The sequence below is a fragment of the Nonomuraea sp. NPDC049028 genome (assembly GCF_043197735.1).
In the GTDB taxonomy this organism is placed as follows: Bacteria; Actinomycetota; Actinomycetes; order Streptosporangiales; family Streptosporangiaceae; genus Nonomuraea.
Genome location: NZ_JBICTR010000003.1, coordinates 57,117 through 170,735, shown reverse-complemented (window position 1 = coordinate 170,735; position 113,619 = coordinate 57,117). Strand labels below are relative to the sequence as shown.

Annotated in this window: 102 protein-coding genes (2 of these 102 running past the window's edge); 51 read left to right on the top strand and 51 right to left on the bottom strand. The window is 69.8% G+C overall.

The window, feature by feature from the left end; genetic code table 11:
• Window positions 1-972: the final stretch of an amino acid adenylation domain-containing protein gene (locus ACGFJ2_RS11765; protein ID WP_393467262.1), read on the top strand. It extends 8,682 nt beyond the left edge of the window; 972 of the gene's 9,654 nt are visible here — the last part of the coding sequence; its start codon lies off the left edge, out of view; the stop codon is at window positions 970-972.
• Window positions 973-1,102: 130 nt separating this feature from the next.
• The gene (locus tag ACGFJ2_RS11760) at window positions 1,103-2,434 is read left to right on the top strand and encodes a M1 family metallopeptidase (protein ID WP_393467259.1); all 1,332 of its coding nucleotides are present in this window, start codon (window positions 1,103-1,105) and stop codon (window positions 2,432-2,434) included.
• 105 nt (window positions 2,435-2,539) lie between these two features.
• Here ACGFJ2_RS11760 and ACGFJ2_RS11755 read toward each other — a convergent pair whose 3' ends face one another.
• The 7 genes from ACGFJ2_RS11755 to ACGFJ2_RS11725 form a co-directional block, all read right to left on the bottom strand.
• Entirely contained in the window at window positions 2,540-2,668 is a 129-nt protein-coding gene (locus ACGFJ2_RS11755; protein WP_393467256.1) for a hypothetical protein, read from the bottom strand.
• A gap of 123 nt (window positions 2,669-2,791) precedes the next feature.
• Window positions 2,792-2,941 carry a hypothetical protein gene (locus tag ACGFJ2_RS11750; RefSeq protein ID WP_357953707.1) on the bottom strand — a complete coding sequence of 50 codons (150 nt, stop codon included), beginning with the start codon at window positions 2,939-2,941 and terminating at the stop codon, window positions 2,792-2,794.
• Between the two features lie 180 nt (window positions 2,942-3,121).
• Window positions 3,122-3,838 carry a lasso peptide biosynthesis B2 protein gene (locus tag ACGFJ2_RS11745; RefSeq protein WP_393467253.1) on the bottom strand — a complete coding sequence of 239 codons (717 nt, stop codon included), beginning with the start codon at window positions 3,836-3,838 and terminating at the stop codon, window positions 3,122-3,124.
• A complete protein-coding gene (locus ACGFJ2_RS11740) occupies window positions 3,832-5,475 on the bottom strand; it encodes an asparagine synthase-related protein (RefSeq protein ID WP_393467250.1) in 1,644 nt (547 codons plus the stop codon). The genes ACGFJ2_RS11745 and ACGFJ2_RS11740 overlap by 7 nt, the downstream gene beginning before the upstream one ends.
• A gap of 88 nt (window positions 5,476-5,563) precedes the next feature.
• Window positions 5,564-5,698: a lasso RiPP family leader peptide-containing protein gene (locus ACGFJ2_RS11735; protein ID WP_357953947.1), complete on the bottom strand. Its 135-nt coding sequence runs from the start codon at window positions 5,696-5,698 to the stop codon at window positions 5,564-5,566.
• Window positions 5,699-5,825: 127 nt separating this feature from the next.
• A complete protein-coding gene (locus ACGFJ2_RS11730) occupies window positions 5,826-7,016 on the bottom strand; it encodes an ROK family protein (protein WP_393467247.1) in 1,191 nt (396 codons plus the stop codon).
• A gap of 555 nt (window positions 7,017-7,571) precedes the next feature.
• Complete coding sequence (locus ACGFJ2_RS11725) at window positions 7,572-8,738, bottom strand: acyl-CoA dehydrogenase family protein (RefSeq protein WP_393467244.1); 1,167 nt, start codon at window positions 8,736-8,738, stop codon at window positions 7,572-7,574.
• A 162-nt stretch (window positions 8,739-8,900) separates the two neighbouring features.
• On the opposite strand from ACGFJ2_RS11725, the gene ACGFJ2_RS11720 reads away from it, so the two are divergent.
• A complete protein-coding gene (locus ACGFJ2_RS11720; protein WP_393467242.1) occupies window positions 8,901-9,779 on the top strand; it encodes an alpha/beta fold hydrolase in 879 nt (292 codons plus the stop codon).
• Window positions 9,780-9,797: 18 nt separating this feature from the next.
• On the opposite strand, the gene ACGFJ2_RS11715 is transcribed toward ACGFJ2_RS11720, so the two are convergent.
• Window positions 9,798-11,237 carry an MFS transporter gene (locus ACGFJ2_RS11715; protein WP_357953696.1) on the bottom strand — a complete coding sequence of 480 codons (1,440 nt, stop codon included), beginning with the start codon at window positions 11,235-11,237 and terminating at the stop codon, window positions 9,798-9,800.
• An 83-nt stretch (window positions 11,238-11,320) separates the two neighbouring features.
• On the opposite strand from ACGFJ2_RS11715, the gene ACGFJ2_RS11710 reads away from it, so the two are divergent.
• Window positions 11,321-11,809: a hypothetical protein gene (locus ACGFJ2_RS11710; protein ID WP_393467239.1), complete on the top strand. Its 489-nt coding sequence runs from the start codon at window positions 11,321-11,323 to the stop codon at window positions 11,807-11,809.
• 7 nt (window positions 11,810-11,816) lie between these two features.
• On the opposite strand, the gene ACGFJ2_RS11705 is transcribed toward ACGFJ2_RS11710, so the two are convergent.
• On the bottom strand, window positions 11,817-12,497 hold the full coding sequence (locus ACGFJ2_RS11705; protein ID WP_393467236.1) for a phosphatase PAP2 family protein: 681 nt from the start codon (window positions 12,495-12,497) through the stop codon (window positions 11,817-11,819).
• A complete protein-coding gene (locus ACGFJ2_RS11700; protein WP_358183310.1) occupies window positions 12,484-13,230 on the bottom strand; it encodes a phosphatase PAP2 family protein in 747 nt (248 codons plus the stop codon). Before ACGFJ2_RS11700 ends, ACGFJ2_RS11705 begins: the two co-directional genes overlap by 14 nt.
• A gap of 98 nt (window positions 13,231-13,328) precedes the next feature.
• Between ACGFJ2_RS11700 and ACGFJ2_RS11695 the strand changes: the two genes are divergently transcribed.
• A complete protein-coding gene (locus ACGFJ2_RS11695; RefSeq protein WP_358183506.1) occupies window positions 13,329-14,237 on the top strand; it encodes a diacylglycerol kinase family protein in 909 nt (302 codons plus the stop codon).
• Window positions 14,238-14,240: 3 nt separating this feature from the next.
• Here ACGFJ2_RS11695 and ACGFJ2_RS11690 read toward each other — a convergent pair whose 3' ends face one another.
• The 3 genes from ACGFJ2_RS11690 to ACGFJ2_RS11680 all read right to left on the bottom strand — a co-directional run bounded on the left by ACGFJ2_RS11690 (window position 14,241) and on the right by ACGFJ2_RS11680 (window position 17,329).
• Window positions 14,241-15,452, bottom strand: a complete 1,212-nt coding sequence (locus ACGFJ2_RS11690; protein ID WP_357953688.1) for a dipeptidase — start codon at window positions 15,450-15,452, stop codon at window positions 14,241-14,243.
• Between the two features lie 111 nt (window positions 15,453-15,563).
• Entirely contained in the window at window positions 15,564-16,355 is a 792-nt protein-coding gene (locus ACGFJ2_RS11685) for a DUF1206 domain-containing protein (protein ID WP_357953686.1), read from the bottom strand.
• A gap of 86 nt (window positions 16,356-16,441) precedes the next feature.
• Window positions 16,442-17,329: a DNA-3-methyladenine glycosylase family protein gene (locus tag ACGFJ2_RS11680; protein WP_393467231.1), complete on the bottom strand. Its 888-nt coding sequence runs from the start codon at window positions 17,327-17,329 to the stop codon at window positions 16,442-16,444.
• A gap of 174 nt (window positions 17,330-17,503) precedes the next feature.
• Here ACGFJ2_RS11680 and ACGFJ2_RS11675 point away from each other — a divergent pair, with 174 nt between their 5' ends.
• Window positions 17,504-17,761 carry an antitoxin gene (locus ACGFJ2_RS11675; RefSeq protein ID WP_393467228.1) on the top strand — a complete coding sequence of 86 codons (258 nt, stop codon included), beginning with the start codon at window positions 17,504-17,506 and terminating at the stop codon, window positions 17,759-17,761.
• A gap of 63 nt (window positions 17,762-17,824) precedes the next feature.
• Here ACGFJ2_RS11675 and ACGFJ2_RS11670 read toward each other — a convergent pair whose 3' ends face one another.
• A complete protein-coding gene (locus ACGFJ2_RS11670; protein WP_393467225.1) occupies window positions 17,825-19,993 on the bottom strand; it encodes a helicase-associated domain-containing protein in 2,169 nt (722 codons plus the stop codon).
• Window positions 19,994-20,106: 113 nt separating this feature from the next.
• Between ACGFJ2_RS11670 and ACGFJ2_RS11665 the strand changes: the two genes are divergently transcribed.
• Window positions 20,107-21,342 carry a PP2C family protein-serine/threonine phosphatase gene (locus ACGFJ2_RS11665; protein WP_357953679.1) on the top strand — a complete coding sequence of 412 codons (1,236 nt, stop codon included), beginning with the start codon at window positions 20,107-20,109 and terminating at the stop codon, window positions 21,340-21,342.
• 45 nt (window positions 21,343-21,387) lie between these two features.
• The gene (locus ACGFJ2_RS11660; protein ID WP_393468503.1) at window positions 21,388-22,872 is read left to right on the top strand and encodes a cobyric acid synthase; all 1,485 of its coding nucleotides are present in this window, start codon (window positions 21,388-21,390) and stop codon (window positions 22,870-22,872) included.
• Here the strand turns inward: ACGFJ2_RS11660 and ACGFJ2_RS11655 are convergent.
• The gene (locus ACGFJ2_RS11655) at window positions 22,859-23,869 is read right to left on the bottom strand and encodes a 1-acyl-sn-glycerol-3-phosphate acyltransferase (protein WP_393467222.1); all 1,011 of its coding nucleotides are present in this window, start codon (window positions 23,867-23,869) and stop codon (window positions 22,859-22,861) included. The two genes, ACGFJ2_RS11660 and ACGFJ2_RS11655, sit on opposite strands and share 14 nt — an antisense overlap.
• Before the next feature lie 29 nt (window positions 23,870-23,898).
• The gene (locus ACGFJ2_RS11650) at window positions 23,899-24,711 is read right to left on the bottom strand and encodes a patatin-like phospholipase family protein (RefSeq protein ID WP_393467219.1); all 813 of its coding nucleotides are present in this window, start codon (window positions 24,709-24,711) and stop codon (window positions 23,899-23,901) included.
• 444 nt (window positions 24,712-25,155) lie between these two features.
• Between ACGFJ2_RS11650 and ACGFJ2_RS11645 the strand changes: the two genes are divergently transcribed.
• The gene (locus ACGFJ2_RS11645) at window positions 25,156-25,410 is read left to right on the top strand and encodes a GntR family transcriptional regulator (RefSeq protein ID WP_393467216.1); all 255 of its coding nucleotides are present in this window, start codon (window positions 25,156-25,158) and stop codon (window positions 25,408-25,410) included.
• A gap of 307 nt (window positions 25,411-25,717) precedes the next feature.
• Here ACGFJ2_RS11645 and ACGFJ2_RS11640 read toward each other — a convergent pair whose 3' ends face one another.
• The 13 genes from ACGFJ2_RS11640 to ACGFJ2_RS11580 all read right to left on the bottom strand — a co-directional run bounded on the left by ACGFJ2_RS11640 (window position 25,718) and on the right by ACGFJ2_RS11580 (window position 39,189).
• Window positions 25,718-26,197, bottom strand: coding sequence for a hypothetical protein (locus ACGFJ2_RS11640; RefSeq protein WP_393467213.1), 480 nt, complete (start codon window positions 26,195-26,197; stop codon window positions 25,718-25,720).
• Between the two features lie 56 nt (window positions 26,198-26,253).
• Complete coding sequence (locus tag ACGFJ2_RS11635) at window positions 26,254-27,738, bottom strand: DNRLRE domain-containing protein (protein WP_393467210.1); 1,485 nt, start codon at window positions 27,736-27,738, stop codon at window positions 26,254-26,256.
• A gap of 706 nt (window positions 27,739-28,444) precedes the next feature.
• Complete coding sequence (locus ACGFJ2_RS11630; RefSeq protein WP_393467207.1) at window positions 28,445-29,056, bottom strand: LysE family translocator; 612 nt, start codon at window positions 29,054-29,056, stop codon at window positions 28,445-28,447.
• Between the two features lie 75 nt (window positions 29,057-29,131).
• Window positions 29,132-30,079, bottom strand: coding sequence for a quinone oxidoreductase family protein (locus ACGFJ2_RS11625; RefSeq protein WP_393467204.1), 948 nt, complete (start codon window positions 30,077-30,079; stop codon window positions 29,132-29,134).
• 61 nt (window positions 30,080-30,140) lie between these two features.
• Window positions 30,141-30,995 (bottom strand): virginiamycin B lyase, encoded by an 855-nt coding sequence (locus ACGFJ2_RS11620; protein ID WP_393467201.1) that lies wholly within the window; start codon window positions 30,993-30,995, stop codon window positions 30,141-30,143.
• Window positions 30,996-31,001: 6 nt separating this feature from the next.
• A complete protein-coding gene (locus ACGFJ2_RS11615; RefSeq protein WP_357953651.1) occupies window positions 31,002-32,672 on the bottom strand; it encodes a serine/threonine-protein kinase in 1,671 nt (556 codons plus the stop codon).
• Window positions 32,673-32,683: 11 nt separating this feature from the next.
• Window positions 32,684-33,259: an RloB family protein gene (locus tag ACGFJ2_RS11610; RefSeq protein WP_393467198.1), complete on the bottom strand. Its 576-nt coding sequence runs from the start codon at window positions 33,257-33,259 to the stop codon at window positions 32,684-32,686.
• Between the two features lie 62 nt (window positions 33,260-33,321).
• A complete protein-coding gene (locus ACGFJ2_RS11605; protein ID WP_393467195.1) occupies window positions 33,322-34,593 on the bottom strand; it encodes an ATP/GTP-binding protein in 1,272 nt (423 codons plus the stop codon).
• Window positions 34,594-34,661: 68 nt separating this feature from the next.
• Entirely contained in the window at window positions 34,662-35,321 is a 660-nt protein-coding gene (locus ACGFJ2_RS11600; protein WP_393467192.1) for an HAD family hydrolase, read from the bottom strand.
• A complete protein-coding gene (locus tag ACGFJ2_RS11595) occupies window positions 35,311-36,387 on the bottom strand; it encodes an ABC transporter ATP-binding protein (protein ID WP_393467189.1) in 1,077 nt (358 codons plus the stop codon). The genes ACGFJ2_RS11600 and ACGFJ2_RS11595 overlap by 11 nt, the downstream gene beginning before the upstream one ends.
• Window positions 36,384-37,235, bottom strand: coding sequence for an ABC transporter permease subunit (locus ACGFJ2_RS11590; RefSeq protein ID WP_357953641.1), 852 nt, complete (start codon window positions 37,233-37,235; stop codon window positions 36,384-36,386). The genes ACGFJ2_RS11595 and ACGFJ2_RS11590 overlap by 4 nt, the downstream gene beginning before the upstream one ends.
• The gene (locus ACGFJ2_RS11585) at window positions 37,223-38,041 is read right to left on the bottom strand and encodes an ABC transporter permease (protein ID WP_358183265.1); all 819 of its coding nucleotides are present in this window, start codon (window positions 38,039-38,041) and stop codon (window positions 37,223-37,225) included. The genes ACGFJ2_RS11590 and ACGFJ2_RS11585 overlap by 13 nt, the downstream gene beginning before the upstream one ends.
• Window positions 38,038-39,189, bottom strand: a complete 1,152-nt coding sequence (locus tag ACGFJ2_RS11580; RefSeq protein WP_393467185.1) for an ABC transporter substrate-binding protein — start codon at window positions 39,187-39,189, stop codon at window positions 38,038-38,040. Before ACGFJ2_RS11580 ends, ACGFJ2_RS11585 begins: the two co-directional genes overlap by 4 nt.
• 113 nt (window positions 39,190-39,302) lie before the next feature.
• Here ACGFJ2_RS11580 and ACGFJ2_RS11575 point away from each other — a divergent pair, with 113 nt between their 5' ends.
• From ACGFJ2_RS11575 to ACGFJ2_RS11565, 3 genes are all read left to right on the top strand, one after another.
• Window positions 39,303-40,049 (top strand): GntR family transcriptional regulator, encoded by a 747-nt coding sequence (locus ACGFJ2_RS11575; protein WP_357953633.1) that lies wholly within the window; start codon window positions 39,303-39,305, stop codon window positions 40,047-40,049.
• Window positions 40,050-40,128: 79 nt separating this feature from the next.
• A complete protein-coding gene (locus ACGFJ2_RS11570; RefSeq protein ID WP_357953631.1) occupies window positions 40,129-40,395 on the top strand; it encodes a DUF6504 family protein in 267 nt (88 codons plus the stop codon).
• Window positions 40,395-43,985 carry a DNA polymerase III subunit alpha gene (locus tag ACGFJ2_RS11565; RefSeq protein ID WP_393468500.1) on the top strand — a complete coding sequence of 1,197 codons (3,591 nt, stop codon included), beginning with the start codon at window positions 40,395-40,397 and terminating at the stop codon, window positions 43,983-43,985. The genes ACGFJ2_RS11570 and ACGFJ2_RS11565 overlap by 1 nt, the downstream gene beginning before the upstream one ends.
• Before the next feature lie 251 nt (window positions 43,986-44,236).
• Here ACGFJ2_RS11565 and ACGFJ2_RS11560 read toward each other — a convergent pair whose 3' ends face one another.
• On the bottom strand, window positions 44,237-44,968 hold the full coding sequence (locus ACGFJ2_RS11560; protein WP_393467181.1) for a DUF4328 domain-containing protein: 732 nt from the start codon (window positions 44,966-44,968) through the stop codon (window positions 44,237-44,239).
• A 63-nt stretch (window positions 44,969-45,031) separates the two neighbouring features.
• On the bottom strand, window positions 45,032-45,682 hold the full coding sequence (locus ACGFJ2_RS11555; protein ID WP_358183259.1) for a response regulator transcription factor: 651 nt from the start codon (window positions 45,680-45,682) through the stop codon (window positions 45,032-45,034).
• 134 nt (window positions 45,683-45,816) lie between these two features.
• Between ACGFJ2_RS11555 and ACGFJ2_RS11550 the strand changes: the two genes are divergently transcribed.
• Together ACGFJ2_RS11550 and ACGFJ2_RS11545 are read left to right on the top strand one after the other, a co-directional pair.
• The gene (locus ACGFJ2_RS11550; protein ID WP_357953625.1) at window positions 45,817-46,494 is read left to right on the top strand and encodes an ABC transporter ATP-binding protein; all 678 of its coding nucleotides are present in this window, start codon (window positions 45,817-45,819) and stop codon (window positions 46,492-46,494) included.
• Window positions 46,491-48,443 (top strand): FtsX-like permease family protein, encoded by a 1,953-nt coding sequence (locus tag ACGFJ2_RS11545; RefSeq protein ID WP_393467177.1) that lies wholly within the window; start codon window positions 46,491-46,493, stop codon window positions 48,441-48,443. The genes ACGFJ2_RS11550 and ACGFJ2_RS11545 overlap by 4 nt, the downstream gene beginning before the upstream one ends.
• Before the next feature lie 90 nt (window positions 48,444-48,533).
• On the opposite strand, the gene ACGFJ2_RS11540 is transcribed toward ACGFJ2_RS11545, so the two are convergent.
• A complete protein-coding gene (locus ACGFJ2_RS11540) occupies window positions 48,534-49,535 on the bottom strand; it encodes an LLM class F420-dependent oxidoreductase (RefSeq protein ID WP_358183249.1) in 1,002 nt (333 codons plus the stop codon).
• Window positions 49,536-49,733: 198 nt separating this feature from the next.
• Here ACGFJ2_RS11540 and ACGFJ2_RS11535 point away from each other — a divergent pair, with 198 nt between their 5' ends.
• Window positions 49,734-51,059, top strand: a complete 1,326-nt coding sequence (locus ACGFJ2_RS11535; RefSeq protein WP_358183246.1) for a sulfatase — start codon at window positions 49,734-49,736, stop codon at window positions 51,057-51,059.
• Here the strand turns inward: ACGFJ2_RS11535 and ACGFJ2_RS11530 are convergent.
• Window positions 51,048-51,809 (bottom strand): helix-turn-helix domain-containing protein, encoded by a 762-nt coding sequence (locus ACGFJ2_RS11530; protein WP_393467173.1) that lies wholly within the window; start codon window positions 51,807-51,809, stop codon window positions 51,048-51,050. The two genes, ACGFJ2_RS11535 and ACGFJ2_RS11530, sit on opposite strands and share 12 nt — an antisense overlap.
• 52 nt (window positions 51,810-51,861) lie before the next feature.
• Between ACGFJ2_RS11530 and ACGFJ2_RS11525 the strand changes: the two genes are divergently transcribed.
• The gene (locus ACGFJ2_RS11525; protein WP_393467170.1) at window positions 51,862-52,704 is read left to right on the top strand and encodes an NAD(P)H-binding protein; all 843 of its coding nucleotides are present in this window, start codon (window positions 51,862-51,864) and stop codon (window positions 52,702-52,704) included.
• On the opposite strand, the gene ACGFJ2_RS11520 is transcribed toward ACGFJ2_RS11525, so the two are convergent.
• The gene (locus ACGFJ2_RS11520) at window positions 52,697-53,389 is read right to left on the bottom strand and encodes a FadR/GntR family transcriptional regulator (protein WP_357644562.1); all 693 of its coding nucleotides are present in this window, start codon (window positions 53,387-53,389) and stop codon (window positions 52,697-52,699) included. The genes ACGFJ2_RS11525 and ACGFJ2_RS11520 overlap by 8 nt on opposite strands.
• Window positions 53,390-53,458: 69 nt before the next feature.
• Between ACGFJ2_RS11520 and ACGFJ2_RS11515 the strand changes: the two genes are divergently transcribed.
• Genes ACGFJ2_RS11515 through ACGFJ2_RS11505 form a run of 3 tightly spaced genes read left to right on the top strand, consistent with a single transcriptional unit; the run spans window position 53,459 to window position 56,155 of the window.
• Window positions 53,459-54,196: a (Fe-S)-binding protein gene (locus ACGFJ2_RS11515; protein WP_357953613.1), complete on the top strand. Its 738-nt coding sequence runs from the start codon at window positions 53,459-53,461 to the stop codon at window positions 54,194-54,196.
• On the top strand, window positions 54,193-55,584 hold the full coding sequence (locus ACGFJ2_RS11510) for a lactate utilization protein B (protein ID WP_357953611.1): 1,392 nt from the start codon (window positions 54,193-54,195) through the stop codon (window positions 55,582-55,584). The genes ACGFJ2_RS11515 and ACGFJ2_RS11510 overlap by 4 nt, the downstream gene beginning before the upstream one ends.
• The gene (locus ACGFJ2_RS11505) at window positions 55,571-56,155 is read left to right on the top strand and encodes a lactate utilization protein C (RefSeq protein WP_357953610.1); all 585 of its coding nucleotides are present in this window, start codon (window positions 55,571-55,573) and stop codon (window positions 56,153-56,155) included. Before ACGFJ2_RS11510 ends, ACGFJ2_RS11505 begins: the two co-directional genes overlap by 14 nt.
• Here the strand turns inward: ACGFJ2_RS11505 and ACGFJ2_RS11500 are convergent.
• Window positions 56,145-57,158: a Vms1/Ankzf1 family peptidyl-tRNA hydrolase gene (locus ACGFJ2_RS11500; RefSeq protein WP_393467165.1), complete on the bottom strand. Its 1,014-nt coding sequence runs from the start codon at window positions 57,156-57,158 to the stop codon at window positions 56,145-56,147. The two genes, ACGFJ2_RS11505 and ACGFJ2_RS11500, sit on opposite strands and share 11 nt — an antisense overlap.
• Window positions 57,159-57,161: 3 nt before the next feature.
• Window positions 57,162-57,431: a DUF2795 domain-containing protein gene (locus tag ACGFJ2_RS11495; RefSeq protein WP_357953607.1), complete on the bottom strand. Its 270-nt coding sequence runs from the start codon at window positions 57,429-57,431 to the stop codon at window positions 57,162-57,164.
• 91 nt (window positions 57,432-57,522) lie between these two features.
• On the opposite strand from ACGFJ2_RS11495, the gene ACGFJ2_RS11490 reads away from it, so the two are divergent.
• From ACGFJ2_RS11490 to ettA, 13 genes are all read left to right on the top strand, one after another.
• Window positions 57,523-58,587: a GNAT family N-acetyltransferase gene (locus ACGFJ2_RS11490; protein WP_393467162.1), complete on the top strand. Its 1,065-nt coding sequence runs from the start codon at window positions 57,523-57,525 to the stop codon at window positions 58,585-58,587.
• Window positions 58,588-58,713: 126 nt separating this feature from the next.
• Complete coding sequence (locus ACGFJ2_RS11485) at window positions 58,714-59,889, top strand: precorrin-6Y C5,15-methyltransferase (decarboxylating) subunit CbiT (protein ID WP_393467160.1); 1,176 nt, start codon at window positions 58,714-58,716, stop codon at window positions 59,887-59,889.
• Between the two features lie 65 nt (window positions 59,890-59,954).
• Window positions 59,955-60,797: a sirohydrochlorin chelatase gene (locus ACGFJ2_RS11480; protein ID WP_357953601.1), complete on the top strand. Its 843-nt coding sequence runs from the start codon at window positions 59,955-59,957 to the stop codon at window positions 60,795-60,797.
• Between the two features lie 20 nt (window positions 60,798-60,817).
• A complete protein-coding gene (gene cobT / locus ACGFJ2_RS11475) occupies window positions 60,818-61,888 on the top strand; it encodes a nicotinate-nucleotide--dimethylbenzimidazole phosphoribosyltransferase (protein ID WP_393467157.1) in 1,071 nt (356 codons plus the stop codon).
• 10 nt (window positions 61,889-61,898) lie between these two features.
• Window positions 61,899-62,912: an agmatinase gene (speB, locus tag ACGFJ2_RS11470; protein WP_357953598.1), complete on the top strand. Its 1,014-nt coding sequence runs from the start codon at window positions 61,899-61,901 to the stop codon at window positions 62,910-62,912.
• Between the two features lie 69 nt (window positions 62,913-62,981).
• The gene (gene cobA, locus ACGFJ2_RS11465; protein ID WP_393467154.1) at window positions 62,982-64,214 is read left to right on the top strand and encodes a uroporphyrinogen-III C-methyltransferase; all 1,233 of its coding nucleotides are present in this window, start codon (window positions 62,982-62,984) and stop codon (window positions 64,212-64,214) included.
• The gene (locus ACGFJ2_RS11460) at window positions 64,211-66,703 is read left to right on the top strand and encodes a dynamin family protein (RefSeq protein WP_393467151.1); all 2,493 of its coding nucleotides are present in this window, start codon (window positions 64,211-64,213) and stop codon (window positions 66,701-66,703) included. The genes cobA and ACGFJ2_RS11460 overlap by 4 nt, the downstream gene beginning before the upstream one ends.
• Window positions 66,700-68,322: an ABC transporter gene (locus tag ACGFJ2_RS11455; protein ID WP_357953593.1), complete on the top strand. Its 1,623-nt coding sequence runs from the start codon at window positions 66,700-66,702 to the stop codon at window positions 68,320-68,322. The genes ACGFJ2_RS11460 and ACGFJ2_RS11455 overlap by 4 nt, the downstream gene beginning before the upstream one ends.
• Window positions 68,323-68,738: 416 nt before the next feature.
• Window positions 68,739-69,938, top strand: a complete 1,200-nt coding sequence (locus ACGFJ2_RS11450; RefSeq protein ID WP_357953591.1) for a single-stranded DNA-binding protein — start codon at window positions 68,739-68,741, stop codon at window positions 69,936-69,938.
• Between the two features lie 519 nt (window positions 69,939-70,457).
• Window positions 70,458-71,750, top strand: coding sequence for a GGDEF domain-containing protein (locus ACGFJ2_RS11445; protein ID WP_357953589.1), 1,293 nt, complete (start codon window positions 70,458-70,460; stop codon window positions 71,748-71,750).
• A 520-nt stretch (window positions 71,751-72,270) separates the two neighbouring features.
• Window positions 72,271-72,753, top strand: a complete 483-nt coding sequence (locus ACGFJ2_RS11440) for a MarR family transcriptional regulator (protein ID WP_357953587.1) — start codon at window positions 72,271-72,273, stop codon at window positions 72,751-72,753.
• Between the two features lie 880 nt (window positions 72,754-73,633).
• A complete protein-coding gene (locus tag ACGFJ2_RS11435) occupies window positions 73,634-74,833 on the top strand; it encodes a cytochrome P450 (RefSeq protein WP_357953585.1) in 1,200 nt (399 codons plus the stop codon).
• 839 nt (window positions 74,834-75,672) lie between these two features.
• Window positions 75,673-77,337: an energy-dependent translational throttle protein EttA gene (gene ettA / locus ACGFJ2_RS11430; RefSeq protein WP_225292519.1), complete on the top strand. Its 1,665-nt coding sequence runs from the start codon at window positions 75,673-75,675 to the stop codon at window positions 77,335-77,337.
• A gap of 787 nt (window positions 77,338-78,124) precedes the next feature.
• On the opposite strand, the gene ACGFJ2_RS11425 is transcribed toward ettA, so the two are convergent.
• Entirely contained in the window at window positions 78,125-79,441 is a 1,317-nt protein-coding gene (locus ACGFJ2_RS11425) for an MFS transporter (RefSeq protein WP_357953582.1), read from the bottom strand.
• 153 nt (window positions 79,442-79,594) lie between these two features.
• Between ACGFJ2_RS11425 and ACGFJ2_RS11420 the strand changes: the two genes are divergently transcribed.
• The 3 genes from ACGFJ2_RS11420 to ACGFJ2_RS11410 are packed head-to-tail and all read left to right on the top strand — an operon-like array spanning window position 79,595 to window position 81,834.
• On the top strand, window positions 79,595-80,104 hold the full coding sequence (locus ACGFJ2_RS11420; protein WP_357953580.1) for a VOC family protein: 510 nt from the start codon (window positions 79,595-79,597) through the stop codon (window positions 80,102-80,104).
• A 55-nt stretch (window positions 80,105-80,159) separates the two neighbouring features.
• On the top strand, window positions 80,160-80,687 hold the full coding sequence (locus tag ACGFJ2_RS11415) for a Zn-ribbon domain-containing OB-fold protein (RefSeq protein WP_357953578.1): 528 nt from the start codon (window positions 80,160-80,162) through the stop codon (window positions 80,685-80,687).
• A gap of 19 nt (window positions 80,688-80,706) precedes the next feature.
• A complete protein-coding gene (locus tag ACGFJ2_RS11410) occupies window positions 80,707-81,834 on the top strand; it encodes a thiolase (protein WP_357953577.1) in 1,128 nt (375 codons plus the stop codon).
• A gap of 114 nt (window positions 81,835-81,948) precedes the next feature.
• Here ACGFJ2_RS11410 and ACGFJ2_RS11405 read toward each other — a convergent pair whose 3' ends face one another.
• Entirely contained in the window at window positions 81,949-84,048 is a 2,100-nt protein-coding gene (locus ACGFJ2_RS11405) for an acetate--CoA ligase family protein (RefSeq protein WP_393467141.1), read from the bottom strand.
• 1 nt (window position 84,049) lies between these two features.
• Window positions 84,050-85,204, bottom strand: a complete 1,155-nt coding sequence (locus tag ACGFJ2_RS11400; RefSeq protein ID WP_357953574.1) for an acyl-CoA dehydrogenase family protein — start codon at window positions 85,202-85,204, stop codon at window positions 84,050-84,052.
• 101 nt (window positions 85,205-85,305) lie between these two features.
• On the opposite strand from ACGFJ2_RS11400, the gene ACGFJ2_RS11395 reads away from it, so the two are divergent.
• Window positions 85,306-85,917 carry a helix-turn-helix domain-containing protein gene (locus ACGFJ2_RS11395; protein WP_357953572.1) on the top strand — a complete coding sequence of 204 codons (612 nt, stop codon included), beginning with the start codon at window positions 85,306-85,308 and terminating at the stop codon, window positions 85,915-85,917.
• Window positions 85,918-85,970: 53 nt separating this feature from the next.
• Here the strand turns inward: ACGFJ2_RS11395 and ACGFJ2_RS11390 are convergent, their stop codons facing one another.
• A complete protein-coding gene (locus tag ACGFJ2_RS11390) occupies window positions 85,971-86,876 on the bottom strand; it encodes an SDR family oxidoreductase (protein WP_357953571.1) in 906 nt (301 codons plus the stop codon).
• A 70-nt stretch (window positions 86,877-86,946) separates the two neighbouring features.
• Here ACGFJ2_RS11390 and ACGFJ2_RS11385 point away from each other — a divergent pair, with 70 nt between their 5' ends.
• The 3 genes from ACGFJ2_RS11385 (at window position 86,947) to ACGFJ2_RS11375 (ending at window position 90,019) form a co-directional block, all read left to right on the top strand.
• On the top strand, window positions 86,947-88,386 hold the full coding sequence (locus ACGFJ2_RS11385; RefSeq protein WP_357953569.1) for an MFS transporter: 1,440 nt from the start codon (window positions 86,947-86,949) through the stop codon (window positions 88,384-88,386).
• A 65-nt stretch (window positions 88,387-88,451) separates the two neighbouring features.
• The gene (locus tag ACGFJ2_RS11380; RefSeq protein ID WP_357953568.1) at window positions 88,452-88,832 is read left to right on the top strand and encodes a thioesterase family protein; all 381 of its coding nucleotides are present in this window, start codon (window positions 88,452-88,454) and stop codon (window positions 88,830-88,832) included.
• A complete protein-coding gene (locus ACGFJ2_RS11375; RefSeq protein ID WP_357953566.1) occupies window positions 88,829-90,019 on the top strand; it encodes an MFS transporter in 1,191 nt (396 codons plus the stop codon). Before ACGFJ2_RS11380 ends, ACGFJ2_RS11375 begins: the two co-directional genes overlap by 4 nt.
• On the opposite strand, the gene ACGFJ2_RS11370 is transcribed toward ACGFJ2_RS11375, so the two are convergent.
• The 4 genes from ACGFJ2_RS11370 to ACGFJ2_RS11355 all read right to left on the bottom strand — a co-directional run bounded on the left by ACGFJ2_RS11370 (window position 90,011) and on the right by ACGFJ2_RS11355 (window position 93,634).
• On the bottom strand, window positions 90,011-91,519 hold the full coding sequence (locus ACGFJ2_RS11370) for a glycoside hydrolase family 13 protein (protein WP_357953565.1): 1,509 nt from the start codon (window positions 91,517-91,519) through the stop codon (window positions 90,011-90,013). The genes ACGFJ2_RS11375 and ACGFJ2_RS11370 overlap by 9 nt on opposite strands.
• 16 nt (window positions 91,520-91,535) lie before the next feature.
• A complete protein-coding gene (locus tag ACGFJ2_RS11365; protein ID WP_357953563.1) occupies window positions 91,536-91,916 on the bottom strand; it encodes a globin in 381 nt (126 codons plus the stop codon).
• Between the two features lie 9 nt (window positions 91,917-91,925).
• Entirely contained in the window at window positions 91,926-92,855 is a 930-nt protein-coding gene (locus ACGFJ2_RS11360) for a mechanosensitive ion channel family protein (RefSeq protein ID WP_357953561.1), read from the bottom strand.
• Between the two features lie 494 nt (window positions 92,856-93,349).
• The gene (locus ACGFJ2_RS11355; protein WP_357644622.1) at window positions 93,350-93,634 is read right to left on the bottom strand and encodes a hypothetical protein; all 285 of its coding nucleotides are present in this window, start codon (window positions 93,632-93,634) and stop codon (window positions 93,350-93,352) included.
• A 302-nt stretch (window positions 93,635-93,936) separates the two neighbouring features.
• On the opposite strand from ACGFJ2_RS11355, the gene ACGFJ2_RS11350 reads away from it, so the two are divergent.
• The 7 genes from ACGFJ2_RS11350 to ACGFJ2_RS11320 all read left to right on the top strand — a co-directional run bounded on the left by ACGFJ2_RS11350 (window position 93,937) and on the right by ACGFJ2_RS11320 (window position 101,488).
• Window positions 93,937-95,463, top strand: a complete 1,527-nt coding sequence (locus tag ACGFJ2_RS11350) for an XRE family transcriptional regulator (protein WP_393467134.1) — start codon at window positions 93,937-93,939, stop codon at window positions 95,461-95,463.
• Complete coding sequence (locus ACGFJ2_RS11345; protein WP_357953557.1) at window positions 95,460-95,981, top strand: GNAT family N-acetyltransferase; 522 nt, start codon at window positions 95,460-95,462, stop codon at window positions 95,979-95,981. The genes ACGFJ2_RS11350 and ACGFJ2_RS11345 overlap by 4 nt, the downstream gene beginning before the upstream one ends.
• A 227-nt stretch (window positions 95,982-96,208) precedes the next feature.
• Window positions 96,209-97,456 carry a DMT family transporter gene (locus tag ACGFJ2_RS11340; protein ID WP_357953555.1) on the top strand — a complete coding sequence of 416 codons (1,248 nt, stop codon included), beginning with the start codon at window positions 96,209-96,211 and terminating at the stop codon, window positions 97,454-97,456.
• Between the two features lie 195 nt (window positions 97,457-97,651).
• Window positions 97,652-99,376 (top strand): tetratricopeptide repeat protein, encoded by a 1,725-nt coding sequence (locus ACGFJ2_RS11335; RefSeq protein ID WP_357953553.1) that lies wholly within the window; start codon window positions 97,652-97,654, stop codon window positions 99,374-99,376.
• A gap of 37 nt (window positions 99,377-99,413) precedes the next feature.
• Window positions 99,414-99,869: a hypothetical protein gene (locus tag ACGFJ2_RS11330; RefSeq protein ID WP_357953551.1), complete on the top strand. Its 456-nt coding sequence runs from the start codon at window positions 99,414-99,416 to the stop codon at window positions 99,867-99,869.
• A gap of 71 nt (window positions 99,870-99,940) precedes the next feature.
• Window positions 99,941-100,723 (top strand): hypothetical protein, encoded by a 783-nt coding sequence (locus ACGFJ2_RS11325; protein WP_393467129.1) that lies wholly within the window; start codon window positions 99,941-99,943, stop codon window positions 100,721-100,723.
• Window positions 100,724-100,744: 21 nt separating this feature from the next.
• The gene (locus tag ACGFJ2_RS11320; RefSeq protein WP_393467126.1) at window positions 100,745-101,488 is read left to right on the top strand and encodes an MBL fold metallo-hydrolase; all 744 of its coding nucleotides are present in this window, start codon (window positions 100,745-100,747) and stop codon (window positions 101,486-101,488) included.
• A 7-nt stretch (window positions 101,489-101,495) separates the two neighbouring features.
• Here ACGFJ2_RS11320 and ACGFJ2_RS11315 read toward each other — a convergent pair whose 3' ends face one another.
• From ACGFJ2_RS11315 to ACGFJ2_RS11305, 3 genes are read right to left on the bottom strand one after another with little or no spacing between them, the layout of a single operon-like run.
• The gene (locus tag ACGFJ2_RS11315; RefSeq protein ID WP_393467123.1) at window positions 101,496-101,951 is read right to left on the bottom strand and encodes an NUDIX hydrolase; all 456 of its coding nucleotides are present in this window, start codon (window positions 101,949-101,951) and stop codon (window positions 101,496-101,498) included.
• Between the two features lie 26 nt (window positions 101,952-101,977).
• Window positions 101,978-102,610 carry a DUF47 family protein gene (locus ACGFJ2_RS11310; protein ID WP_357953544.1) on the bottom strand — a complete coding sequence of 211 codons (633 nt, stop codon included), beginning with the start codon at window positions 102,608-102,610 and terminating at the stop codon, window positions 101,978-101,980.
• A complete protein-coding gene (locus ACGFJ2_RS11305; protein WP_357953542.1) occupies window positions 102,607-103,545 on the bottom strand; it encodes an inorganic phosphate transporter in 939 nt (312 codons plus the stop codon). The genes ACGFJ2_RS11310 and ACGFJ2_RS11305 overlap by 4 nt, the downstream gene beginning before the upstream one ends.
• A gap of 159 nt (window positions 103,546-103,704) precedes the next feature.
• Between ACGFJ2_RS11305 and purU the strand changes: the two genes are divergently transcribed.
• Complete coding sequence (gene purU, locus ACGFJ2_RS11300) at window positions 103,705-104,556, top strand: formyltetrahydrofolate deformylase (protein ID WP_357953939.1); 852 nt, start codon at window positions 103,705-103,707, stop codon at window positions 104,554-104,556.
• A 49-nt stretch (window positions 104,557-104,605) separates the two neighbouring features.
• On the opposite strand, the gene ACGFJ2_RS11295 is transcribed toward purU, so the two are convergent.
• Window positions 104,606-106,669, bottom strand: a complete 2,064-nt coding sequence (locus tag ACGFJ2_RS11295) for a prolyl oligopeptidase family serine peptidase (protein WP_357953541.1) — start codon at window positions 106,667-106,669, stop codon at window positions 104,606-104,608.
• A 278-nt stretch (window positions 106,670-106,947) separates the two neighbouring features.
• Between ACGFJ2_RS11295 and ACGFJ2_RS11290 the strand changes: the two genes are divergently transcribed.
• The 3 genes from ACGFJ2_RS11290 (at window position 106,948) to ACGFJ2_RS11280 (ending at window position 108,577) form a co-directional block, all read left to right on the top strand.
• The gene (locus ACGFJ2_RS11290) at window positions 106,948-107,457 is read left to right on the top strand and encodes an HNH endonuclease (protein WP_357953539.1); all 510 of its coding nucleotides are present in this window, start codon (window positions 106,948-106,950) and stop codon (window positions 107,455-107,457) included.
• 78 nt (window positions 107,458-107,535) lie between these two features.
• On the top strand, window positions 107,536-108,354 hold the full coding sequence (locus tag ACGFJ2_RS11285; protein ID WP_393467119.1) for a GNAT family N-acetyltransferase: 819 nt from the start codon (window positions 107,536-107,538) through the stop codon (window positions 108,352-108,354).
• A gap of 25 nt (window positions 108,355-108,379) precedes the next feature.
• A complete protein-coding gene (locus ACGFJ2_RS11280) occupies window positions 108,380-108,577 on the top strand; it encodes a zinc ribbon domain-containing protein (protein ID WP_357953535.1) in 198 nt (65 codons plus the stop codon).
• 100 nt (window positions 108,578-108,677) lie between these two features.
• Here the strand turns inward: ACGFJ2_RS11280 and ACGFJ2_RS11275 are convergent, their stop codons facing one another.
• The 3 genes from ACGFJ2_RS11275 to ACGFJ2_RS11265 all read right to left on the bottom strand — a co-directional run bounded on the left by ACGFJ2_RS11275 (window position 108,678) and on the right by ACGFJ2_RS11265 (window position 112,325).
• Complete coding sequence (locus tag ACGFJ2_RS11275; protein WP_357953534.1) at window positions 108,678-109,172, bottom strand: WYL domain-containing protein; 495 nt, start codon at window positions 109,170-109,172, stop codon at window positions 108,678-108,680.
• 298 nt (window positions 109,173-109,470) lie between these two features.
• A complete protein-coding gene (gene ilvD / locus ACGFJ2_RS11270; RefSeq protein WP_357953532.1) occupies window positions 109,471-111,309 on the bottom strand; it encodes a dihydroxy-acid dehydratase in 1,839 nt (612 codons plus the stop codon).
• Window positions 111,310-111,500: 191 nt separating this feature from the next.
• Window positions 111,501-112,325, bottom strand: a complete 825-nt coding sequence (locus ACGFJ2_RS11265) for a nuclease-related domain-containing protein (protein ID WP_357953531.1) — start codon at window positions 112,323-112,325, stop codon at window positions 111,501-111,503.
• Window positions 112,326-112,465: 140 nt separating this feature from the next.
• Here ACGFJ2_RS11265 and ACGFJ2_RS11260 point away from each other — a divergent pair, with 140 nt between their 5' ends.
• Window positions 112,466-113,619 carry the 5' portion of an amidase gene (locus tag ACGFJ2_RS11260; RefSeq protein WP_393467113.1) on the top strand. 253 nt of this gene lie beyond the right edge of the window, so only the first 1,154 of its 1,407 coding nucleotides appear in the window; it begins with the start codon at window positions 112,466-112,468; its stop codon lies beyond the right edge, outside the window.

The following is a 113,619-nucleotide window of genomic DNA, read 5'->3' as shown; positions in this document are numbered from 1 at the left end:
TCGACGGCCTTCCACCAGCCCGCCTACATGGCGGCCGTGGCCCAGCTGGTGCCCAAACGCTATTACGGCAGAGCCAGCGGCCTGGCCCAGCTGGGGCAGGCGGCGGGGACCGTATTGGCGCCGCTGCTGGGCGGCGCGCTCGTGGCCGCCATCGGGCTGCACGGCATCGTCGTGATCGACCTGTCCACCTTCGCCTTCGCCGTCACCGTGACCCTGGCGGTCCGCTTCCCGAACACGCTGTTCAAGAAGCGGGAGGAGTCGTTCTGGCAGGAGATGACCGGCGGCTGGCGCTACATCACCCGCAGGCACGGGCTCCTGGCGATCATCCTGTTCACCTCGTTCCTGAACTTCCCCTTCGCCATGGTCGAGGTCCTGTCCACGCCGCTGCTGCTCAGCCTCACCGACACCCGCGGCCTGGGCATAGCGCTCTCGATGACCGGCATCGGGCTCCTGGTGGGCAGCGTGATCATGACGGTGACCGGGGGCCTGGCCCGCCGCACGTACGGCATCCTCGGCTGCTTCATGGCCCTGGGCGTCTCCTTCGCCGTCATCGGAATCGCGCCCCATCCGGTGCTGCCCGCGATCGGGCTGTTCTTCATCGGGCTGTTCACCGCGCTGCTGAACGCGCACTGGTTCGCCATCGTGCAGCAGAAGGTCGGACTCGACCTGCAGGGCCGGGTCATCGCCACGAACCTGATGCTCAGCTGGGCCATGGTCCCGGTCGGGTTCCTGCTGGCCGGGCCGCTGGTCGAGCGGGTCTTCGACCCGATCGCCGGCGCCGCGCAGGGCAGGGGGATCGCCCTGCTCACCCTCGTCGCGGGCGCGGTGACCGTGCTGATCGGTCTGGCCGCCTACCGCTACCGGCCGGTCCGGTTCCTGGAGGACGACCTGCCCGACGCGATCCCCGACGCGGTGGTCATCACCGACAAGGACCTGATCCAGCGGGCAGCCGACAAGCAGCTCGTCGCTTGACCCGCTTTCCCGGTACGGCGGCGACGCCGTACCGGGAAGTCCACCTGCCGGGGATATTGACGGCCCTGACGGAGGAAGTTACGTTTCGTCGGCAGATCGGGGGCCCGAGCGTCACACAAGGAGCCAGCCCATGATCCGAAGAATGCTGACATTCTGCACGATCGCCATCGCGTTAGCCGCCGGACTCCCCGCTCCGGCCTGGGCGGTCGACGCGACCCGGACGCCGGGCTCGGCCTCCTACACCGTGAACCTCACCAGCAACGCCTCGGGCACCACCTGGACCGGCCACGAGAGCGTCAGCTTCACGAACCCGTCGGCCGACCCCCTGACCGAGGTCTACCTGCGCCTGTGGGACAACTACCACGGCAGCTGCCCGTCCACCCCGATCACGGTCACGAACGTCACCGGTGGTACGGCCGGCTCGCTGACCGTCGCCTGCACGGCGCTGAAGATCACTCTCCCCGCGCCGCTGGCCCAGGGGCAGAACGGCTCGGTCGGCTTCGACCTGAGCATCGTCGTGCCCAGCGGCGCCGACCGGTTCGGCCACGACGGCGCGTACAACTTCATCGGCAACGCCCTCCCCGTCCTGGCCGTACGCGACGGCGCCGGGTGGCACCTGGACCCCTACACCAACAACGGCGAGTCCTTCTACCAGCTCGCCAGCGACTACCGGGTCACCCTGGACCACCCCAGCTCGCTGCTCGTCCCCGCGACCGGCACCTCCGTGGACACCCCCGGCACCTCCGGCCGGACGATCACCACCGCGACCGCCAGTCACGTCCGCGAGTTCGCCTGGGGGGCCGGCGCGTTCACCAAGACCACCGGCACGACCACCACGGGCGTCACCGTGAACGTCTACCGCGTCAGCGGCATCAGCTCCGCCAGCGCCACCTCGATGATGAACACCGCCAAGAACTCGCTCGTCGCCCACGCCGGCCGCTTCGGCGCCTATCCCTACGGCGAGGTCGACGTCGTCCTGGACAACAACTTCTGGTTCGGCGGCATGGAGTATCCGGGGTTCGTGCTCGACCTGGTCAGCTCCACCGCGCTCGCCCATGAGCTGGCCCACCAGTGGTGGTACGGCATCGTCGGCGACGACGAGTACAACACCCCGTGGCTGGACGAGTCCTTCGCCGACTACGCCACCGACCTGTATCAGGGCATCAGCGGCACCAACTGCTGGAACAGCGTCTCCTGGCAGTCGTCGGCCGAGAAGATCAGCAACTCGATGGCCTACTGGGACGCCCACTCCAGCCGCTACGGCACGGTCGTCTACACCTACGGCAAGTGCGCCCTGCACGACCTGCGCCGCCTGATCGGCACCACGGCCATGCAGACGCTCCTGCACGACTACGCCGCTTCACACTGGTACGGCATCTCCACGGTGGCCGACTTCAAGGCCGCCGCCCAGGCCGCGACGACGGTCGACCTGTCGTCGTTCTGGACCACGCACCGCATCTAGGAGTCCTGCCGGGTCAGCGTGAAGTCGATCTCGAACGAGCGCTGCCAGGGGAAGGTGACGTCTTCGAGCGTCCAGCCGACGGTCGTTCCAGGTTCCGTCGGCGCTCTAGATGCGGTCGGCGGTGTTGCCTGCGGTGGGGGCCTGTTCCTGCCTGAGGGTGCCGGCCTCGATCGGCAGGTGGCCGGCCTCGGCTTCGGTCTCGATCCGTGCCGGCGTGCGGCGCTGGTCGCGCACGACTACGCCGTACAGGAAGTGCGCGACGCGCCGGACAGGCCGGGCGGGGAGTTCATGCTCTTCGCCCGGAGGTCGGAGGGATGAGCCGCGGCCGGACGGTCAACGCGACTCGGCTGTGGAGAATCAAGGGAAGACCAGCTTGATCAGGCTGAGGTCGCCGGCGGCGACGACGATGATCGCGATGAATGCGAGAGCGATGATCACCCGGAACATCTGATTGGACCGCCTCTTTCCCTCGAACTGGAGCTTGAGCTTGATGCGGGAGTGGAACATGGTGTCCTCCTTTCCTATGCTTCGACGGTAATCCACGCAGTCGGCAATGGCCACGAATTAGAAAAACGCAGTTTTAGAGTTACGCCACCCGATTTCCGCAATAAATGACCGGCCGCACGGCTTTTTCGCAAATTGATATGTCGGGCGAGTTTCCCCTGCCACGCACGGTCGCAATTTGCGTCAGATTGTGAGCACCCGGAGGTAGGCGGAGTCGGCGGCGATGGGGTGTCCGCCGAGTTCGACCCAGGCGTGGAAGCGATAGGGGTCGGTGGCCGCGCCCAGACACCAGTCGAGATGCCGCAACGAGGCCGCCGCGAACAGCACGGTGGCCAGCGAGGTCTCCAGGCAGGCGGCGCGTCCCGGATAGCGCCGGGCGGCACGCCGTACGGCATGCGCGGCGGCCTCGGCCGACGCGGTGCTCATGTCACGTCTCCTGGCCACCCCGCGGATCCAGCCGACCACGGCGGCCGTGACACGGAACGGGAGCACGAGCAGGAGCACGGCCAGCACGAGGCAGCACCAGGCCAGCAGCGCCGCACCCCAACCTGGCCGGAGATCGTGATCGAGGGACGTCGTCGCGTCCGCGGCCTCGCGCGAAGGGGCGGACCGGGGGCGGGTGCTTCCGCGCGCCCCGGTTCCCACGAGACCACGTCGTAGCAGGTCGTGGAGGAGGTTGACGGCGTCCTCATGGATTTGCTCCGGGGCCACGCCCGGATGCCGGGCGGAGATCTCCGCCACGCTGCGCTCGAAGTCCGCTCCCTGGGCCCAGCTCGCCCAGAGCCTGCCGGCGGTCGGGTTGAGTGCGTGCCAGTGGCCCGTGGCGGTGTTGATGAGGACGACTCCGCCGTGTTCGTAGGCCCGGTAATGGACATGGCGGGGAATCCTGACCTTCAGCATGGGCCCGGCCGGGAGCCTCGCAGCCAGCATTCGGTCGCCACGAACTGGGCCATCGCGCCCAGCGGCGCAGGCGCTCCGGCGAGCAGCCAGTCGAGGCAGGCACGCACGGGCCCGGGCTCGACGACGCCGAGTGCCGCGAGCCGGGAGTCGTCGATGAGCCGGTGAAGCCGCTCCGCCGAGGCGCGGGCGCCGTGGTACTCCTCGGCGCTGTAGTCGCCCTTGGTCCGGCGCGCGAACACGCGCTCGGGCACGAGGTCGCGCAGCGCACGGGCGAGCAGAGGCTTGCCGGCGGTAGGACCCACGCGCCTGTGGGCCGGCACGGCGAGGCAGGCGCGGACCACGGCGTCGTCGAGGAAGGGCGCGTGGACCCGGGTCCCGGTCAGCACAGCCCCGAGCTCACGTAGCTGGCGTTGGGCGTCGGCCGACTGCCTCAGCTCGGCCCTGGTCGCCACGTGAGTCGGCCCCAGGTCCGGATCTACCCGCTCGGCCAGTGCGGGGTCGGCCAGGCGGATGGCGAGTTCGGCCCGCATCGCCCGGGTCAGCCAGCCCAGGACCGTGCCGTCGACCGGCCACCAGGCGACGGCATCGAGCCAGGTCAGACTCCCGGCACCCGGCCGACTCGACCTCCAGGCACCATGCGAGGTCGGGCTCCCGGCATCTGGATCCAGGAGGCGGCGTGCGAGCCGGATCAGGGCCTGGCGCGGGCTCGTACGCGAGACCCGCCAGGCACGGGTGGCGAGGCCGAGCGGCGAGGCATGCTTGAGAGCCGCGTTATGGGCGCAGTGCCTGGCCAGCTCGCGCAGCTCCCCCGGACGCGCGAGTTCCGCGAGGTAGGACGGGGCGGCGCCGAAGAGAGCGTCCCCGCCCTCCCCGGTGACATGCATGGGCGCCGCCTCCGCGAGGCGTAGCAGGGAACGCCGCCAGGCGAGATTGCCGCGAACGGGTTCGCCGTCGAGCGGGTAGGTCAGCTCGGCATAGGGAAGGGTGCTCTGATCTCCTGCCACGGCGGTCAGGTCCATGCCGTGTCCGGCCAGGCTGCTCGCGTGGGCCAGGTCGGTGGTCGGGAGGTCCGGGTGGTGGTAGACGATCCCCTTGACCTTGGTGTGCCGGGCGGCGAGGAAAGCCAGCGAGGTGGAGTCGAGCCCGCCACTGAAGTCCGCGGAGATCGGCGCCGCGGAACATCTGGTCGCCACGGCCTCGGTCAGCGCGGCGCGGAGATCGGGTGCCGGGCCGGCCGTGCCGTACCGGATCGTGCTCTGTCCCACGTGGATCAGGCGGCCGCCTGGAAGGCGGCTCACGCCCTGGTACGGCGAGCGATGCTCCCACAGCGGCAACACGCTCGGGCAGGCGATCGCGACCGCGAAGGTGACCGGATCGACGGACCTCTCGTGCAGGTCGGACAGGACCCCGGGGTGCGAGGCGAGCGCGGTCCGCCCGCCGAGCCGCGACAGGTAGAGGGGAAACTGGCCGGCGAGATCGGTGTACGCGATGAGCTCGCCCTGCCTGGCCAGCACCCATGCGTACGACCCGGGCAGGCGCGTGAGCGCACCGAGATCGTCACGCTCGAGCGCGGCCGCGATCGAGCGCCGGTCGGCGAGGCAGTGACCGACGACCAGGAGCCGATCGATCTCGGTCACCTCTGAAGCGTGCCAGGCGCCGTAGGGGCGGAGAGCCGCCTCGCCCTCGGCAAGCGTGGCGATCAGGCCGGGGACGCGTGCCGGTAACTCAGGCCCAGTAATACTGGGAGTTGGCGTCCGCTGAGCCATTGCCCGAGCTTCCCTTGGTGAGCTCTCGTACGCTGCCGAAATCGAGGACCGCGGGCGGGAGATATGGGGATTCCGGCTCGTCGGCGTCGGGCATGGTCCCATCCAATCGCGCTGGCGGTATTGAAGCCAATGATAGTACCGCCGCCGTATATGAGAAAGCCGCGAGGCTTTTGCTCAATTTGAGGTCATTATCGGGTCGACGAGGTCCCGAAAGCCACAATTCATGCTCGGCCTTCGCCGTCGATTCCCAGCAGAAGCGCGCCGTGCGCGGTCGCGCGGGGCGACTCGGTGGCGACGACCAACGGCCTCTCCGACTGGGCGGCGGCCATGGCGGTCCTGCTGATCCCTTCGTTGCACGCCTTGATGGCGAGGTCCCCCGCCCGGCCGAAAACCCCGCCGAGGACGATCACGTTTGGGTTGAGCAGGTTGCACACGTTGCCGATGCTCTGGCCGAGCAGAGTCGCGGCGTCGCGCACTATGCGCCGGCAGATCGGATTTCCGGCCTCCGCCTGATCGACGAGCTGGTTGACGCTGAAAGGCCTGGTGAAGATCTTGTCGCCCAGCATGGCCTGGGCGTCGCGCAGCATCGCGTCCGCGCCCACTAACGTCTCCAGGCAGCCGCGCCCGCCGCACAGGCAGAAGCGGCCGTCCGGCTGGACCATGGTGTGGCCGATCTCCCCCGCGCACCCCTTGGCTCCGCGGAAGAGCTTTCCGCCGATGATGATCCCCGCGCCCACCCCGGTGGACGCCTTGATGTAGATCAGTGTCTCCAGGTGCGGGTGGGTGTAGACGTGTTCGGCGTACGCGCCGAGATTGGCGTCGTTGTCCAGCCGTACGCGCAGGTTGGCCGGCACGCTCATGTCCTTGGCCCGGGCCAGCTGCTTCGTCAGCGCCGCGGCGGGATTCTCGCCCTCCTGCCAGGGTGGCAGCACCGGCGGCACGAGGGTCTGCTGCTGCGGATCGACCACCCTCGGGATGCCCATGCCGATGGTGGCCAGCTCGTTGGGCCCGCCGCCGACCTTGATGACCACCTTGCGGATCGCGCTCACCAGGGCGGGCAGCCAGCTTTCCCGGCCCTGCGCCGCGCCGTTCTCCAGGAACTCGGTCTCGGCCTCGTCGAAGGACTGGTGCGCCAGGCGCGCGGCGACCACCATGTGCTGGTATCCCAGCTCGACGCCGACCGCGACGCCGGTGAGCGGCATGAGCCGGATGTCCTCCCTGCTGCCACGCTTCGCCGGCGCGATGATGTTGCGGCCGCGCAGCTCGTCGATCGCAGTGCTGATCGTGTTGGCCACCCGACCGGTCGGCCTTGCCAGGTCTGCTCTCAGATACGGCCGCGCCATGAGCGCCTTGACGATCGACAGCTGCGTTTCTTCCTTGGGACCGTGCGGCGGCTTGAGGAGATCGAGCATATTGGGCACGGGAACACCGTTCGCTGTACGGACCTACGATGTGACATATACACCACCCGGGCGGCTCGTGCGCGTCGCAACAGGATCCGGCGCTGGTGCGCCGCCTCAACTCCGCCGCCGTGCCGCGTGATGTCCACGGGCTATTGGATGCAAGCTTCTCCCCGAAGGTTCTGGCACTCAAGGGGATGGCCTGGCCTGAGTCCCGGGTACGGGTGGATCATGGCGTCCATCGCCGAGGCCGGGACGCGCACCCCGGATCTCACCAGAGACCACTGTGGCCCGAAGGCGCCCCCCGTACCCTGGCTGAGATGGTCCTCATCGCGTTCGCCAACCCGAGCGAGACCACCCTCCGACTGCTGTCGCAAGCGGTCGCGCCCATGGGCCCCCGCGACCGCACCGGGACCGGTATCGACACCGCGTGGGCCGCTCGCGCCTGCGAGACCGCCATCGACGTCCTGGCCGAGGTCGACTCGTTGGCGCCCGGGCGAGCTGTCACCGCTCCCGAGCGACGACCCGAGCCCTGGGTTCGGGTGCCCCTCACGCCTCCAGGGCGCCTCACGCCTCCAGGGCGAAGAGCATCCAGGACTGGCCCGGCGCCAGCCCGGCCAGTTCCCGGCCGCACTCCTGAAGCACCTGCGGGCCCGAGGTGATGTGCGCGGTGCCGGCGTGGACGTCCCTGAACAGCCGCTGGATCAGCCCGTCGCGCAGTGCCGAGGTGCCGCCCGACGCGTAGACGAACCGGGCAACCTCGGCGATCGTCGACGTGATGTGGTTGAGCGCGAGCCGCACCATCGTCTCCTGGCGTACGTCGAGCGTCCGGCCCGCGTCCAGGGTGCGTTCGGTGTCGTCCCAGGTCTCCTGCACTAGGGCCTTGGCCGCACGGAACGCCGCCTCGGCGCGGGCGAAGTCGGCGTGGAAGGCATCGCTGGCGGCGATCTGGCCGGGCCGCCCGGCCCGCGCCCCGGCGTGCCGGCTCAGCTCGTCGAGCAGCCGGCGGCCGACACCGAGCGCCCAGCCGGAGTGACAGATCATCGCCTGGTCGAGGACGCCGAGCCGGAAGATCGCGCCGCCGCGCAGCGGTTCGTTGTGCGTGACGATATGCGTCTGCGACTCCGGTACGAAGGCGCCGTCGATGGCGTAGTCGATGCTGCCTGTGGCGCGCAGGCCCAGGACGTCCCAGTTGCCGAGCATCTTGACGTCTTCGATCGGGGTGATGAAGATCCGGGCCTCGTCGGTGCCCTCGACGGCGCCCAGGCTGTGGGCGTACTGGGCGTGCGGCATGCCCGAGGCGAAACCCCACTGGCCGCTGAGACGGAAACCGCCGTCTTCGCGTATGGCGGTGCCCGGCCGGGTGCCCTGGCCCGCGATGACCGGCATCCGCGGGCCCGTGAAGATCCGCGCGACGGCCTCGTCACCCAGGTAGGCGCCGGCCGTGCCGTTTGCCAGAGTGGTGGCCATGACCACCCAGCCGGTCGAGGGGTCGGCGTACGACAGCTCCTCGAAGACGGCGAGCAGCTCCCTGGGGGACAACTCGGCGCCGCCCAGCGGCGTAGGCACCCATATACCGAAAAGTCCCGCCTCATGCAGGGCATCCACGACGGGCGTGGTGAGCCTGCCCTGCGCCTCGGCGGCGGCCGCCTCACGCTCGATCAGTGGGCGCAGGTCACGGGCTCGCTCCAGCAGGGCGGGGCCGGCGGTGTGGAGTCGCAGCGTGTCGCTCATGTCCAGGTGCTCCTGTTCGTGATCGTTGACGCTCTTACTCCGTCAGATCACGTGGGCAGCACATTGTCCAGAGCCGCGGCCGTTCTTCCTCCCCGTACGGATGTGGCGCCACTAGTAGTTCTACAGAAGGCGCCCGTAGCCGGGGACGGCATGCTTTGAGGCATGCAAAACGTGAACATCTGGAGCGAAGAGTTCGGCGCCGAGACGGATGCGCCGATCCTGTTGATCATGGGTTCGATGTCGCAGGGCATCCTGTGGCCGGACGAGTTCGTCGGCCGGCTGAGCGCCGGGGGCCGCCGGGTGATCCGGTACGACCACCGCGACACCGGCATGTCGGGCACCGTCGACTTCGCGGCGCAGCCGTACACATGGGATGACATCAAGAACGACGTCTACCGCGTGATGGACGACCACGGCCTGGCGAGCGCGCACCTGGTCTGTCACTCGGCGGGCGGCCTGCTCGGCCAGTTCGCCGCGGTGGAGCGGCCGGAGCGGGTGCGGTCGCTGACCGTCATCGGCTCCTCCCCGCTGGGCGGCGGCGAGGGCCAGGTGATCATGCGGGCTCTGATGGGGCAGCCGCAGCCCGAGGGGAGCCTGCCGGAGCCGGCGCCGGAGTTCGTGGACTTCTACCGTAGGTTGATGGCCGCGCCGCCACCGGCGGATCGGCGCGCGCGGATCGACGGCATGATCGCTGAGCAGCGGCTGCTGCACGGCACCGGGTTGCCGTTCGACGAGGACGCGGCGCGGCGGCTGCAGGAACGGATCTACGACCGGGCCCGCGACCTGTCGGCGGTGGCCAACCACCGGCTGGCCGCCATGGCCAAGCCCGACTTCGAGCCGGTGGGCGTACTCCATCAGGTGAAGGCACCCACCCTGGTCATCGAGGGCAGCCACGAGCCGGCCAAACCGGGCCACAGCGCGATCATCGCCGAGCAGATCCCAGGGGCGCGGCTGATGATCGTGGCGGGGATGGGCCACACACTGCCGCCTGAGGTGCACGAGGAGCTGGCCGCCGCCATCCTCGCGCACACGGCCGAGTGACGCGTGTTCAGGCTCGGGTCAAGCCGCCTGGCCTGTCTCGGCGGCCGTCAGGGGAGTGGCGATCTCCTCCAGGCCCTTGCGTTCGGCCTTGACGCCCAGGAAGAGCTCCACCAGCCCCGCCAGGATCATGATGATGGCCCCGATCGAGAAGGCCAGCGCCGTGTCGCCCGGCACACCCGTCTCGACCAGGTGGGCGAAGACGAGCGGGCCCGCGATGCCGCCCGCCGCCGTGCCGATGGCGAAGAAGAACGCGATGGCCATCGCCCGCGTCTCCATCGGGAAGATCTCGCTGACCGTCAGATACGCCGAACTGGCTCCCGCCGAGGCCACGAACAGTACCACCGACCAGCAGGCCGTCAGCGTCACCGCCGTGAGCATCCCCTGGTTGAAGAGCCAGGCCGTGCCGAGCAGCAACAGCCCCGATCCGATGTACGTGGCGGAGATCATCGGGATCCGGCCGACCGTGTCGAAGAGCCGCCCGAGCAGCAGCGGGCCCAGGAAGTTGCCGACCGCGATGACCGCGAAGTAGTAGCCGGTATGGGTGTCGATCTTGAAGAACGTGGACAGGATCTGCGCATACCCGAAGGTGATCGCGTTGTACAGGAACGCCTGGCCGATGAAGAGCGACAGGCCGAGCACCGTCCGCTTGGGATAGAGCGCCACCATGGTGTGCGCGATCCGGACGAACCCGATGGACTTGCGCTGATGGATCGTCATCGACTGCGCCGGCTCCGGCAGGTCCCCGCCCACCTGGCGCTCGATGTCGTCGACGATCTCCTCGGCCTCCTGGCCACGGCCGTGGATGAACAGCCAGCGCGGGCTTTCCGGTACGTGGCGCCGTACGAGCAGAATGGCCAGACCAAGCACCACGCCCAGCCCGAAGGCGACGCGCCAGCCGATGTTGACCGGCAGGTCGTTCAGCAGCGGCACGGTCAGCAGGGCGCCGCCCGCCGCCCCGAGCCAGTAGCTGCCGTTGATGATGATGTCGATCCGCCCCCGGTGGGCGCTCGGGATCAGCTCGTCGATGGCCGAGTTGATCGCCGCGTACTCCCCGCCGATGCCGAAGCCCGTCATGAACCTGAACAGGAAGAACCACCACGCGTCGAACGACAACGCGGTCATCAGGGTCGCGACCAGGTAGACGACCAGCGTGATCAGGAACAGCTTCTTCCTGCCGAACCGGTCGGTCAGCCAGCCGAAGAACAGCGCCCCCGAGCAGGCACCCGCGACGTACAGCGCGGCGGCCAGGCCGGCGACCTGCGCCTGCGTGATGTCCAGGCCGCTTCCGGGTTTGGCGAGCTGGGCCGAGAGGTTGCCCACGATGGTCACTTCGAGCCCGTCCAGGATCCAGACGGTGCCGAGGCCGATGACGATCATCCAGTGCCAGCGTGACCAGTGCAGCCGATCGAGTCTCGCGGGCACCTTGGTGGTGATGGTGCCAGTCTCCAGGTCGCTCATGAACTCAACTCGCTACCCCGAGGCCGGCTCGCAAACGTCCCACGAAACTGCCGCGTGATCTTCACCTGCCATCATCCGGTCCCATGACCCGTCCCTTACTCGCGAGCGTGTGCCTGCTGGCCGCACTCTTGGGCTGCAGCGCCACGCCCCCCGCCGTAGCGACGCCTCCAGCCGTATCGGCGCAGCCCGCCCCGTCCGCCGAATCTTCCAGCGGGGCGGCGAGCCCGGCAGCCGGGGTGCAGTATCACGCCACCGAACTACGCCCCGGCGACTGCATCGAGCCCATGCCCGAGAGCTTCATGGTGACCGTGGTGCCTTGCACGGTGCCGCACTCGGCGGAGTACGGGGCCATGTACGTCATCGCCGACGGCCCATGGCCGGGCATGGCCGAGATGCGACGGCTGGCCGAGAACGGCTGCGCGCCCAGGCTGCGGTACGTGGCATCGAGGAGGGAGGAGGTCGGCTTCATCGAGATCGTCCCAGCGGAGCAGGACTGGCCGAAGAGCAGGACGGCGTACTGCCTGGCCGTCGCCGGGAACGGTGGGAAGCTCGTCGGCCACGTTCTCAAATAGGAGCCATCTACGCCGGTCGGACGAGCTCCGGCGCCTGATGCCCACGCTGCCTGTCACGCCGGTACAAGATCGCCCGAGCGGCCATCACCACGCAGCCGATGCCGAGCAGCAGGCCCCAGGTGATGTCGGTGAGGAAGTGCATGCCCCGGTACAGGCGGGAGAAGGCGACGATGAGCGGGGCGGCGACGCCGAGCACCCAGATCACCACCTGGAGCGCCCTGTTGCGGACGTGCATGCTCAGGATGAGCGCGACCGAGCAGTAGAACCCGACGGCGGCGCTGACGTGCCCCGACGGGAAGCTGGAGGTGGGCGGGGCCGGGTCGATGTGCTGTACCGGCGGCCGGTGCCGGCCGACGGGCGTGGTGGTGGCCAGGAAGATGAGCGACTGGCTCCAGACGGCCGCGATCAGGAAGATCGATTCCCGCCAGCGCTTGTACACGATTCTGAAGACGATCGCGGCTATCGCGGTGAGTGCCACGATGTAGGGAGTGTCCGAGAGGCTGGTGCCGAAGTCGGTGAGCGTGTTCCACAGCGGGGTGCGGCCGGCGGCCAGGCTCCGGCTCACCTCCGCCTCGCCGGTGGGCCAGGCGACGATCAGCTTGCCCACGCCGAACGTCACCGCGGCCATCAGCAGCATCGGCAATAAGATCGTCAGCGCGTAATACTTCACGTGCTCAGCTTTGGTCATGGGTCACCTTCTCTGACTCGGGTTCCACTCCTTCGGCCAGCGGCGAGTTGGGCCTGCGGCCCTGCTCGCGCCGCCACGTCTCGAATCCCGCCGCGGTGGCGGCGACCACGGCCACGCCCAGGATGATCCCGGCGACCACGTCGCTCACCCAGTGCACGCCGAGCGCGATCCGGGTGTAGCCGACCGACAGCACCAAAAACCAGGCGACGGCCCAGGTCAGGCGCCGCCCCCACCGGGGCAGCATGGGCAGGAGGAGCAGGACGACCACTCCCGCGCCGAGCGTCACGTTGACCGCGTGGCCCGACGGGAAGGAGTCGCCGGGCGCGAGCGCGACGGGATCCGGCAGGTGCGGTCTGGCGCGGGCAGTAATGATCTTGAGTGCCAGGCCGAGCAGCCCGCCCACGGTGATGGTGGCGATGGCCCAGACGGCCAGCCGTCGCGCGCCCTTGTGCCACAGCCAGGCGGCGAACACGATGACCGCGATCCGCCACGGCCACGGGCCGAACAGATCCGTCCACACGATGAGCACCCTGGTCACGCCTGGATGGGTGATCGCGTACGCGTGCAGATCATCGGCGACGTGCTTGTCCAGCCCGTTGACCGGCATCTTGGCCACGACGAGCAACAGGCTGAACGGGACCATGATGAGCGCCACCGCGAGGCTGGCGATCGTCAGCCGCAGCCCCAGACTGCGGTCAGGATCGACGCGAGCTTTGACCCATTGGCGGCTCACTGTCCTGATCCTCCCTCGTTCGGCATTCGCGCTCGGCTACCCAGACAGCGGCCATTGATTCCTGCCTGAAAACCGGTGCCGAGGGTAGTCCGGTGACCATGTCCCCCACCGTGGCGGTCGTCGCGCACCGCAAGAAGACTCTCGGCGCAGGCCTGGACAGGCTGCGCGTGCTCATCACCGAAGAGGACGTCGGCGAGCTCCTCTGGTACGAGGTGCCCAAGAGCAAGAAGGCGCGCAAGAAGGTCCGCGAGGCGCTCAAGAAGGGCGCCGACCTGGTGTTCGTCTGGGGCGGCGACGGCATGGTGCAACGGTGCGCCGACGTGATGGCCGGCTCCGGGGTGCCGATGGCGGTCCTCCCGGCGGGGACCGGGAACCTGTTCGCCAACAACGTCGGCATCCCCATCGACCTCGAAGAGGCGGTACGCATCGGCTTCCATGGCCGCCGGGAGAAGCTGGACCTGGGAGTGCTGAACGGCGAGCACTTCGCGGTGATGGCGGGGGCCGGGTTCGAGGCCGAGATGATCGCCGACGCCGACAGGCAGGCCAAGGAGCGGCTCGGCAGGCTCAGCTACGTCAAGGCGGCCGTCCGGCACGTCGGCGGGCCGCTGGTGCCGATGGAGATCAAGATCGATGGGACGACCTGGTTCGACGGGGAGGCGAGTTGCCTGCTGCTGGGCAACGTGAGCACGATCGCCGGCGGCATCGAGGCGTTCGACGACGCCCAGCCGGACGACGGCTGGCTGGACGTCGGGGTCTCCACCGCCCAGGGGCCGGTCCAATGGGCCCGGGTGATCGGCAGGATGGCCACGGGACGCTCCGACGACTCGCCGTTCGTCCGGATCACCCGCGCCAGGAAGGTGTCCGCCCGGTTCGGCGCTCCGCTGACGTACGAGCTCGACGGCGGCGACCGCGAGGCCACCACCCGCCTCAAGGCGAAGGCCGTCCCGGGCGCCCTCACGGTCTGCCTGCCACCGGACGGGCGCTCAGACGAGATCTGGGACGGGTAGTCGTTATGAGCCGGCGGCCGCGCTGAACCGTACCGTGCTCGGCTGCTCGCGATCCCGCAGGTCGGCGGCGGTGGCCTCGGCGCCGCGCAGCGCCCGCAGCACGTTGCGCCCGGCCACCTTCGCCAGATCGTCGTCGGACCAGCCCCGGTCGGCCAGGGCCGCGAAGAGCCGAGGGTAGCCGCGCACGTCTTCCAGGCCGACGGGCAGCCCGTCGCACCCGTCGTAGTCGCCGCCGATGCCGAGATGGTTGATACCGGCCACTTCGCGGATGTGCTCGAGGTGCGCCACCACGTCGTCGAGCGTGACGGCGGGCTTGGGGTGCGACTTCTCCCAGGTGGCCAGGAACTCGTGGGTCGCCTCGTAGTCATGGGTGTTCACCCCGGCCGTGCGGGCGGCGTCGGTGCCCGCCTGCCGCCATTCCCAGTTGGCCTGCGACACGAAGGAGGGCACGAACACGGCCATGCACACCCCGCCGTTGCCCGCCAGCGTCTCCAGCACGTCATCCGGTACGTTGCGCGGCGCGGAACAGATCGCGCGCGCCGACGAATGGGAGAAGATCACCGGCGCCCGCGTCACGCGCAGGGCGTGCCGCATCGTGTCGGCCGACACGTGGGACAGGTCGACCAGCATGCCCAGCCTGTTCATCTCCCGTACGACCTCCTCCCCGAACGCGGACAGCCCGTGGTGCACCGGCTCGTCGGTCGCGGAGTCGGCCCAGGGGGTGTTGTCGTTGTGAGTCAGCGTCATGTAGCGGACGCCGAGGGCGTACAGCATCCGCAGCGTCCCCAGCGAGCAGTCGATCGAATGACCGCCCTCGGCGCCCATCAGCGACGCGATCCGCCCACCGGCGAAGACGCGCTCCACCTCGTCGGCCGTGGTCGCCAGGGCCAGCTGGTCGGGGTAGCGCCGGACCATGGCTCGTACGCAGTCGATCTGCTCCAAGGTCGCGGTGACCGCCTGCCCACCGGGCAGCCCGCACGGCACGAAAACCGACCAGAACTGCCCGCCGACCATCCCGGCCGCCAGCCGGGGCAGGTCGGTATGGGTCCTATCGGAGGTGTCACCGCTGATCTCGAGCCGGTCGAAGTCGTAGCCGACGAGCTGGCGCGCCGCCCAGGGCAGATCGTTGTGCCCGTCGATCAGCGGGTGCTCGCGCAGCAGCTCGGTCACGTGACGCAACGAGTCGGTGGACGTGCTCAGAGAAGGTGCTTCCATGCCGATCAGCCAATCACAGGGCACGCCGTCGTGGCGGATCGACCTACGTCCGGCTCGCTCGCCACGGCGCACCGGGCGCGCGCCGCCCGGTGCACCGTAGGAAGCGACGGCTCAGGTACGCCGCCAGCGGGCCTCTCCCAAGCAGTACACGGCGAACAGCAGCAGCCCCAGCGCCACCACCGCCAGCAGCCAGGGCCCCGCCGGGGTGTCGGCGAACGCCCTGAGCGTCGCGTCGATGCCCCCGGCCTTGTCGGGGTCGAAGGTGATGGCCGCCTGGATCACGAAGACCCCGGCCAGGCCGGCGATCAGGCCGCGCGCGATGTACCCGGCGAGCCCCAGCCGGTCCATCACCGCGCCGGCTCGCGGCGGCATCGGCCTGAGCTGCTTGCGGAACTCCTTCTTGATGCCGTACCGCACCCAGTAGACGCCGAGCGCGACGATGCCGAGCCCGATCAGGCCCACGATGATCTGCCCGGCCGGCAGCGCGAGCAGCTTGCCCGTCAGGTCCTGTGACCGCTTGTCATCGGACCCGGTCTTGCCGGTCAGCAGCATGGTCAGCAGTGCGGCGCAGATGACCACGTAGACCACGGTCCGGCTGGCCGGCTCGACCCGGTCCTTGAGCTTGTGGGCGCCGAAGATCGCCTCGGACGCCTGCCACAGGGCCAGCGCGGCGAACCCGACGACCATGATCCATAAGAGCACGGCCCCGAACGGCAGCGCGGCCACCGTACTGATCGCCCCGTTCTTGTCGGCCTGCTTCCCGCCGCCGCCGAACGCGATCTGGATCGCCAGCACCCCGATCAGCCCATAGAGCACGCCACGACAAACCAGCCCAACCCGCGCGAGTTTGTCCATAGCCGGGCTGTCTGCCGCCCGGCGTGCCATCGCCTCAGCTTCGCTCATGGATTCTCCCGAGAGTCGTCAAAGACCCTCGGACTGCCCCGGATTCCGCGCTTCAGACCTTCACCCGAGCAGACCAGGGACGGTGCTCAATCCCGATCGTCCATGACGCCGTAGGTGGAGGCCCGGAACAGGAAGGAGGCCCAGGAGCGGTAGGGCCGCCACGCCTCGGCCAGTTTCCGGTACGCGGCCGGCGGCGCGTCCTCCGGCAGGCCGTACGCCTCACGCAGGATCGCGAACAGGCGCGGCTCGTCGCCCGGGAACGCGTCCGGCGCGCCCGCGCCGCGAATGAGGATGAGACCGGCGGAGAACGGCCCCACGCCGGGCAGGGCCCGCAGCTCGGACAGCGCCTCCTCCGGGGCGAGCGCGCGCAGGTGCTCGGTGGTGAGCAGGCCGTCGAGCGCCGCGCGGGCCAGCCCGCGCACCCACTCCTCCTTCTGCGCGGGCAGGCCCAGGCCGCCGGCCTCCAGCAGCGTCACGGGCGGGGGAAATGCCGGGTACACCTGTCCGTCCAGGGTGACCTTCGCGCCGTACCGCTCCGCGATGCGCTGCTTGAGGCGGGCGGCGATGAGCATCGACGAGCGCTGTACGATCACCGCCCAGCACGCCGCCTCCCACGGGCTCCAGAAGCACACCGGCCGCAGGCCGGGCCGGGCCCGCTGGAGGTCGCCGAGCACCGGGTCGGCCTCCCCGAGCCGGGCGAAACCGGCGCCGTCCACGTCGAGGGACAGGATCCGTGCCACCTCGCCACGGATGCCCGGCCCCGCGGGCCGCGTCGTGGCGACGGCGACCCCGCCCGGCGCGCCCGTCACGGTCACGCCGATGGGCAGCCAGTCGGACTCCGCGCAGTAGGCGAAGCGCAGCGCCCGCCCGTCGGAGGGCAGCGCGCTGGTGGCCGGCCAGTCCTCGACGAAGCGCAGCGAGGCACCGAAGTCGAACGGGCCCTCGGCGGTGAGCGTGAATCCGTGCGTGGTCATGCGCCGTATCGTAGGAGCCCGAGCGGGCCGGCCGGGACTCAACGTCGGTCCCGGCCATCGTGCTCGCCGGCATCATGCCCTATGTCCTGAGAGGTCTCATATCGCGGACATCGGTGTGACCTCGCGCCGCCTCTGGGTAGGGGCCGACTGTAAGGCATGAGGAGGGGAACACTTATGAGCCGCATCGGAGCATGGCTGAAGAAGGCCGAGGACCTGGCCAGAGGGCACTCCAAGCAGGCTGACCAGATAATGGATCGCGCCGAGCGCTTCGCCAAGGAGCGGACCGGCCACAAGTACGACGACCAGGTCGAAAAGGGCGCGGACACGGTCCGGCGCCGTTACGGAGGAGGCGAACCGCAGCCCGGTCAGCCGCCGACGCAGCCAGGTCAGCCACCGACACAGCCCGGTCAGCCGCAGCAGCCACCGGAGTAGCCCGGACTGACGACGACTTGCCGAAGCGCGAGCGGCCGGCGCGGCGTCCGCCGCTAGCGGGTCCTAACGGCGACGCCTACGTGGATCAGGGGCGCGCCGGGTGGCGGGCTGTTCCACCAGCGTGGCGCCCGTCTCGGCCTCCACGGCCGGGGCGTAGCCCGCCGCTCGAAGGGCGGTCACCGTCTCCCGTTCCGGGCTGGCGCTGATCAGCACGGTCGGGGCGATCAACCGCAGGCCGAGCGCGCGCAGCGGCTTGGCGTGGACGAGCTCGGCCAGCAGCGCCTCGTCGTCGGAGCGGATGCAGCAGCCGGATCGCACCACCCGCATCCGCCCATGCGTCCGTCCCACGTCCTTGATCAGATATTCCAGCGGCTGCGGCAGCTCGCCCTCCGCCACGGCCCGGAGCTGGTCGAGCAGGGCGTCCGGCTGGTGGCCGGAGTCGAGGGCGTGGCGTACCGAGGCGTGGCTGATGCGCCACACCACCGCGTGGCCTTCCGACTCGCGCACGCCGACCGCGTTGAGCAGGGCGGCCAGTTTCGCCTCAGGGGCGCCGCTCACCACGGCGGTCAGGTCGGTCTGGAAGCGGGCCGTGGTCCGGGGCGCGGGCAGCATGTCGGTCAGGACCGGGGCGAGCGCGGCGTCCGCGCTCTTCCATGCCTCGCCGGTACGGAGCAGGTCGAGCACGGTGTGGCCGAGCCGGGTCAAGGCGCCCTGGCCGATGACGCCGAGGAGCGCGGCCTCGCGGAGCGTGGACTCGATGCGCTGGGCACCGGCCGCCCCCTGCGGTATCCGTGCGGGGCGGTGCCAGGTCGCCGCGGGCACCAGGTACGGCAGCGCGTCGGCCGCGCGCAGCGAAGGGGCGGCACCCAGGGCCTCCAGCAGCGCGTAACGCAGGCTGACGGCGTCCGGGTCGTCCAGGCCGACCAGGGCGACGGGCGTCTGGTCGGGGTCGGGCCACCAGAGCGGGATGTCGCGGCACACGGTCCAGGCGGCGATGATCGGCACCAGCCGCTGGGCGGGAGTGCGCGACAGCCAGCGGTCATAGGCCGTGGTGGGCAGGACGACCTGGGTGGGCGGCGGCACCTTGGCGCGGCGGTTCGCGGGCGGCTCGGCAGGCTCGGCCAGGAGGCCCAGCAGGCCGGCGCGGAAGCAGAGCTCCAGCAGGAAGCGGACGGTCTCCGGGTCGGCGATGTCCTTGGCCAGGCGTTTGGTGTCGCGCACCGCGACCCCGCCGGATTTGCGGAGGGTGAGCGGCTGTTCGGCGCAGCCGGCGAGCAACCGTTCGAGCTGCCAGGTGAGCGTGCCCAACGCCGCCGCGGCCGCGGGCTCGATGCCCTCGGCCCGTTCCAGGTCGTGCGGCTCGGGAGGGTAGGGGGTGAACGTCGCCCGCAGCTCGCCCCGGACCGCGATAGCGACCTCGGCCGGCAGTTCGGCTATGTGGGGCACGCCCGCTGGGAGCAGCAGCCCGCGCGCCGCCAGCCAGTCCGCGCCGGCGTGTCCCGAACCGCCGGCGAAGACGTACTTGTTGCTGCCGTACGACCCTGCCTGGTGGAAACAGTGGGCCTCGACCATGGGCCCCTCGTACGTGAGCCGCTCCAGCAGCTCCGTCGCCGAGGCGGGCGCCTTGTCCAGCAGAGCGCGCAGGCGTACCGGATCCGTCAGGTACGCCACGACGTCGCGTTCGGCGGCTTCCCGGCTCGGCGCCTTGTCCAGCCCCAGCGCGGTGGCCAGGCGATGGACCTCGGGCGCGTTGAAATAGCGGGCGACGAGGTAGGCGACGGAGCGGCCCAGCCCCATGCCGTCCGCCAGGTTCCGGTGGACGTAGGGCGCCACCGAGCACTGCTCGCCATGGGGCGGCTGGAGCAGGGCCTGGTCGGCCAGCCGTGCCAGGGCGGCGTCCGCCTCCGCCCGCAGGTCCTGGTCCTGTCCCGCCAGGAGGGTCAGCAGCTCGGCCCGGGGAACCGGGCGTGGGTCGGGGGTGCGCCAGTAGTCGTCGGGGAAGGGGCCGTAGCGCTGGGCGGCCAGCCAGGCGATCGCGCGCAGGACCTGAAGCTCCGGGAGCGTGCAGAAGCCCACCAGCCGGGAGACCACAAGATCCTGGTTGAGCAGATGGGCGTAGTCCTCCAGCGACGGCTCGCGACCGCGAACGCGTAGCGCGCCGCGATCGGCCACGAGCGCCAACTGCTCGGGAGCGCGCGTGGAGAGCCAGTCCATGAGGGCGTCGCGGGGCATGCCTGGCAGCGTAGTACGCGGCGGCCGCCAACTCTTCCTCCTCGCGGAGAACCAGCAGGTCTAGGGGCTCTCATCGGGGTATGAAGCCTCAGGGAGACGTAGGAGGCGCGCCCATGCGAGGTGAGGGAGAGGCCATGCTGGGCGCCCTGCTGGACGCGAGTCACCTGGCCACGATCGAGGACCTGCCGGCCCTGCTCGCTCTGCACGCCGAGCCGGCCGGGTTCTCCCACGCCACGATCTACGTGGTCGACCTGCAGCAGCAGTATCTCGTCCCGCTGCCCGGCCAGCGCGACGCGGCGGGGGAGTCGCTGCAGGCGATCCGCATCGACTCCACCCTCGCCGGGCGGGCCTATCGCAATGTGGAGATCGTTCAGGCCAAGCACGCCGTCGAAGGAGAGCCGGAGCCGCCGCCCGACGAGGACCGGCGGCGGCTGTGGGTGCCGCTGCTCGACGGCACCGAACGGATCGGCATGCTGGCGGTGACCGTCTCCGCCCACGATGAGGCCGCCGACCTGCTGGTGAAGCAGCTGGCGGGCCTGGTCTCCCTGATGGTGATCAGCAAGCGCTCCATCAGCGACACCTACGCCTCGCTGGTGCGCGCGGAGTCGATGACCCTGTCGGCCGAGGTGCTGTGGAACCTGATGCCCAACAGCAGCTTCGCCAACGACAAGGTGGTGGTCAGCGCCGCCCTGGAGCCCGCCTACGACGTGGGCGGCGACGCGTTCGACTTCGCCATCGCCGGAGACACGCTGCATCTGTCGATCTTCGACGCCATGGGGCACGACATCTCCGCGGGGCTGACCGCGACGATCGCCGTCGGCGCCTGCCGCAACAACCGGCGACGGGGGACCGGCCTGCTGGCGGCGAGCGAGGCCATCGACGAGGCGATAGCCGACCAGTTCGACATGACCCGCTTCGCCACGGGCATCCTCGCCGACCTGAACCTCAAGACCGGCGAGCTGACCTGGGTCAACCGCGGGCACTATCCGCCGCTGGTGATCCGGCGGGGCCGCCGGGTCGCCATCCTGGAGACGGTGCCGTCGCCGCCGATGGGCTTCCGGCTGGGCCTGTCCGCCGGTCTGGAGCACTACCAGCTCGAACCCGGCGACCGCCTGCTCTTCTACACCGACGGCATCGTCGAGGCGCAGAGCCCGGAGGGGGAGATGTTCGGGCTTGAGCGGTTCACCGACTTCGTCGTGCGCCGCGAAGCCGACGGGGTCTCGGCGCCGGAGACGCTGCGCCGGCTGATCCAGTCGATCCTCGCGCACCAGCACGGCCGGCTCCAGGACGACGCCACGGTGCTGAGCGTGGAGTGGCGCGGCGAGAAGGAGCATCGGCTGACGATGTGAGCACCGGCTGACGATGTGAGCACCCGCCCTACGATGTGAGCCATGATGAGCGGAGCGCTGTTGGTCGCGGGCACCACGTCGGACGCGGGCAAGAGCGTCGTCACCGCCGGGATCTGCCGCTGGCTGGCCCGTAAGGGTGTCCGCGTGGCGCCGTTCAAGGCCCAGAACATGTCACTGAACTCGTACGTCACCGCCGACGGCGCCGAGATCGGCCGGGCCCAGGCCGCGCAGGCGCGGGCCGCGGGACTCGAACCCGTCGCCGACATGAACCCGATCCTGCTCAAGCCGGGCAGCGACCGCCGCAGCCAGGTGGTCCTCATGGGGCAGCCGGTGGCCGACGTCGACGCGATGGAGTACGGCCGGCTCAAGGACCTGCTCCGCGAGAGCGCGCTGGCCTCGCTCGACCGGCTGCGAAGCTCGTACGACGTGGTCATCTGCGAGGGCGCCGGCAGCCCCGCGGAGATCAACCTGCGCCGGGGCGACATCGCCAACATGGGCCTGGCCAGGGCGGCGAACCTGCCCGTGATCGTGGTGGGCGACATCGACCGCGGCGGCGTCTTCGCCGCCTTCTACGGCACGGTCGGCCTGCTGGACGCCGCCGACCAAGCCCTCATTTCCGGATTTGTCGTGAACAAGTTCCGAGGCGCTGTCGAGCTGCTCGAACCCGGCCTGGACCAGCTCAGAGACCTCACCGGCCGCCGCGTCTACGGTGTGCTGCCCTGGCTGGACGGGCTCTGGATGGACGTCGAGGACTCCCTGGCCCTCGGCAGCCGCTCGATCGCCCCGCAGCGGCCCCACGGCGACCAGACGCTCCGCGTGGCGGTGGTCAAGCTGCCGCGGATCTCCAACTTCACCGACCTCGACGCCCTGGCCGCCGAGCCCGGGGTGCTCGTCCGCTTCGTGACCGACCCGGCGGAGCTCGACGACGCCGACCTGGTGGTCCTGCCCGGCTCGCGCGCGACGGTCGACGATCTGGCCTGGCTCCGCGACACGGGACTGGCCGCCGCCGTCCAGCGGCGTACCGGGCCCGTTCTCGGCATCTGCGGCGGTTACCAGATGCTCGCCCGTGAGATCCACGACGACGTCGAGTCGGGCGCCGGCCGGGTCGACGGCCTGGGCCTGCTTCCGGTCCGGGTGCGGTTCGCCGCGGGCAAGACGCTCGGCCGCCCGGCCGGTCACGCGTACGGGCATCCGGTGAGCGCGTACGAGATCCACCACGGCGTCGCGACCGTCGAAGGCGGCGAGCCGTTCCTCGACGGCTGCCGCGTGGCCGACGTGTGGGGCACCACCTGGCACGGCGCGCTGGAGAACGACGGCTTCCGCCGCGCCTTCCTCACCGAGGTGGCCGAGCGGGCCGGGCGCGCCTTCGTCCCGGCGCCGGACACCGACTTCGCCCTGCTGCGGGAGAGCCGCCTGGACGCGCTCGGGGACCTGGTCGAGCAGCATCTCGACACGGACGCCCTGCTCGACCTCATCGAGAACGGCCCGCCCGCCGTCCCGCCGCTGCCGCCGGGGGCTAGTGCAGGGTGAGCCGCTGGGCGCTGATCCAGTCGTCGATGAGCTCCCACTGGTCGTACAGCCAGCGGATCCGCGCCTCGCGCGCCACGGGGATCCGCGAGGCGGGCACCCGCCACCACTTCGCGGTGATGTGCGCGCTGACGGGCAACTTGCGCCACACGTCGCCCACCGTGATGAGGTCGTCCAGGCCGGTGTGCGCGACGAAGATGACGTCGGCCGCCGGGCAGGACTCGATGGCAGCGATGGCGCCGCCGGGGCGGGGCGGCAGCAGGTGGTCCATGCCGCGGGCCCGCGACGCCTCCTCTTTCAGCCCTTTCTCCTCCAGTCGCCGGATCGCCAGCCGGCGGCGGCGCGGGGTGAAGTTGCCGCCCTCAGGGAAGATCACCAACGCGTCGTCCTCGTCCATGGGCGCCGACAGTCGCCTGATCTCGTCGATGATGCCGCTCTCGGCGGTACGGCGGGGCACGAAGGCGTTCGGCAGCCGGTTGATCACCACGTCCAGCGACGGGTCGATCTGCAGCGCCGCCTTCATCACGATCCGGGGCCGCCGGCCGTACAGGGAGAGGAGATGGTAGATCAGCAGGAAGGAGTCGCCGGGACCCGCGTGCCGGGCCAGGACGATCACCGGGCGGGTCAGACGGGCGGCCCGCTCCTCTTCGGTGAGCGGCGGTTCGTGGATGTCGACGGTGAGCCGGAAGATCCGTACGGCGGCGCCGTACACCTTGGTCAGGAACCACCGGATCAGCGCGTAGTGCCGCTCCTGATCCCGGTCGCGGCCGAACGCCCCCGCCACCCAGAGCCCGAGGCAGGCGATGAGCACCGCCGACTCCAGCGTCAGCCAGGCCACCCCGAACCAGACGAAGCGCAGCCCGCGGCGCTGCGGCGGCGGCAGCCGCAGTGAGGCGGCGAACGTCACCCCGACCCACACCGGCAACGTGATGAGCACGACCACGGTCACCACGATGACCAGGGGGGCGAGGATGAGCCGTCGCAGGATGCGTGGGGGCAACAACGTCGGCCTCCAGGATGTTCAGGTCTTCATCGTCCTCCTGTCCGCAGGTATCGGGAAGATGCGTGATAGGCGCGTTCGATGTAGTGAGAGATCTGGGACAGGTCGCGGTAGCGCAGGTTCGACAGCGGCCGCGTCACTCCGGCGGGCAGCACGTGCACCTCGACGTCGGGCGGCAGCGTGGCCATCTCCTCGGCGAACCGGTGCCGGCGCGCGATCTCGAACGCCACCATGCCCACCTCCCAGGGCCGCCGCGGCACGGTGAGCGGGCGCTCGATCCGTCCGACGTGCAGGACGTAGACGCGCTTGGCCCCCAGTTGCACGGCCCGGCCGACGGGGATGCTGTGCACCAGGCCGCCGTCGAAGAAGTGCTCGCCGCCGATGGACACGGGCGGCAGCAGCCCGGGCACCGCGCACGAGGCCAGGACGGCGTCGACCAGCGGCCCCTGGTCGAACCAGTGGGCGGTGGCCCGCTCCACCGAGGCCGCCACGCACTGGAACGGCACCACCAGGTCCTCGATCTCTGAAACCGGCAGCATCTCGCTCAACAACGCTCGAAGCGGCCCGATCGGGTGCAGATGGGTACCGGTCTTCGCCAAGGTGGACAGCCGGGTCACCCACGAACCGGCGAACGCCGTACGGACCACATCGGACCGCCACAGCGACGACAACCGCTGCACCGCGCGGCCGGGATCGGCGGCCAGCAGCACGCCGTTCAGGGCACCGACGGACGTGCCGACCACGAGGTCGGGCACGATGCCCTCCTCGTCGAGCGCCTGAAGCATGCCCACCTCGTGCGCTCCGAGCACACCGCCACCACCGAGCACGAACGCCGTCTGCACACGAGCACGTTACCGGGAGCAAGCAGGAAGACGACCGGAGGGTTCGGACCGCTCAGGCAGCGTCCCCGCTGATGATCAGCTTCCACACGTCTTCGACGTCACGCGGCCGTCCCCGGCTCGACTCCGTCACGGTGACGTGGCCGCCCTTCCGCTCCGTGCGCCGGATCACCCACTGTCACCCCACGTGTGCAAGACCCGCTTGGCCATGGCCGCGAGTTCGAGCCCCCGGAAGCTTCCCGCCGTGAACGCCTCGCCGGACGCCCGATACCGTCATCGCCCAGCCGGACGTCGCAATCCGGCAAAAGATCGTCTCTCCAGTCGGCCCGCTCTTGATCCATGTCGCCCTCGCCTTGGTCGCCTTGCAGTCAAGGTTAGCTATAGCGCGCTAGGTTCGCTAGGTGTTGCGCTATCGCGTGACAGGTCAGAGGCACCTACCTTGCCAACGTGGCAAAGATCGAAACCGAACCGCCCGCATGGCGTCAGGTCTACGCAGAGATCAGTAAGCGGATCCGCGCCGGCACAATCCCGGTGGGCGCGAAGGTTCCGTCGCTGGTCCAGCTCGGCGCGGAATTCGGCATCGCGTCGGCCACCGGTATGAAGGTCATGAGAGCCCTGCGGGAGAACGGCTTGATTCGCACCGTCCCCGGACGTGGGTCGTTCGTCGCCGATCCCGAGCATTGGGAGCCAGAGAGCGCCTAGCGGTTCCATTTTGACTTGAATAGCCATGGTTGGCCGAATAGGGCGTAGCGCGCCAGGCGATCACGCTTGGTGCGCCTAGCGCGCCACATCGAGACGTCCGCGGGCGGTCCTGAAAGCGCTTCTGAGGCCGCACAGAGGTCTCGCGGATCTCCGACTGCCCGGAACGGCTGTCCGGCATTGCCTGCTGCGGGGCCTCACGGAATGCGTAAGAGATGGCTGACCGGAGGGCAATCCCGAGCATCCGCGCTCTCGGCTGGCCGTCGGGGCGTTGCGATGTGCCAGCAGTTTGACGCGGGCGGGCTCCGGTTCAGAGGGCGGTTGGCCAGAACTGAAGTCTGAACAAATCGGTGTGATAAGCGTGGCGCGGGAAATCTGGTTCCACGTCGTTCTCTAGCGTCCTGCGCCCCACCTGCACGTTCCACACCATGTCTGGCCTACCAAGGTCGAAGACCGTGTGGAGGTCGTCGTCATCCCCGTAGCCGCCGCTCAGCGCGCTGATCTTTCCCGAGGTGATGAGGATCGTCCCCGACCAAGCCTCCGCCGGCAAGTCCGTCGGCGGAGGCCCGGACCAGAGTTCGTAGCGGACATAGACGCTCCCCCTGCCAGACGGCTTCAGGGTGATGCCGTTGGGGCCGGCGTCCAGCCATTCGCCCTGGGCTGGTGGGCCGATCTCCCAGGCGGAGGGCTCGGCTAGGCCGAGTTCGCCGTCAGCGTCGTCCACTGCCACGACGCCGTAGATTTCCTCCAGATCGTGGGGTTCGGTGAACGACCTGATGAGTTCCGTCATTTGCCTGCCTCTTGGTGAGACCAGGCGCCCCGAGGCCGGGGCACCTGGTCAGCGGTTCACGTCACTGGGTTAATGGAACGGCCGGGAAGCTCTTCGCCGTCGTGGAGGTTTTCCTTCGCCCATTGCTTGTCGTCTTCGTACGACGCCTCCGGCAGTGGCTGGTCACCTGGGTATTCGCGGATAACGGTGAGATCCTCGGCCGGCGCGTCGTACTCCACGAACAACACAGGGCCGCGGCCGTCGATCCCGGCCCATTCGCTGCTGAGGTATTCGCGGAAGTTGGATGTGCCGCCGGTGTCGGCGTTGGCCGAGATCTGCAGGCCGTAGTTGGTGGCGCCACCAGCCCAGGCTCGGACGATGTCCTCGATGCTGTAGTACAGCTCCTGTGAGGGCTGCGAGCAGTTGACGTAGGTGCCGCCGGCCTTTCTAATGCGGCCCACGCCACCGCCCTTGACTGCCTGTCCGGTGGTCGTGGTGGACGGCTGTCGGTCCCAGCGCAGGTTGACGGAGCTGGTGGCGTTCAACGCCCAGTCGCTGGTGATGCGCCGGACGACCATCTTGGGTGTTTGCTCATCGCCGCCACAGTGGGTGGTGATGTAGTTCCAGGGCCGTATGTCGGCATTGAGGATTGGCCGGCCATACCAGGGGGCGTTGCTCAGGTCGTATTTCAGGTATGAGCGGTAGATGTAGTACGAGGAACTCTCCCCATCGTAGTTGTACCGGCCGGCGTAGATCGCGTCCATGTACTGCTGGGCGCCGCCCACCGAGAATCGGGAGTCGTTGCTGACGAACGTGTCCGACGGGTACCCGGCGCCGTACCAGGGGGTCGGGTTGGCTAGTAATGTGACCGGATAGGTCGTCGCCGGGTTGGCCAAGAACTCGGCGTCCGGCTTGTATACGAGGTCGGCCCCGTCGAGTGTGGTGTCGACACTGCTGAGCTTGCCAGTGGCGATCGACTCGGTGGCGGTCGCGTCCAGCATCATAGCCGGGGTGATGTCGGCGACCTTCTTGCCGTCGTCGAGCACTTGTGCCAAGCCAGACTTCGTACGATATTTGAGGCCGGCGCCCGGATCGACGGGTACGCGGAAGGTCACGGCCTCGGCGGGCCGCTGTCTTATGACGATCTTCTGCCGGACGCCGACGGCCGTCACCTGCAGCATTAGGTCGATGCCCGCACCGTAGGCATCGGCGTAGGTCGCGCTGTTGCCGGACAGCGTGGGGATGGGCAACTTTGCCGCAGCCACCACCTGCGCGGACCCGTCTGCCGTCTTGACGCGCAGCAGGTTGGTGTCGCCTCCGGCTGACAGTCGCACCTCGTCCTTGATCGCCTTCGGCCTAACGGTGGCGCCGTCGCGGATGAGGGTCGTGTCGATCGCTTGCCAGGTTCCGCTGCCGTTCTTGAAGCGCACAGGAGACTGGTAAACGTAGGTGCCGACCGTCTTGCCGTCCGGATTGGCGATGGTCGTCATGCTCTCGGTGTGCAGGCTGGGGATCTCGACCGGTTTTCCCTGCTTCTTGGCCTCAGCCTTGGCGGCATCCACGAGGCCAGGGGCGGGAGGAGGGGCGGCGGTCGCGGTCTCGGGGAGAGCGACGATGAGGGAGGTAATGAGCAGTACGGCGGAGAGCGAGGCGCGGTGTCGGCTGCTGGGTAATTTTCTCGCCCGGGGGTGAGTGTTTTCACTCAATTCCTTCGAAAGATCGGCGACAGGAACGCCTGATCACCACATGAACTCGGAAGATCGTAAAGCATCTTATCTGTAATCGGTAAGACATCCTCCGTGTTCGGCGATTGGCGATTCTCGTGCCATGCTGGATTTCAAACCTTCTATATTCGGGCGCGCAACGGCAGAGGTCGGGCTCGATGAGCGTGTTGGCGATCCTTGCCTGTGGGGTGCGGAAATGCGGTCGTGATGGCCTGGGTTAAGTAGTTCGAGTATGATGTGGTGTCAGGAATCCTGCTGGCGATGTGAATCGCTCTGCTGCTCCTATGCTGGCAACACGGCGTTCTGAAGGTATTCGGTTGCGCTGTTTTTGCTGGTGAGGTCTTTGGAGACCTCGCGCGGGATGTAAATGGCCTTGTCTTAACTCCCGTGCTCACTGCCTGGACGCTGGATGTGCTTTGAAGGGTTAGCATTCAGAGGCTGCGGGCGATCGGGATGGCGCGAGTCTGGCGCTTATCTTGGGACGATCTTCGGGTGTCTTCGACCGAGGAGAGGTCCGTGCTGCGACGAATTTGCCGCCTTAGATCTAGTTGTCCAACGCCAGACGGATGCCGAAAGCGACGATCACGACGCCTGTCACGCGGTCCAGCAACCGTCTGACGGCCGGGGTACGCAGAGCGCCGCTCATGAGGGCCGCGCAGCCGACCAGCACGCCACTCCACAGGAGGCCCTCGCCCACGTGGACCCCCGCCAGGAGCAGGCCCATGGCCGCGTGCGGGGCGTCCGCCGGGATGAACTGCGGCAGCATCGCCACGTAGAAGGCGCCGACCTTGGGGTTCAGCAGGTTGGTGAGCAGGCCGCGCCGGAAGGCGGTGCCGAAGCCGGTCTCCGGCGTGCCCTCCTGCGCCTTCGTCCTGGTCACGAGCATGCGGATGCCCATCCAGACCAGGTACGCGGCGCCGGCCCAGCGCAGGATGTCGTAGGCCAGATGGGAGGCGGCCAGGAGCGTGGACAGGCCCACCGCGGTCAGCAGGCCCCAGGTGAGGGTGCCCAGCTGGATGCCCAGCACGACGCCCCAGGCCGGCCGCTTGCCGGACAGCAGGGACGTACGCAGGATGAGCGCCGTGTCGAGGCCCGGGGTGATGGTGAGGAGGGCGACCACTGCGGCGAACGACCAGATGGAGGGGGCTATGTCCATGTTCGGGAGCGTAGTTTACGCCGTTCGCGCGGCGGGAGGCGGCTGTGCGTGCACCGCCGCCTCCCGGCAAGGGGCCTAGGGAACCAGGATCAGCTTGCCCGTCGTACGGCGGGCGGCGAGGTCCTCGTGCGCACGGCCCGCCTCGGCCATCGGATACCGGTGCGAGATGTTGATCTTCAGCTCCCCGGCGGCGATCCACCCGAACAGGTCGGAGGCGCGCCACAGCAGCTCCTCCCGCTCGGCGATGTAGTTGACCAGCGTCGGCCTGGTCAGGAAGAGCGAGCCCTCCTTGTTGAGCCGCTGCGGATCGACCGGCGGCACGGGCCCGCTGGCCGCCCCGTACAGCGCCATGAGCCCGCGCGGACGCAGCGCCGCCAGCCCGCCGTCGAACGTGGCCGCCCCGACACCGTCGTAGACCACGTCCACCTGATTGCGCAGCACGTCGACGAAGTCGTCGTAGCGCAGCACCTCGTCGGCCCCGGCCGCGCGGGCCACCTTCTCCTTCTCCTCGCTGGAGACGGTGGTGTGCACGGTCGCGCCCCTGAGCTTGGCGAGCTGGATGAGCAGCTGGCCCATGCCCCCGGCGCCCGCGTGTACGAGGACGCTGTCGCCCGGCTTCACCTCGTACGTGGAGTGCGTGAGGTAGTGGGCCGTCATGCCCTGCAGCATCGCCGCGGCGGCCACCTCGGCCGGCACGCCGGCGGGCACGGGCACCACCCGGTCGGCCGGGACCACGGCCTTCTCGGCGTAACTGCCGAGCACGCTGGCCCAGGCCACGGTGTCGCCGACGGACACGTCCGACACATCGGGGCCTACGGCGGAGACGACACCCGCCCCCTCCGACCCGATCGAGCTGGGCAGATTGAGCGGGTACGCCCCGGACCGGTGGTAGATGTCGATGAAGTTGACGCCGCTGGCCGCGACGTCGACCACGATCTCCCCGTCACCTGGCTCCGGGTCGGGACGCTCTACGTACTCGAGGACCTCTGGGCCGCCCTGGGCGGTGATGACTATGGCACGCATGCCCCTAGTCAACCTCTTGTCCGCACCCTCGATTCCACCTTCCGACAGAACCTTGGGTGTTTCACTCGATCTTGGCCAGTGCGCCCGCCTCCAGCGCGACCCAGATCGCGCCGTCGGGGCCCACCGTGAGCCCGTGCGGCTCGGCCTGGACGCCGCGCGAGGGCAGCTCGTACTCCTTGAGGTCGCCCTCGGTCGTGATGCGGCCCACGCGGTCGGCGGCCCACTCGGTGAACCAGAGGGCGCCGTCCGCCCCGGCGATGATGGCGTGCGGCCGGCAGGCCCGATCCGGCAACGGATATTCAGTAATTTTTCCGGAAAGGTCCACGCGGCCGATCTGGCCCGCGCCGATCTCCACGAACCACAGCGCCCCATCGGGACCCGCGGTGATGCCCACCGGCGCGGCCCCCTCCGTCGGCAGCTCGTGGATCGTCACCGCGCCCGACAGCGCGATGCGGCCGATGGCGTTGCCCTGATTGAGGGCGAACCAGAGGGCGTCGTCCGGCCCGGCGGTGATGGCCGCGGGCATGCCGCCCATCACCGGGATCTCGAACTCGGTCCGCGCCCCGTCCGCCGCGATCCGCCCGATCTTGTCGGCCTGCATCCGCGTGAACCACATGGCCCCGTCCGGTCCGGCGGCGATCCCGTAGGCGCCCTCCGCCTCGAACGACGTCACCTGACCCGACCCGGTGATCCGCCCCACCCGGCCGCCCTGGAACTCGGTGAACCACATCGCCCCGTCGGCTCCCGGCACGATGACCGTCGGCCCGCCGTCCGCCGGGTCGAGCTGGTGGATCGCGGGTTCCGCACCCGGCACCAGCCTGCCGACCCGGCCCTGGTGCACGAGCGTGAACCAGAGCGCGCCGTCAGGGCCGGTGGCGATGCCGTACGGAGCGCCGTCAGAGATCTCGATCAGCATGTGTGGTCAGGGTTCCTTTCTCCCACGTAGCTCGAAGTCGTCGAAGGTGGTCTTGAGCACCGACGTCGCGTCCTTGGACGTGCGCGCGAACAGGCCCACATAGCCGTTGCCGATGCCGTTGGGGTCGTCGACCTGGTGGACTTTCTCGCCGTTCACCCACATGGTCAACCGCACGGCGCCGCCGTCCTGCTCGCAGGAGGCCTCGATCCTGGCCTTCCTGTCCTTCTGCAGCCCGTCCACCTGGACCGGCTGGGCCAGCGTGCCGCCCGAGCCGTCGGAGATGCGCCGGATGCGGGCCATGCCGGAGGTGTTCAGGGCGAACTCGTAGTACGTGCCGTCGGCGCTGTTGTGGCAGAAGACGCCGTACTCGCCGGTGCCCACGGACCGCTTCACCTGGGCCGTCACGCCGACCACCACCGTGTGGGGCAGCATCGGCGTGGGCGTGGCCGACGGGCTGGGCGCCGGGGTGGGCGTGGCGATCAGGAAGGGCGCCGGGGCCTTCACCAGGTGCTCTTCGTCGTCGTCGGCCACGTCCAGCCCGTACATGCCGTCGGTGCGGTAGCCGTAGCTGTACTCGTCGGTCGGATCGTAGGTGCCGTCCCAGCCGCCACCGGTCTGCGTGAAGTCCTCCCGGTAGAGGACGGAGAGCTGCGGCGGCCCACTGTCCCGGAGCGTCGCCCAGGCGGTGACACCCCCGGCGACCAGCACCGCCACGGCCGCGGCGATCCCCCCGACCACGACCCGGCTGCTCCGGCGCTTTCCGACCGGCCGCTCCTGCTCCGCGGTGAACGCCGCGGTCCCGTGCTGCCAGGCCACCTGAGCGGTCTGGGCGGCCTGCTCAGGCCGTACTCCCTGGACGGCCTGGACGGTCTGCTCCGGGGCGACCGAACGCCCCACGAGATGGTCGAGCAACTGCTGCGCGGTCGGCCGCGCGGCCGGATCCTTGCGCAGCGCCGCCCTGACCAGCTCCCGCAACCCCGGCTCGACCGCGTCGAGCACCGGCTCGGTGTTGAGCACCTGGTAGACGGTCGCGGGCAGCGTGTCGCCGCCGAACGCCGCCTTCCCGCTCGCCGCGTACACGATCAGCGAGCCCCACGAGAACACGTCGCACGCGGGCGAGACCGGCTCACCACGCAGCACCTCGGGCGCCATGTACCGGGGCGTGCCGATGAGCTCGCCGGTCCCGGTGACCCCGCCCAGCGTGTCGAGCGCCCGCGCGATGCCGAAGTCGATCACCCGCGGCCCGACCGGGGACAGCAGCACGTTCGACGGCTTGAGATCGCGGTGCACGACCCCCGCCCCATGGATCGCGGTGAGCGCGGTGGCCACGCTGACCGCCAGCGCGTCGAGACTGGACCCCTTGAGCGGCCCCGACTGCCGGACGGCCTCCTCCAGATTGGGCCCCGGCACGTACTCGGTGACGACGTAGAGCTGATCACCGTCGAGCGCCGCCTCGAGCACCGCGGCCGTACAGAACCTGCGCACCCGCTGCGCGGCATCGGCCTCCCGCCGGAACCGCATCCGGAACTGCTCGTGCTGGCTGAGCTCCGGGTTGATCACCTTGATGGCGACCCGCTGCCCAGCGGGATCCTCGGCAAGGTGGACAGTACCCATCCCGCCTCGGCCCAGCACGCTCAGCAACCTGTAGCGCCCGATCTGGGGGGATTCACCGCTCACGGCGGGCAAGCTTACCGACTTCTACCTGATTGGCGGATGACCTCGACTATCAGCCAGGCATTGGTAGACGGGTTACGTCCCTTGCGGTTGGGCGCGCAATGATCGGGATCGGCGCGCTGTGCGCGATCACGCGCGACTTCATGGTTCGCGAACGGGAACGCGCGGCCGAGATGTTTGTCATAGTCCTTGATGTGTTTCCTGAGCTTCCGCCTGATCGACTCGGGGTCGCAGGCGGCGGCGCACTCCTCGAAGTGATAGAGGACCCACAGCTCGAAGCACGGGAGGGAGATCGCCAGGTTGACCCCTCCTTTGCGCGCCGCGATCAGAGCCTGGTCGAGCGTCTTGTGGTCGTCGACGTCCACAACGCACCAGACTTCGTCGTAGGCGATGTTGGCATCCCGCTGGGCGCGGGCTTCCTTCTCCTTCTTGTCGCGTTCGCGGATCGTGTAGTCGACAAGGGAGCCTGGATCGCGACCCAGCCCGATCACCTTGCAACTGCGGATGTCGACGGGGAGGGAGCGGAAATAGTCGCGGATCCCTTCGAAGTACTCGACCTCGGTGACCTGGCCCTCGCAGACAACGAGCACGCGCTTTTTCGGTGATCGTCGGCCGGTGGGGCGGTCAAGGCGCGGGGGGCTACGCCTGGGACTCATAGCGTCTCGTCTGGTCCCTTCGTGAAGACCTCCCGGATGCTGTCGAAGTTGATGTAGGGCACAGCTCCGTAGCGGCCCTGCAAATAACCCCGCTCGATGTTCTCGTCGCGCCGAGGGTGGAATTCCGCTAGAGAGTAGAGGCTGGTCGCGCCAGAGGAGTCCTTCTCGGTGAACCAGACCTCGTCCCTGTCGATGACCTCTTCTTCCAACATTGAGCCGAGGAGCGTGGTGTCATGCGAGGCGAAGACAAGTTGCGCTCCCATCTTGTTGATCACCGGATCTTTAAAAATGCGGATGAGCGTGGAACTCAGTAGCGGGTGGAGGTGAGAGTCGATCTCATCCGCCACCAGCGTCCCGCCTGACGCGATCGCTGCGAGAGAATGCCCGAGAAGCGATAGCCAGACCCGGGTGCCGGCGCTCTCTTCGCTCAGCTCCAGCACGGCCCCAGATGTCCGGCGGAGCCGGATGTCCGTTCGCGAACTGCTGCCGGAACTGCTGCCGGTCGCTCCCTGCCCGAGGTCGGCCATTTGCCTGAGGATCTCTTCTCGTGTCGGAACTGCATTGAAGATCTCGGCTGCTTCGACTCCGAGGTCCGCGATCCTGACCAGGCGGTTGATGATGGACGCCACGGATTCATCGTTCAGCAGCTCTTTGACCAGAAAGAGCCGTGACCTTTCATCGTGATCGCCGTGCTGCGCGAAAAAGATGCTGTCTCTGATGCGGTTATACAGGGTGGTCAGCAGAGGGTGGTTGTTGGCCGCCGCAGCGGAGAGATAGAGAGAGTTCGGGCGAGTCAGCTTTAGAATCCTCTGGGTCTCACCGACAAGGCTGCGGCCGAACGTGATGCTCGTCGGGCCCGTGCGGTCGAACAGCTTCTTCGTTCTCCCCTTGGGAAAGGTGTTCAGCCATTCGCCAAGGATCCGCCTGTCGTCGACCTCGAAGCCGTACGAGTATCGGATTCCGTCGTGCAGAAAGTCCAGCTCGCAGAAGGAGGGAGAGCTCGACTCCCCGCTGGGGAGCCTGAAGGGATCGCGAGGCACGCCCTTGGACGGGCTCCACAACTGGTGGGAGTCGGAGATGGCGAACTGCATCCACTTCAAGGCGGACAGGACGTTCGATTTCCCTGAGGCGTTCGCCCCATAGATCCCCGCCACCCGGACGGTCGACAACTCCTTCGGCCGCTCACCACGACGTGGCACCGAGACGAGGGACAGCGTCTGCTCGTCACGGATGGACCGATGATTGGCCACCCTGAACCGCAACAGCATGACGCCCCCTAGCCGGAACCTGCAGCAAGCCTACATTTTCCCACCCTCTTGTGAAGCTCTTCCCCGTATCAAGGCCTGAAATCGCATACTGCTCGCAATCCTGGAAGCCCTCGCCGGGAGTCGACCGTCATGACGCGGCAGCCGGCGGCCGTGGCGGCGGCGATGCCGGGTGGGCTGTCCTCGATCGCGACGCAGCGACGAGGCTCCACGCCGAGCCGCCTGGCTGCCTCCAGGTACGGGTCCGGGTGGGGTTTGCCGCGTGGCGTGTCCTCGAAGGCCATCACCAGGTCGAAGTGGTGGTCGAGGCGGGGAAGGACGAGGTCGACGATGCTTCGGGGAGAGGCGCTGACCAGGGCGGTGGGGATGGCCTTCGCATGGAGTTCGGCGAGGAGGGCCAAGGCGCCGGGGATCACCGCCACGCCGCCGCCAACGCGCGCGGCGAAGGCGTCGGTGAGGCGCTGGGTGATCTCCGCCGAGTCAGGACGCGGGGTGGCGGCGGTGAGCAGGTGGGCCGCCACGTCCTCGGCGGTGCGGCCAAGGACCTGGGGAGTGTCGGCGGGGCCCAGTTCGATGCCGAGAGTCTGGGCCACCGCGGCCGTGGCCTGCCACCACAGCCCCTCGGTGTCCACCAGCGTGCCGTCCATGTCGAACAGGACGGCCTGCAGCGCCTCTCTCGATGGCGGTGCCCCTGAAGTCGGCGCCTCCGGTGACGGCGGCTCAGATGGCATCGGCTGGTTCCGAGGCGGGGGAGGGGACCGTGACCGTTCTCTCGGCCACCAGTACGGGGCGCTCCACCAGGCGGACCGTCACCCGGGTGCCGGGTGCCAGGCTCAGCGCCTCGTGGCCCGGTACGTCGGCCAGCACCTCACCCCCCGACAGCGCCACCCGGAGCCGGACCGAGGCGCCGCGGAAGGAGGCGGCGAGCACCTCCGCCGTGCCCTCCGGAGCGGGGGTCACCCGTACGGCCTCGGGACGGATCAGTACGTCCACCTCCAGGGTGCCGGGGGGTTCGCCGTCCACCGGCAGCAGCTGGCCCAGCACCGTCACCTGGTCGCCCGAGATGTGCCCGGCCAGGTGGTTCATGGTGCCGACGAACTCGGCCACGAACGGGGTGGCCGGGCGGTCGTAGACCTCGGCGGGCGGCCCGCACTGTTCCAGGCGGCCGTTGCGCAGGACCGCGACCCGGTCGGCGATCGACAGCGCCTCCTCCTGGTCGTGGGTGACGAAGATGGTGGTGATGCCGAGGTCGAGCTGGAGGCGGCGGATCTCCTCGCGCAGCGAGACCCGTACCTTGGCGTCGAGTGCCGACAGCGGCTCGTCGAGCAGCAGCACCCGCGGCTCCAGCGCCAGCGCGCGGGCCAGGGCGACGCGCTGCTGCTGGCCGCCGGAGAGTTGGTGCGGGAAGCGGTCGGCGTGGGCGGGGAGGCCGATGAGTTCGAGGAGTTCGTCCGCCTTGGCGCGCCTGGTGGCCACGGGCACCTTGCGTACGCGCAGGCCGAAGGCGACGTTGTCGCGGGCGTTGAGGTTGGGGAAGAGCGAGTAGGACTGGAAGACCATGCCCGCGTCGCGCTTGTTGGCGGGCACGTCGGTGATGTCCGAGCCGTCGATGAGCACGGCGCCGGAGTCGGGCCGTTCGAACCCGGCCACGCACCGCAGCGCCGTCGTCTTGCCGCAGCCGGAGGGCCCCAGCAGCGCGACGAACTCGCCCGGCGCGATCGTCAGGTCGAAGCCGTCCAGCGCCACCGTCTTGCCGAACACCCGCCGCAGCCCCCGGAACTCCACCTGAGCCGTCATTTCCGCTCCTTTCCCGAGAACGCGGTGGACACCGCGAGCAGCAGCAGCCAGATGAGCAGCAGGCTGAGGATGGACACCGCGACCGACACCTGGCCCTTGGACCCGGAGATCGTCACGATCCACACCGCGAACGGCTGGTAGCCCAGCAGCCTGGCCACGGTGAACTCGCCCAGCACCAGGGCGAGCGTCAGGAACGACGCGCTGGCCAGGGCCGAGCGCAGGTTCGGGATGATCACTCGGAACAGCACATGCGGCCACGACGCGCCCAGGTTGCGGGCCGCCTCGACGAGCGTGCGCACGTCCATGGTGCGCAGCCCGGCGTCGAGCGAGCGGTAGACGAAGGGCAGCACGAGCACCACGTACGCGAGCACGAGCACGACGGGGAACGCCGGGTTCTGCACCGCGATCAGCGTGGCCCAGAACGGCGTCGGGGCGAGCACGTCCGTGCCGGTGCGCAGCGACGTGGTGAGCCCCGCCACGAACGTGATCGGCGGCACCACCAGCGGCAGCGTGCAGAGCACCTCCATCACCGGACGCAGCCGCGGCGCGCTGAGCCGTACGGCCAGCATCGCCGGCAGCGTGAGCAGCAGGGCCAGCACGATCGTCGCGACGGCCAGCGACATGGACAGCAGCAGCGACGACCCGAAGCCCTCGGCCGTCAGCAGCTCCCCGTAGGCCGCGAACGACACCCCGGTCGTGGGCGTGTAGATCGTGTACCAGAGCGAGGCCCCGAGCGGAATCAGGAAGTAAGCGGCGGCCAGCAGGAACACCGCCCCGCGCCACAACCTGGGCCGGGAGGGCGCGCGCGGCGGAGCGGTCACCGGCTCCAGCCCGGTCAGCGCAGCCATCGGGTGCTCCTCTTCTGCAGCGGCAGGTAGATCGCCATGACCAGCCCGGCCACCACGATCATGTCGAGGCTGAGCGCGAGCGCGATGTTCTCGTAGCCGATCAGCACGTCACCCGTGAGCGCGCTGGCGATCTTCAGGGTCACCAGCGGCACCACGGTCCCGACCATGGCGTTGGCCGTCGCGAAGGCCGCGAACGCGCTGCCGAACAGCAGCACCACCCCGCCGAGCATGGCCGGCGTGAGCACCGGCAGCCCGACGAAGCGCCAGAACTGCCAGGCCGTCGCGCCGTTGTTGGCCGCCGCCTCCCGCCACTGCGGCCGCAGCCCGTCCAGCGCGGGCGCCATGACCAGCACCATCAGCGGGATCGCGAAGTACAGGTAGACGATCACCAGCCCCCAGAAGGTGTACAGCGCGCCGGACGGCAGCCCGAGCAGCCCGCTGATCACGCCGGAGTTGCCGAGGGTGGCGATCCAGAAGAAGGCCAGCGGCACGCCGCCGAAGTTGGCCAGCACGCCGGAGGCCGTCAGCACCGCCTCGCGCAGCAGGGCGAACCGGGAGGTCACCACGGCCTGGGCGAGGAACGTGCCGAGCACGGCCCCGGCCAGCGCCACCACGGCCGAGAGCTGGACACTGCCGGCCATCGCGGTGAGGTAGCCGCCCTGGAGGCTCTGGCCGATGTTGGCCAGGCTCGGCCGGCCGTTCGCGGTGAACGCCCCCGCCACCAGCGCGATGGCGGGGATGCCGAAGACCAGCGCGAAGAAGACCAGCAGGGGCAGCGCGCCGAGCCACCCCTTGGCGCGGGTCATCCCGAGACAGCGGCGTCCCAGCCGCCGGCCAGCTTGGCCTTGGCCGCGTCCACCTGCTCGGGGGTGGGGAACGTGGGCGTGCCCTCGACCTTGGGCAGCGCGTCGGCGGCGGCCTTGTCGACCGAGCCGTCGGTGGTCATGGACGGCAGGAGCACCGGCCTGGCGAAGCCCTTGAGGTAGAGGTTCTGGCCCTCGGCGCTGTAGAGGTATTCCTGCCAGAGGCGGGCGGCGGCCGGGTGGGGCGCGTCCTTGTTGACGGCCTGGGCGTACATCTGGAAGTACTTGCCGTCCGAGGGGACGTTCACCTTCCAGTCGAGGCCCTTGGCGGACATCTCGGGCGCGTAGGCGGCGTTGTTGTAGTCCCAGTCGATGCTGATCTGGGTCTCGCCCTTCTCGATCGTCGCCGGGGTGGTCTCGACCGGGTTGTAGTTGCCGGCCGCCTTCAGCTTCTTGAAGAACTCCAGGCCCGGCTGGATGTCGTCGAACGAGCCGCCGTTGGCGATCGACGCGGCGTAGACGCCGGCGAAGGCCGAGCCGGACTTGGTCGGGTTGCCGTTCATCGCGACCTTGCCCTTGTACTCGGGCTTGAGCAGGTCGGCGAAGCTCGTCGGGCAGGCGCTGATCTTCTTGGCGTCGCAGCCGATCGACACGTAGCCGCCGTAGTCGTTGGTCCAGAGCCCGGTCGGCTCCTTCTGCCCTTCGGGGATCTTGTCGAACGCCTGCACCTTGTAGGGCGCGAACAGGCCCTCCTTGGCGCCGCTGATCGCGAACGACTGGCCGAGGTCGAGCACGTCGGGCGCGCGGTCCTGGCCCTTGCGGGTCTTCACCGCGGTGATCTCGTCGGCGCTGGCCGCGTCGGGGTCCTCGCTCTCGATCTTGATCCCGTACTTGGCGGTGAATCCCTTGATGATCTCGCCGTAGTTGGCCCAGTCGGGCGGCAGCGCGATGACGTGGAGGTTGCCCTCCTTCTTCGCCGCCTCGACGAGTTTGTCCAGACCACCGAAATCTGCGGCGGAGGTGGCGGTCTTCGCGTTCACCCCGCCCTCTGACGCCTTGGTCTCCTGTGTGCCAGGGGCGGCGCCACACGCCGCCGTGGCTACGGTAAGGGCTGCGATGACGCCTGCCGCGCGGGTACGAGGTGTGAACACGTCGGCTCCACTCTCCGGGGGGGTGTGGAAAGAATTTATGGGAACTTGTACAAACAAGCCAGCACAAGTAAGTCCCATGAAGATTGCTCTTTCATGAATGCGGAAGGTCGCGGATGGTTGCGCGTTATGAACGGATCGCCGATGAGCTGCGGGACGACATACTCACCGGCGTACATCCGATCGGCTCGCAGCTGCCCACGGAGGCGGAGCTGGCCGCGCGCTACCGCGCCGCCCGCGGCACCGTACGCCAGGCGGTCGCGGTGCTGGTCGCCGAGGGGATCGTCGGCTCCCGGCAGGGGGCCAGGCGCATCGTGCTGGGCAAGGTACGCAGCCAGAGCTTCGCCGAGCTGCACAGCTTCGCGCAGTGGGCGCGCGCCAACGGCTACCGCTACGGCGGCCAGGTGATCGCCCAGAAGCGCCGGGCGGCCGGCCCCGCCGAGGCCGCCAGGCTCGGCACCGAGGAGGTGCTCGACGTGCTCCGGCTGCGCACACTGGAGGGCGAGCCCGTCCTGGTCGAGCGGACGGTGTACGCGGGATGGGTGGCCGCCGCCGTCGAAGGGCTCGCGCCCGGCTGCGAGTCGGTCACCGAGGCGCTGTACGACTCGATCGGGCTGGTCTTCGCCTACGGCGAGCACCTCATCGACGCCGTCTCCGCGGGCGTCCAGGACGCCGGTCTGCTGGGCGTACGGCGCGGCAGCCCGCTGCTTCGCCAGCGCCGCATCACCACCACGCACGAGGGCCGGCCGGTGGAGTGGTCGGACGACCGCTACCGGGCGGGCAGCGTGGTCTTCAGCATCCGCAACTCGATCGACGCCAACCCTCTGGTGCGGCAGGCAGGTGACTTGCGTTTCGGGGCGTAAGAACATATGTTCGAGACATAAGCGCCCGCCTTCCCCCGGGTGGCTCAGCATAGGCACCAGAGCCGCGGGGAGAAGCATCTTGAGCAGACTCTATGGCGATCCGATTGAGGTGTGGACCCGGGACGGGCAGCCGACCCAGTTCGTCTGGCGCGACCGCCTCTATCTCGTCCGCCGGGTCCTCGACCAGTGGGTGGTGGCCCGCGAGTGGTGGAAGATCGACGAGAACGATCCCGGTGAGCGGCAGTTCTGGCGGGTGGAGGCCAGCCCGGGACGCGAGCTCGGGTCCTACGAGTTGCGGTTCGACACCGCCAGTGGCGGGTGGCTGCTCCTGCGGGCGTGGGACTGATGGCGCCGCCGTTCCCTCACCTGAACGTGAGCTCCGCCTACTCGATGCGCTACGGTACCGCCTTTCCGCAGGCGCTGGTACGCCGGGCGGCCGAGGACGGGATGGACATCCTCGCGCTGACCGACCGCGACGGTCTCTACGGCGCGATCAAGCACGCCCAGGCGTGCGCGGAGGCCCGGATCGCCTCGGTGTTCGGGGTCAACTTCGCGCTGGCGGGTTCCATAGCGCGCCCAGGCGTGCACGGAGGCGCCGGGCCGGGCGGCCGGGGGCGGGCCAGGACCGGGCCGGGGGCTCAGGACCGGGTCACGGTGCTGGCCAGGGCGGGCGGCTGGTCCTCGTTGGTGCGCCTGGTCACGGCCGCCCACTACGCGGGCGAGCGCGGCGCGCCCGAGGTGACGCGCGACCTGATCGCCTCCGTGGCCGGGGGCGGGCTGACGGTGCTGCTCGGGCCGCGTTCCGACGTGGGCCGCGCCGTGGCCGAGCGGCGTGACGAGCACGCCAGGGCGCTGCTCGACCTGTGGCTGGCCACCGTGCCGGGCGTGGCGATCGAGCTGGTCGACCAGTACGGCTTCCGCGACGCCACCACCGCCGTCCGGATGCTCGCCCTGGCCGAGTCCCGGGGCGTGCCGGCCGTGCTCACCAATGCCGTCAGATACCTGGACCCCGCCGACCACCAGGTGGGCGATGTGCTCGACGCGGCGCGGCAGCTCGTACCGCTGCACCCGCGCCACCTGGAGCGCACCACCTCGCACGCCTACCTCAAGGGCACCAAGGAGATGTGGCAGGTGGCGGCCAAGATCTGCGGGGCCGACCCCGACCGGATCGGCCGTCTCCTGCACGCCACCCGCACGCTGGCCGAGGCGTGCGCGATCAACCCGGTGGACCTGCTCGCGCTGAAGCACGACCCGCCGAACCTGCACCTGCCCGAGGTCGGCCGCGACCCGGTGCCGCTGCTGCGCCACCGCGTCGAGGACGGGCTGATCTCGCGCGGGCTGGATCGCTCCGCCGACGCCAGGGACCGCCTGCGGGCCGAGATGGACGTCATCGAGCGCAAACGTCTGTCCGGATATTTCATAGCCGTGGCTGGCATCACCGACATGATCCGCGGCATGGGCATCCGCTGCGCGATCCGCGGCTCGGGAGCGGGCAGCCTGGTCAACTACCTCATCGGCATCGGCGAGGTGAACCCGCTCGAACACGGCCTGCTCATGGAGCGCTTCCTGTCCGACGGCCGCATCGGGCTGCCCGACATCGACGTGGACGTGGAGTCCGCGCGCCGGCTCGACTGCTACAAGGCCATCTTCGACAGGTACGGCGAGTCGCGGGTGGCCTGCGTCTCGATGATGGAGACCTATCGGGCGCGCAGCGCGATCCGGGACGTGGCGGGGGCCATGGGGCTGCCGCCGTACGAGATCGACGCGATCGCCAAGGCGTTCCCGCACATCAGGGCCAAGCAGATCACCGCGTCGCTGAACGACCTGCCCGAGCTGCGCGACAGCCGGCTCGGCGAGGCCGGGCTGGAGCGGGTGTTCCGGCTGGCGGAGCGGCTCGACGGGCTGCCCAGGCACATCGCGCTGCACCCGTGCGGGGTGCTCATCGGCAACGCGGAGCTGCGGGACAGGACGCCGGTGGAGCGGAGCCTGCTGGAGTTCCCGATGTCGCAGTTCGACAAGGACGACGTGGAGGAGGCCGGGCTGCTCAAGCTCGACGTGCTGGGCGTACGGATGCAGTCGGCGATGGCCTACACGCTGAGCGAGATCCAGCGGGTGGACGACGTCGTGGTCGAGCTCGACACGCAGCACGGCTCGGAGCCCGGCGTCGAGTACGTACCCCACGACGACCAGGCCACCTACGACATGATCTGCGCCAGCCGTACGCTCGGCTGCTTCCAGATCGAGTCGCCCGGCCAGCGCGAGCTGGTCGCCAAGCTGGAGCCGCGCAAGATGCACGACCTGATCGTGGACATCTCGCTGTTCCGGCCGGGACCGGTGAACTCCGACATGGTCACCCCCTACCTGGAGGCCAGACATGGATGGCGCAAGCCGCACTATCCGCACGAGCGGCTGCGCGGCGCGCTGAAGGAGACGCACGGCGTCGTGGTCTTCCACGAGCAGGTACTCAAGATCATCGAGGTGATGACGGGCCGCGACCTGTCCTTCGCCGAGTCGCTGCGGCGCACGCTGGCCTCGCCGGAGGGGCGCGAGCGGGTGCGCAAGCACTTCGTGCCGCTGGCCAGGTCCAACGGGTTCGGCGACGCGGCCGTGGACAAGGCGTGGAAGGTGCTCGACGCGTTCGGGGCATTCGGGTTCTGCAAGGCGCACGCGGCGGCGTTCGCGCTGCCCACCTACCAGTCGGCCTGGCTCAAGCGGCACCACGCGGCCGCGTTCTTCGCCGGGGTGCTCACACATGAGCCCGGCATGTACCCGCAACGCGTGATCATCGACGAGGCGCGGCAGTGCGGGGTGGAGATCCTGCCGCTCGATGTGAACAGGTCCGGCAAGGACTGGCGGGTGGAGCGCCTCGGCCCACGGGTGCGGCTCAGGATCGAGCCGGGCGACTTCCGGGTCGGGGAGATCGGGAAGGGCTACGCGCTGCGCGTGCCGTTCTCCGCGATCAAGGGGGTGAGCGAGGCGGAGGTGGGGCGCATGGTGGCCGGTCAGCCGTACACCTCGATCGCCGACTTCTGGGACCGCGCCCGCCCGTCGCGGCCGGTCATCGAGCGGATCGTCCAGGTGGGCGGCCTCGACGACCTGCACGACCTGCATCCGGGCGGAGCGCGCTGGCGGCCGGGGCGGCTGACCCGCCGCGACCTGATCGCCCAGGTCGGCGTCCTCGAACGGGCCTCCACATCGGGCGTCAAGCCGTCCGCCGCGAAGTCCAAGCGCTACACCCCGCCCGCCGCTCGTCTTGTTCCCAGGCACGAGGAAGCGGCGGTGCAGCTCCCGCTGGGCTTCGCCGAGCACATCGCACCCGGCGAACTGCCCGAGATGACCGAGAGCGAGATGGTGGAGGCCGAGCTGGAGATCCTGGGCATCGACATCAGCCGCCACGTCATCAGCTTCCACGACGAACTGCTCGACGCGATCGGGGTGGTGCGCTCCAAGGACCTGCTGACCCTGCGCAACGGGGCCGAGGTGCTGGTCGCCGGGGTCAAGGTGGCCACCCAGACGCCCGCCGTACGCTCGGGGCAGCGCGTCATCTTCACCACGCTGGACGACTCGACGGGGCCGATCGACCTGACGTTCTTCGAGTCGGTGCAGGGGCGGTGCGCGGCGACGGTGTTCGGGTCGTGGCTGATGGTGGCGCGGGGCGTGGTCCGGCGTACGGGGACGCGGGCGATCTCGATGCGCGCGGTGGACTGCTGGAACCTGGTCGACCTCGACGCCTTGTGGCGATCGAGCGGGATCGAGGCGGTCAGGGCGCTGCTCGACCAGGCGCCCGAGGATGCGGGCGGGGTCGGCGGGCGCCGCATCGAGTACGCCAACGGCTTCCGCCTGTCCCCGTACGCGGACCTGGGGCCGGTGGTCGCGCCGCCCACCCGCCGCCTCTGGCACGCCAGCCAGGGGAGTTCAGGGCCTAGTGCGGCGTGATTCCGGCCTCAGCCAGGGAAGTTCGGGTCTTGACGCGGCGTGATTCCGGCCTGGTCAGGGGAGCTCGGGTCCTGGCGCGGCGTGATCCTTCCACCACTTTTTTCTTTACGGCACAGCCGCCCCCACCGCCACCCGCCGACCGTGGCCAGGGGCCTCCAGGAAGACGCCCGCTGACCGGCACGTGGCCGGCCGCCGTTACGGCGTCTTCTCAGCCGTCTCCGGGGCCATGGCTTGGCATGAGGCTCCGGCTCTCAACCTGTCTGTTCGAGCGGGGTGGGCTCCGTGGGTGGTGTGGGGAGTTGGGTTACCGTGCCCGCGGTGCGGAGGCGGGCCCGGCCCCGGCTGTGGGCGCGGGAATGGGAGCACTGGATGCGGGTGATGTCGCGGACCGTGGCCGCGCACAGCAGGGCGGACACCGTCGCGCAGGCCAGCTCCGGGAGGCCGATGCCCGTCAGGTCACCCGATGAGGAGCCGAGCGGAAGGCGGACGGTCACCAGGGCGAGCATGGCGAGCCAGGTCAGCCACCAGGCGGCCAGCAGGGCGAGCCAGCGGGGCCGCCGGTCGTTGGGCGGGCGGGCGCCGCGCCACACCTGGTCCAGCAGGAGCGGCGGCGCGATCAGGTTGACGCCGGGGATCAGCCAGGCGGCGGCCACCGGACCCGTGGGGGCCGAGCGGTCATTGGCCTGTCGGGCCCGGACGAGCCAGGTGACGTAGGCCGCGGCGGCGGCGATCGCCGTGCCCGCGACCAGCATCATCAGCACCGCGAACACCGTCACGGCCCCGACCACCGCCTGGGCGTCGGCGCCGTGCGGGCGGCCGCCGAACGCCGCGAGCTGGGTGGCGAGGCGACGCCCGCGGGCCTGTTCGAAGATCACGAGAGCGCCCAGGGAGAGGACCTGTGCGGCAAGGGTCACATAGACGACAGAAACGGCCCTAGTGGGCGGTGCCTGGGCGTAGCGCACGTTGTTCTCCCCCCGGGCCATGCGCTGAGGTTCTGCTTCACTTCTATCCCGCCAGGCTCCTTGTTAATCAGCTGACGCCATTTATCATCCGACGACACCGGATTCCCATGCCCAAGCTGCGATTCCCACCCGATTACGGACACGAAGCTTCCGTTGAATACTCCCAAGATGGGTCTTAACCGTCGAAAGTGAGACAAATAGCTCGCCGGCCACTTCCTGGTTCGTCCGGCCCCGCGCCACCAGCCGTACGACGTCCAGCTCGCGGTCGGTCAGCGGGTCGTTCAGCGGGACGGGGACGCGGACCTTGGGCTGGGCCAGGTGCTGCAGCAGCCGTACCGTCACCGAGGGCGACACCAGCGAATCACCGCTCGCCGCCGCTTTGACCGCCTCGATCAGCAGGGTGGGCCCGCTGTCCTTGAGCAGGAACCCGAGGGCTCCCGCCCGCAGCGCGCCGTAGACGTACTCGTCCAGGTCGAAGGTGGTGACGATGACGACCCGCATGGGGTTCTCGACGCCGGGACCGGCCAGGGCGCGGGTCACCTCGATGCCGTCCAGCTTGGGCATCCGGATGTCGAGCAGGCAGACGTCCGGCCTGAGCCGCCGGGCCTCGGACACCGCCTCCGCGCCGTCGGCGACCGCCGCCACGACCTCCATGTCCGGTTGCGCATCCAAAATCATCTGAAATCCGGTACGTACAAGCTGTTGATCGTCGGCGATGAGCACGCGAATAGTCACGCCCACAACTCTAGGATCAGCCGGCGCCGCCAACTCTGGGATCAGCCCGCCCCCTAGGATCAGCCGTTCGGCCGATGGGGAACCGGACGTCCGGCTGATCCGCCGGGCCCCTCCCCGGCGAGAGGCTCGACACCATGAACGACGTGCTTGTTGGACGAGCCCTGGCCAAGCGGTTCGGGCAGACGGTGGCCCTGGGCGGAGTGGACCTCGCGGTCCGCGCCGGGGAGGCCGTGGCGATCATGGGCCCGAGCGGCTCCGGCAAATCAACCCTGCTGCACTGCCTGGCCGGCATCATGAAGCCCGACTCCGGCGAGGTGCACCTGCTCGGCCAGCGCATCGACAACATGCGTGAGCGCGGCCGCAGCGCGCTGCGCCGTACCCGCTTCGGCTTCGTCTTCCAGTTCGGCCAGCTGCTGCCCGAGCTGCCCGCCGAGGAGAACGTGGCCCTGCCGCTGATGCTCGGCGACGTACCGAGGGCGCAGGCCGTACGGCAGGCCCGCGACTGGTTCGGGCCCCTCGGCCTGCATGGCATGGAGACCCGGCGGCCCGGCGAGCTGTCGGGCGGTCAGGCGCAGCGCGTCGCCATCGCCAGGGCGCTGGTCACCAAGCCCGCGGTGGTCTTCGCCGACGAGCCGACCGGCGCGCTCGACCAGACGACCGGCCAGGAGACGATGCGGCTGCTGGTCGAGGCGACCAAGCACAACGGCGCCTGCCTGATCGTGGTGACCCACGACCCCAACGTGGCCGGCTGGTGCGACCGCACGGTCGAGGTCCGCGACGGCCACCTCCTCGCGGGCGGGGTACGCGCGTGAACCTGGACCTGACCTGGCGGCTGCTCAAGGGCGGTGGGCGCAAGGGCCTGCTGGGCACTTGGCTGACCCTGGGGGCCGTGGCCGTCTCCATGGCGCTGCTGGTGTTCGCGGTGGCCGCCAACTACGCCTTCGAGGCCAGGGCCGACCGGAGCGCCTGGCGCAACCCCGTCCAGACTACGGGCGTTAAGGACAAAGGCAGGGCCGTGGCGATCGAGGCGTCCCGTCATGACTTCGTCCGCGACAAGGACATCACCGTCGTCGACCTGGCGGCGCTCGGCGCGGAGGCGCCCGCGCCGCCGCCCGGCCTGGCCCGCTTCCCCGCGCCCGGCGAGGTCTGGCTCTCCCCGGCGCTGAAAGAGCTGGCCGAGCAACTACCCGCCGACCAGCTCGCCGCCCGCTTCCCGGGCACCAAGGGCGTACTCGGTGAGGAGGCGCTGCTCTATCCGGGCGAGCTGGTCGCGGTCGTCGGCCACAAGCCGGACGCGCCCGAGCTGACCGCGCAGCGGAGCGACGACTGGATCATCGCCAAACCCCCGGTGAAGGTGGCGAGCCTGGTGGGGGAGCCGACGGAGGACGCCGAGGCCTACCAGGTGCTGGCGCTGATCGCCGGGGTGCTCATGGTCGTGCCGCTGCTGGTGTTCGGGGGCGCGGCGGCCCGGCTCACCGTGGCCAGGAGGGACCAGCGCCTGGCCACGCTCAGGCTGGTCGGCGCCACGCCCGGCCAGGTGGTCGGGATGACCGTGGCCGAGGCGATGATCGTGGCCTTCGCGGGGGCGGTCACGGGCACGCTCGCCTACGCCCTGGCGGCGCCGCTGCTGGCCGGGATCCAGATCGGTGGCGGGCCGTGGTTCGTCTCCGACCTGTGGCCGAGCCCGCTGGTCCTGGGCGGGCTGCTGATCGCGGTCCCGCTGCTGGTGGGGCTCTCGGCCGTGGTGGGGCTGCGGCGGGTCGTGGTCAGCCCGCTCGGGGTGGCCAAGCGGGAGACGCCTCCCGCCATGCGCTTCGTCAGGGTCGTCGTCCTGCTCGCGGTGCTCGCCGCCGTTCCGCTGCTGAGCCGGGGCAACGCCGTGGGTCCCATCGCGGTGGTGATCGGCCTGGCCTTCCTCTGTGTCAACCTGGTCGGCCCGTGGGTGGTCGGGATCATCGGACGCGTCACGGCCAGGCGGGCGAACCGGCCCGCCCGGCTGCTGGCGGGCCGGCGGCTGGTGGACGATCCGCGCTCCGCGTGGCGCACGGTGAGCGGGGTGGCCATGACCGGCTTCGTCGCCGGGTTCCTCTGCCTGCTCAGTCCGGGCGCCTTCAACAGCACCGGCGTTACGGGGCAGCTCCAGGTAGCCGTCCCGGCGAATCAGGCGGCCGCCGTGGCCGAGCAGGCGCGTACCCGGCTGAAGGAGGCGGGGATCACGGCCACGGTGAAGCCGGTGAAGAAGGTCGTCGCCGTCGCTCTCGGCACCTCGGCCGATGCCGCGACCATCGACCGGGCCCGTACGGCGCTGGCCGGGCTGGTTCCCGGGCACACGCCCACCACGGACGCCGACGACGGGCACTTCGGCGTCCAGATCCTGGCCGACATCCGCGCGGGCACGGTGGTCGTCCTGTCGGTGTCGTTCCTGGTCGCCATCGCCAGCGCCGGGATCACGGCCGCGTCGTCGATCCTGGACCGCCGCCAGACGTACGGGCTGCTGCGCCTGGCGGGCACGCCGCTGGAGGTGCTCGACAAGGCACGCAGGGCCGAGACGCTCATCCCGCTCACGGTGATGGGCGGCGGCGCGATCCTGGTCGGCGCGTTCTGCGCGACACCTTTCATGATCGGCGCGGTGAACTCGACCGGGGTGATCACACTGCTGATCTGCGTCGGACTCGGCTTCGCCGGCGTGATCGGGGCAGGGGCCCTGAGCAGACCCCTGCTCAACTCGGTCACCACCGACCCGGCTCCCCGCCCCGACTAGCGCGACATTCGCCGTCCTTCGCTCCCCGGAGGGGGCTTCCAGCCACCACGGACCGTCACAGGGCTCCAGACGGTCGATGGTCGCCAGCCGTCAGTTCAGGACCAAGTCGCGGATGATCGTCAGTGACCGCTCGTCCCTCGGCCCCATCACCAGCAGGCTGGTGACCGGGCTCTGGCGCCAGAGTTCGAGGCGTTCCTTGATCCGCCCAGGCGGCCCGACAAGCGAGATGCCGTCGGCCAGCTCGTCCGGGATCGCCCGGAACGCCTCATCCTTCTTCCCGGCCAGGTACAGCGCCTGGATGCGCTCGGCGGCCTCGGCGAACCCCATCCGGCCGATGATGTCGGCGTGGAAGTTGCGGTGCTTGGCGCCCATGCCGCCGATGTACAGCGTGAGCATCATCTTCACGCCGTCCAGCGCGGCCCGTACGTCGTCGGAGATCACCACCATGACCATGGCCGCGACGTCGAAGCCCGGCGCGGCGCCCGACAGCGCCTCGCCGTACATCTCCTCGATCTTGGACGGGAAGGCGAACAGCGGAAGCCAGCCCTGGCCGAGCTCGGCGGCCAGGGCCACGTTCTTGGGTCCTTCCGCCCCGAGATAGAGGGGGATGTCGGGCCGCAGCGGGTGGGTGATGAGCTTGAGCGGTTTGCCCAGCCCGTCCGCCAGGGGGAGCGGGTAGTGCGGTCCGTCGCTGGTCACCGGCTCTTCGCGGCGCCAGACCTGGCGCATGATGTCCACGTACTCGCGGGTCCTGGTCAGCGGCTTGGCGAACGGCTGGCCGTACCAGCCCTCGACCACCTGGGGGCCCGAGGCGCCGATGCCGAGCAGTAACCGCCCGCCCGTGAGATGGTCGAGCGTCATCGCGGTCATCGCCGTGGTGACGGGCGGTCTGGCCGACATCTGGGCGATCGACGTGCCGAGCTTGATGCGCGAGGTCCGCGCGCCGTACCAGGCCAGCGGGGTGAAGACGTCGCTGCCGTACGCCTCGGCGGTCCATATCGAGTCATAGCCGAGCCGCTCGGCCGTCAGGACGGTTTCGGTCGCGTCGTCCGCGTTTCGCTGCCAGTAGCCAAGCTGCAAGCCGAGCTTCATGTGACACCTCCGGAATTTAGTTCTATTACGGCTGCGGCAGCGCCGGGTGTCAATGCATGATCTTCCGGGGAAATCCTCCTCGTGGTTAACGTTCTGTGTCGACTCGCTTGCGCATTGCTGATTCTTTCGGCAGGCGCACTGCCGGTGATTCGTCCGGCGGTGGCCTCCGGGGCGAGCCGGCCGAACATCGTCATGGTGATGGCGGACGATCTGGAGAACGGGCCGCTCTCCTACTTTCCCGCGATTGACCAGCAGCTGGTGCAGCAAGGCGCCTCGTTCGAGCGGTTCTTCGTGTCCAACTCATGGTGCTGCCCGTCGCGCACGACGATCCTGCGCTCCCAGTACGTCCACAGTCACGGCGTGCTGACCAACACCGCGCCGGAAGGCGGCTTCGACCGCTTCCACACCCTGGGTCTGGAACAGTCCACGATCGGCACCTGGATGCAGCAGGTCGGCTACCGCACGGCGCTGATGGGCAAGTTCCTCAACCACTATCCGGGCGGCACCGCCACGCAGACGTACGTGCCGCCCGGCTGGCACGAGTGGGACGTGCCCGTGCGCAACCTCTATCAGGAGTACGGCTACCGCCTCAACGAGAACGGCAACCTGGTCGACTACGGCTGGGGCGAGCAGGACTACCTGTCCGACGTGCTGGCGGCCAAGGCCAGAGACTTCATCACCGCCGGCTCGGAGCCGTTCTTCCTCTATCTCGCCCCCATCGCGCCGCACAACCCGGCCAATCCCGCCGTCCGCAACATGGACGCGTTCCCCTGGTCGCAGGCGCCGCGCACGCCGTCGTTCAACCAGGCGGACGTGTCGGAGGAGCCGGAGTGGCTGCGATCGAGGCCGCTGATCTCGCCGGAGGGCATCGACGAGGTCGACGAGCGCTACCGCAGGAGGCTGCGGGCCATGCTCGGTGTCGACGACCTCGTCAACTCGGTGATCACCACCCTCCGCGACTCCGGCAAGCTCGACAACACCTACATCTTCTTCACCTCCGACAACGGCTTCCACCTGGGGACGCATCGTCTCCCTCAGGGCAAGACAACCCCGTTCGAGGAGGCCATCCATGTCCCGCTGGTGGTGCGCGGGCCGGGCATCGAGCCAGGCTCGAAGATCAACGAGATGACGGCGACGGTGGATCTGGCGCCCACGTTCGCCGCGCTCGGCGGGGCGGCGGTGCCGCCGTTCGCCGAAGGACGGTCGCTGGTGCCGCTGTTGGAGGGGAAGCACCCGTCGCCGTGGCGGCGGAACGTGCTGGTCGAGTTCAGCCGACCGGCCAACCGGTCGTCGGCTGCGCAGACGCCGGTGCCCTCCTATGAGGCATTGCGTACGGAGACGCATACCTATGTGAGATATGTCACCGGCGAGATACAGCTGTACGACCTCACCCGAGATCCCTACGAGCTGCACAACCTTGCCCGGTTCGCGGACCCGGGACTGGTGCTGCAGCTCCAGGAACGGCTGTCGAGGATGCACTCCTGCTCGGGCGCCGAATGCCTGGAAGCCGACTCAGCCGGCTGAGCAGGCGGCGGGGACCGGCAGGCGGCCCGCCCGGTAGGCGCTCGGGGGCACGCCCATCACCGCACGGAACTCCGCCGTCATGTGCGACTGGTCGTAGTAGCCCGCCTCGGCGGCCAGCGAAGCGCCCTCTTCGCGACACACCCTGGCCAGCACACCACGGACCCGGCTGATCCGGGCGAACCGCTTGGGCGGGACACCGACGCCGCCCGTGAACAGGTTGCGCAGGTGCCGCTCACTCACCCCCAACTCCCTGGCCACCGCGACCACCGGAGGCGCCGCCGCGACACCCACCAGGTCGCCACGGTCGAGCGCCGCCCCGGCCGAGAGCAGCGCCGCCGCCGCGCCCACCAGGCCGGCGCGGTCCAGGTCGGCGGGCGACTGCGCGGCCAGCCGGTCAAGGAAGGCCGCCTCCAGGCGCGTCATCACCCGCTCCGCCCAGTCGCTTCCCGCCACCATGCCCGTCAGTTCCTCGGCCAGCCGGTCCGCCCGTACCCCCCAAAGGTCCCGGAGCGGGACGACCTGGTCCACGAGCTCGCTCAACGGCACCCCGAGCAGCGGCCGGGCGGTCCCCGGGCGCAGCCGCACCGTGACGCAGTGCGGCACGTCCTTGGGGACCAGGTACGACGCCCGCGTACGCGGCCCCAGAACATACAGCCGCCCAGCCCCGTCCACCGTGCGGAAGGCCACCGTCGGCGTGGTGTCGGGCTCCCGTACGTGAATCCGCCGGGTTCCCAGGAGTGCTCCATCCATAGTGCCGATTCTTCCTATAAGCGGCGCCAGGTGCGCTGTCAGCCTGGCTGACATGATTCTGATCACCGGTGCCACGGGCACCATAGGCAGTCAGACCGCCCGCCTGCTCATCGAGCGCGGCGAGGCCGTACGGTCGATGACCCGGGACCTGTCCCGCGCGCCCGGCGGCGAAGCCGTCCAGGCCGACTTCGAAGACCCGCGATCGCTGCGGCGGGCGTTCGAGGGCGTGTCGGCCGCCCTCCTGCTGACCGGATTCGGCGGGCGGCTGAAGGAGCACGACCAGGCCATGATCGAGGCGGCCGTGGCGGCGGGCGTCAAGAAGGTGGTGAAGCTCTCGGCCATCGGCACGGGCGACTCCGACGATCCCGGCGATGTCAGGTCGTGGCACGTGCCGGGCGAGGAGGCCATCAAGGCGAGCGGCATGTCGTGGACCATGCTGCGCCCGGCCGGCTTCGCCTCCAACTCGCTGGGCTGGGCGGAAGCCGTCAGGTCGGGCGGCCCGATCCCCAACTTCACCGGCGACGGCACGCAGCCCATCATCGACCCGCGCGACGTCGCGGCCGTGGCGGTGGCCGCTCTCACGACGAGCGCGCACGACTCGCGCACCTACGACCTCACGGGCCTGGAACTGCTCAGCGTCCCCGACCAGGTGGCGATCCTGGCCAAGGTGCTCGGCCGCCCCCTGGAGACCGCCGAGATCCCCATCGAGGCGGCCAAGGAGCAGATGCTCGCCTCGGGCGCCGATCCGAGCCTGGTCGCGGTCGCGGCGACGGGCTGGACCATGCTCAAGGAGGTGGGCTGGCCGCATCTCTCGGACGACGTCCAGTCGGTGCTGGGCCGCCCGGCCACCTCCTACGAGTCCTGGGTCCAGGACCACCGGGCCGCTTTCAGCTAAGGGAGGGGTAGGCGTGGGCGAGGTGCTCGGCGACCGCGTTCGCGGCCTCGTCGGGATCGCCCGCCCGTACGGCCGCGAGGATGCGTTCGTGGTCGGCGCGCAGCACGGACGTGTCGCCGAGCCGCGTCACCGCCTCCACCGCGTAGCGCCTCATCGAGTCGCGCAGCGACCGCATGATGGCCGCGATCAGCCGGTTCCCCGACGCGTCGGCCAGCGCGCAGTGGAAGGCGGTGTCGTGCTCGACGAACTCCTCGGCCGACGTCGCCGCGTCCATGCCCGCCAGGGCCGTGGCGAGGCCGGAGGTGTCGGATCCGGCCGAGGCGGCGCGGGCCGCCGCCCAGCGTTCGATCATCAGCCGGGTGTCGATCACCTCGCGCAGCTCCAGGCTGGCCAGTCCCAGATGCAGCCGGAGCAGATCGGTGAGCGCCGTGTCGGGGCGGGAGGTCAGCACCGCCCCGGCATCCGGACCCCGCCCCACCTGCGACGACACCACGCCGAGCGTCTCCAGCACGCGCATGGCCTCCCGTACCGACGAGCGGCTGACCCCCAGCTGCTCGGCGAGGCTGCGTTCGGCGGGCAGCCGGTCGCCCGCCTTGAGACCGTCCTCGGCGATGCGCCGTTCGATCTGTGCGATGACGTCCTCGAACGTACGGGTCCGCCGGACGGGCTGCCAGTCGGCCACCATTGTCCCCCTCGTGCGGCTTCGATATGGTCAGACCATACTGTGGTCAGACCATACATCGGAAGGAGAGCCGTGCGAGTCGCCCTGTTCATCACGTGCGTGAACGACACGCTCTTCCCCGGCACCGGCAAGGCCGTCGTGTCGCTCCTGCGCAGGCTCGGCTGCGAGGTGGACTTTCCCACCGCCCAGACGTGCTGCGGCCAGATGCACGTCAACACGGGCTACCGCGACGAGGGAGTACGGCTGGCGCGCCGCTTCACCGAGGTGTTCGCCGGGTACGACGCGGTCGTCGCGCCGTCCGGATCGTGCGCCGCCATGGTGCGCGAGCAGTATCCCAAGCTGGTCCGGCAGGGGAGCAGGGGAGCGGCGGCGATCGCCGAGGTCGCGCCCAAGGTCTACGAGCTGTCCGAGTTCCTGCTCGACGTCCTCAAAGTCGACGACGTAGGCGCATATTTCCCACATCGAGTGACATATCACCCGACGTGTCACTCGCTGCGCGGGCTCCACCTCGGCGACCGTCCGACCAGGCTCCTCCAGAACGTCCGGGGTCTGGAGCTGGTCCCGCTCCCGGCGGCCGAGGAGTGCTGCGGCTTCGGCGGCACCTTCTCGGTCAAGAACCCGGCCGTCTCCGCCGCCATGGGCGCCGACAAGGCGCGCAGCGTGCTCGACACGGGCGCGGAGGTGCTGTGCGCGGCCGACAACTCGTGCCTGATGCACATCGGCGGCACGCTCGGCCGTCAGCGGACCGGTGTCCGGGTCATGCATCTCGCCGAGATCCTCGCCTCCACGGAAGAGGGCGGTGCCCAATGAGCGCGACATTCCTCGGCATGCCAGGAAATTTCCCGAAAAATGCGGCGGAGGCCGTACAGAACTCTCAGCTCCGCTACAACCTCCGCAAGGCCACGCACACCATCCGCGGCAAGCGCGCGAACGTCGTCGGCGAGCTCCCCGACTGGCAGGAGCTCCGCGCGGCCGGCAAGGCGATCAAGGACGACACCCTACGCCACCTCGACCGCTACCTCCTCCAGCTGGAGGAGGCCGTGACCAGGGCGGGCGGCCACGTCCACTGGGCCCGCGACGCCGACGAGGCCAACCGCATCGTCACCCGGCTGATCCAGGCCACGGGCGAGAGCGAGGTGGTCAAGGTCAAGTCGATGGCCACCCAGGAGATCGGGCTCAACGACGCGCTGGCCGCCCAGGGCATCACCGCCTACGAGACCGACCTGGCCGAGCTGATCGTGCAGCTCGGCGACGACTTCCCGAGCCACATCCTGGTGCCCGCGATCCACCGCAACCGGGCCGAGATCCGCGAGATCTTCCTCGACAAGATGCGCCCGGTCCCGGCGGACCTCACCGACGAGCCGCGCGCGCTGGCCGAGGCCGCCCGGCTGCACCTGCGCGAACGCTTCCTCAAGAGCAAGGTCGCCGTCTCGGGCGCCAACTTCATGATCGCCGAGACCGGCACGCTGGTGGTGCTGGAGTCCGAGGGCAACGGCCGGATGTGCCTTACGCTGCCGGAGACCCTGATCAGCGTGGTCGGCATCGAGAAGCTGCTGCCCTCCTGGCGCGACCTCGAGGTCTTCCTGCAGCTGCTGCCGCGCAGCTCCACCGGCGAGCGCATGAACCCCTACACCAGCATGTGGACCGGCTCGGCCGAGGGCCAGGACTTCCATCTGGTGCTCCTCGACAACGGCCGCACGAACGTGCTCGCCGACGAGGTGGGCCGCCAGGCGCTGCGCTGCATCCGCTGCTCGGCCTGCCTGAACGTCTGCCCGGTCTACGAGCGCGCGGGCGGCCACGCCTACGGCTCGGTCTACCCGGGCCCGATCGGCGCGATCCTCACCCCGCAGCTCAGGGGCATGTCGTCGGAGCTGGACGCCTCGCTGCCGTACGCCTCCAGCCTCTGCGGCGCCTGCTACGAGGTGTGCCCGGTCGCGATCGACATCCCCGAGGTGCTCGTGGACCTGCGCGCCAAGGTCCACCACGCGCCGGCCGAGCGGGCGGGCATGCGCGTCGCGGGCTGGATACTCAACGACGAGGTACGGCTGGCGAAGGCGCAACGCCTGGCCACCCGCTTCCGCAAGGTGGTGCCGAAACGCCTGCCGGGCCCCCTGTCGGCCTGGACCGACACCCGGGACCTGCCGGAGATCCCGGAAGAATCATTCAGAGACTGGTGGGAGCGGAATGAGCGCGCGTGACGAGATCCTGGCCAGGGTCCGCCGAGCCGTGGCAGGCGCCCCCGAGGTGACGATCCCGCGCGGCTACCGTACGGCCACGCAGGTAGAAGACCTCGTGGGGCTGTTCGCCGAGCGGGTGGACGACTACCGCGCCGTCGTGCACGTGCTGCCCGCGGCCGAGGTGCCCGGCAAGGTGGCCGAGCTGGTGGCCGGCCGCCGGATGGTCGTGCCCGACGGGCTGCCGCCGGAGTGGCAGGTGCCCGGCGCCGTCGCGGGCGGCTCCGTGGCCGAGCTGGACGCCGCCGACGGGGTGATCACCGGCTGCGCGGTGGCCGTCGCCGAGACCGGCACGATCGTCCTCGACTCCGGCCCCGGCCAGGGCCGCCGGGCGCAGACGCTGGTGCCCGACTACCACCTGTGCGTGGTCCGCGCGGACCAGATCGTGGCCGGCGTCCCCGAGGCGGTCGCCCGGCTCGACCCGGTCCGCCCGCTGACCTGGATCAGCGGCCCGTCGGCCACCAGCGACATCGAGCTCAACCGGGTCGAGGGCGTACACGGGCCGCGGACGCTGGAAGTGATCATCAGTACCTGATGACCGCCGCCGCGTCCGAGATCTCCGGGCTGAACCACAGCTCGGCGTCCGTCATGGTCGCGGCTCTGGTCAGCGCGGAGTCCGCGCGCTCCGGCACCGGATCCTCCACCCCCCAGCCGCGTAGCTCTTCGGGGGCGGTGGCCAGCTGCGTGCCGCCTCCGCCGCCGATCCACATGGGCTTGGTCACCTTGCCCGGCATCAGCACCGCGTGCACCCTGCCCTCCCGCAGGGCGTGCGCGACCTCGGCCAGCCCGGTGGGCCCGCCGGTCTCCCGGTAGCGGTCGAGCAGCTCCGCCCGCCGGCGGTCGAGGTAGGAGTCGAGCGCGGTCTCGACGTCTCGTGCGAACTGCTCGTGGTCGGCGCGGCTGCCGTGTTCGACCATCATCACGCGGTCCACGGACTTCGTACCGAGATGATCGCAGACCAGCGAACGCGACTTCGGATCGCCGGCCACCACGACGAGTTCGAGGCCGAGCCGCCGGACCTGCTCGTCGATCTCGTGCGCGACGGCCTTCGCGCTCTCCTCCCACGTCTCCTCCATGTCGCGCTCGAACCGTTTCCGCGACCAGCCACCCCAGCTGGTCCTGTGCAGCGGCCACGGGGTGGGTGCCACGGTGGCCCGCCGGGGGGAGCCGCTGCCGAAGACGGTCAGCTCGGTGCCCGAATGGTCCACGATGGCCCGCAGGTGCGGCAGGTTCTCCCCGCGCAGCATCAGCATGGGCGTGACCAGGGGCAGCGGACTGTACGCGGCCAGCTCCGGCGCCTCGGCGAGCGTCTCAGCCAGCACCACGTCGCCATGGGTGGCGAACATCACCCGCGCGGCCACCGAGCCCGCCGCCTCCGCTTCCAGAGCGTCGAGCGTGTCCGGGTCCACCTCGCCGCGGAGCTGGGCGCGCAGGCCATGCCAATGCTTCTCGCGGTCGCGCCCGGCGAGGGTGCTCAGATAGACCGAGGCGTACGGCCCGCGGCGTTCATAGAGCGGCCGGATGAAGTCGAGCCGCACCACTCACCACCTCCGCTTCTCCATGCTGAGCCCAAGCGCCTCCGTGGCCTGCCCAATCGTGTGGTACTGCCGCTCCGGGAGCGAGTGCAGCAGCTCCAGCACCTCGTCGGGCGCGTGTCGGTGCTCGGCGTGCCGCAGCAGGTCCTCCCTGGATGAGGGGAAAGAGGTGTCATTGACCCATTCGAAGAGCTCGGCGCCCTCGGCGTGCGTGGGGCCGCCGCCCCTCTCGCGCTCGCGCTTCTCGTCAAGGTGTTCGGCGCTGCCACATTCCATGGTGGTCTCACTCCTCTCTAGGGCGACCTACCCCCGCTTTCATGGGCAAACATCGCGGCTGTGTACCCTGCCGAGGGTGTTCGATCCCGGTGTGAGAATCACCACCGCGCGGCTCGTGCTCCGGCCTTTCGGCGTCTCGGACGCCGACCGGATCCGCTCGATCGTGCAGTCCGGTGCCCAGTTCCTGCCGCCCGGCACCCCCGCCAAGGTGTCGGGCATCGCGCAGTGGCTCAAGACCGGCGTGCACGAGCTGCGCCGCTCCGGGCAGGGCGTGCACCTGGCGATGGCCGACGCCGACGACCGCGTCGTGGGCGCCATCAGCCTGTTCAAGACCGCGTGGGGCGCGGGAACGACCGAGGTCGGGTACGGCGTGCACCCCCTCTACCGGGGCCGCGGGTTCGCGCCCGAAGCCGTACGCGGGCTGGTCGAGTGGGTGTTCGCCACCACGGAGCTGCGCAGGATCGACCTGACGGCCAACCTCGACAACCTGGCCTCGCTGCGCGTCGCACAGAAAGCGGGCTTCACCTGGGAAGGCGTGCTCCGGGACGCCGCGATGGAGGACGGCGGGCCGCACGATCTGGTGATGTTCGGCCTGCTGCGCGGCGACAGCCGCGTCCCGTCCGACACGCTGCCCCGCACCGAGCTGCGTACCCGGCGGCTGCTGCTCAGACAGCCGGCCGAGGCCGACGTGGCGGACCTGGCGGCCACGGGCGCCGACCCGCTCACCCAGGCCGAGACCGGGCTGCCGCGCGGCTACACGGTGGCGGACGCCCGCGCGTTCATCGGCGCCGCCGAGCGGATCCGGATCAGGGGACAGGGGATCGCCTACGCCGTGGAGGAGCTGGCCGGCGGCCGTTTCGTGGCGAACGTGGACCTCAGGGACGCCGACTGGGTCAACAGATCGGCGGAGGTCGGCTACATGACCGCGCCCTGGGCCCGCGGCCAGGGGTACGCGGGGGAGGCCGTGCTGGCGATCGCCCGCTGGCTGTTCGTCACGCAGGGCTTCGGACGGCTGCAACTGCGGGCGGCGGTCACCAACGTGGCCTCGCAGCGGGTGGCGGAGAAAGCGGGCTTCGTCCGCGAGGGCGTGGCGCGCAACGCGCTCCAGGGGCGTGACCTGGTCGTCTACAGCCTCACACCGGCCGATCTGGCGTGACGGATCTCACCGGTCCGGCCGGACAGGACGGGGTGGTTCGTGCGGACAGGCATACCGGACAGGCGTTCGTACCCTTTGTGAAACACCGCGGCACCCGTCACCCTTAGTGGTGAGGCGGTGGTGCGCATGATCACAGTGGTCGGGTGGGACGGATCGGAGCTGTCGGCCAGGGCGGTCGAGCGGCTGCGCGGGGCGACGCTCGTGGTGGGGCCGGACGCCATCATCGGGCAGCTCAGGCTGACCGCTTCGGTCGTGGCCGACGGGTCGCTGCTCCAGACCCTCGACAGCCACTTCGAACAGGGCCAGGGCGCCGCCGTGGTCGTCGCCGAGGGTGATCCCGGCTTCTTCGGCGTGGTACGCAGGCTGCGCGCCCACGGGCTCAAGCCCGACGTTCTGCCCGCCACCTCGCTCGTCACCCGCGCCTTCGCCTGCGCCGGGCTCAACTGGGAGGACGCGCTCGTCGTCGCCCCGGCCGGCCCGCACCAGCTCAACCGGGTCGTCAACGCCTGCCGGGCGCACCCCAAGGTGGCCCTGCTGGTCGCGCCCGGCGTCGGGCCCGGCGACATCGCCCGCGAGCTGGCTCCGACGACGCCGCGCGAGCTGATCGTCTGCGAGGACATCGGCGGACCCGACGAGCGGGTCACCCACAGCCGCATGGGCGAGGCCACCACCCGGCCGTGGAAGGACCCCGACGTGGTGCTCGTCATCGACCCCCTCCACCAGGCCAGGGAGCCCGGCTGGGTGGCGGGCGCGCAGCCGGGGCCGGCCGAATGGGCGCTGCCGTTCGAGAGCTCGATGCCGGCCGAGGTCAGGGCGTACATCCTGGCCAAGCTCGGCCCCCGGCTCGGCGACCTGGTCTGGGACGTGGGCGCCGGCTCCGGCGAGATCGCCGTCGAGTGCGCCCGGCTCGGCGCGGCCGTCGTGGCCGTCGAGCGGGACGAGGCGGCCTGCGCCCGGCTGCGCGCCACCGTGCTCGAACACGGCGTCAAAGTGGCTCTGGCCAGGGGACAGGCGCCACCCGCGCTCGAACCGCTGCCCGACCCCGACGCCGTCTTCGTCGGCGGGGGCGGGGCCGACGTCATCGTGGCCTGCGCCGCCCGCCGGCCGCGCACGCTGGTCTGCGCGCTGAAGACGGTCGAACGGGTCTCCGCGGTGCTCGACCGGCTCCGCGAGCACGGCTATCGTGCCGAGGGCACGCAGATAATCGCCTCAAAGCTCACCATTCAGCCGGACGGATCGCATAGCCTGGCCGCGGCCGACCCTGTCTTCGTCGTACACGCGACCCCCTCGCGTGTGGCGTGACCTGTTTCAACCGGCACGCATCGGTTATCCTCGCGTGTCTTGCCTACGCACCGGAGATTCCCTCAATGAAGCCCCCGCTCCTGCTCATCGGGCAGGGCTCGAACGATGACGCCGACTCCGCCGAGTTCGGCAGGTTCGTCCACAGGCTCCGTTGCCGCCTGGACCAGCGGGCCGCCGACGTCTCCGGAGGCTATCTGGAGCGCGCCACGCCACGGGTCAGCGAGTCCGTCGCCTCCCTGGTCGCTCGCGGACACCACCGGCTGGTGGCGCTGCCGCTGAGCCTCAGCCGGGTGGGCGCGGAGTTCCCCGCCGCCATGGCCAGGGTGCAGGAACGCCACCCGACCCTCATGTGCGACTACGGCCGCCCGCTGGGGCCCGACCCCCGCGTGCTCGCGCTGCTGGCCGAGCGCCTCAACGACGCCGCCACCGAGATGCCCAAGCTGCGCCCGCTGGAGCTGGTCGGCGGCCGGCCGCGGCTGCGCGCCGTCGACTCGGCGGCCATCGAGCTGCCCCTCCACGTCGAGCCGGGAGAGACCGCGGTCGTCCTGGTCGGCGAGGGCTCCACCGACCCGGCGGCCAACGCCGAGATCCACCGCGTCTCGCGGCTGTTCTGGGAGACGCACGCCTACGACTTCATGACGGTCGAGACCGCCTTCGTCTCGGTCACGCCGCCCGGGGTGCCCGGCGGGCTCGAGCGCTGCCGCCGGCTGGGCGCCAAGCGGGTGATCGTCGTCCCGTACCTGCTGTTCGCGGGCGGGATGCTGGAGCGCGTGTGGGCGCAGGCGCTGGCCTACGGCGCCGGCCACCCCGATCTCGACATCCGTTGCGCCGAGGTGATCGGCGACTGCGAGACCTTGGCCGATGTCGTCATCGACCGTTACGAGGAAGCGCTCCAACTGGTCCCCTGACCCCTACTCGGAGGTAAGCCGTGCTCGCTGAGACGCTCGCTGCGATTCACCCCGCCGACCCGCGCGCCATCGCCGACGCTCGGGCCTACCAGGACCGCCTCACCAAGCCGCGCGGCTCGCTCGGCGCGCTGGAAGAGGTCGCGGTACGTCTGGCGGGCGCCGCGGGCACCACCCCGCCGCCCATGCCGACCCCGGCGGCCCTGGCCATCTTCGCGGCCGACCACGGCGTCCACGCCCGGAACGTCACCCCGTGGCCGCAGGAGGTCACACTCCAGATGGTGGCGAACTTCCTGTCCGGCGGTGCGGTGGCCAACGCCTTCGCCAAGCAGGTCGGCGCGACGGTGACCGTGGTCGACGTGGGCGTCGCGGCGGACCTGCCCGACGCGCCGGGCCTGGTGAAGCGGAAGATCGGCTACGGTACGGCCGACCTGGCGGCGGGGCCGGCCATGACGGTGGATCAGGCCGTACAAGCTCTGGAAGCCGGCATCTCGGTGGCCCGCGAGCTGGTGGCGGGCGGCGCCCGCTGCCTGATCACCGGCGACATGGGCATCGCCAACACCACCGCCTCCGCCGCGCTGATCTCCGCCTTCACCGGCCGGGACCCGGCCGACGTGACGGGCAGGGGGACCGGGATCGACGACGAGACGCACGCCCGCAAGGTGAGCGTGATCCGTGAGGCGCTGCGCGTGAACGGCGTCAACTCCGTCATGTCCCTGCCCAACGACGCCCTGCGGGCCCTGGCCGCCGTGGGCGGGTTCGAGCACGCGGCGCTGGTGGGCTTCATCCTCGGCGGCGCCGCGGCCCGCGTGCCGCTGATCCTCGACGGAGTCATCGCCGGGGCGGCCGCCCTCGTGGCCGCGGCGCTCGACCCTGCCGCGCTGGACCACTGCGTCGCCGGGCATCGCTCGGCCGAGGTGGGCCACACCGCCGCCCTCGGGCACCTCGGTCTGCGCCCCATGGTGGACCTGGAGCTGCGGCTGGGGGAGGGCACCGGCGGGCTGCTGGCCTACCCGCTCGTCTGCGCCGCCGTACGCGTCATGCACGAGGTCGCCACCTTCGACTCGGCGGGAGTGACCGAAAAACACGTGTGATGATGGGGCCATGTCGAGATACGGCCCCATGTACGGCCCCGATATCACCTTCCTCGGCGTCGAGCGGTGCGATGTCGGCGACCCCGCGACGTACGCGGGGGCCGACGTTGTGATCATCGGGGCTCCGTTCGACGGTGGCACCTCCAACCGTCCCGGGGCCAGGTTCGGCCCGATGGCCCTCCGCCAGGCCTGCTACCTGCCGCACGACGGCTCCAGGCCCAGTCTGGCCCTGCGCGTCGACGCGCTGCGGGACCTGCGCGTGCTCGACGCGGGCGACGTCGAGTGCTACTCCGGCGACGTCGAGTCCTCACTGGCCGCCATCGAGGACGCGGTCCACCGCGTCGCCGCCTCCGGGGCCGTGCCGCTCGTCCTGGGCGGCGACCACACGGTCGCGCTGCCCGACGCCAGGGGCACGTCCAGGGCGTACGAGCCGGGCCGGACGTCGATGATCCACTTCGACGCGCACGCCGACACGGGCAACATCGCCTTCGGCCACCTGTACGGCCACGGCCAGCCCATGCGCCGCCTCATCGAGTCCGGTGCCATCCGCGGCGACCGGTTCCTGCAGATCGGGCTGCGCGGCTACTGGCCGGGTCCCGAGACGCTCGGCTGGATGGCCGAGCAGAACATGCGCTCGTACGAGATGACCGAGATCGTCACCCGAGGGCTCGAAGAGTGCCTGACGGAGGCGTTCGGCATCGCGCTCGACGAGTGCGACCAGATCTTCCTGTCCGTCGACATCGACGTCTGCGACCCCGGTCACGCCCCCGGCACCGGCACCCCCGAGCCGGGCGGGCTGTCGGCCAGGCAGCTCCTCGACTCGGTCCGGCGGATCTGCTACGAACTGCCGGTGGCCGGCATGGAGGTGGTCGAGGTGGCTCCGCCGTACGATCACGCGGACATCACCGCGTTCCTCGGGAACCGGGTTATCCTTGAGGCGCTGTCAGCGATGGCCAGACGCCGGAAGGACGATAATGGCGGGCCCCGCTGGGATCCTCACCAGCCGCTCCTTGACGGCCGATAAATCTCTCGGTAAGACCCGGTAGGTTTACCTCTTAACACACCAAGCTTCGCGAACGGGAGATTCCCCAGCATGGGCCCCTACCTCCTCGGCCTGCGGCTTTCCGGGCGCAGGGTCCTCGTCGTGGGCGGCGGGCGCGTCGCGCAGCGGAGGGTGCCCGCCCTGCTGGAGGCAGGCGCCGAGGTCACCGTGGTGTCCACGAGCGTCACCCCCGCTCTCGACGACCTGATCGCCACCGGCCGGGTCACCTGGCACGCCCGCCCCTACGAGGTCGGCGACTGCGACGGCGCCTGGCTCGTCCAGGCGTGCACCGACGACAAGTCCGTCAACACCGCCGTCGCGGCCGAGGCCGAGGCCAAGCGGATCTGGTGCGTGCGCGCCGACGACAAGGACGCCTCCGCCGCCTGGACGCCCGCCTCCGGGCGGGTGGACGAGATCACCGTGGCCGTGACCGCCGACGGCGACCCGCGCAGGGCGGCCGGCATCAGGGACGCGGTCGTGGGCGCGCTGCGCGACGGCACGGTCGACGCCCGCCGCAGCCGCACCAAGCCCGTCGGAGTGGCCCTGGTCGGCGGCGGCCCCGGCGATCCCGGGCTGATCACCGTGCGCGGCCGGCAGCTCCTCGCGCAGGCCGACGTCGTGGTCGCCGACCGGCTCGCGCCCCGCGCCCTGCTCGACGAGCTGGCGCCCGACGTCGAGCTCATCGACGCCGCCAAGGTCCCCTACGGCAGGTCCCTGTCGCAGGAGACCATCAACGAGTTGCTCGTCGACCGGGCCAGGCAGGGCAAGTTCGTGGTCCGGCTCAAGGGCGGCGACCCGTTCGTGTTCGGGCGCGGCGGCGAAGAGATGATCGCCTGCGCCCAGGCGGGCATCCCGGTGCTCGTGGTTCCCGGCATCACCAGCGCCGTGGCGGTGCCCGCCTCGGCCGGGGTCCCGGTGACGCATCGCGGGGTCAGCCAGGAGTTTCACGTGATCTCCGTGCACGTCGCGCCGGACGACGCCCGGTCGACCGTCGACTGGCCGGGGCTGGCCCGTTCGCAGGGCACGCTGGTGCTCATGATGGCCGTCGAGAGGCTGGCGAAAGTGGCCGAGGCACTCCTGAGAGATGGACGCCCTCCGGAGACTCCCGTAATGGTGGTACAGGACGGTACTCTTCCGACCCAGCGGGCGGTTGTGGCTCCACTTTCCAGCGTGGCCGACCGCGTGTCCGCGGCTGGTATACGGCCGCCGGCGATCGTCATCGTCGGCGACGTCGTAAGGGTCGGCCAGGAGGTCGAGATGGTCAGAGCGGAGCGTCTGCCGTGAACACGGCCATGGATGACGGGCGGCAGGAGTCGCCTGGGGAGCAGACGTTGAGCTTCCGCGCCTTCACGGACGAGTCCGCGGCGCCGGCGGCGGCCTCCTCGGCGGAGGAGGCCCCGTCTCCGGCCGGAGAGTCTCCCGACGAGCCGGCGGGGCTTGACGCATCGTCCGAGGAACCCCCTGACGGGCCTCAGACGCCGTCTGACGCTGGCGACGCCGGCGCGTCGGAACCGGAAGCGCCGGAGGTGGAGGCCGAGTCGGACGAGTCGGCTGACGAGGAGCCTGACGTGCGGGCGGAACCGGAGGAGTGTGAGGCTCTGTCTGACGAGGAGCCCGCAGAATCAGCCGAGCCTGCGGAGTCAGCCGAGCCTGCGGAGTCAGCCGAGCCTGCGGAATCAGCCGAGCTCGCGGAATCAGCCGAGCTCGCAGGGCCCGACCAGCCCGCGGAGCCGGCCTGGCTCAGGGCGCTCGACGAGGCGGAGGCACGGGCGGAGCTCGCGGAGACCAATGCACCTGAGCAACCGGCCGGGTTCCTGACACTCGATGAGCCGGAGGCGCGGGTCGAGCCTGCGGAGACCGGCGAGTCTGCCGAGGACGAGCCTGCGGGATCGGCGGATGTCCGCCCGGAGCCGTCCGCGTGGCATTTCCCGGACCCGCAGGCCGCCGAACCGGACTCGGACGACCCGCAGGCCGTACAAGACTCGGACGACCCGCAGGCCGTACAAGACTCGGACGACGCGCAGGCCGTACACGATGAGGCCGTGTCGCCCGTCGAGCCCATGGAGCCTGCGGAGGCCGTCGGCGCGGAGCAGGCCGCAGCTGAGCGGCCCCCCGCCCGGCGGGTCGAGCCGCTGCCCCCCGAGATGGTCGCCGCGCTGACGGCGGCGCTCGACGCGCTCCGCGAGAGCGTGTCCGACCTGCGGTTCGGCCTGGACCTGCCGGGCGCGGCCGAGGCCAGGCAGGCCCGCGCCGACCTGCTCGCCCAGCTCAAGGACTACGTGCTCCCGCGAGTACGGACGAACACCGCGCCCGCCCTCATCGTGGTCGCGGGCTCGACCGGCGCGGGCAAGTCCACGCTGGTCAACTCCCTCGCCGAGAAGAACATCTCCCGCACCGGCGTACGACGGCCCACCACCGGCATCCCCGTGCTGGTCTGCCACCCGGACGACCGGCAGTGGTTCACCAAGGGCGACCTGCTCGGCGGCATGCGGCGGATCGACAAGCCGTCGCCCGAGGACGGCATCGGCAGCCTGGTCGTGGTCGCGACCGAGAAGCTGCCGCAGGGCGTCGCGCTACTCGACACCCCCGACATCGACTCGGTCGTCGAGGAGCACCACGAGATCGCCCACCGCATGCTCGACGCCGCGGACCTGTGGATCTTCGTGACCACCGCCGCCCGCTACGCCGACGCCCCCGCCTGGAACCTCCTGCGGCTGGCCAAGGAGCGCGGTGCCCGGCTGGCCATCGTGCTCTCACGGGTCCAGCCGAAGGCGCGTGAGGTCGTACTGAAGCACTTCATCCGGATGCTCACCGAATACGGCTTGGGCGAGGTCGACCGGTTCGTCATCGGCGAGACGAAGGTCGTCGACGGCAGGCTGCCCGATCATGAGATGACCGATCTGCGCCTCTGGCTGGCCGAGCTCTCCGTCGACGAGGACCGCCGCGCGCAGGCCGTACACGAGACGCTCAACGGTGTGCTCGACAGCTTCCGTACCCGCGTCCCCGCCCTGGCCAGGCATCTGGAGGGGCAGGTCGCGTTCCGCACCGAGCTGCGCGCGGACGTGGAGGCGGCCTACATGAGCGCGCTCGCCGAGATCGACAAGGCGACCAGGAACGGCATGCTCGTCCACGGTGAGGTGCTGGCCCGCTGGCAGGACTTCGCCGGGTCCGGCGACCTCATGCGCACGATCCAGTTCCGCAAGCGGGGCAGGTCGAGCAGGCAGGCGCCCGAGCGCGTCACGGCGTTCCGCGCGGCGCTGCGCGCCGGTCTGGAGTCGGTGATCGTCGCCGCCGCCCACCGCGCCGCCGAGGAGGTGGTCGCCCGCTGGCGGCACCGCTCGGAGGTGGGCGGCACGATCGGGGCGGGCCTCGAACGGCCTTCCGACGAGCTCGTACGGCATGCCACCCGGGCCATCTCCGCCTGGCAGGAGCACGTGACGGAGCTCGTACGCACGGAGGGTGTGGCCAAGCGGTCGGTGTCCAAGTTCGTGTCGTTCGATGCCGACTCGCTATCGTTGATCTTCATGGTTGCGATGTTCAGCGGCGGCACCGTCGAAGGCCTGCCGCACCGGCTGGTCAATGCCCTGCTCGGCGCCGAGTCGCTGCGCGGCATCGGCGCCAAGGCGCTCAGTGACCTGCGAGCCAGGATCGGCATGCTGTTCGACGAGGAATCCATGCGTTACGTGCAAGCGCTCGACTCGGCCGGGATACCCGACGAGTCCACCGCGACCCGCCTCTACCAGGCGACGTACAACCTCGAGGTCGCTCGATGACCGCCGTCACCACCAGGCCGGGCCTGGCTCCGCGGCTGACCGCCCTGACCAAGGTCGTTGAGCTCGGGCCGGGTCGGCTCGACCAGAAGGTGCTCTCCGAGGCGAGCGCGCTGCTGACGCGGGCCGGCGACCGGCTCAAGCTGTCGTCGGAGCACACTGTGGTCGCCCTTGCCGGTGGCACCGGCAGCGGGAAGTCGTCGCTGTTCAACGCGATCTCCGGGCTGGAGCTCTCGCCGACGGGCGTACGCAGGCCCACCACGGCCCGTACCCACGCCTGCGTTTGGGGGCTGGAAGGCGCCGCGCCGCTGCTCGACTGGCTGCAGATCCAGTGGCGCCACCGCTTCGCCCGCGCCAGCGCGCTGGACAAGGGTGAGAGCCAGCTCCACGGGCTGATCCTGCTCGACCTGCCCGACCACGACTCGATCCGGGCACTCACCGACACCGAGGCCGACCGGCTCATCGGCCTGGCCGACCTGGTGGTGTGGGTGCTCGACCCGCAGAAGTACGCGGACGCCTCCACGCACCGGCGCTACGTCACCGACCTGGCCGGGCACGACGCGATGACCGTGTTCGCGCTCAACCAGGCCGACAAGCTGTCCACCGAGGAGCTCGCCGAGCTGGTCATCGACCTCAACGACCTGCTCCGCCGCGAAGGCGTCGAACATCCCAGCGTGGTACCCACCTCGGCGGTCAGCGGCCGGGGCATCGACAGCCTCAAGAGCGTCATCTCGGGCGCGGTCTCCCGGCGGCGGGCGGCCATCCACAAGATCGAAGCCGACCTGCGCCGGCTGGAGCGGCGTCTCACCGAGACCATGCCGGTCGGCGAGGCCCTCTCCGCGCCGGCGTCGGTCGACGAGGCCCGCAGGCTCGGCCTGACGGACGCGCTCTGCGACGCCGTGGGCGTTCCGGCCGTGGGCGAGGCCATGGAGAACGTCTACGCCGAGCGGTCGAGCCGCTGGGTGGGCTGGCCGTACCCGCGCTGGCTGGCCAAGTTCCGTCCGGACCCGCTCAAGTCGCTGCGCCTGGAGGATGTCAGCGACGAGATCCGCGGCATCACGACCGGTTCGGTGAGCGCGCAGGCCGCCGAGGTGTCCAACGCCGTCCAGGCACTCGCCGACGGGCTGTCGGTCGGGATGCACCCGGTGTGGCGTACGGCGGTGCACCGCGCGGCCCGCTCCCGCTCCAGCCAGCTGCCCAAGGTGCTGACCGAGGACCTCACGGAGGTCGCGCCGGAGCTCGACCGGGTGCCGGGTTGGTGGCGGATCCTGAAGATCTGGCAGTACTTCCTGGTCGGCGCCTTCATCGGCGGACTCGCCTGGCTGGCGGTGGGGCTGACCGTCCCCGGCCAACTCCCCCCGTCCCTCCAACTGCTCGGCGACAGCGCCGCGCTGCCCTGGGTAGGGCTGATGATGGCCTCCGTACTGGGGTTGGGGGCACTGTCGGGCATCGCGTCACGCAACTTCGTCGTACTCGGGGCATCGAGGGAACGCGAACGCCTGGAACGGGAGATGCGCCGTCGGGTGGCGGCGGTGTCGGAGACCATGGTGGTGGAGCCGGTGGAACGCGAACTGAGCCGCCACCACGCCTTCTACAGCGCCATGCGTGGGCTGTCCGGCTGAGTCCTCAGTAGGCTGGATGGCTTTTCTCTTACGGCGCTGAGTGCGGTCGGTTTTCTCGCGGTGCTGTGCGTGGTCGGCTTTCGGGGCGCTCGCCTGGCCTCTTTCGTGGGCAGCCGTCTTGGGGCAGCCTCGTGCACGGGCAGTTACGACAGGGGCGGCTCTCTCCAAGGGAAGCCGTCCCAGAGACCGTCTCGCTCCACGGGAAGCCGTCCCAGGGATGGCCCCATTCCACGGGCAGTTCCCACAGGGGTGACTTGTCCACGGGCAGTCACCTCAGAGGTGGCTTCGTCCACAGGCAACTGTCCTCAAGGCGACGCTATCCACAGAACCCCGTTCGGCCCCGCCCGCCCACGCCTACCTGAGGCACCGTACTCCCAGGCCGCGGGCACCCCGCCCGCCACAGTGGAGGCAACGGGATGAACGACATCTACATCACACTCACCGGCAACGTCGCAGCAGAGCCACGCCAATACAGCTTCGACGACGGTGCCAGGGTGACCTCACTCCGGGTGCTCACCACCCACCGTTACTTCGACAAGAGGACCGGACAGTGGGCCGACGGGGAGCGAGTGTGCTTCGCGGTCCGTTGCTGGCGTGCCCTCGGTGACAACGTCGCCAAATCCGTGCAGGTAGGACAGCCCGTGGTCGTCTCCGGCAAACTCCGTATCAGAGAGTTCGGCCCCGAGGGCGACCGGCGCTTCATGCCCGAGGTCGAGGCCAGCTCGGTGGGCCACGACCTGCGCTGGGGCACAGGCGTCTTCGCCAAGCCGGAGCGCGGCGGCGGCACCGGCTCGGTGAGCAAGGAGATGCGCGACCGCCTGGACGAGGAAACCCAGGACTGGGCCATGGGCGCCAAGCCCGCCCCCGACCGCCTCACGACAACCCGGGTGACCGCCCGAGTAGATGCCCGGATGGATGAAGGCTCCGCCCCCCGCGTCGCGGAGGAGCAGAAGAGCGGCCCTGACCGTCCAGCGGAGCCGCCAGCCGTCGCCGCGGCCAGGCCGACCGGGCCGGTGCTGGCAGACGAAGTTCTGGTACCGGGGGACCGCACGGCATCACAGCAGAACCACCCGGCTTCACCGCCCCACACGTCCGAGGAGAGCGGCACGTCCGAGGAGGGGCATGCGCCGACTCGCAGCATCAAGGACCAGATATCCGCCAGCGTGCTCGGCACCGGCTCCCGTAGCACCCGCGCCCTCGAAAGCCCCGCTACGGGAGCCGCCACCAAGCGGAGCGGCCCCGCAGCCACCAAGCAGCCCAACACCAAGCATTCCGCCTCTTCGCCGAGCGCCACCTCGCCCACCAGCGGTTCGTCAACCGATCTCGCGCCCGCCCACGCCGAGCCAATGGCTGCGGCGTCGATAGGTGCGGTATCAACGGGTGCCGCATCAACTGGCTCTGCGCCAGGCGCCGGACTAACCAGCACCGCGTCAACAGTTGCGGCGTCAACAGATGTCACGTCAGCAAGGGCGGCGTCGACGCGGTCCCAGTCCCGAGGTGCTCCGTCTCCGGCAGGCAGGAGCGGCGGCGCGACCGTACGGATCCTGGGTGCCGACGACAACGAGACCGAGGCGGAGGACGCTGGTTGGCCGACGGAGGAGCGAGCAGCGGCATAACGGACCAGGAGCGAGCGGCGGTGTAGCGGGCGAGGACCAGGCGGCGCCATAACGGGCGAGGACCGAGTGGCGACGGCGTAGCGGGCCAGCATCGAGCAGCGGCGGCGTAGCGAGCCAGGACCGAGCGGCGGCGTAGCGGGCTCTGCTGCACAACGGCTCACGCATGAGCGGAGCATCGGTCGATCAAGCCGGTGCCCGCTCATGCGCCCGCAGGTGAGAGCGGGAAGGAAGGGAGGGGTCACCGGCCGTACGCGGTGATGCCATGAAGCCCCACGGGGTGGCACCGAAAATTCGGCCGATGGTGTTGCCGGGGTGTCAGATTGCTAGAGCGTCTCTCAGGTCCAGGTCACGCCCTGCACCATGGCTGCTCCTTTCAACACGGTCCACTCGCGGAGTGAGCGGGTCATTCGCCGACTACAGCACGTATGTGGTCACAACGTCAAACGTAGTTGGTTCCCATCGCGCAACGCACACTCCGCAATTAATGTGTTACACATCGTTAGTCAGGGAGGGGACGAGATGGCGGCGACCAGTCACGCCTCGGTCAAGCCTCGCAACGGTGTTTCAACGCTGGCCGGCCGTTGGCCACTGCTCGGACAACGTCGTCCGCTTCTTTACTACCTGAGCGGGATCGTCATCCTGAATCTCGCCGCAACCGTCTTTTTCACGACATCTACCGAACTCCGGTGGCCGCAGCTACTGACGTTCGCCGCTCTCATGGGCTGCGGCGCGGTCTGCATCGAGGCCACCAGGCGTCTGGGCATGCCCGCCGGTGTCTCCCGCGACCTGCTGTCCGCGTGGTGGTTGCCGGTGGCGTTGCTGCTGCCGCCGGTCTACTCGCTGTTCGCGCCGATAGTGCTGCAGGTCCTGCTGCAATGGCGGGTCCGTGCGACGGTCCTCTACCGCCGGGTGTGCAGTGCGGCGGTCATCGGGCTGGCGGCCTGCACGGCGTCCGTGACGTTCCACTGGCTCGTACCCGACTCGGCGGTGCTCTCGCGGGGCAACGGACTCCCGATCCTCTGCGCGATCGGCTCCGCCGTGCTCTTCGCCCTGCTCAACACCATCCTCATCGCGATCGCGGCACACACCGCCAACCCCGACATCTCCTGGCGCGAGGTGCTCTGGGACAGGGAGAACGTGCTCCTTGACGTCGTGGAGCTCTGCCTCGGCGTCACGGTCGCGATCGCCTGCGGGCTCAACCTCGCCCTCTTGCTCCTCGCCTTGCCGCCGGTCGTCCTCCTCCAGCGCAGCCTCCTGCACGCCCAGCTCCAGGCGGCGGCCCGCACCGACGCCAAGACCGGCCTGCTGAACGCCGCCGCCTGGCAGCGAGAGGCCGACACCGAGATCGTCCGCGCCCGCCGCACCGGCGAGACGCTCGCCCTCCTGATCATCGACATCGACCACTTCAAACGAGTCAACGACACCCATGGCCATCTGGCCGGCGATCAGGTTCTCGTCGGCGTCGCGGCCACTATCCGCAGCCAACTGCGCGACTACGACGTGGTGGGCCGCTTCGGTGGAGAGGAGTTCGTGGTCCTCCTACCGCGCGCCGACATCCACGAGGCCCGCCGAGTGGCCGAACGCCTCCGCTACTGCATCGGCCGCATGTCCGTCCCGGCGGACGACGCGATGATCTCGGTCACCATCTCGGCAGGCGTGGCCTTGATGAGCGTCCACGGCGACGACCTGATCGAACTCCTCGCCGCCGCCGACCTGGCGCTGTACCGCGCTAAAGAACTCGGCCGCGACCGAGTCTGCGTCCCCGTCGTCCAACCACCTCCACCCGCCCTCCCTGAAGACCCCGCCGCCTGACATCTTCCCGAAGCCCTCGTCACCTGATCCCGAGTCATGGGCCTGCCGCCTGCCACCTGGCGTCGTGGCGGGGCTTCGGCGGGCTGCTGCCCAATGTCCTTCTGGGGAGGTCGTCGTGTGGCGTCACACCAGACTTCTGCAGCACGCTGCCTGGCGTCTTCCCGAAGATCCCGCTGCGTGACGTCCTCCCGAAGGCTTCGTCGCGTGATGCCCTCCTGGCGTGACGCCCTTCCTGAAGGCTGCTGCTTGACGTCGTATTGGGACTTTAGCGGGGTGCTACCTGATGTCCTCCTGGAAAGGTTGCCGTGTGATGTCGCGCTCGACCTCTGCGGCCCGCTACCTGGCGTGCTCCTGAAGAGGTCGCCATCTGACGTCGAACCCGCAATCCTCCAGCCCGCAATCTGCGCCCAGCGCCCAAGCCGGGGGCTTTGTATGCGTCCTTCGGACTGTTGCTACACGGCGAGGCAATGCATACACTTCGTCAAGTACGTACTTTACGATAACGTCGGAGTTCGCATAGATGGAGCCGCAGGAGACCGAGTTCGTCGACCGAATGGGTCTGGTCATGGAGCGTTTGGGCGGGACGCGGACGATGGGCCGCGTGTATGCGTGGCTGATGATCTGCGACCCCTCGCACCAGTCGCTCACTGATCTGGCCGCGCAGCTCGACGTGAGCAAGACCGCGATCAGCACGGTGGCCAGACAGCTTGAGGGCGCCGGGATGATCGAGCGTGTTCCCACGTCAAGCCGTGAGCACCGTTACCAGATAGCCGGCGGGGGATGGGAACACGTCCTGAGGGTTCAGCTGGGCGGGGTGGGATTCGGCCTGGAAACGTTGGACTTCGGGTTGTCGATCGTCGGCGAGAGCCGGCCCGACCAGCGAGCGCGGCTGGAGGAGTCTCGGGAGTTCTTCGCCTTCATTGAGCACGACACGAACGAGTTCCTTCTGCGCTGGCAGGACTATCGCGAGAAGTCGGGTCACGAGGATCGGAGCGCTAAATGAACGCGGGAAAGGGTCCACTTCAGCGGCATACCGATGAGGGGGTGACCTGAACACTTGTCGACATCCTCTACCTGTGGGGATGAGAGAGAGTCGTTCGCCACGGAGGATCCTCAGCGACCACTACGTGAGCGATGGAACCCCTACCTCGGATGCGTAGCGCATGTGCCCTTCATCACGCACCGCCACGGGACCAACGTATTTCCTCAGGCTCGCGGCATCACCACGCGACCCACGCACCAAAGCGTGATCCGCTCGCCAACGTACGATCAACGCGCCAACGCACAATAGCGGCGCTAATGAATGATCAACGCACTTAGGCACGTTAACGGCACTGCTGCAAGATCAACGTATTTCCATATATTTCCGGCACCACGGCAGGATCTGCGCACCACCGCAGGGCCCACGTTCCACCGCAGGACTCACGTTCCACCACAGGACTCACGTTCCACCACAGGGCCCACGCACCACCACAGGACTCACGTACCACCACAGGGCCCACGCACTTCCACAAGATCCCGGTACGGCGCTACCACGTCCGTTATCGGCCCCAGGCGTCCTGTGTCAGCGCTACTGAACGTGGCCAGCGAAAACCGATCCCTGCTCTAAGCGCGCCGATGTCACGAAATCGCTCTCGCCGCGCATGTCCACGGAGATCGTCGCGGAGTCCACCGCGACGTCGCGCGCCGGGATCCAGCACGGATGCAGCTGCACGCGTCTTCCCGGCTGAGGTGCTCGCCGCAGCGGGGAGAGACAGGCGGCCGTATGTAGATGGCCGCATCTACCTGACCTCGGGCCGTCCCCGGGTGGCCAGGGAAGTACATCTCGATCTTTCAAGAACTGATCCCCAACCGAAAACGGATCCACTACCAAGGGAGAGGCGATGGCCGACATCGTCGAGAGGTACAACATCCCCCAACAGCACTTCTGGCTGCACGGGCCGCGATCGGGTCAGCCGGTCGAGTACGACGCCGACATCGGAATGTGGAACGTCTACGGCTACCCGGAGCTACAGGAGGTCCTCGGGGACCCGGCGACGTTCTCCTCCGACACCATGCGGGTGATTCCCAAGAGCCTGATGCCTGCCGCCGAGGAATTCTCGATGGAGGGTTTCATCACCCAGATCGACCCGCCGGAGCACGGCAAGCTGCGCAAGCTGGTCAGCAGCGCCTTCACCCGTAAGGTCGTCGCGGATCTCGAGCCGAGGATCGCCGCCCTCACCCATGAACTGCTCGACGAGGCGCAAGAACGCGGGCAGCTGGAACTCGTGACTGATCTGGCCTACCCGCTTCCGGTCATCGTCATCGCCGAACTGCTCGGTGTGCCCAGCAGCGATCGCGCCCTGTTCAAACAGTGGGCCGATGCGCTGTTCCAGCGCGACGCCAAGATCTCACTCTCCAAGCCCACAGAAGAACAGAACGCGGACATTCAGGCCTCACTACGACCCTGGCATGAAATGTCCGCCTATCTCGCTGGCCATGCCGCAGAGCGCAAACGGCAGCCGCGTGCGGACCTGCTCACCAGGCTGGTGGAGGCCGAGGTGGACGGCGAACGCCTTCCCGACGTCCAGGTGGTCAACTTCGCGATCATCCTCCTGCTCGCTGGACACATCACCACGACAATGCTCCTCGGCAACACGGTGCTCTGCCTGGACGCCTTTCCCGAGCAGCAGGACAAGGTACGGGCTGACCGCGAATTGGTCCCGGCCGTCATCGAGGAATCTCTCCGCTTCTTCACCCCGTTCGCCGCCCTCGGCCGCTCCACCACCCGCGAAGCCGAACTCGGCGGCGTGACGATACCGGCCGACCAACTGATCATGGTCTGGCCCGGACCGGCCAACAGAGACCCTCGGCAGTTCCCCAACCCCGACGTCTTCGACCCCGGTCGCGACCCCAACCCGCATCTCGCCTTCGGCCGCGGCATCCACTTCTGCCTGGGCGCCCCCTTGGCCCGGCTGGAGGGACGGGTCGCCCTGAACATCCTGCTCGACCGGTTCAACCCCCTGCGCACCGATCCGAACGACCCCGTGGACTTCATGCCCGCGCCGACCATGACAGGAGTGCGCCGCCTTCGATTGATCTGACCATTTGCGCGTCGAGTCGCCTGGTCGAAGTGCACAAGCAACTCGTCGAGAACGGCATCCCGCGCGCGCCATCGGTCGGCCAGGGGCATGTCCGGTGAGGAGGGCGGCGCGTCGCGTGTGTCAACGGTCAGTTAGGGGGTTGTCCGGTGCGTCAACGGTCGGCCAGGGGCGCGTCCGGTGAGCAGGACGGTCGGCCCGCCCTGGACGGGATGCTCGCCGGGATGCCGCGCCCCTGCCACGTTGAACGGCCGGATGGCCACCCCGCGCAGCCCGTGCTGGCGGCTCCGCGCGTCAGCGGTCGGCCAGGGGTGTGTCCGGCGATGCGATCCAGCCGGTGAAGCCGGGTGGGGTGGCCGACCTCACCCGTGGCCTGGCCGATCCGTCGACGATCACCCGTACCGACAACCCCAAGGAGTTGGGGTGCGGTGCGCCGATCTCGGGTTGTGGTGCGGCGGACGAGGTCCTCCGTGGCGACGACCCGAGTTCGGGATCACGCCGCAGCCGATTGGCCGACACCCTGTGGAGCCCGGCCACACTGATCGTCAGGTGGCACGTACGGCTGATAGGAAGAGGTTCCAGACGGCCGACTGCGCAACGCGGCGGTGGACGATGGCGAAACGGACTCTGGTCGTTCACCTGAGCTCTTGGCGGGGATGGGTTCCGGCGCATAAAGCTGGTGTCGGGGATGGGTCCCGACGACCGAGGCCGTCACCGGGCATGGATCCCGACGACCGAAACTGTCGCCGGAGATCGCCCACTATCCGATGTGGCGCCTGCCGTCTCATGACCGTCCGGTGGAGCGGCGGAAGCCCGGGTCGAGAGCCCCTAAGCTAGATGCCATGCCGGAGTACATCTATACGTTGCAGCGCGTGCGCAAGGCGCACGGCGACAAGGTTGTCCTTGACGACGTCACGCTGTCGTTCCTGCCCGGAGCCAAGATCGGCGTCCTGGGTCCGAACGGCACCGGAAAGTCGACGCTGCTCCGGATGATGGCCGGCCTGGAGCAGCCGTCCAATGGCGACGCCAAACTTATGCCGGGCTTCACCGTGGGCATGCTCCAGCAGGAGCCCCCGCTCAACGAGGAGAAGACCGTCCTGGGCAACGTCCAGGAGGGTGTCGCCGAGACGCTGGAGATGCTCGAGCGCTACAACGCGATCGCCGAGCAGATGGCCACCGACTACAGCGAAGAGCTGCTCGCCGAGATGGGCAAGCTGCAGGACCAGCTTGAGCACCGCAACGCGTGGGACGTCGACAGCCAGCTCGAGCAGGCCATGGACGCCCTGCGCTGCCCGCCGCCCGACGCCGATGTGACCACGCTGTCCGGTGGTGAGCGCCGCCGTGTCGCCCTGTGCAAGCTGCTGCTGGAGGCCCCCGATCTCCTGCTGCTCGACGAGCCCACCAACCACCTCGACGCCGAGAGTGTGCAGTGGCTGGAGCAGCACCTGGAGAAATACGCGGGCACCGTCCTCGCCGTCACCCACGACCGCTACTTCCTCGACAACGTCGCCGGGTGGATCCTGGAGCTCGACCGCGGCCGCGCCTACGCCTATGAGGGCAACTACTCCACGTACCTGGAGGCCAAGACGCAGCGCCTCAAGGTCGAGGGGCAGAAGGACGTCAAGCGTAAGAAGCGGCTCGAAGACGAGCTTGAGTGGGTCCGCTCCAACCCGAAGGCCCGCCAGACCAAGAGCAAGGCGCGTCTGCAGCGCTACGAGGAGATGGCGGCCGAGGCCGACAAGCACCGCAAGCTCGACTTCGACGAGATCCAGATCCCGCCGGGCCCGCGTCTCGGCACCACGGTGATCAGGTCCGAGGACCTCACCAAGGGGTTCGACGACCGGGTGCTCATGGAGAAGCTGACTTTCGACCTGCCGCGCAACGGCATCGTCGGCATCATCGGCCCCAACGGCGTCGGCAAGACCACGTTGTTCCGCATGGTCACCGGCAGTGAGACGCCCGACAGCGGGTCGATCGTCGTCGGCGACACCGTCAAGATCTCCTACGCTGACCAGAGCCGTGGCGGCATCGACCCGAACAAGAACGTCTGGGAGGTCGTCTCCGACGGGCTCGACCACATCAAGGTCGGCAACGTCGAGATGCCGTCCCGCGCCTACATCGCGGCGTTCGGCTTCAGAGGGCCAGACCAGCAGAAGAAGGCCGGAGTTCTGTCGGGCGGTGAGCGCAACCGCCTCAACCTGGCGCTCACCCTCAAGCAGGGCGGCAACGTCCTCCTGCTCGACGAGCCCACCAACGACCTCGACACCGAGACGCTCTCCTCGCTGGAAAACGCGCTCCTCGACTTCCCGGGCTGCGCGGTCATCACCTCGCACGACCGGTGGTTCCTCGACCGCATCGCCACGCACATCCTGGCGTGGGAGGAAGGGTCGAACTGGTTCTGGTTCGAGGGCAACTTCGCCGACTACGAGAAGAACAAGATCGAGCGCTTGGGCGCGGACGCCGCCCGCCCCCACCGGATCACCTACCGCAAGCTCCACCGCGACTAATGTCCGCCCTCGGCCGGGACCGCGACTAACGTGCGCCCCCGGCCGGGAGCGCACGAGTTCCTCGACACTCCTGGCCCCAGACATCCGCCGTCATCAGCGCCCGGACGTCTGCGGTCATCAGTGGCCGGTGAATCTTGGCGGCTCGTCCGCCGTACGGGACCGGGGTGTGTCGTTGGACGTGGTCGGGCGTTTCTGAGGTGTGTCGCTCCGCGCGGTCAGGCTCGGCTGGCGCGCGAGGACGGCGGGCGGGCCGGGCTCGGGCCGCCCGGGGTGTGGGTTGTTGGCGGTGACGGGCTGTTTCCGTTGGTTTAGGCCTAGCCCGGTGTGTCGCGTGCCCCGTGCGGGGCGTGTGCCGCTGGACGTGGCTGGGCGTTCTCTTACCTGTTACGGCAGGCCCGGTGGGCCCCACCCTCTGTGCGTGGCTGGGGTCTGTCCAGGGGCACGCTCCTCCGGTGGAGGTGGCTGAGCGCCGTGACGTGCGTATAGTCGGCCGTCTGGGTGCTGACCCGACCCCGTGGATACGACGCTAGCCGTCCAGGAGGCGGCAGGCGCCAGCAGCATCCTGGCGAGCTCGGCGGACAGCTCGGTCGTCTTCGGCCTCCCCTGGTCGGCCACCCTTCGCCCCCAGGGACGGCCATCTTGGGCATCCCGAATGCGGCCATCCCTGCGGCCCAGGGCGGTCGTCGCTTGGCCCGCCGAGGGTGGCCGGCTTTCGGTGGTTCCCGAGTTAGATCGGTTCTTCGGCCCGCCGAGGGCGGTCGGCCTTCAGCCGACTTCAGGGGGGCTGTCAGCCTTCGGCCGACTCTAGGGCGACGGTGACAGGGGTGCGGGCGGAGCGGCGCCATGGGCCGTTGAACAGGACGATCGCCGGTATGAACAGGATCAGGCAGCCGAGAGAGATGAACAGCCAAATCTGCCAGTTCGTGGCCTCGACCACCCGAGGGATGACGACCAGCCCGATCACGGCGATGCCCTTGGTGAGGAACCCGAACAGCCCCCAAGCCGTGCCCTGCAGCCGCGGGTCGGCGTCCTCCGCGTCCTCGGAGTAGTTGGCCATCCAGGGTGCGTACGCCACGCCGAGCGAGCCGCCGAGCAGCGCGCCCACCAGCATGAGTGTGCCCGTCGAGACGCTTTCCTGCCCGAGCGAGACGGCGAGGTAGGCGGTGACGAGCACCGCGGCGATCGTGCCGCCCAGTGAGAACGGCTTGCGCAGCTGTGTGCGGTCCGAGAGGCGTCCGGTGATGATCAGTGTGATCAGGTTCAGGCTCCAGAACGCCGCCATGATGGTGGACGCCTGAGCGGTGCTGATGCCGAGCGCCCCGACGAGCATCGTCTGCCCGAACAACGACAGCGTGAGGTAGAGCACCAGCCAGAGCGAGATCCCCACCACGTGCGCCCAGATGTTGCGCCTGGCGAACAGCGAGCGGAGGCGGGCCGGCTGGCTCAGGTCGACCACCTGGGTGGCGGCCTGTTCGGTGTGCTGGATCCTGGCCCGCAGCTCGGGGGAGAGGTCGGCGATGTTGAAGGCGATGACGAACGAGATCACCAGCGAGAAGCAGCCCATGATGACGAACTGCGAGCGCCACGAATCGTGGAAGATCGGCAGCGTCCAGCCCGCGATGGCCGCGGCCAGGAAGTTGGCGCCGACCGGTCCCCAGGTCCAGAAGCCGAACGCCTGCGCCCGGCCGAGCCGCGGTGAGAAGTCGCGTACCAGGGGCGCGGTGCTGGCCATGGCCACGCCGTCCACGAACGCCAGCAGGATGCGGGCGAGCAGCAGGTCGCGCGGGCTGTGCACGAGCGTCATGACGAAGCAGCACACGGCGGTGAGCATCATCAGGGGAACCAGCAGTCGCACCCGGCCGAGCCGGTCGGTGAGCCGTCCGCCCAGGATGGAGGCGATCGCACCGGCGATGGCGGCGGCGCCCGACACGGCGCCGTAGGTGGCCAGCGTCATGTGCAGGTCCTTGAGCAGCAGCGGGACCACCGGCGCGATCTGCGCCTCGTAGGACCCGATGAGGATGGCGAGCACGGCCATCGTGAGGATTTTCATGCGCCGGGCGCCGGTGGGGTACTCGTCGAGTTCGCGGACGTAGGACAGTCTCATGACTCGCCTCTCTCGTCGTACAGGCCCCCGTCATGAGTTCTAGAAGGTAGCTCTAGAATTCATTTCTGAAATGCTGCTCCTCACAACGCCCCACGTCAAGAGTGCGGGACGCTCCGCTAAGATCTAGAATCGAATTCTAGGAAGGGAGTCAGTGTGGACCTGGAACTGGACGGGCTAGAGGTGACCTTCGATCACACGGCCGTGGCGGCGCCGCGTATCCGGGACCTGCTGCCGATCTATCGCGACCTGCTCGGGGGCCGTCACCTGGGCGGCGGTGGCGATAACCGTTCGAGCGGCTACCGCACTCTGCAGCTCACCTATGAGGGCGGCGGCAAGGTCGAGCTGATGGAGCCGCTGGCCGGTTCGGACTTCTTCGACAGCTTCTTCGAGCCGACCCGCGGCAGAGGCGGTGTCCACCACCTGAACTTCCACGTCAACGACCTCGACGCCGCCGTGGCCAGGCTGACCGAGCGCGGCTACCGGCTCCACGGCCTGAACGTCCGGGACCAGCGCTGGCGTGAGGTGTTCCTGCATCCCAAGGAGGCGCACGGCGTGCTGATCCAGCTGGCCCAGGCGGGTCCCCGTGGCACGGAGCACCGGCCGTCGCTGGACGACGTACTTGACGGCCGTGGCCGCAACGGCAACGGAATCCCCAGCCCTTGAGGTTCGCCCGAATCCAAATCTAGAGTGTCATTCTAGAACTAGATTGGGGAGGCTGATGAAGCCCGCACCGAGGCCCACACCGGAGACGCAGCCCTTCTGGGACGGCACGGCGGCCGGAGAGCTCAGGATCCAGCGCTGCCGGGCGTGCGCGCGGCACTACTTCTATCCACGCCCCGACTGTCCGCACTGCGGCTCCGCCGACGTGGACTGGGTGCGGGCCAGTGGCCGCGCGACCCTGTACTCGTACGTGATCAACCACCGTCCCGCGCCCGGCTTCGAGGACGACGGTCCGTACGCGATCGCCGTCGTGGAGCTGGCGGAAGGGGTACGCATGATGACGAACATCGTCGGCGTCGAGATCGTCCCCGAGAACCTGCCGCTCGACCTGAGCCTCCGCGTGGTCTTCGAGCGGCGCGGCGACGTGTGCGTGCCGCTCTTCGAGCCGGCTGAAGAGACCGGCCGGAGCGATCGTGAAGAGGCCGGTCGGAGCGACCTTGGAGGGACCGGCCGGAGCGATTCTGAAGCGACCGGTCGGAGCGACCCTGAAGCGACCGGCCGTAGCCACTCTGGAGCCACCGCATGAATCCGGCTGGAGCCACCGCATGAACATCGTGATCGCCGGCGCGGCCGAGACCGACGAGGTGGGCCGCCTGCCGTACCACTCGACCATGGGGCTGCACCTGGAGGCCGCGCGCAACGCGCTCGCCGACGCGGGGATGACCAAGGACGACATCGACGGCCTCGCCACCGTGGGCACGCCGGGGCCGGTACAGATCGCCCACGCGCTCGGCGTCACCCCCGCCTGGCTCGACGGGACCGGCGTGGGCGGGTCGTCGTTCCTCTTCCATGTACGGCATGCGGCCGCGGCGATCCGCGCCGGGCTCTGCCACACCGTGTTGATCACCCATGGTGAGTCGGGACGGTCCCGGGTCGGCGCGGCGCGGTTCGGGATGGGGGCCGACTCGCTGCTGGGGCAGTTCGAGCTGCCGTACGGGGTGGCGGGGCCGCCGACGCTGTTCACGCTGACGGCGCTGCGGTACATGAAGGAGACCGGGCTCACGCACGAGCAGCTCGCCGAGGTGGCGGTCGCGCAGCGGCGGTGGGCACACCTCAATCCGCGCGCGATGTACCGGGAGCTGATCACGGTCGAGGACGTGCTGGCGTCTCGGCTGGTGGCCTACCCGTTCCACCTGCTGGAATGCTGTCTGGTGACGGACGGGGGCGGCGCGCTGATCGTCACCTCCGAGGATCGGGCCAGGCGTGAGCCGGTCCACCTACTCGGCTCGGGTGAGGCGGCCGACTCGCCGATCATCTCGCAGATGGAGGACTTCACCTCGTCCAAGGCGTTCCGGCTGTCGGGGGAGTCGGCCTTCGCCGAGGCCAAGATCTCGCATGAGGACGTGGACCATGTGATGGTGTACGACGCGTTCGCGCACGTGCCGATCTACGGGCTGGAGGATCTGGGCTTCGTCGGACGGGGGGAGGCGGGGGCGTTCATCGCCGAAGGGCACACGTCGCCGGGCGGTCGGCTGCCGCTCAACACCAACGGGGGCGGGCTCTCGTACACGCATACCGGGATGTACGGGATGTTCGCCATCCAGGAGGCGGTCCGGCAGCTCCGCGGGGAGGCCGCCGCCCAGGTGCCGGGGGTGGAGGTGAGCGTGGTGCTGGGCAACGGCGGCATGTTCGCCACCGCCGCCACCTTGGTCCTGTCGAACCGGCTGCCATGACCGACCCGGCCCTGCCGAACCGGCCTCCGTGACGGACATCCGTAGTCCCGTCCGGCTGCCATGACGGACGTTCGCGGTCCCGCCCGGCTGCCATGACGGACGCCTGCCGTCCCGTCAGGTGCGCCATGTCACCAGCGCGTCCAGAGCCTCCACATGGGATCCCCTGACCAGCAGCGGGTTGATCTCCAGCGACTCCAGGCGGTCCCCCAGTGACTCCGCGAACGCCGCCACCCGCGCCACCACCTCGGCCACCGCGTCGAGGTCGGCGGGCTCACCACCCCTCACGCCTCGCAGTAACGCGGCCCCGCGCAGTTCCGTCAGCGCCTCCCGCACCGAACGGGCGTCCACCGGCAGGATCCGCAGGGCAGTGTCACGCAGCACCTCCACCCAGATCCCGCCCAGTCCCACAGCCAGAGTGAGGCCCCAGGCGGGATCCCGCACGACGCCCACCAGCAGCTCCACCCCGCCGTCGCGCTGGGGCTGCACCAGGGCGGCCGTCTCCCCCGCCAGCGCGGCGACCACGTCGCGGTACGCCTGCCGTACCTCGTCGGGAGAGGAGAGCCCCAGCCGTACGCCGCCCAGGTCGCTCTTGTGGCCCAAGCCCTCGGCGGCGGTCTTGAGCACCACCGGGAACCCGAACCGCTCCGCCGCCGCGACCGCCGCCACCTCATCGCCCACCAGCTCCGACGGCACGACAGGCACCCCAGCCGAAGCCAGCAGCGCAGCGGCGCGATGCTCCCCCCACACCCCGGCAGCCCCGACCAAGGCCGCCTCCTCACTTGCGAGGGCAGCCGCTCCGCCCAAGGCCGGGTCGGCGAGGGCGCGGGTGTGGGCCGCCGACCAGCGGACGGCCGCGCCGATCGCCGACATCCCGTGCTCGATCCCGCCCACCACGTACGGAAACCCGGTCTCCTCCTGCACCGCCCGGCCGAACTCCGTCACATCCGTCAGCACGTTGCTCACCACGACGACCGGCACCGGCGACTCGGCGATCCGCCGGGCGCTGGCCGCGTACAGGGCGAAGGCCGGAGCGGGGTCGGGCGGTGCGACCCGAGGCGGCTCCGACAGCAGCATGACCAGATCGATCCCCGGATCGGCGGTCACCGCTTCCAGCGCCCGGCCCAGCAGCGTCCGGTCGATCAGCACATAACCGGTCACGTCGAGCGGGTTCTGCACGGTGCCGAAGGACGGGACGATCTCCGCCAGCCGCGCCACCGTCGACGGCGCGAACGGCGGCAGCTCCAGACCCTCGTCCTCGGCCCGGTCGGCGATGATCTCCGACGCGCCGCCCGACGGCGTGACGACGCCGACGCGCCGCCCGGGCAGCGGTCCCACGGAGGCGAGCAGCCCCGCCGTGATGACCAGGTCCTCCAGAGACCGGACCCTGATCACGCCGAGCTGCCGCAGCGCCGCGTCGATGACGTCGTCGTCCCCCACCAGCGCGCCGGTGTGGGCCTGCGCCGTGTGGGAGGCGAGCCTGCTGCGGCCGATCTTCAGCGCCACGATCGGCTTGCCCGCCAGCAGCGCCCGCCTGGCGACGCGGGAGAACTCGGCCGGATCCCGGATCGTCTCCAGGAACAGCGCGATCACCTTGGTGGCGGGATCATCCACGAGATGGTCGACCACGTCGGTGACGCTCACGACCGACTCGTTGCCCATCGAGGTCAGCAGGCTGATGCCGACGTTGCGGGCCTGCGCGAAGCCGAGCACGGAGCTGGCCAGCGCGCCGCTCTGCAGCACCACGCCCACCGATCCGCGCAGCAGCGGCTGGGGGATGGGCAGTCCGTACGGGGTGATGCCGGCGGCGGCGTTGATGTAGCCGTTCCCGTTCGGCCCCAGGATCGTCAGATCATTTTCCTCAGCAAAAGCCGAAATTTCCGACTCTAGCCGCGCACCCTCAGGCCCCGCCTCCCCGAAGCCCGCCGTCAGGATCACGTAACACCGGATCCCCAGCTTGGCCCCCTCCCGCAGCACCCCCAGCACCGCGCCCGTCGGCACCATGACGTAGGCCAGGTCGACCGGCGCCGGAACCTCGGCCAGACTCCGGTGGGCGGGCTCGCCGTGCACGGTCCCGCCACGCGGATTGACCAGGTACACGGGCCCGGCGAAACCGTACGTACGCAGGTTGAGCAGCGTGCTGATCGACCACCCCGACTTGTCGGTGGCGCCGACCAGCGCGATGGATCCCGGGTTGAACAGCGCCTCGACCGACATATCACTCCCCAATGGTGCCCAAGCGGGCGTGTCCCTTGATCAGATTGCGGGCGATCGTACGGCGCTGGATCTCGTCGGTGCCCTCGAAGATGCGCAGCAGGCGCAGCTCGCGATACCAGCGTTCGATCGGCAGCTCCTTGGTGTAGCCCATGCCGCCGTGGATCTGCAGCACCCGGTCCACGACCTGGTTGGCCATGACCGCGCCGTTGAGCTTGGCGATCGACGCTGCGTGCCGGGCGTCCAGGCCCTCCTGCACCCGCCAGGCCGCGTACAGGGTCAGCCACTTGGCCGCCTCGATCTCCACCTGCGAGTCGGCGATCATCCACTGGATCGCCTGGTACTCGGAGATCGTCTGCCCCATCGACTTGCGGATCTTGGCGTAGTCGATGGCCATGCCCAGCATGCGCTCGGCCGAGCCGATGGCCCGCGCCGGGATCATGTAGCGGCCCTGGCCGATCCACTGCATGGCCAGCTCAAAGCCCTTGCCCAGCTCGCCGAGGATGTTCTCCTCGGGCACCCGCACGTCCTGGAACACCAGCGACGCCGGACCCCATTCGCCCATGGTCGGGATCGGCTCGGACGTCCAGCCCATGTCGCGGTCGACCAGGAAACAGGTCACGCCGTACGGCTCGGCCACGGCGAACACCATGACGAAGTCGGCCTCGCTGCCGCCGGTGATGAACGTCTTCTCGCCGTTGATGATCCACTCGGCGCCGTCACGGACCGCGCGGGTACGGATGTTGCGCGCGTCGGAACCCGCGCCCGGCTCGGTGATCGCGAAGCAGGAGCGGCGCTCGCCCTCGATCGTCGGGAGCAGGTACCGCGCCTGCTGCTCGGGGGTGCCCGCGTAGAGGATGTTGTCGGCGCTGCCGCCGAACATGAACGGGACGAAGGTCCGGCCCAGCTCCATGACGATGATCGCGGACATGACCGGGCCCAGCGCGGCGCCGCCGTACTCCTCGGGGGTGTTGATCCCCCAGAAGCCCATCTTCCTCGCCCTGGCCCGCAGGTCGCGCAGGACCTCCGGGGCGAGCGCCGGGCGGCCCTCGCGCTCGTTGCGCAGGACCTCCGGCTCCAGCGGCATGATCTCCTTCTCGACGAAGGAGCGCACGGTGTCGCGGATCTGACGCTCCTCGGCGCTGAGCGAGAAGTCCATGACCGCCTCCCCAATTTCTAGAACGTTCCTCTAGGAAGCCAGCCGGGACGCGTTCCTGTCAAGAATCAAATTCTAGAATTCGCCCCGGTACGATAGGACCCATGGCACGGAAGTCGTCGTGGGAGTGGAGCCGTACGGCCCAGACCCGCCAGAGCATGCTGACCGCGGCTCGCGAGGTCTTCAGCGAGCACGGTTTCGCCGAGGCGAACGTCTCCGAGGTCGTGGCCCGCGCCGGCTCCAGCGTCGGCAGCCTCTACCACCACTTCGGCGGCAAGACCGAGCTGTTCCTCGCGCTCTACGAGGACCACCAGGCGGCGCACGAGGAGGCCGCGGCCGCCAGCGTGTCGCGGGCCAAGCAGGCGGGCGTCCACGACCCCGTCGAGCTGCTCATCGCCGGGGCGCGGGCCTACCTCGCGGGCGCGTGGGAGCGGCGCGACCTGGTCCGGCTGTTCATCGACGGCGACGGACCGCCGGGCTTCGAGCTGGTCCGCCGCACCCGGGGCCGGGAGTGGGTACGCCAGAACGCCGTGCTGCTCGGCGCGGGCGCCGACCCGCTCGACCGGTTCACCGTCGCCGCGCTGACCAGCATCATCGGCGAGGCGGCCCGCGAGGTCGCCACCAGCGACACCGAGGACGCCGCCCGCGAGGTGATCGAGGCGGCGATGACGCTGATCCGCCGCCTCGACCCACTCAGGGTCCTGGCAGAGGGCTGATCACCCCGACCACACGCGGCGCACCACGTTCAGCTCTCCCGCCAAGAGATCGGTCAGCTCTCCCGTCCAGGGATCTGGCCGTTGGTCAGCGCGTTGGGCGCGGCCTTGTCGACCAGGGCGGGGATGACCGCGCCCAGCTCGGCCGGGTCCCACCGGCCACCCTTGTCGACGGCCGGACCGGCGTGCCAGCCCTCGGCCACGCTGATCACCCCCGCCCGTACGTTGAACACCCGCCCGGTGACGCCCCTGGCCTCGGCGCTGGACAGCCAGACCACCAGCGGCGCGATGTCGTCGGGGTCGGCGCCCGATGAGCCGGCGCCGGTCGGGACGAGGTTCTCCGTCATACGGGTGAGCGCCGCCGGGGCGATCGCGTTCACGGTCACGCCGTAACGCTCCAGCTCCTTGGCCGCGATGACCGTCAGGCCCGCGATGCCCGCCTTCGCGGCGCCGTAGTTGCCCTGCCCAGGATTGCCGTAGATGCCGGAGGACGAGGTGGTGTTGATGATCCGCGCGTCCACCCGCTCCCCGGCCTTCGCCTTGGCCCGCCAGTAGGCCGCCGCGTGCCGCAGCGGCGCGAACGTCCCGCGCAGGTGCACCCTGATGACCGCGTCCCACTCCTCGGCCGTCATGTTGACCAGCATCCGGTCACGCAGGATGCCCGCGTTGTTGACCAGTACGTGCAGGTCGCCGAAGTGGTCGACGGCCGCCTGGATCAGCCGGGCCGCCCCGTCGAAGTCGGAGACGTCCTCGCCGTTGACGATCGCCTCCCCGCCCAGCGCCTCGATCTCCTCGACCACCGCGGCGGCGGCGTCCGACGAGCCCGTGCCGTCGACCTCCGCGCCCAGGTCGTTGACCACGACCTTCGCGCCCTGCCGGGCGAACTCGAGCGCGTGACCGCGCCCGATGCCCCTGGCCGCGCCCGTGACGATCACCACGCGACCCTCGACGATCCCGCTCATGTCGCACCTCCTTGACTACCTGCCGATGCGAACTAGATTCTAGTATTGAAATCTAGAAAGGACAGGCCCCGTGGTGACGGTAGTCGAGGAACGGGAGCAGGTCCGGTACGCCTGGCGCACCCTGTCGGTGGTGAGCCTGGCCAGCGTCCTCACCGGGCTCGGCGGCAGCGCGATCAACGTCGCCCTGCCCGAGATCGCCAGGAGCACCCACGCCGACGCCACGGCCGCGAGCTGGATCCTGCTCGGCTTCCAGCTGACCAACACCGTGCTCATGGTGGTCTTCGGCCGGTTGGCGGACATGTTCGGGCGGCGCATGCTCTACCTCTGCGGGCTGGGCACCTACACGCTCGCGGCGCTGCTGGCCGGGCTGTCGCCGGACGCCTGGACGATCGTCGCTCTGCGGGTGTTACAGGCCGCCGGCGCCGCCATGCTGATGACCAACAGCGCCGCCCTGGTCACGGACGCCTTCCCCCGCGCGCGGCTCGGCGAGGGGATGGGCGTCTATGTCGCCTCGTTCTCGATCGCCCAGCTCGCCGGGCCCACGCTCGGCGGCTTCCTGGCCGAGCAGCTCGGCTGGCGCTGGGTGTTCTGGTACAACGTGCCGCTCGGGCTGGCCTGCCTGGTGTGGGGCGCGATCGTGCTGCGACGGGTCGAGCCCGCCGGGCGTGATCGCGGTCTCGACCTGCCGGGCAACGTGCTCGTCCTGGTCACCCTGGGCGGGTTGCTGCTGGCGCTGTCGGAGGTGACCAGGCTCGGCTGGGGCCACCCGCTGATCCTCGCCGGGCTGGCCGCCTTCGTACTGGGGTTGCCGCTGTTCGTGGTCAGGGAGCTCAGGGCCGCCCATCCGGTCGTGGACATCGGCCTGTTCGGGGATCGCGGCTTCGCCTTCGGCACGCTGGCGTCGTTCCTCAACTCCGTCGCCCGCGTGGGGCTGGTGTTCCTCGTCGCGCTCTACTTCCAAGCCGTGCGCGGCGACGACCCGGTGCGCGCTGGGCTGAAGGTGCTGCCGCTGGCCGCCGCGGGGATGATCGGCTCGGCGGGCTCGGGCCTGCTGCAGCGCCGAATGAGCCCGCGCACGCTCGCGGTCGCCGGGGCCGCCACGACCACCGCCGGGCTGTCGCTCCTGCTCTGCACGATCTCGTCGAGCGTCCCGTACGCCACCGTCGCGTTCGCGCTGGTGCTCATCGGACTCGGCTCCGGGGTGTTCCTGCCCTCCAACACCACCGCGATCCTGGACGGCCTGCCCTCGAACCGGCTGGGCATCGTCAACGCGATGCGGCTCATGCTCCAGAACACCGGCGTGGTCGTGGGCACCGCGCTGACGCTGTCCATCATCACCGCGCCGCTGCCCGCCGCGCTGCACGACCGGGTCTTCGCCGGCACGCTCTCGCGGGTCTCCGGCCTCGCGGTCGAGCAGCTGGTCACCGGCTACCGATGGGCGCTCGGGTGCACGGTCGCGATCTCGGTCCTGACCGTTCTGGCCTGTACGGCCCGGCGCAAGGCCACCTGACCGGGGCGGGTACGGTGGCCTGCGTGGTTGAACAATCCCTCGCCCAGCGGCATATCTTCCCCCGAATGGTGAGATTTGCGGACATCGACTCACTTGGGCATGTGAACAACGTCCGCTTCTTCGACTATCTGGAGGACGCCCGGCTGGGGATGCTCCACATCGATCCGTACAAGGCGGGTGACGCCCCCTTCAAAGGCCTCGTCGTCTCCCGGCACGAGATCGACTACCTGCGCCCGCTCGGCTTCCGCCCCGAGCCGGTCCGGGTGGAGACCTGGGTGACCGAGATCAGGCCGGTCCGGTTCACGCTGGAGTACGAGATCCGCGACGACGAGGAGCTGTTCGTCCGGGCCACCTCGGTGATCGTCGCCTACGACGTCGAACGTGCCGCGCCCCGCAGGCTCACCTCCGACGAACTCGGCTACCTGCGGCGGTTCATGTCGGCATGAAGCGCTGGCTGATGCTTGGTCTGGGGGTCAACGCGCACGCCTGCGTCACGCTGGGGCTGTTCGGGCTGCCGCTCGTCATGCCGGATATCCAGCGATATTTCGGTGTCTCGCTGCCGGTGGCCGGAGTCATCGGCAACGCTCCCGGTTTCGGCATCCTGCTGTCCCTGGTCGCCTGGGGCATGCTGGCCGACCGGCGGGGCGAGCGGCTGGTGCTCGGCGTCGGCGTCGGGCTGGCCGCCGTACTGTTCGCCGCCCTGGCCTTCGTGACCGAGATCTGGGCGGTGGTCCCGCTGCTCGCCCTGGCCGGGGCCATGGGGTCGGCGGCCATGGTCGGCGGCGGCCGGATCGTGCTGCGCTGGTTCGAGCCGCCGGAGCGCGGCGTCGCGATGGGGCTGCGCCAGGTCTCCTACACCCTCGGCATGGCCGTGGCCGCGTTCGTCCTGCCGCCGATCGCGCGGGCCCACGGGATCTCGGGCGTGTTCATCGTCTGCGCCGGAGTCAGCCTGCTCGCCGCCGTCCTGGCCGCCCTCTTCCTGGCCGAGCCGCCGCACGCGATCTCGGGCGCTCGTACGGCACCGGCCGCCTCGCCGTACCGGCAGCTCGCGCTCTGGCGGGTGCACGCGACCAGCGCGCTGCACGTGGTGCCGCAGATCGTCGTCAGCACGTACGGCGTGGCCTGCCTGGTCGGCGTCTACGGCTGGGACGGCGTACGGGCGGGACAGCTCTTCGGCGTGGCGGCGATCGGCGGCGCGGCGGTGCGTATCGCGGTCGGCCGCTGGTCCGACCGGAGCGGCCTGCGGATGGCGCCGCTGCGGCTGCTGACGTTCGGCTCGCTGGCCGTGCTGGCCCTGCTGGTGCTGGGCGCGGTCACCAAGTCGTGGCTCGGCCCGGCCATGCTGGCGCTGGCCGCGGTGATCACCGTGGCGGGGAACGGGCTCGCCTACCTCTCGGCGGGCGAGCTCGCCGGCCCCGGATGGGCGGGGCGGGTGCTGGGCACCCACAACACCATCCAGAACGTCGTCTCCCTGGCCGTCACGCCGCTGGCCGGGCTGCTGATCACGGCCACGGGCTACTGGGCCGGGTTCGCGGCGGGGCTGGCGTGCGCGCTGATCTCGCTGCCCGTCATCCCCACGCGCGGCGAGCGGCACGCCACCGCGGAACCGGAGGAGGCCCGCCCGTCAGGCTGACGCACGCAGCCAGACGGCGGTGTCGGGCGGCAGCAGGTCGCCGTCGAGCGGCCCGCTGGGCAGCAGGACGCCGTCGTGTGACGGCAGCCGCACCGGCTCGGTGCCGCAGTTGAGTGCGCAGATCAAGGACCCGCGGGTGAAGAAGAGCGCGCCTTCGGGGGAGTCCAGCCACTCCAGCGTGTAGGGCAGCGATCCCACCAGCTCACGGCGGCAGGCCAGGGCCCGGCGGTAGAAGGACAGCGTCGATCCAGGATCGGCGGCCTGGGCCGCCGCGCTGAGTGCCCCGAACGCGGCCGGCTGCGGCAGCCACGGCGCCACCCCGTCGGGCGAGAACCCGTACGACCCGCCGTCGGCCGACCACGGCAGCGGCACCCGGCAGCCGTCGCGGCCGGCCACTTCCCCCTTCGACTGGATGAAGACCGGGTCCTGCCGCGCCTCCGGGGGAAGATCCTTCACCTCAGGGAGGCCAAGTTCCTCCCCCTGGTAGAGATATGCCGACCCGGGGAGGGCCAGCATCGTGAGCAACGCCGCCTTGGCCCGCATCAGACCCGTGCCCGGATCGGCGGTGTCGTAGCGGGTGCGGTGCCGTACGACATCGTGGTTGGACAGCACCCACGTGGCGAACGGGACCGCGGCCAGCGTGTCGTCGATGACCTTCTTGAACGCGGTCGCCGACCACGGCGCCTGCAGCCAGGCGAAGTTGAAGCTCTGCTGCAACTCGTCGGGGCGCACGTAGAGCGCCAGATCCTCGGGGCTGTCCGTCCACACCTCGCCCACCGCCATGCGCTCGCCGGGATAGCCGTCGAGCAGCTTGCGCCAGGACCGATAGACCTCGTGCACCTCCGGCTGGCCCCAGATCGGGGAGACCGACTTGAACGACTGGTCCTGGATGTCGGGCAGCCCCCACGCCTTGTACAGGCCCATCGCCACGTCGATGCGGAACCCGTCGACGCCCCGGTCCAGCCAGAACCGCAGGATGTCGAGGAACTCCCGGTGGATCTCGGGGTTGCGCCAGTTGAAGTCCGGCTGGGCGGGGGCGAACAGATGCAGGTAATACTGCCCGTCCGGCAGCCTCGTCCAGGCCGGGCCGCCGAAGGTGGACTGCCAGTTGTTCGGCTCGGCGCGGAAGAGGTAGCGGTCGCGGTGCTCGCCGCGCAGCGCGGCCTGGAACCAGGGGTGCTCCGAGGAGCTGTGGTTGGGCACCACGTCCACGAGGACCCTCAGCCCGAGCCGGTGCGCGTCGGCGACCAGCGACTCGAAGTCGTCCAGCGTCCCGAACAGCGGGTCGACGCCGCGGTAGTCGGCCACGTCGTAGCCGCCGTCGGCCATCGGCGAGGGATAGAAGGGGGTCAGCCAGATCGCGTCGACCCCGAGCTCCGCCAGGTAGGGCAGCCGCTCACGCACTCCGGCCAGATCGCCGACGCCGTCTCCTGAGGCGTCGGCGAAGCTGCGAACATAGATCTCGTAGACGACGGCATCACGCCACCAGGGGATGTCCATGGGGCGGTCATGCCCGCTATGTCGGAGAGTTCACCATGCTGTGCGCCGCGTAGACCAGGTAGTCCCAGAGCTTGGTCTCCTGCTCCTGCGGCAACTCCAGCGACTCGACCGCGTCGCGCATGTGCCGCAGCCAGGCGTCGCGCTCGGCCTCGCCGATGACGAACGGGTTGTGCCGCATCCGCAGCCGCGGGTGCCCGCGCTCCTGGCTGTAGGTGGTGGGGCCGCCCCAATATTGAATGAGGAACCCCCGCAACCGGTCTTCGGCCCCGGTGAGGTCTTCCTCCGGGTAGAGCGGGAGCAGCAGCGGATCCTGCGCGATCCCCTCATAGAAGCGGTGTACGAGTCGCCGGAAGGTCTCCTCGCCGCCGACGGCCTCGTAAAAGGAGGTTTCAGTCACCGTACAAGCCTATGCGGTGGCGACCATGGGGATGCCCGCGGCGTCGAGCGCGGACTTGACCTGGAGCCTGAGCTCCCGCGCGACCTGCGCCTGCTTGGACGGCAGCGTCTTCGCGGAGATCCGGAACACCACCGAGCTGTCGGACAGCTGCTCCACGCCGAACACGGAGGGCTCCTCCACGATGAGCGTCTCGCGGAAGTCGGTGTCGGCCCAGATCTCCTCGGCCACGTGCTCCAGTATGGCTCTAACGGTGGTGACGTCGGTGTTCCAGGCGACGGGGACGTCGAGGTAGGCCCGCGACCAGCCCTGTGACTCGTTGCCGATGCGGGTGATGGTGCCGTTGCGGATGTACCAGACGCGGCCGTCGGCGTCACGCAGCCTGGTGACGCGCAGGGTGACCGCCTCGACGGTGCCGACCGCGGCGCCCGAGTCGATCACGTCGCCCACGCCGTACTGGTCTTCCAGCAGCATGAACATGCCCGCGATGAAGTCCTTGACCAGCTCCTGCGCGCCGAAGCCGATCGCCACGCCGAGGATGCCGACGCTGGTGAGCAGGGGAGCGATGGGGATCGTCAGCCGGTCGAGCACGGTCAGCACGGCGGTGCCCATGATGACGATCGAGGCGATGTGCTGCAGCACCGAGCCCATCGTCTCGGCGCGTTGCTTGCGGCGCTCGTGGAGCAGGGCGTCGATGCCCTCGGTCGCGGCGCCGGACCTGCGGAACCGGCCGGTGATCGAGCCGCCGGTGGCGGCGCGGCTGACCACCCGGGTGATCAGGCGCTTGGCGATGTTCCGCACGACGAGGGCGAGCACCAGGATCAGGATGACCGTGATGAGCGTGGCGATGAGCGGGGCGAGGAAACCTACAGGCAGCGAGGCTTGCAGGAACCCGCACAGGAACGTGTCCTTCTCACAGGCCGCACCCACATCGCTGATCATCTTCGACGGGTCCAGGGGACTCGGCGGAGGAGTAGTAGGCGTTGCCAGCAGGAACACTGGTTGGGTCCCCTTCCGGAAGCGGTTCGGTCGACGGACTTTTCGAGCGGAACGCTCAAAAAGATACCGCCGACCGAACCGGCCGCAGTCACATCACGCCGGGGAAGACGGGGACATCAGGCCTCTTGGGCCGCGGAGGGCGAGGCCTGACGCTCCGGTGACGTACGGCTCGGCTGGGACACACACCCGGAAGCATGTCCCAAGCCGTTTCCGGGAGGGGTCCCCCGAACACCCTCCAGGCGGACCTGGAGGGCATCTCCTGTGTACGGCTGGCTGGCCGTACAAGCACGAGTCCCGCGAGAAGCGGAACCGGCGGGATGGCCAGAGCCCCTGCCGTGTGCAGGAGACCCTCCGCACCGACCACCCCGCCGGCTCCGAGAAGCCGCCATGGATGCGGTGAGCCGTGGTGGCTGCGCTCCACCCGGACCACCGCGTCATCATTCCCCCACGGCGGCGAGTACGCGTGCGACCTTGGTCGCCGCACCAGCCGGGTCGTCGGCCGTATGCATGCGCTCACCCCAGGACCAGCAGTACCACCAGTCCGGAAGCTCGGCGACCGCAGTGGGCCGGCAGGTGACGCTCTCGGTCAGGCTGGTCGCGTTCGGGTTGATCACCCGGACGAACACCCGCCCGTTCTGGGTCCGAACTACTCGTGCGAGCAACCCGCGAGCGTCGAGTTCTGACACCAAACGCTCCAGGTGCCCGAAGTTGTCGTCCCCCACCTTTCGTCCCTCCCTTGAATCGTTGCTGGTGGGCCAAAGATGACTCAAGTCAACGGACTGCGCAACGCGAGGTTTCTGCTCACGGGGCGCCGGTTCTCACTCATAGGTGATAAGAAACAGTCCGCCGGAGGACGATCCTTAACCGGAACCTCCAAGAAGGCGTTTCCAACCCCTCATCAATGCGCCATAGTCATTGGTAGGCGCAGCGCGACGTTAACGCTACGCTCAGTTAGCAGTTTCGGACCGACGGGACTTGCGTGAGAGGGGCCGGGATGTCCGGCAGGCAGCACAGAGAGACGGAGATGGCGCGGCGGATCCGGGCCAGAGGGCTCGCCACCGGGCGCACCTCCGCTCAGATCGCTGAGGAGATCCACGAGCACTGTGGGCCCCAGTTCGGCACGACCAGGATCAAGGGACATCGCCTCTCGTACGGCATCGCCTTGGCCGACGTCATCGAGCAGGTCAGAGCCCTGTTCGAGCGCGACGGCAAGACTCAGCCCGGCATCGGCGAAACCCTGCTGTCCGCCTACGAGAGCGGGCTCAAGCGGCCGGGCCCCGAATATCTCCACTACCTCTGCACGGTCTACCGGGTCGAGCCGGGCGCGCTCGGTTACGAAGGGCCGTGCATCTGTGGCCACGGCCACCGGATGCCCGGGGTGGTCGCCGCCGACCTCAAGGAGCGACTCCCTGCCGCGAGCCCGCAGCGCGAGCTGTTGATGCCGCCGGAGAAGACGACGCCGGCCCCCTCCGATGAGGAGGACGAGAACATCCTGCGCCGCACGCTGCTGAACATGCTGTCCAACGGCCCCCAGGCAGGCAGGTTCGAGGGCCCGGTGCTGGGCGCCTGCGAGGGCATCAGACGGCGGATGGACGCCATGCTGGTGTCGGCCACCGTCTCTCCCGCCATGCTCGATCAGTGGGAGGAGGCCACGCTGGCCTTCGGGCGCCAATACACCACCACCGCGCCGCTACGGCTGCTGTGCGACGTGCTGCTCGAACTCAGCTCCGTCCACAGCGCCATGTCCTGCCGCCAGCCCATCGACCTGCAGGAGCGCCTGTGCCGCATGGCCGCGCAGCTGTCCGGGCTGAGCGGCATGATCATGATCAACCTCGGCGACCACCGGCTGGCCCGCTCCTTCTTCCGCACCGGCCGCACGGCCGCCGACGAGACCGGCGACCGCGCGCTGCGCGCCTGGGTGACGGCTCGTGAGGCGCTCGTCCCGCTCTACTACGGCGACGCCCGCGAGGCGCTCAACCTGGCCAAGAAGAGCCGCGACCTGGCCGGCCAGACACCGTGCGCCGCGCAGGCGATGGCGCCGGTCGTCGAGGCCCGCGCGCTGGCGATGATCTCGGGCGTCGACAGTAAGAAGGAGGTCGTCGACCAGGCCAAACGCGCTCTGGCGCGGGCCAGGAACGCTTTCTCGCACATGAAATCGCACGAGCGTGAGGACATGGCCTTCGGTTACACCGAACGGCAGCTCTACTTCTACCAGGGCGACGTGCTCACGAAGCTCGGACAGACCCTCGAAGCCGAGGTGGTGCTCGACCAGGCACTCGACAAATACCAAGATCACATCATCGACCAGACGCTGATCAGGCTGGACCGCGCACAGTGCCGCCTGATCGAGGGGGACATCGATGAGGCCATCGCCATGGGCAAGGAGGCGATGCGCCTGCTCGGCCCCGAATACCGCACCGATTTCATCATGCGCCCGGCTGTTGCGCTCGCACAGGCGATCAAGGCGCGCGACGCGAATCATCCCGACCTGGCCGTGTTCCTGGAGGAACTGCGTCCTTCTGAGCTGGCCACCGGGGAAGGGAGTGCATGAAGCTGAAGATCCGACGTTATCGTTGGTCTGACCTCGACACCATCCTCGCCCTGCACCGGATCTGCCTCGCCGAGGTGGGACTGGCGCCGGGCGACGGTGTTTACTACGACGACGACTTCCCTCGCATCCAGGAGCTCTATCTGGCGTGCGGCGGTGACTTCCTCGTCGGCGAGCTCGGCTCGCGGGTCGTGGCCATGGGCGGCCTGAGACCCATCGACTCGCAGACGGCCGAGGTGTGCCGGTTGCGGGTCCATCCGGGCTTCCAGCGGCGCGGGTTCGGCGCCACCATGCTGCGAGCCTTGGAGGAACGGGCGGTGGAGCTGGGATTCCACCACGTCCGCGGAGACACGACCCTCAACCAGGGGGCCGCCCTGGCGCTGTATGAGCGCCACGGCTGGCGGGAGATCGCCCGGCGGCAGGTCGGCGACCTCGTCGTCGTCTATGGCGAGAAGAGCCTGGTGCCGGAGGAGGGTGACCGCCGGCGGGTCGTCGAGTCGGCCGACGCGCTCGAATCGTAGTGCCATAACCCTGTGCCTGCCCGGGCCGAAGTGCGCGGGCAGGCACACTCCGTAGTCGCGAGGTCGGTCCGGGCGAGCGGATGTGACGGAAATGGTGCTCTGGGGACTCCTGCGGATAGGGATGTACGTACCCGCGGGTGAGGCTCGTTCCTCTCGGTGGTAGAGGAACATCTCCGGCTGCTGCCTGTACACCGATGGCTGCTGATTGTAGTGAGATGCTTTTTTGCATGGCCGTTGTGCCCGCTCCCCGGCCCCTCCTGGGAGCCGTGCTCCTGTTGTTCGTCAGCGCCGCCTGGGGGTCGGCGTTCCCGCTGATGAAAGATCTCATCCTCCGGTTACCCGTCGAGGATCTGCTCGCCGAGCGATATCTCCTCGCGGCGCTCACCCTCCTCCTGCTCCGGCCGCGCTGCCTCCGGCGCCTGCCGCGGGGGACCTGGGTCAACGGGGTCATCCTGGGGGTCATGTTCGGTGTCGGGCAGTGCGCCCAGGCCATCGCGCTCGACAGTCTCCCGTCGGCTGTCTCGGGGTTCGCCGTCGGGTGCAACGTGGTCATCACCCCGATCCTGGCCCTGGTGGTGTTCCGGGCCAAAGTGCTCCGCCGGGTCTGGGTGGGCGTGGGACTCGCCTTGGCCGGCATGACCGTATTCACGTTGATGCGCGGCACGGAGGACCGGGAGATCTCCTTGCTCGCGCTCGGGGTGACGCTCGGTGCCGCCGCTCTCTACTCCGGCCACACGCTGTTCCTCTCGCGGCTCTCTGGCGGCGAGAAGGTCTTCGACGCCTACGCGCTCACCGTCATCCAGCTCGCCACGATCGGCGCCATGGCCGGCGTGCTGGCCGTGCGCGACGGGTTCGCGCTGCCGGCCACCCTGCCCGACTGGGGGATACTCGCCCACCTCTCCGTCGTCTCGTGCGCTCTGGGCTTCCTGGCCCGCTCGTACGGCCAGGCGCACGTGCCGGCCATCCCCAGTGCCGTGCTGATGTCGTCCCAGCCACTGTGGGTGACGGCGATCGCGGTGATCTGGTTCCACGAGCAGGTGGGCCTGAGCATGGTCGTGGGCGGCGGGCTGATGGCGGCCGCGATGCTGCTGGCCGTGCCCGGCAGGGGCTCGCCGCGAGAGGTGGGCGACCGGGCCCTGGTCATCGTGACCAGGAGGGCCAGGAGGGTGCTGGCCGACCTGAAGATCAAGCGGGACGATCCGCTGAAGCTGGAGCGGCGCGCCGTGGCGTACCCCGCCAAGACCGCCTGCGCGCGCCCCGAGGCGTGCCCGTGGAACGACGGCTCGCACAAGGGGGCGAGGGAGCCCAGTCTCGATCGGTTGATGGAGCAGGCCACCAACATCGTCCGAGCGAAGAACCTTTCTCACGACGGTTGTCCGTCGGATGGTCTCGTCGGCCGTTGTTTGTGCGCGTTGGTCGAGGAATCTGGACAGAAGAGGTCGGTGTCAATCTCCCGCTGGTTTCGGTCCCAATAGGCCACTAATCGCAGTCAAAAAACCAGGGGTTCTTATTGATTGACCGCTCACTTATTCGCCAGAAATCTTGATATTCGCTGAGGTGTCCGATAATGGTGAGTAAACCCAAAGTGAGAGGTTCATCATGAAGCGCATCGCCGTCCGCAAGCCTGGCACCGCGAGGCTCGCCGGGACCTCCAGCGTCATACATAAGGGGTGATCGAGGGGAGATCCCATCTCAGGGCTCAGGGGGCCCCGCCCGACCGATGGGAGGCCGTACACCTGCTGATGCCGGTGATCGACGGGCACAGACGGCCCCTGGGCCCCTACACCGTCGGATCCGCGCTGCTGCACCACCTGGTCCCCGCCGCCTTGGACAGCTCCAAGGAGCTCGTGGCGGCCCATGACATCGAGATCCGAGCAGTGGCACCCGGTCTGTGTGACCGGGTGCCCCTCCGCAGGATGGCCCTGGACGCGGGGCTGTCCGAGGACGAGCGCATTCTGGTGCCCGCGCCGCGCCGCTCACTGCGGCTGGCCAACGGGATCGCGGAGTTCGTCCGCGCGGTGGTGCCGCCCGGCCGCACGCTGGCCGTGTGCAACGCCGACGCGGCCGATCCCACCGACGCCGAACTGCTCGACGTGCTGATGCGCAGGATCCCGCCGGACATCCTGACGATCATGGTCTACTCCGGCGGGCCGGAGCCTCCCGAGGATTCGCGCGATGCCGAGGAGCTGTGGGAGCTCGTCGACCGCTGCACGAGGGAAGGCTTCCTGCACGCGCTGGTCGAGCTCGGCCAGCTCGGTCTCGCGCGCACCGAGCCCGGCAGCCACCAATGGTGGCTCTTCGCGCAGCGCACCGCGACCGCGCTCGGCGCGCTCGGCCAGACGCTCGAGGCCCGCGTGCTGTGGGAGGCCGCCCGCCGCTCCAGCCAGGATCCGGCCGTCCACTCCGCCAGCGCGTACGGCACCGCCATGCTCGACGCCCGCCACCACGACGCCGCCCAGCGCGACCTGGGCCGGGCCACGGGCTGGATCAACCAGGCGATAGCCATCTCCAGCCTGCTGCCCGACCCCATGGAACGCGCCTTCAAACTCGGCTTCGACCGCAACGGGCTCGCGCTGATCGAGCTGCGCCAGGGCCGTCCCGAGGCCGCGCTCGCCCTGGTGGACTCGGCCCTCGACCTGGCCCGTGAGCTGGGTGAGCGGCACCCGGTGCACCGGATGGTGCTGCTGGCCAACCGCGCCCAGCTGCTGGCCTCGCTCGGGCGGGTCAAGGAGGCGCTGGAGGAGTACGGGGCGGCCATCGCGATCGACCCGATGTTCCCCGACTACTACCTCGACCGCGGCAACCTGCTCTTCCGGCTCGGGCGGCACGGGGAGGCGCTGGCCGACTACGAGTGGGCGATGCGGGCCGGGCCGCCGCTGCCCGAGGCGTACTACAACCGGGCCGAACTGCGCGTCGTACGCGACGATCTCGACGGCGCCCTCGCGGACCTCGGCCGGGTGATCGAGCTGGACCCGGACTACCTCGACGCCTACATCAACCGGGCGGGCCTGCTGGCCATGCTGGAGCGGGACGAGGAGGCCAGGACCGACGTGACGATCGGGCTCGGCCAGTCGCCGGGCAACCCGTACCTGCTGGTCGTGCTGGGCCAGCTGGATACCGCGGCCGGTCGGCTGGGCGAGGCCCGCCGGGCGCTGGACCTGGCGGTCGGCGCGGCGCCCGAGCTGGCGTCGGCCTGGGGCAACCGCGGCGTGCTGCGGTACGAGTCGGGGGACTGGGCGGGCGCGCTGGCCGACCTGACGCAGGCCATCACGCTCGAACCCCAGCAGCCGACCCTCTACGACAACCGCGCCGTGGTCCATCGCGCCCTCGGCCACCCGGCCGAGGCGGCGGCCGACGACGAGCGGGCGGCCCGTCTCCGGTCGGCCAGCCTGTAGAGGCATCGGCCAGTATGCATCGGCCAGTATGGAGGACATGTCGAAGCAACGGGCGGCCAGGGCGGCGGCGGTCTACGCGGCCCTGGGCGTTCTCTGGTGGGCCACCGCCCGCATCGGATGGACGGCCGTCGGCTGTGAGGCGTGGAACTGCTTGCCTCCGGCGCTCGGCACTCTCCTGGTGATCACCGTGGGCACGTTCGCCCTGTCGGCCGTGGTGCTCAACCGGGTGGAGGTACGCCCGGGGTTTCGCGTGGCCTGGGTGACGGCCGCCATGCTGATGGTTTTGAGGGTGGCGGGTGAGGTGCTTCCGTCCTCGTCGTCCAGGTTCGCCCACGTGGTGATGTCGGGGGTGGCGTTCGCGATGGCGGGTGCCGTGGCGGCCTTCGCGACGGACACGGAGGTCGCCAAGGGGAGGCGGCTGCTCGTGTCGCTCGGCGTCCCGGCTCTGGTGCTCGTCGCGATCGTGGTGGCCTGGTGGTGGCGCGGCCCTTGATCCGGCGACCCGCCGGACGCGGAGTGGCACGAAGGGCGCTGGCAGAGCCCTCCTACGGCTACGGTGGACCCGTGGCCTTCGACGAGCAGTTGCGCGACCTCCAGGAAGGAGCCAGCGCTCAGGCGGCGGGCATCAGGCGTGGCTACGGTGGCCCGCCCGCCCGCGCGGTGAGCGTCCGCTCCGGCCTGGCCCGGCTGCGCTGCGCCTCGCTGCTCAAGCCGCTGTACGCGTGGGTGGCGGCCGCGCACATCCCCGACGCCGAGCGCTGGCGCCGGCACGCCGAGCCGGCGGTGGTCGTCTCGTCCAACGCCGACACGCTCAACCTCTGGCTCGCGGTCGGGCCACGGGTCATCCTGGACGACATCTATCAGCGCACGGGCGTCGTCTGGGCGCCGCCCAACGGGGATCCGTCGCGCTTCGGCTCGGTAGAGGTGGCGGCCGACGAGGTCGCCACCGCCTACGCGGCGCTCGCCCAGACCGCCGCCGCCGGCGACCCGGTGGCGGGCACGGTCCTCGACTGGATGCGCCAGGTCTCGGGCCAGCAGGCGTTCGGCACCCGCGAGGCGCTCAGCTCGCCGGAGGCCGGGATCAAGTGCGGCTGGTACGGCGCGCCGGACGAGAGCTGCCTGCGCACACATGCCGTGGCCGTGCTCCCCAGGGGCGGCACCCGGGCGACGGTCGTGGTGGGGATGACGGCGCAGCCCTACACCGACCCGGGGGAGCGGGAGGTCTACCAGACTCGGGTGAACGAAGGGCGGCCGGTGGAGGGCGAGCACGAGAAGGTGGCGGGCGAGCTGCTGCGCGGGCTGATGCTGGCCACGCTGACGGAGCTGGGCCACCGTTATCCATCCTGATCCCGCTATATTTCCCTGTTCATGGTGAGAATCACGGTGCTGGGCGGCTGCGGGGCATGGCCGGCGGCCGGGCAGGCGTGCAGCGGCTATCTGGTCGAGCACGACGGGTTCCGGGTGCTGATCGATCCCGGTTACGCCATCCTGCCCAGGCTGCTGATGTCGACGGCCGCCGAGGAGGTCGACGCGGTGCTGGTCACGCATGGCCACCCCGACCACTGCGCCGACCTGAACCCTCTCCTCCGGGCCCGCGCCCTGGGTGACGCGCCGCCGGCCGCGCTGCCGGTGTACGCGCCGCCTGAGGCCCTCACCGCCGTGCTCGCGCTGGACAAGGCCCGCATGCTGGCCGGCAGTTTCGAGTCGTACGACCTGGCTCCCGGCAGGCCGTACGAGATCGGGCCCTTCCGCCTGGACACCTGGTCGCTCCCGCACCATGTGCCCAACGCGGGACTCCGGCTGACCGGCGGCGGCCGGGTGGTCGCGTACACGGGAGACACCGGGCCCGCCCCCGAGCTGGCCGAGCTGGCCCGGGACGCCGACGTGCTGCTGGCCGAGGCGACCTATCCCGAACAGGTGCCCGACGAGGACGCGCCCTACCTGTCGAGTGCCCTCGACGCGGGTCGTACGGCGGCTCGTGCCGGTGTGGCCCGGCTGGTGCTCACCCACCTGTGGCCGGACAGCCCGCCCGAGCCCGCGCTGGCGGCGGCTGCCCGGACATATGACGGCGAGCTGGCCGTGGCCACGGGTGGCCTCACACAGGACTTGTGACCGTCCGTCAGGCCGGTCCCGTCAGCTTGGCGATCACCTCGGCCAGTTCGGGCGGCTCGACGCCGTGCGGCAGCTCGTCGGCGGCGAACCACCGGTAGCCGAGGTAGGCCCGAGCCTCCTCGTCCGTGAGCTCACCCGGGTCCACCTCGGGGGCTTTCCCGGGGAAGCGGGCCAGGTAGAACGGCTCGGTCTTCACGTACCGCACACCGAGCCAGGTGAAGTCCCGATGGACGGGCACCCACTGATCACGCACCGCCGACCCCGGGAGGCCGGTCTCCTCGGTCAGCTCCCGGGCGGCCGCCTCCAGGGGCGTCTCGCCGGGGTCGATCCCGCCACCCGGCGGCTCCCAGATCGCCTCGCCACTGACGTGGTCATGCCATCGCACGAGCAGCACCCGGCCCTCGGCGTCCACGCAGACCACCCGCGCGGCCGGACGGTCACTGCCGATCTGGTGGGACTCCACGCGGCCTCCTCACGCACGTACCGCGGTCAGCGTTTCATGGAACCGTCGGCGATGGCGTCGGCGGCCTCGCCGATGGCCATGCCGACGATCTCCAGGCGGCGCACCAGCTCACGTTGCTTCATCGCATCGGACGTCAGCTCGCCCGAGAAGATGCGGGCGATCTCGTACTGGTACATGCGCCTGATGGACCGGCCCGTCTTCTTCGCCTCCAGCGCGTCATGGAGCACGGCCGCGGGGCGGGCGGCGAGGTCGCGGACGGCGTTCTCCAGGGCGTCGATGCCCTCGATGACCTGGTCGAGCAGCGGCGCGAAGCGGAGCTGGTCCGGCACCCGATACAGGTGCGACTCGCGCACGAAGTCGCGCAGCGAGTCCAGGACGTCGTCGATCGAGCGGGAGAGTCGGTAGAGGTCCTCCCGGTCGATCGGGGTGACCAGGGCCGACTTGAGCTCCTCCACCAGGGTGCGCCGCTCCTGGTCGCCGAGGTGCTCGATCACCCGCATCTTCTCGTGCGCGCCCGTCCTGCCCACCTCCCCGCCGATCATGGCCATCGCCAGCCAGGCGCCCTCCTTGGTCGCCGCCAGCTGACCGAGCAGGGCCTCGGTGAGCGCGCTGTCCATGCGGCCCGACAGCAGCGCCTGGGCTCTTCGCAACCGCTTCATGCCGTCACCCCCCTCACCGCGTACGACGCGAGCGCGGCCACCAGCGCGCTCATCGGAAGCGTCAGCACCCAGGCGACGACGATCTTGACGGCGGCGTGCCAGCGAACCCGGCCGGCACCCTGTGCCACCCCGGCGCCGATCAGCCCGCCGGCGATGGCCTGGGTCATGCTCACCGGCATACCCAGGGCCGAGCTGCCGATCACCGCGAGGCCCGAGGCCAGTTCGGCCGTCACGCCGTGCAGGGGGCGGAAGACGATGAGCTCCCGGCCCAGCGTGCGTCCGGCCTTGGGCAGGCCGTACACGGTGCCGAACCCGAACAGCACCGCCACCAGCGAGGTGTAAGGGAGCGGCGCGTTCGAGAAGCTTCCCGCGACCATCAGGACGGCCAGCACCTTCTGGCCGTCGTTGGCCGAGTAGGCGACGGTCTGCAGCAGGAAGCCCGCCCAGTGCCAGCGTGGGAGCCCCTTGATGGTCGTCACCAGGAGCAGCAGCCGGATCACCAGCCAGCCCAGCAGCCCGCCCACGACGGGCGCGGCCAGGGCGAAGGCCAGCACCTGGGCGACCGACCCGGCCGAGACCGGCAGCCCCCAGCCCAGACCGGCCCCGGTGAGGCCGCCGACGACGGCCAGGGTGAGGCTGGTCGGCAGGCCCTTCGCGCTCAGCGCCATGACCACGCTCAGCGCGGCGACCACCGCGATCGACATCGCGATCTTCGCGCCCGGCCCCTGGAACGTGGCCAGCCGGGTCACGAACGTCCGCGCGACCTGATGGGTCACCAGCGGCACCAACGCCATCAGCACCACCAGGGTGAGGGTGCCGACCGCCGGCCGGATCGCGGGCAGTTTGAGCCCGGTCGCGAGCAGGGCGCCGCCGTCGTTCATCCCGGACACGAACGCGAACACACAGGCGATCGCGATCAGTACGGAAGCTTCCAAAGGCGGGCACTCCATCCCGTTTGGGTCGGTCTAGCGGGTGAGGCGCTCCGCATGCGCTGCCCCTCGGCCGGACGGCGATGTGGAGTCCGCCGCTGAGAGGTAGTCTGCCCAGGTCAACCGGAAGCCACCCCGTGATCTTCTGTCCGTGAGAGTGAAATGATGAGCTCTGCCGAATACATCCTGACCTTGTCCTGTCCCGACCGGCCCGGTGTCGTGGCCGCGGTATCGGGGCTGCTGGCCGGGCACGGGTGCAACATCATCGAGAGCCAGCAGTTCGGGGACCGGGAGGCGCAGCGGTTCTTCATGCGGGTCCAGTTCGCGGCGCCGCTGCCGGAGGACGAGCTACGTGCGGCCTTCGCCGCTCTGGCTCCGGAGTTCGGCATGGAGATCAAGCTGCGCGACGTGGCCAGGAAGCCGCGGGTGCTGATCATGGTCAGCAAGTTCGACCACTGCCTCAACGATCTGCTCTACCGGGTGCGCGCCAAGGCCCTGGACATCGAGATCGTCGCCGTCGCGTCCAACCACCCCGACCTGCGGCCCCTGACGCAGTCGTACGGCATCGACTACCACCACCTGCCCGTCACCCCCGAGACCAAGGCCCGGCAGGAGGCGGAGGTGCTGGCGCTGGTCGAGCACTACCAGGTGGAGCTGGTGGTGCTGGCGCGCTACATGCAGGTGCTGTCGGAGGACCTCTGCGAGAAGCTGGCGGGGCGGGCGATCAACATCCACCACTCGTTCCTGCCGTCGTTCAAGGGCGCCCGGCCCTACCACCAGGCGCATGATCGGGGCGTCAAGCTGATCGGCGCGACGGCGCACTATGTCACGTCCAACCTGGACGAGGGGCCGATCATCGAGCAGGAGGTGGCCCGGGTGAACCACAGTCACTCCCCGGCGGACCTGGTGGCGATCGGGCGGGACGTGGAGTGCGTGGCACTGGCCAGGGCCGTCAAGTGGCACGCCGAGCAGCGGGTGCTGCTCGACGGCCACCGGACGGTCATCTTCCCCCGCTGACGCTCCTGTTCTCGGCTATTGGCCTGTCTCGGCTACAGGCCTGTCTCGGCTACAGGCCGGTGTGCCGGGCCAGGAACGTCAGCGTGTCAGCCGACAGATCGACCGACCTGCTGATCGAACGGGCGCCATGGCCCACCTCGGTCTCGTTGCGCAGCACGATCGGCCCCTCACCCGTGGAGGCGTGCTGCAGCGCCGCGCACATCTTCCACGCGTGCAGCGGGTGCACGCGAGTGTCCGACTGGAAGACCGTGAACAGCGTCGCGGGGTACGCCACCCCCTCGCGGACCTGGTGATACGGCGAGTAGGCCGACAACCAGCCGAACCCCTCGGGGTCGGCGGCCGAGCCGTACTCGACGTTCCAGGTCGCGCCCAGCCCGAACTGCTCGTAACGGATCATGTCCAGCAGCGGCGCGGAGCAGGCGACGGCCGCGTACAGCTCGGGACGCTGCGTCAGCGCCGCGCCCACCAGTAGCCCGCCGTTGGAGCCGCCGGAGATGGCCAGCTGCTCGGAGGTCGTCACGCCGGTCGCGATGAGATGCTCGGCCGCGGCGTGGAAGTCGTCGAAGACGTTCTGCTTGTTGCCGAGCATGCCGGCGCGGTGCCAGTCCTCGCCCTCCTCGCCGCCGCCGCGCAGGTTGGCGATCACGTAGACGCCGCCCGCCTCCACCCAGGCGAGCACCGAGGCGGAGTAGCCGGGGGTCATGGACAGCCCGAAGCCGCCGTAGCCGTACAGGATGGTCGGGCGCGGCCCGTCGCCGTCGACCGGCGAGATGACCAGCATGCGGACGTCGGTGCCGTCCTTGGACTGATAGACGACCTGGGAGGTACGCACCGGCGGCACGTCCACCACGCCCGGTGAGGCGGCCCAGAGCGTGGTCTCGCCGGTCCTGGCGTCGTAGCGCTGGATGGTCGGCGGGGTGGTGTTGTCGGTGTAGCCGAACCACGCCTCGTGGCCGCCTTCGGGACGCTCGGCGATGCCGCCGATCGAGCCGAGGCCGGGGGTCGGCACCTCGCCGATCCGCTCGCCGGTGGCCAGGTCGTGCACCGTGATCTCGCTGATCGCGTGGCGGGTCCAGCTCACCAGCATGACCGGGCGTTCGAGGTCGTCGAGGATCGCGAAGTCGGCCAGCACCGCTTCGGAGTCCTCCGGGATCAGGTCGCGCCAGTTGTCGAAGCCGGGCGTCTCCGGGTCGGTGACGCAGATCCGGACGCGCGGCGCGTCGCGGTCGGTGTGGATGTACAGCCTGCCGTCGCGGCCGAACGAGAACCCCGTCTGGGCGTCCACGCCCTCCTGCACGACCTGGAGGTCGGGGCTGTCGGGTGAGGAGGCGGTCAGGTCGGCCACCCACAGGTCGTTGCGCGGCGCCGTGCCCTCACTGGCGGAGATCTGGAGCCAGCGGCCGTCACGCGAGACCGAGACGCCGTAGTAGTTGGTCATCTTCAGGCCCTCGCCGAAGATCATCACGTCGTCCTCGGTGGACGTGCCGACGCGGTGCAGGTAGACGCGGCGGTGGAACTGCGACTCGCTCTCCGGCAGCTCCGTGCTCGGCAGCCGGCGTACGTAGTAGAACGCCTCGCCGCCGGGCAGCCACGCGATGGGGGAGTAGCGGCACCGGTCGATCGGGCCCTCGACGCGGGCACCGGTGGCCACGTCCATGACGTAGAGGACCGACTCCTCGTTGCCGCCCACCGAGATCTGGTAGGCGAGCAGGCGGCCCTCCTTGTCGGGCTGGACGGCGTCGAGCGTGGTCAGGCCCGACGGGTCGATGGCCATGGGGTCGATCAGGACCCGCTCGGTGCCGCCGGACTCGTCGTTTTCCGCGACGTAGTAGACCGCGTGCTCCTGGTCCGGCGTACGGCGGCTGAAGAAGTGGCGGTCGCCGCGCCACGCGGGCACCCCCACGGAGCCCGACCTGAGCAGCTCGGCGATGCGGTCCCCGAACCGCTGCGGCTTGCTCTGCCGCTTGAACAGGTCGGCCTGCGCGAGCAGCCATCCCTGCGTCTCCGGGCTGTCGGGATCCTCAAGCCAGCGATAGGGGTCCGCGACGGGAGTGTCGTGCAAAATCTCGGCGCTTTCCTCGCGGCGTGCTGTGGGGTAGGGCTCTCGCGTCATGCCCGAACCTTACTGCCAAGCAGGGCGCGTAAAGCCCTGGTGAAGTGGGCATAAAACGTACCGTGCGTCCCTCTGGTCATTCCGGCTGGGGGTTATGGGGTGGCGGGGACCACGCGGTAAACGTCAGACTTGGTGACAGGACGGTGCCGTGGTGACCATCCGCTGGACCGTCCGGCGGAGGTCCACGTGACGGAAGCACCAGTGCCCCAGGAGGGGCCGACAGCCGGGACATGCCACGGCATGTCCCCCTTGATACCCATGCAGCAGGGAGAGGCCCGATGACGCGCCAAGTCCTGCTGCTCAACGCTACTTACGAGCCACTCACCACTCTGTCGCTGCACCGAGCCATCGTGCTCGTGCTGCGGGAGAAGGCCGATATCGTCCACCGTGACGGCGGGGGCGCGGTCCTGCGCTCCGCGACGTGCACGCTGGAGGTGCCCTCGGTGGTCCGGCTGCGCAGATACGTCCGTATTCCCTACCGGTCTCGCATCCCCCTGACCAGGGCCGCGCTCATGCGGCGCGATGATTACCGCTGTGCCTACTGCGGCCTGCGGGCCGAGACCATCGACCATGTCGTCCCCCGGTCCAGGGGCGGCCCCCACACCTGGGAGAACTGCGTCGCCTCGTGCACGCCGTGCAACCACAGGAAGGCCGACAAGTTCCTGGAGGAGCTGGGGTGGACGCTGCGCGTCGCCCCGGCGGTGCCACGGGGCGCTCACTGGCGGCTCATCGGCGCCTCGCTCGTCGGCGATCCCCAATGGGCGCCCTACCTGGAAGCGGCTGCTTGACCTTCGGGCCCGGATCCCTGGGATCCGGGCCTGCAATGTCTTTGTCGTGCTTCACGGCTCCTGGCAGGATTCCAGGGCATGTGGACCTTTACCACCGACGTCGGGGAGTACGCGAGCGCCGCCGAGGCGTTCCTGCTGGCCGACCCCGTGGGCAACACAGTGCCGCTGACGGTGCTGGCCAACATTCGCGCCGGGATGCCCGCCGGTGACGCCTCCTTCGGCTGGTGGACCACCGACGGCGAGGTCCGGGGGGCGGTCTTCCGTACGCCGCCGCATCCGATCGGTCTGGCCCGCATGCCGGTCGAGTCCATCGCGTCGCTGGTCACGGCATGGCGGGGTTCGCAGGGCGAGATCACGGAGGTCCTGGGCCCGCTGGAGCTGACCGGCGCGCTCGCCGAGGTGCTCGGCGCGCCCCGATCCGTGCTGTCGGAGCGCCTCTACCGCCTCGGCACCCTGATCGTCCCCGACGCGGCCGGCCACGGCCGCCTGGCGGGTGTCGCCGACTTTCCCCTGCTGGTCGCCTGGTTCCAGGCGTTCGGCGAGGAGGTGGGTCTGGGCGTGGGCGGGGATCCCGTTCAGCAGGTCGAGCACCGGCTGGCCGGGCGGCAGCTGTTCATGTGGGAGGTGGACGGGGTCCCGGTGTCGATGGCCGCCCTGTCGCCCGTGGCGGGCGGGGTCTGCCGCGTCGGGCCGGTGTACACGCCGCCGTCCTGCCGCAGACGGGGGTACGGCGCCGCGGTCACCGCGTTCGCCAGCCGGGTGGCGCTGGAGATGCGCTGTGAGCAGGTGGTGCTCTTCGCCGACCTGGCCAATCCAACGAGCAACGCCATTTACCGGTCGATCGGCTACGAGCCCGTCTACGACTACGCCCAGGTGACCTTCGCATCTTTGCCGTAGCCGTGTTTGCCGTAGTCTTGGGGGCATGCCGCGCTATGACTTTCGCTGCCGTGCCTGCGGGTCGACCTTCGAGGTGACCCGTCCGATGGCCGCCTCCGACGAGGCGGCCGCGTGCCCCGAGGGGCACGACGACACCGTCAGGTTGCTCTCCACGGTCGCGATGACCGGCGGCGCCGCCGCGCCGAGCTCGGGTGGCTGTTGCGGCGGGGGCTGCTGCGGCTGACGCCTCACCGGCTGCCCAAGCCGCCCCGCGATGCCGCAGGCCATCAGGCCGACCCGCCGCGCCAACAGCTGGGGCGCGACGGGTTCCGGCAGGGCACTTCTTAGGCGGCGCGAGCCCGCTTGCGTCGCTGGAACGGCAGGAACCGGTCCGCTAGGTGCGGCCGGGACGGGGTCAGCGTCGGTTCGACCGCGAGAATCCGGTCGAACCGGAACGCCCGGATGGCCCGCCGCATCCGGCAGATCCCGACGAGATACCAGTATTCGCGATGCACCAGGCACGTCACCGGTTCGACATCCCGAGCCGTGACATGTCCTGAAGCATCCCGATAGTGCAGACGAATCATCAGCCTGCTGGTGATGGCGTCCGCGATGAGCCTGGCCCGCGACGCGATGTCCACGGGCAGCGGCTCGGTGAGCGTCGTGAGGGTGGTGGCGATGACATCATCGTCGAGCTCCAGGTGCTCGAGCGCGTGCTGCAGACCGCGCCTGGCGGTGACGGCCTGCGGACCGGACCCCAGATGAGCGAGGGACAGAGCGAGGGCAGCGATCTCGGCGGTGGTCAGCGGGCGAGTGTGGGAGTTCACGCCTGTAGCCATACCCCCACAATAGAGACGACCACCGACAGTTTTCGAAAGCCTGTACGGCTGGTAAGCACCCTGTATCGAACGGATAAGGCCCGTCAGACGCCACACCACCGATGACGGAAGCCGCCACGCCGCCACCGGCGGAAGCCGCACGCCATCGCGGCCGGAAGCCACGGCCGACCATTGACGGAAGCCATGGCCGGCAAGACGCACGTCACGGCGCTCAGCCGGTGAACCGGAGGAGCGTGCCCCTGGACAGACCCCAGCAGGCACGGCGGGTGGGGCCCACCGTGCCTGCCGTAAAAGAAACTTATCGCGACAGCTGGGAGAGGTCGCGAGAGGCGCCCGTGGAGGCCGAGGTCGTCATGGCCGCGTACGCCTGCAGGGCGGCGCTGACGGGGCGGTTGCGGTCGCGAGGACGGTAGCCGCCCAGGTCGGCGAGCAGGCGTGTACGGCGCTCCGCCAGCTCGGCCTCGGGGACCCGGAGCTCCATCGACCGGTTGGGGATGTCGATCTCGATCGTGTCGCCGTCCTCGACCAGCGCGATCATGCCGCCCTCGGCCGCCTCCGGAGAGGCGTGCCCGATCGACAGCCCGGACGTGCCGCCGGAGAAGCGGCCGTCGGTGACCAGCGCGCACGCCTTGCCCAGGCCCCGGCCCTTGAGGAACGACGTCGGGTAGAGCATCTCCTGCATGCCCGGCCCGCCCTTCGGCCCCTCGTAGCGGATGACGACCACGTCGCCCTCCTTGACCCGGTCGCCGAGGATGCCCTCGACCGCCTGCTCCTGCGACTCGAACACCACCGCCGGCCCGCTGAACTTCCAGATCGACTCGTCGACCCCGGCCGTCTTCACCACGGCGCCGTCACGCGAGATGTTGCCGTAGAGCACCGCGAGCCCGCCGTCCGCGCTGTAGGCGTGCGCCAGGTCGCGCACGCAGCCCTCGGCCCGGTCGAGGTCGAGGGAGTCCCAGCGGTTGTCCTGCGAGTATGGCTTGACCGTGCGGACGTTGCCCGGCGCCGCGTGCCACAGCTCCAGGGCCTCGGGCCGCACCGTGGGCGACTGGGGGTCCCAGGCGGCGATCGTCTCGCCGAGCGTGGCGCCGTTGACCGTCGGCACGTCGCGGTGGAGCAGCCCGGCGCGGTCGAGCTCACCCAGGATGGCCGGGATGCCGCCCGCGCGGTGCACGTCCTCGACGTGGTATTTGTTCGTCGCCGGAGCCACCTTGCACAGGCACGGCACACGCAGGGAGATCTCGTTGATCTCCTTGAGCCCGAAGTCGACCTCGGCCTCGCGGGCCGCGGCCAGGATGTGCAGGATCGTGTTGGTCGAGCCGCCCATCGCCACGTCCAGCGCCATCGCGTTCTCGAAGGCCTCGCTGGTGGCGATCGAGCGCGGCAGCACCGACTCGTCGCCGTCCTCGTAGTAGCGGCGGGTGATCTCCACGAGCTGGCGCCCGGCGTCCTCGAACAGGTTCTTGCGCGCCTTGTGCGTGGCCAGGATCGTGCCGTTGCCCGGCAGCGCGAGGCCGATCGCCTCGGCCAGGCAGTTCATGGAGTTGGCGGTGAACATGCCTGAGCACGACCCGCAGGTCGGGCAGGCGTTCTCCTCCATCTCCAGCAGATCCTCGTCGGAGACGCTGCTGTCGGCGGCGGCGACCATCGGGTCGATCAGGTCGAGCTTGCGGCCGGGCGTCTTGCCCGCCTCCATCGGCCCGCCGGAAACGAAGATCGTCGGGATGTTGAGCCGGAAGGCGGCCAGCAGCATGCCCGGCGTGATCTTGTCGCAGTTGGAGACGCAGATCATCGCGTCGGCGCAGTGGGCGTTGACCATGTACTCGACGGCGTCGGCGATCAGCTCGCGCGACGGCAGCGAGTAGAGCATGCCGCCGTGGCCCATCGCGATGCCGTCGTCGACCGCGATCGTGTTGAACTCACGCGGGATCGCCCCCGCCTCGCGAATCGCGGCGGACACCACGTCGCCGACGTCGCGCAGATGAACGTGGCCCGGCACGAACTGCGTGAAGCTGTTGGCCACGGCGATGATGGGCTTGCCGAAATCGCTCCCGGCTACGCCGGTCGCCCGGAGGAGGGCGCGGGCGCCGACCATGTTCCTGCCATGGGTGACCGTACGAGACCTGAGGGCGGGCATTGAACTTCTCCCATCGTTGCGAGTCCTCACATCGTACGACCATTTGCCCGGTTGCTGAGACAACTGTCCACGGCTCGGAACGCGTACGGCGGCGAGCTGGGTGGATCCCGCCCACGCGGGGCGTGCCTCCGGAACTGCCGAAGGCACGCCCGTCGGAACTGTCGACGGGCGTGCCTTCAGAGCTGGATCGGTCAGCCCTCGCCGTATCTCGCGGGCAGGACCTGGGCCGCGATGTCGTGCAGGCGGTCGATCTCGGCCTTGGTGAGCGCCCGCTCTCGCTTGGTGATCCACTTGCGGGCACGGCCGCCTTCATAGACGTCCACGCCGCGGATCGTCATGATCTTCCACGGCACGGGCGGCCCGTAGATGGCCAGCGAGGGCACGACGGAGATCTCCTTGCCGTAGGCCTCGCTGATCAGCTCGCTGGCCCGCGAAGCCTCCCATTTGGCCTCGGTGAGACGTGGCTTCATGTCGAACGGCCCATGGAAGAGCTTCTTGCCCATCTGGACGCGTACGGGCAGCCGTTTGTCCCACTTCTCGGAGTCGACCGCGTAGACGCCCGTCGGGCCCACCACGAGGTGGTCGATCTGGGCCTCGCTGTCCGGTATCGCCCGAGCGTGGAGCGTGCGATAGCCGTTGCGTTCGAGTTTGCGCAGTTGGGCCTCGGTGCGGCGCTCCGCGATGGAGGCACGGCGCCAGGCCGGCACGGTCGAGTTGGACCGCGCTCGGTAGACAGTGTCGAGGATGGCCGCGATCACGCCCGCGGTCACGCCTACCCGCCAGTCGCCCACGAGGATGCCCACGACCACGCCGACGGGGATCGCCAGCAGGGCGCGGTTGCGCATGCGGCGGAAGCGTGGCTGTTGGAGCAGGCTGCGCAACGACGCGCGCTCGATGGGCGCGTAGGTTGACGTGGGCGCCGATTGCTTCGCGGGGGCCGGCTCGCCTTCGGGTCGGTCACTCACCCAGATGGGTGAGGAGTTGTGACCGTCTTCTCGCTGATGGTCGGAGTCCACGTAACTCACCGTAGCCCGTGGTTCTTGTCGATTCCTAGTGCTGCCTTGTCCATAGTTTTATGGCCCAGCTCACTGTGTTCTACGCCCGTTTTCCGGGTATCTATTACGTTCTTCTCTAGAGATGCCTAGTGTGCGGTAGCGTGCGAGAACTTCACGAGCTTTCGGCGCTCGAGCAGGCGCAAGCCATCCGTGACCAGGAGATTTCGCCGGTCGAGCTCACGCGGCACTACCTCGATCGGATCGAGCGAATCGATCCACAGGTGGGTGCGTTTGTGACGGTGACCGCCGAGAGAGCGCTCGAACAGGCGCACCGTCTGGCCAAGGAGCTGCCAGACGGACCCCTCGCCGGAGTGCCGATCCCCATAAAGGATCTTAACCTGGTGAAGGACGTGCCCATCATGTTCGGGTCGTCGACATACCGGGGTTTCGTCGCCCCGGTGGACGACACGGTGGTCGAGCGCCTGCGTGACGCTGGCACGGTGATGCTGGGGAAGACCGCGACACCGGAGTTCGGCCTGCCCTGCTACACCGAGACCGCCCTCTCGCCGCCCTCTCGCTCGCCATGGGATCCGCGTACCTCCGCGGGCGGGTCGAGCGGCGGCGCCGCCGCGGCCGTGGCCGCCGGGCTGGCGCCGGCCGCGCAGGGCAGCGACGGGGCCGGTTCGATCCGCATCCCGGCTTCGGTGTGCGGGCTGTTCGGCATCAAACCCACCCGTGGCCGGATCAGCTTCGCGCCGATCATCCCCGACCTCGCGGGCCTGTCGACGAACGGCCCCCTCGCCCGTACCGTCGCCGACGCCGCGGCGCTGCTCGACGTGATGACGCACAACAACCCCGGCGACCTCTACCTCGCGCCACCGCACGAAGGCACGTTCCTGGCCTGCGCCGGACGCGATCCGGGCCGGCTGCGCATCGCCCGCTACGCCCGGCCGGTCGTGCCCGGCGCCGACGTCCATCCGGACGTGCTCGTCGCGTACGAGGCCGCCTCCGCGACGCTGGCCGCACTCGGCCACGACGTCATCGAGATCGAGCCGCCGTTCGGACCGGAGACCGTGCCGCAGTTCACCGTCATGTGGTACGCCTTCGCCTGCATGCACCCCGTGGCCGAGGACCAGGTCAATCTTCTCCGGCCGCTCACCAGGCGGCTGCGCGAGCACGGCTTCGCCACTCCTGCCCCGACGTTCCTGCAGGCTCAGGCCGCTCTGCAGCTGGCCACCAGGGCGGCGCTCACGGTGACCAACGCCTATGACGCGGTGCTCACGCCGACGGTCACACAGCCGCCGCGGCCGGTGGG

Bases quoted from the DNA above. Each gene is read 5' to 3' on its own strand.
- ACGFJ2_RS11760 (WP_393467259.1), top strand. From the start codon at position 1,103: ATGATCCGAAGAATGCTGACATTCTGCACGATCGCCATCGCGTTAGCC.
- ACGFJ2_RS11750 (WP_357953707.1), bottom strand. From the start codon at position 2,941: ATGTTCCACTCCCGCATCAAGCTCAAGCTCCAGTTCGAGGGAAAGAGG.
- ACGFJ2_RS11745 (WP_393467253.1), bottom strand. From the start codon at position 3,838: ATGCTGAAGGTCAGGATTCCCCGCCATGTCCATTACCGGGCCTACGAA.
- ACGFJ2_RS11735 (WP_357953947.1), bottom strand. From the start codon at position 5,698: ATGCCCGACGCCGACGAGCCGGAATCCCCATATCTCCCGCCCGCGGTC.
- ACGFJ2_RS11730 (WP_393467247.1), bottom strand. From the start codon at position 7,016: ATGCTCGATCTCCTCAAGCCGCCGCACGGTCCCAAGGAAGAAACGCAG.
- ACGFJ2_RS11725 (WP_393467244.1), bottom strand. From the start codon at position 8,738: ATGAGCGACACGCTGCGACTCCACACCGCCGGCCCCGCCCTGCTGGAG.
- ACGFJ2_RS11720 (WP_393467242.1), top strand. From the start codon at position 8,901: ATGCAAAACGTGAACATCTGGAGCGAAGAGTTCGGCGCCGAGACGGAT.
- ACGFJ2_RS11715 (WP_357953696.1), bottom strand. From the start codon at position 11,237: ATGAGCGACCTGGAGACTGGCACCATCACCACCAAGGTGCCCGCGAGA.
- ACGFJ2_RS11710 (WP_393467239.1), top strand. From the start codon at position 11,321: ATGACCCGTCCCTTACTCGCGAGCGTGTGCCTGCTGGCCGCACTCTTG.
- ACGFJ2_RS11705 (WP_393467236.1), bottom strand. From the start codon at position 12,497: ATGACCAAAGCTGAGCACGTGAAGTATTACGCGCTGACGATCTTATTG.
- ACGFJ2_RS11695 (WP_358183506.1), top strand. From the start codon at position 13,329: ATGTCCCCCACCGTGGCGGTCGTCGCGCACCGCAAGAAGACTCTCGGC.
- ACGFJ2_RS11690 (WP_357953688.1), bottom strand. From the start codon at position 15,452: ATGGAAGCACCTTCTCTGAGCACGTCCACCGACTCGTTGCGTCACGTG.
- ACGFJ2_RS11685 (WP_357953686.1), bottom strand. From the start codon at position 16,355: ATGAGCGAAGCTGAGGCGATGGCACGCCGGGCGGCAGACAGCCCGGCT.
- ACGFJ2_RS11680 (WP_393467231.1), bottom strand. From the start codon at position 17,329: ATGACCACGCACGGATTCACGCTCACCGCCGAGGGCCCGTTCGACTTC.
- ACGFJ2_RS11675 (WP_393467228.1), top strand. From the start codon at position 17,504: ATGAGCCGCATCGGAGCATGGCTGAAGAAGGCCGAGGACCTGGCCAGA.
- ACGFJ2_RS11670 (WP_393467225.1), bottom strand. From the start codon at position 19,993: ATGCCCCGCGACGCCCTCATGGACTGGCTCTCCACGCGCGCTCCCGAG.
- ACGFJ2_RS11665 (WP_357953679.1), top strand. From the start codon at position 20,107: ATGCGAGGTGAGGGAGAGGCCATGCTGGGCGCCCTGCTGGACGCGAGT.
- ACGFJ2_RS11660 (WP_393468503.1), top strand. From the start codon at position 21,388: ATGAGCGGAGCGCTGTTGGTCGCGGGCACCACGTCGGACGCGGGCAAG.
- ACGFJ2_RS11640 (WP_393467213.1), bottom strand. From the start codon at position 26,197: ATGACGGAACTCATCAGGTCGTTCACCGAACCCCACGATCTGGAGGAA.
- ACGFJ2_RS11630 (WP_393467207.1), bottom strand. From the start codon at position 29,056: ATGGACATAGCCCCCTCCATCTGGTCGTTCGCCGCAGTGGTCGCCCTC.
- ACGFJ2_RS11625 (WP_393467204.1), bottom strand. From the start codon at position 30,079: ATGCGTGCCATAGTCATCACCGCCCAGGGCGGCCCAGAGGTCCTCGAG.
- ACGFJ2_RS11620 (WP_393467201.1), bottom strand. From the start codon at position 30,995: ATGCTGATCGAGATCTCTGACGGCGCTCCGTACGGCATCGCCACCGGC.
- ACGFJ2_RS11605 (WP_393467195.1), bottom strand. From the start codon at position 34,593: ATGCTGTTGCGGTTCAGGGTGGCCAATCATCGGTCCATCCGTGACGAG.
- ACGFJ2_RS11600 (WP_393467192.1), bottom strand. From the start codon at position 35,321: ATGCCATCTGAGCCGCCGTCACCGGAGGCGCCGACTTCAGGGGCACCG.
- ACGFJ2_RS11595 (WP_393467189.1), bottom strand. From the start codon at position 36,387: ATGACGGCTCAGGTGGAGTTCCGGGGGCTGCGGCGGGTGTTCGGCAAG.
- ACGFJ2_RS11590 (WP_357953641.1), bottom strand. From the start codon at position 37,235: ATGGCTGCGCTGACCGGGCTGGAGCCGGTGACCGCTCCGCCGCGCGCG.
- ACGFJ2_RS11585 (WP_358183265.1), bottom strand. From the start codon at position 38,041: ATGACCCGCGCCAAGGGGTGGCTCGGCGCGCTGCCCCTGCTGGTCTTC.
- ACGFJ2_RS11575 (WP_357953633.1), top strand. From the start codon at position 39,303: ATGGTTGCGCGTTATGAACGGATCGCCGATGAGCTGCGGGACGACATA.
- ACGFJ2_RS11565 (WP_393468500.1), top strand. From the start codon at position 40,395: ATGGCGCCGCCGTTCCCTCACCTGAACGTGAGCTCCGCCTACTCGATG.
- ACGFJ2_RS11560 (WP_393467181.1), bottom strand. From the start codon at position 44,968: ATGGCCCGGGGGGAGAACAACGTGCGCTACGCCCAGGCACCGCCCACT.
- ACGFJ2_RS11550 (WP_357953625.1), top strand. From the start codon at position 45,817: ATGAACGACGTGCTTGTTGGACGAGCCCTGGCCAAGCGGTTCGGGCAG.
- ACGFJ2_RS11540 (WP_358183249.1), bottom strand. From the start codon at position 49,535: ATGAAGCTCGGCTTGCAGCTTGGCTACTGGCAGCGAAACGCGGACGAC.
- ACGFJ2_RS11535 (WP_358183246.1), top strand. From the start codon at position 49,734: ATGGCGGACGATCTGGAGAACGGGCCGCTCTCCTACTTTCCCGCGATT.
- ACGFJ2_RS11530 (WP_393467173.1), bottom strand. From the start codon at position 51,809: ATGGATGGAGCACTCCTGGGAACCCGGCGGATTCACGTACGGGAGCCC.
- ACGFJ2_RS11525 (WP_393467170.1), top strand. From the start codon at position 51,862: ATGATTCTGATCACCGGTGCCACGGGCACCATAGGCAGTCAGACCGCC.
- ACGFJ2_RS11520 (WP_357644562.1), bottom strand. From the start codon at position 53,389: ATGGTGGCCGACTGGCAGCCCGTCCGGCGGACCCGTACGTTCGAGGAC.
- ACGFJ2_RS11510 (WP_357953611.1), top strand. From the start codon at position 54,193: ATGAGCGCGACATTCCTCGGCATGCCAGGAAATTTCCCGAAAAATGCG.
- ACGFJ2_RS11505 (WP_357953610.1), top strand. From the start codon at position 55,571: ATGAGCGCGCGTGACGAGATCCTGGCCAGGGTCCGCCGAGCCGTGGCA.
- ACGFJ2_RS11495 (WP_357953607.1), bottom strand. From the start codon at position 57,431: ATGGAATGTGGCAGCGCCGAACACCTTGACGAGAAGCGCGAGCGCGAG.
- ACGFJ2_RS11485 (WP_393467160.1), top strand. From the start codon at position 58,714: ATGATCACAGTGGTCGGGTGGGACGGATCGGAGCTGTCGGCCAGGGCG.
- ACGFJ2_RS11480 (WP_357953601.1), top strand. From the start codon at position 59,955: ATGAAGCCCCCGCTCCTGCTCATCGGGCAGGGCTCGAACGATGACGCC.
- speB (WP_357953598.1), top strand. From the start codon at position 61,899: ATGTCGAGATACGGCCCCATGTACGGCCCCGATATCACCTTCCTCGGC.
- cobA (WP_393467154.1), top strand. From the start codon at position 62,982: ATGGGCCCCTACCTCCTCGGCCTGCGGCTTTCCGGGCGCAGGGTCCTC.
- ACGFJ2_RS11455 (WP_357953593.1), top strand. From the start codon at position 66,700: ATGACCGCCGTCACCACCAGGCCGGGCCTGGCTCCGCGGCTGACCGCC.
- ACGFJ2_RS11450 (WP_357953591.1), top strand. From the start codon at position 68,739: ATGAACGACATCTACATCACACTCACCGGCAACGTCGCAGCAGAGCCA.
- ACGFJ2_RS11445 (WP_357953589.1), top strand. From the start codon at position 70,458: ATGGCGGCGACCAGTCACGCCTCGGTCAAGCCTCGCAACGGTGTTTCA.
- ACGFJ2_RS11440 (WP_357953587.1), top strand. From the start codon at position 72,271: ATGGAGCCGCAGGAGACCGAGTTCGTCGACCGAATGGGTCTGGTCATG.
- ACGFJ2_RS11435 (WP_357953585.1), top strand. From the start codon at position 73,634: ATGGCCGACATCGTCGAGAGGTACAACATCCCCCAACAGCACTTCTGG.
- ettA (WP_225292519.1), top strand. From the start codon at position 75,673: ATGCCGGAGTACATCTATACGTTGCAGCGCGTGCGCAAGGCGCACGGC.
- ACGFJ2_RS11425 (WP_357953582.1), bottom strand. From the start codon at position 79,441: ATGAGACTGTCCTACGTCCGCGAACTCGACGAGTACCCCACCGGCGCC.
- ACGFJ2_RS11415 (WP_357953578.1), top strand. From the start codon at position 80,160: ATGAAGCCCGCACCGAGGCCCACACCGGAGACGCAGCCCTTCTGGGAC.
- ACGFJ2_RS11410 (WP_357953577.1), top strand. From the start codon at position 80,707: ATGAACATCGTGATCGCCGGCGCGGCCGAGACCGACGAGGTGGGCCGC.
- ACGFJ2_RS11405 (WP_393467141.1), bottom strand. From the start codon at position 84,048: ATGTCGGTCGAGGCGCTGTTCAACCCGGGATCCATCGCGCTGGTCGGC.
- ACGFJ2_RS11400 (WP_357953574.1), bottom strand. From the start codon at position 85,204: ATGGACTTCTCGCTCAGCGCCGAGGAGCGTCAGATCCGCGACACCGTG.
- ACGFJ2_RS11395 (WP_357953572.1), top strand. From the start codon at position 85,306: ATGGCACGGAAGTCGTCGTGGGAGTGGAGCCGTACGGCCCAGACCCGC.
- ACGFJ2_RS11390 (WP_357953571.1), bottom strand. From the start codon at position 86,876: ATGAGCGGGATCGTCGAGGGTCGCGTGGTGATCGTCACGGGCGCGGCC.
- ACGFJ2_RS11380 (WP_357953568.1), top strand. From the start codon at position 88,452: ATGGTGAGATTTGCGGACATCGACTCACTTGGGCATGTGAACAACGTC.
- ACGFJ2_RS11375 (WP_357953566.1), top strand. From the start codon at position 88,829: ATGAAGCGCTGGCTGATGCTTGGTCTGGGGGTCAACGCGCACGCCTGC.
- ACGFJ2_RS11370 (WP_357953565.1), bottom strand. From the start codon at position 91,519: ATGGACATCCCCTGGTGGCGTGATGCCGTCGTCTACGAGATCTATGTT.
- ACGFJ2_RS11360 (WP_357953561.1), bottom strand. From the start codon at position 92,855: ATGATCAGCGATGTGGGTGCGGCCTGTGAGAAGGACACGTTCCTGTGC.
- ACGFJ2_RS11350 (WP_393467134.1), top strand. From the start codon at position 93,937: ATGGCGCGGCGGATCCGGGCCAGAGGGCTCGCCACCGGGCGCACCTCC.
- ACGFJ2_RS11345 (WP_357953557.1), top strand. From the start codon at position 95,460: ATGAAGCTGAAGATCCGACGTTATCGTTGGTCTGACCTCGACACCATC.
- ACGFJ2_RS11340 (WP_357953555.1), top strand. From the start codon at position 96,209: ATGGCCGTTGTGCCCGCTCCCCGGCCCCTCCTGGGAGCCGTGCTCCTG.
- ACGFJ2_RS11330 (WP_357953551.1), top strand. From the start codon at position 99,414: ATGTCGAAGCAACGGGCGGCCAGGGCGGCGGCGGTCTACGCGGCCCTG.
- ACGFJ2_RS11320 (WP_393467126.1), top strand. From the start codon at position 100,745: ATGGTGAGAATCACGGTGCTGGGCGGCTGCGGGGCATGGCCGGCGGCC.
- ACGFJ2_RS11310 (WP_357953544.1), bottom strand. From the start codon at position 102,610: ATGAAGCGGTTGCGAAGAGCCCAGGCGCTGCTGTCGGGCCGCATGGAC.
- purU (WP_357953939.1), top strand. From the start codon at position 103,705: ATGAGCTCTGCCGAATACATCCTGACCTTGTCCTGTCCCGACCGGCCC.
- ACGFJ2_RS11295 (WP_357953541.1), bottom strand. From the start codon at position 106,669: ATGACGCGAGAGCCCTACCCCACAGCACGCCGCGAGGAAAGCGCCGAG.
- ACGFJ2_RS11290 (WP_357953539.1), top strand. From the start codon at position 106,948: ATGACGCGCCAAGTCCTGCTGCTCAACGCTACTTACGAGCCACTCACC.
- ACGFJ2_RS11285 (WP_393467119.1), top strand. From the start codon at position 107,536: ATGTGGACCTTTACCACCGACGTCGGGGAGTACGCGAGCGCCGCCGAG.
- ACGFJ2_RS11280 (WP_357953535.1), top strand. From the start codon at position 108,380: ATGCCGCGCTATGACTTTCGCTGCCGTGCCTGCGGGTCGACCTTCGAG.
- ACGFJ2_RS11275 (WP_357953534.1), bottom strand. From the start codon at position 109,172: ATGGCTACAGGCGTGAACTCCCACACTCGCCCGCTGACCACCGCCGAG.
- ilvD (WP_357953532.1), bottom strand. From the start codon at position 111,309: ATGCCCGCCCTCAGGTCTCGTACGGTCACCCATGGCAGGAACATGGTC.